A 114,483-nucleotide genomic window follows, 5' to 3' on the forward strand; every position below is an offset into this window, starting at 1 on the left:
TCCTTCGTCGGCTCTTGAGCCGAGCTATCCATCAGGTGGCAGAGTAGCCACGTTATATGGGACGTTCACTGTGACCCGGAATGGTCCAGTGGACGCCTGGATTGCGCGTACACACGGTGTCATAACGTGACCCAGGAGTGTAAGCTGGGTTACGTTCGACCCTTCCCACCCGCGCTTGCACGGGGTGGTGCATCGGTTCGTTGTCCGGATTGTCGTATCGGTCTCCCACACTTAAGGGGAGCGATTCGCAACCCGGACGACATGGACCCACTGGGATTCGAACCCAGGGCATCCTCCTTGCAAAGGAGGCACTCTACCACTGAGCTATGGGCCCACCCCCTCTCGGGGGTCTGCGTTAGCCTTGGTAGTTCAAAGGTGCTCGATCGGGCAGGACGACGGCTCGGGACTCGGACGCCAAAGGTGGGCCAGACGTATCGTCTGGTCCCGATCTGTGGAGGTGATCCAGCCGCAGATTCCCCTACGGCTACCTTGTTACGACTTAAGCCCCCTTGCGAAGCCCAGATTCGACCCGTTGCCGGGCCTCATCCGGACCTCACTCGGGTGCTTTGACGGGCGGTGTGTGCAAGGAGCAGGGACGTATTCACCGCCTCCTTCTGAGAGGCGATTACTACCGAATCCAGCTTCATGTGGGCGAGTTTCAGCCCACAATCCGAACTACGACCGAGTTTCGGAGATTAGCGCCCCCTCTCGGGGTTGCATCCCACTGTCTCGGCCATTGTAGCCCGCGTGTAGCCCAGCTCATTCGGGGCATACTGACCTACCGTTGCCCGTTCCTTCCTCCAGTTTAGCACTGGCAGTCCTCCTAATGTACCCATCAGGCCGAAGGCCTATGCTGGCAATTAGGAGTGCGGGTCTCGCTCGTTGCCTGACTTAACAGGACGCCTCACGGTACGAGCTGACGGCGGCCATGCACCTCCTCTCAATGGCTCAAGTAAGCTCATCACACTGACTGTCACTGCACATTGTCGGAGCTGGTGAGATGTCCGGCGTTGAGTCCAATTAAACCGCAGGCTCCTCCGGTTGTAGTGCTCCCCCGCCAATTCCTTTAAGTTTCATCCTTGCGGACGTACTTCCCAGGCGGCTCACTTCACGGCTTCCCTACGGCACAGCACTGGCTCGTAGCCAGTGCCACACCTAGTGAGCATCGTTTACAGCTGGGACTACCCGGGTATCTAATCCGGTTCGTGACCCCAGCTTTCGTCCCTCACTGTCGGATCCGTCTTCCTGAGGCGCTTTCGCCACCGGTGGTCCGTCCAGGATTACGGGATTTCACTCCTACCCCAGACGTACCCCTCAGGTCTTCCGGTCCCAAGCCGATTGGTTTCCGCCGGACGCCTGCTCGTTGAGCGAGCAGATTTCCCGACGGACCCTCTCGGCCAGCTACGGACGCTTTAGGCCCAATAATATCGGTCATCACTCGAGCTGCCGGTGTTACCGCGGCGGCTGGCACCGGTCTTGCCCAGCTCTTATTCCTGTACCACCCTACGGTACAGAAAAGCGAGGGCTCTATGCCCTCGCACTTGGAGTTCCCTTATCGCACTGTCGTGCAGTGTAAAGTTTTCGCGCCTGCTGCGCCCCGTAGGGCCCGGAATCTTGTCTCAGATTCCGTCTCCGGGCTCTTGCTCTCACAACCCGTACCGATTATTGGCACGGTGGGCCGTTACCCCACCGTCTACCTAATCGGCCGCAGCCACATCCTATGGCGCCGTAGCGTTTCGAGCTCAACCCAGTTCCAGGGAGAGAGCCGTATGGACTATTAGCCTCAGTTTCCCGAGGTTATGGTCCTCCATAGGGTAGTTTGGCCACGTGTTACTGAGCTATCTGCCACGAGTGTGAACTCGTGCGACTAGCATGGCTAAATCGAACTCCAATAGCAATGACCTCCGGCAGGATCAACCGGAATGCTCCCGAGCGTAAGCTCGGGGGGCTTGGCGGGTACACCGTGTGAACGGTGTATCCATATCACATTGCGTGGTCCGAGTCCGGTGAGCCAATCGGCATGGCCGATCGAGCGTCACCGAACTACCAAGGCTAACATCAGATTCCATCGTGTACGGCGGACCGCAGGGGTGGAATCCTCATTTCCTTACGGACCTGAACGTTGTCGAGAAGCCCTATTAAACCCATCGGAGTCGTTCTCCGAGGACGGCCCCTCGAACGTTGGTCCGTGACTGGGACACGAGTTGAACGTGTCCCAAATCGCGTCGTCTTTCGCGTTCGTATCCGAATGCCCTGTAACGTATAAGGGCGTCGGTTCGTGCCAACGCCGACGACGATGTCGGCGGGCGGTTGCATTAGTATCGGAGACCTCGTGTAGTACATAAGGCCTTCGAACCGAGGCGAACCGTCGCCCGGAGAGCACCGGAGACGTTCCTGCCTCCGAGCCGGATCGCGGCCGGAGGGAGTGGCGCGTCGCGCCACGTCGTTTGCATTCTATCGAAGCGGGATGACACACTTAAGGCCGTCGAACCGCCGGCAGAGTGTGAACCACATGACGTGAGACTGCTTGTCGTACTCGTTGCGCGTCGCAGAACGATGTCGCGCGGGCGGAGGCCGACCGGTCATCCCTCGCGTGTGCGTCCGGTCTGGTCGGGATAGAACCGCGCACCTTCCACTCGACGCTCCGCTCACAAACGCCTTTCGAGCCTGCGGACTACTCGCTCACGATACGGACCAAATAGGATGTATTTGTTTCACACGTGCGGACGCACGTGTGAGTGAGGAAAGCGCGTCTGCTCAGTCCTCGAGGTGCTCGATACCCTTCTTCGAGACGTTCGCCTCCGTGATCTCCTCGGGCATCCAGTCGGGTTTGTCGTCGGGCGCGGTCTCGTTCCAGGCCCAGCCGTCGTAGATGTGTACCTTGTCGGTCCCTTTCTCGCGGAGCCGGATCTCGGTGCGATCCGCGTCGCCCTCGCTCGATGCGGGGTCGAGTCGGCGGGCGGCCTTCAGTGCGGCCTGCCGTGGGGTGTTGCCTGAGAAGACGCTCTCCTCACCACTGTCCTCGCGCAGCGCGAAGTTTCGCTTACCATCTTCACGTACCATGATTGTCCCTCCATGCTCATTGAGCGCATGCCCCACCATAAATATATCCCAAAAAACGGGGGACGGCGACGATGTGTTTATATATAGCCCCCCGTTCGGGGGTCCATTCTGTCGCCCGAAGGCCCGATTTCCGCCGGTTTCACCCCGCCCAAACTCTCGCCCGCGGCGCTCTCGCCCGTCGAGACGTAGAAAACACTTAAGTATATCCTATGGCGAACACACGAGATAGACTACCGCGATGGTACGGAAAAAGAAGTTGAGTCCGAGTGGTGCCAAAGACGAGAACGGCGAATACCACAACGTCCACATCAACCTCCACGAAGACGAGCTCGCAGTCGCGGGCATGGACATCGGCGACGAGGTGTTCGTTCGCGTGCGCGAGGACAAGATAATCATCCAGAAGGCGGACCAAGACGAAGTCGAACACGAGTTCTAACGCCGTACCATCCCCCACGGCTGTTTCGAGAGATTTACCCGCAGCCGCGCCGCTTCCCGACATATGGACGCGTACGACGTCGCGAGACCGTTGCTGTTTCGTCTGGACGCCGAGACCGCCCACCGGACCGTCCACCGGGGGCTGTCCGCCGTTCAGGGGACGCCGCTAGAGCGTCTCCTCGCACGTCGCTACACCGTCGCAGACGACAGGCTCGCGGTCGACGCCTTCGGCCAGTCGTTCCCGAACCCGGTCGGCGTCGCCGCGGGCTTCGACAAGAACGCGGAGGTCCCGCGCGCGGTGGCCGCGCTGGGCTTCGGCCACGTCGAGGTCGGCGGCGTCACCGCCGAGGCCCAGCCCGGGAACCCGCGCCCGCGCCTGTTCCGCCTGCCGAGCGACCGCGCGATCATCAACCGCATGGGGCTGAACAACCAGGGTGCGGACCGCGTCGGCCGCCGCCTCCGCGAGTCCGATCTCCCGGACGTCCCCGTCGGCGTCAACCTCGCGAAGTCCGAGCACACGCCCACGGAGGAGGCACCCGCGGACTACCGCTACACCTACGAGCGCGTCGGTGACGCCGCGGACTTCTGTGTCGTCAACGTCTCCTGCCCGAACTCGGAGGGCTTCCGCGACCTCCAGAACCGCGACGAGATGGCCGCCATTCTCGGCGAACTCGTCGACGCCGGCGCGGACCCCCTCCTCGTGAAGCTCTCGCCGGACCTGCCCGAGCCCGCCGTCGAGACCGCGCTCGACCTCGTCGAGGAGTTCGGCCTCGACGGCGTCGTCGCCGCGAACACCACGACAGAGCGCCCTGACTCGCTCACACACCCGAACGCGAGCGAGACGGGCGGGCTCTCCGGTGCTCCCATCGAGGCGGACGCCACCGAGATGGTCCGCTTCGTCGCCGAGCGCGTGGACGTCCCCGTCGTCGGCGTCGGCGGCGTCGCCTCGGCCGAGGACGCCTACCGGAAGATCCGCGCCGGTGCCTCCCTCGTCCAACTCTACACCGCACTGGTCTACGAGGGGCCGGGCCTCGCCCGCGACATCAACGAGGGCCTGCTCGCCCTGCTCGAACGCGACGGCTTCGACTCCGTCGAGGACGCCGTCGGTGCTGACCTCTAAACTAGCTTGCGTCGATTTCTGAGTTATCCACGTGGCGCGCGACTGGCGAGACTGCGCGAGCGGTGCGCGGTTCGGAGTGAGCGCGAGCGAGCGAGAACCGCGACTGCGAACGGGGAGCCTGCGACCGAGCGAATCGGCTGGGGAGGCACGAGGTGCGGTTCGTCGCTGTCGGGTGTCCCCGTGAGCGAGCGAGCGGAAGCCAGCGAGACGACGGAGGAGTCTCGCGCGGTCCCGGGAGTCGAGCGAGCAGGGGCGTTCTGGCTGTCGTCGTCACCAGCCGTTCCCACAACCGAAACCAGACCATCGAACCAAACGACAGAAAACCCGACAAGAGATACGAGTTAGTTCAGCGCGTCGAGTTCGAACTCGAACGCGACGACGGGCAGTTCGAGGTCGTGTTCGACCAGCACTGCCGGATGGAGCTCCCCGACGACACCGACTTCCTCACCATCTATCACGACCGACGCCGTCCGGCCGTCGATGAACGAGGGATGGTCAGTCGGCGGTGTTGCCAGCGTCACATCGAAGTCACGCGCGAGCGACTGCAGCACGGCCTTGGCGTCCTCGTAGGAGGCGTCGTGGCGGGCGAGCGCGCCGGCGACGGTGTGGCGCTCGGCGACGTAGGTGTCCTCGCCCGCGTCGTACTCGGCGGCGAAGCCGACCTCGGCGATGTCCTGCGGATACGAGCGGTGGGTGTTGTTCTCCAGCACCATCGCGAGCGACGGGAGCGCCCACGAGCGGACCATCGTGTAGTCCTCGCTGTAGGGTTCGGTGATGGTGACGGGCTCGCCCGCGCCGACGCAGTCGTGCTCGTCGGGGTGGACGCGCATCCGCTCGTAGTTCTCTTCCTCGTTGGTCATGTGGAAGTTGAGCAGGTCGGTGAAGCCGAGGCCGACGAGCTGGTCGCGCACGGCGTCCTCCAGGTTGGAGCGGTCGTGGCGGCCGCCGACGGTGCCGACCTCGGGGTACTGGGGCTCCAGCTCGTTGAAGCCGTACGCGCGGCCCACGTCGTCGACGAGGTCGAGCGGGTGGAGCACGTCGACGCGGTACGGCGGGACGTCGACCGCGTAGGCGAGGGTCCCGTTGTCGGTTTCGTCCGTCGTCGCGTCGAGCCCCGAACGTTCGAGCAGGTCGACGACCTCGTCGGGGTCGAGGTTGACGCCGAGCAGTCCCTCGATGCGGTCGTGCGTGACGTGCTTCTCGCTGGTCGAGAGGTCCGGACGCACGAGGTCGACGCCGGGGTCGACGCGCTCGATGCTGTCGTCGCTGTAGACGGGGTCGTCGGGGTAGTCGACGGTGACCTCCTCGACGGTCGCGCCGCGGGCGTCGAGCGCGTAGCAGACGATGTTCAGCATCTTGTCGATGGTCCACTGGTCGGTGCCGGTCATCTCGACGAACAGGTCCCGCGAGTCGGTGCTGACCTCGGTCCGGCGGCCGTTGATGACCGGCGGGAACGAGAACAGCCCGATGTCGTCGTAGATGGCGGGGTAGCGTCCGTAGTCGGCGACGATGTCGGCGTACTCCCGCCCGGTCTGGTGCTCGGTCAGCACCTCGCCCGGGGTGAGCTCGCGGTCGCTGTCGAGCGGAACGAACGTGTCCCCGTCGGGCTCGACGCCGACGTACTGGATGCTGTTGCCGCCCTCGTCGCTGGCGAGCTTCCCCTTCAGCATCGTCAGGTCGTGGATACCGATGGCTCCCTTGACGCGCTTGCGCCCCATCGTCGCGTGGAGCTTCTCCTGCAGCTGGATGAGCGAGTCGAGCGCGGCGTCGTCGAGGCTCACGTTCCGGACGACCGCGCCGGTGACGAACGGCCGCTCGTCGGGCACCGACGAATCCACCTCGATGGTCCAGTCGGCGTCGTTCGTGTTCGGGACGTAGACGCCGCGGTCGTCGCCGTACTGGTAGCGCAGGCTGCGCGCGACGCCCTCGACGGAGAGCCGGTCGAGCCGGTCCGGTGCGAACTCGAGTTGGAACTCGCCGTCCTCGGTCTCGCCCTCGAACTCGAGCCCGAGGCCGAACAGGTCCCGCTTCAGCTCGTCGTCGTCCTTCTCGTCGTGGCCGGTGAGCCGGCGCAGCGCGTCGGGGTCGACGTCGACGACGGGCATCAGTGCACCACCTCCTCGGAACGCAGGAAGTCGAGGTCGACGAGCGTCCCGTGCACGTCGCGGATGTCCTCGAAGCCGTGGGTGAGCATCAGCAGGCGCTCCAGCGCGAGCCCCCAGGCCATCACGTCGCAGTCGACGCCGAGCGGGCGGAGCACCTCCTCGCGGAAGATGCCCGAGTTCCCGATCTCGACGATCTCGCCCGTCTCGGGGTGCTCGCCGAACAGCTCGAAGCTCGGCTCCGTGTACGGGTTGTAGTGGGGCTTGAACTCCAGGTCGGTGATGCCGAACTGCTCGTAGAACTCCGTGAACGTGCCCATCAGGTCCCGAACGGAGAGATCCTCGGCCATCACCCAGCCCTCGATCTGGAAGAACTCCAGCAGGTGGGTCGCGTCGAGCGTGTCGTTCCGGTACACCTTCTCCACCGAGAAGTACCGCTGCGGCGGCTCCAGCTCGCCCTGGGCGTGGCCCGACAGGTAGCGCATCGACAGCGAGGTGGTGTGTCCCCGCAGGTCCACGCCGCGGGCGACGTCCTCGGTCCACGGCGAGTGGTAGCCGTCGCCGTCCTCGCCGACGCCGTTCCGGTGGGCGTCCTCGACCCGCGCGACGAGGTCCTCGGGGAGGTCCTGCATCGGCGGCACGTCCAGGGCGAACTGGTCCCAGTGCGTCCGGGCCGGGTGGTCCTGGGGCATGAACAGGCAGTCGTTGATCCAGAACTCCGCGTCGGCGTGCGGGCCCTCCATCTCCGAAAAGCCCATCCCGACGAGGGTGTCCTTCACGCGGTCCGCGGTCTGGCGCAGGATGTGCTTCTTGCCGCCGTAGCGCGTCTCCGCGTCGGCCTCGACGTTGTACTCGGCGAACTCGACGTCCTGCCACTCGCCGCTGGTGAGCAGTTCGGGCGTGAGCTGGCCGACCGTCTCGGCCGCCTCGACGCCCTCCATCAGCGCCGTCACGCCCTCGTCGGTCAGCGTGACCAGGCGTTCCGTCGACTCCGAGACGGTGACGAGGTCGCGGCTCACCAGCTGCTCGCGCACCGATGCCTCGATATCGTCGGCGTCCACGCGCCCGTCGGCGAGCGCGGCCAGCACCGTCGCCTCCGCGTCCGCGTCGGGGTCGGCGTCCGGGTCGGCGGTCAGCTCGCCCGACTCGATGGCTCCGTACCCCTTCCGGGCGTAGTTCGCCAGCGCGATGTCGACCGCGCCGCCCTCGAGCCCCGAGGCCCCGATGACCTGCCCCATCGAGACCGACCCGTCGCCGGCCCCGGCCTCGACCGCGGCCCGGTACAGCCGGACCTCCGGCAGGCCCGACTCGACGTACGCCTCGCCCTCGTCGGTGAGTGCGACTCGCTCCTCGGTTCGCTCCTCGACCGTGAGGAGGCCTCTATCCTCCAGCTCGAACACCGCGCCGACGACCGTCTCGGGTTTCGCCCCGAGCTCGTCGGCCAGCGCGGACACCGACCTCGCGTCGGTGGCGCTCGCGGCTTCGAGCACCGAAACCTGTGTCCCTGGTAGTTGCATTGGTGGTGGATGCTCGCGTCTTGCAGTTAGCTATTCCGGACGAGCGCGCGATTTCGTCGGCCGTCGGCGAGTTGTTAGCCGATTGCCGAGTCCGCCGCGCTCACGCCGACGCAAAAAAGCCGAACCCCAGGGTGTCGCGACGACCGCGCTTGCCTGCGATACCTCGATGGCGGGATTCGGCTGCCATGGGAGTTCGTTTCTGTTAGTCGGGCAAAAGCCTTCGGTCAGCGTGTGAGTCCGTGTATGTGGGCCGTTCGTCGGACAGGGGTTGGACTCTCTGATTCCGGCAACAGCCAGAAAGCCCCGTCAGGCTACGCTCCCAGGACTCGCTGCGCTCCTCATTCTTGCGGTGCTTGCGTCGTCCGGGTCCGCGTAGCCTGCCGCCCCTTTCAATCCCGCCCGCACCGCGACCGCCCTCCATCCTCCCCAGCCTCCTGCGGTGCTCGCTGGCGCTGTGCTCCTCGTCCCTCGCACGAGCGTCTGCTCGCGGTCTCGCTTCGCTCGACACGCTCGCCAGACCGCGCGCCACCCGGTTGGTCGGTCGTCGATGGCGACCGTGGGTTTACAATATTTGTAAACCTTTTCAGGTCACAGACAGCGCTGGCTACCGAACGCACCGACAAACCAGAAACACGGAAAACCGGACCTACAGCCGGTCGAGCACGGCTTCCCGGTCGTACTCGAGCGTCAGCTCCCGCGACCGGCCGCGACCCTCGACCTCGGCGTACTCCGTCTCGACGATGCCGAGGTCGTCGAGCTTGTTGACGATCTCCGAGTACCGCGTGTAGCCGAGCCCGGTGCGCTCGTGGAACGTCTCGTACACGTCGCCGGCGCGTTCGCCCTCGCACTCGGCGATGACCTCGACGAGGGCGAGCTCGGACTCGCTCAGGCCCTCCAGCGAGCGCCGGAGGTGGACGTACTTCGACTTCTCGTAGGCGGCTTTGACGTCCTGCTCCTCGACCGTGCGGGCGGCGCGCATCTCGGCGTGGAGGCCGGCCCGTCGGAGCAGGTCGATGCCGACGCGGAGATCGCCCGTCTCGGCGGTGAACTCGGCGACGAGGTCGAGTATCGGTGCCGGGATCACGTCGTCCTGGAAGCCGCGTTTGACGCGCTCGCGGAGGATCTCGACGATTTCGCCCTCGTCGTACGGCGGGAAGTAGATGTCCTCGGGGCGGAAGACGGACTGCACGCGGGAGTCCAGTTCGTCCATCACGTCGAGGTTCGGGTCCGACGAGATGACGATGACGCCGATGCGCGCGCCGGAGTGCTCCTCGTGGGCCCGGAGCAGCGAGTACAGCGTGTCGGAGGCCTCGCTCTCGTAGAACAGGTAGTTCACGTCGTCGAGCGCGACGACGAGCACCTCGTCCTCGTCGACGAGACGCTCGGTCACCTGCGAGAACAGCTTCTTGAACGAGATGCCCGACGCGGGCGGCTCGTAGTCGAACATCCCCTCGAACAGCCGGGAGAACACCGAGTAGCGCGTCGCGTTCATCTGGCAGTTCACCCGGACGGTGCGCACGTCGCTGGTCTCGGCCTGGAGCTCCGAGAAGAGCTTCTGGACGGCCGTGGTCTTCCCGGTGCCGGGCGGCCCACGGACGACGGCGTTGAGGGGCCGGGACCCCCGGACTGCGGGACGGAGGACGTACTGCAGGCTCTGGGTCTGGGTCTCGCGGTGTTTGAACGTCTCGGGGACGTAGTCGATCTCGAACACCCGCTCGTTGCGGAAGACCGACTCGTCCCAGCCCAACATTCCCTCGTCTGGAGGGTCCTCAGCCATCACTTTCACCACGCTACGCCGAGTACTTAGTCCTTCGGCAGACTCGCGTCAGACGCACGAATTCGGCCGCGGCGGCTGACGTGGGGTCGTCGCCGTCGTCAGTGCATCTCCGTCATGTTGCTCTTGATATCGCCCTCGTTCATCGACATCCCGTGGACGTTCTGGGCGTGCTCCCTGACCATCGAGACGATCTCGCCCTCGTCCTCGGAGCGTACTTCGAACGAACAGTCCGCCAGGCTACATTCGAATGCTTTCACCATGGACGGGAGGACGCGAGCCCGGCCCTTGGACATGTACCACCTAGCCGACCGGTAACGCGCGGTGACTCGGTGCGGGAGCCATAAGCCGGCGTTACCATCGTCACCGTGGCTCCCTTACTCGAACTTCTCCAGCAGCCGGTCGTAGAACGCGGCATCGGACTCGCCGGCGAGCTTCTCGACGATGAGCTCGGGCGTCGAGCGCGCGAGGTGGTCCTTCACGGGCGAGCGGTTCACGACGAGCTCGCCGTCGACCAGCCCGACGGCCTCGATGCCGTCGACGGTCACCTCGAAGTTCGCGGTCTCGCGTATCTCGCCGGCGAGGTGTGAGACGAACACCGCCGACGCGCCGTTCTCCTCGAGCGCCTCGAGGATGCCCGCGATGATCTTCGCCGACGCACCGGGCTCGGTGATGGACTCCAGCTCGTCGACGAGCACCAGCGAGTCCGCGCCGCCGCCGGCCACGTCGGCGAACTCCCGTACCGTGGACTCGAACGCGCCCGCATCCAGCGTTCCCTGTGTCTTCGCGTGGTAGTGCAGCGACGAGAACCGCTGGAGCCGCACCGAGTCCGCGGGCACGGGCAGGCCCATCTGCGCGAGGACGACGACGCTCGCCACGAGGTCGAGCGTCGACGTCTTCCCACCCGAGTTGACACCCGAGAGCAGTGCGACGCCGTCGATGCCGTAGTCCACCGGGTCGACCTCGTCGTGGGCCACGTCGAGCAGGAGCGACCGCCCGCCCTCGATGTCGATGCCCGAGCCGTCGAAGGTGGGGAGCGTGCAGTCGTAATCGGCCGCGAAGCGCGCGACCGCGAGCGCCACGTCGAGTTCGAGCGCCGCGCCCACGAGCGCCTCCGCGTCGGGACGTCGGTCCGCGAGCTCGTCGGCAAGCTCGCGCTTCAGCCGCGTCTCGCGGCGCTCCTTCGCCGCGTTCAGGTCCTCGCGAAGCCGCGAGACGACGGCCTCCTCGTGGTCGACGGGGTACGTCGGCTCGTCGCCGAACGCGCGCCGGGCGACCTCGGCCTCGCCCGTGTCGAGGTCGAGGCTCTCGACGAGGTGGTCCCGCGCCGCGTCGACCGCGTCGGCGTACTCGTCGGCGAGCTCCCGCGAGAGCAGCGAGTCGACCCCGGCCCCGCGCTCGACCAGCGAGAGCAGGTCCGCCCCCTCGATGGTCACGTCGCGCTCCTCGATGGCCTCCCGCAGCCGGTCGTTGGCGACGTTCTCGGCCATGCCGACCGCCGCGTCGAGGTCGTCGAGTGCGGTCGCGAGCCGGTCGACCTCCGTGTCGCCCGCGATGCCGCCGTCCTCGGCCAGCCCCGAGAGCCCCCTCTCCAGGTCGTCGAGGTCGCAGGGCGCGTCCAGCCCCGCCGCGCGATGCACCGCGATGGCCGCCCGGATGCGGTCCCGGTTCGTCGCGAAGAACGCCAATGCGCGCTCCGGGACGACCTCCACGGGGGTCGACAGCGCGTTCGGTTCGACCCGCACGTCGCCCTCGACCTCGACGCCGGCGAACGTCTCGTCGAGTGCGACGACCGTCGAGTACCCGCGGGCGAGGTCCGCCAGCCCCCGCGCGTCGTCGACGACCTCGACCGGGAGTTCGGGGATCGCCTCCCGAGCCCGGGCGTACGTCTCGCCGTCGGTCGTCGCCAGACAGCGGTCCCGCACGGACACGTCGTGGGGCTCCCGGAGCGGTTCGACCCCCGCAAGCGCTTCGAGCACGTCGTCGCTCACCTCGCGCTCCATCGCGCGCTCCGTGAACTCCCGTACCTCGTCGATGCGCGAGTGCGCCGCGCTCGGGTAGAACGTCTCCATCCGCTTGGCCCCGTAGTCGGTGACGGTTCGCGCTTTCAACTCGTCGAGCATCGCCCGGTACACCTCGCGGACGCGGTCCGTCGCGAGGAACCCCCCGGGGTCGTCGTGTTCGGTCCGGATGGCCGCCCGCGCGATGCGAGCGGCCCGCCCCTCGGAGACGCCCGGTGCACGCGAGAGCGTCGCCACGTCGCCTGCCCGCAGTGCCGCCTCGGGGTCGTCGAGTTCGGCCAGCGCGTCGGCCGTCTTCGCGCCGACGCCCGGTATCGCCGACAGTTCCATCGCGTTCCCCTATCCGGGGCTAGGCGAAAAAGCTCCCGACCGGTGGGGAGACACCGGGACACAGACGTTTCACCCCTCAGCACGAACCCACACCCATGCACGAGAACACGGTCCGCGAGGCGTTCCCGGAACTCGACGCCATCGCGGACGACGACCTCCGTACCGGCGTCGTCGACGCGTGGGCCACCGCGATGACGGACAACGGAGTGGAGGACCTCGCCGGGGTACCGTGGCTGCCGCCGGTCCAGCGCGACCTCGCTCTCGACGACGAGTCCCTCGTCGACCACGTCCGCGAGGTCACGGCCTGCGCGCTCGCCCTCGCGGAGACGCTCCTCGACCACCGGCAGGTCGACATCTCGCTCGACACCGTCCTCGCGGGAGCGCTCGTCCACGACGTGAGCAAGCTCGCCGAGTTCGACGGGATGGACGCGACCGCGGTGTACGACCTGCTCGGGCACCCCTACTACGGCGTCCACCTCGTCGCGCGGGCCGGGCTGCCGGTCGAACTCGCCCACGTCGCCCTCTCGCACACCCACCGGACGACCGTCGAGCCGGCGACGCTCGAAGCGACCATCGTGGCCCACGCCGACGCCGTCGCGGCGGCGGCCATCCGCTCGCGTGCGACCGACGACCTGCGGACGGTGTGAGACTGCCGTGCCCCGCCCACCCACACCTGCGGGACGGTTTTTGACTCGCCCCTGCTTTCTCGGGACATGACCGAAACCACGCACGACACCGACGCCCTCGAATCCGTCCTCGCGGCCGAACTCGACGCTGACGTCACCGGCGTCGAGACGCTCTCGGACGGGCTCAACCTCGTGCTCGCCGTCTCGACACCGGCACAGGAGTACGTCGTTCGCCGACCGAACAAGCTCCGCGACCGGGCCTACATCAACGCGCTCCACGACGAGTACGGCGTGATGGAACGGCTCCACGACACGCCCCTACCGACGCCGGAGCCGGTGCTGTACTGCGACGACCCGTCGATACTGGACGGCGCGTTCTTCGTCATCCCACGCGTGCCGGGCGAAGTCGTCCCCCTCGGCTCGGACCTGCCCGAACGGTTCCGACATCCGGCGGCGAGACGACAGCTCGCCCACACGCTCGTCGACACCCTCGCAGACGTCCACGCGCTCGACCCCGAGCAGTTCGAGGGCGTGTGCGACAGCCGAACCCCGCGCGAGCAGGTCCAGAACGGCCTCGACCGGCTCGACGAGGCCACGGCGGTGACCGGCCGCGAGTTCGCCCGGCTCCGGGCCCTCGGCGAGTGGCTCATCGGGAACGCGCCCGAAGACCCGGAGACGACGCTCGTCCACGGCGACTTCCGCCCCGGAAACATCCTGTTCGCGGGCGAGGAGACGCCGGAGATAACCAGCGTCCTCGACTGGGAGGCCGCGCTCCTTGGCGACCCCCTGGTCGAGCTCGGCTACCTCCTGCTGCGCTGGGGCGACGCGGACGACCCGACACCGTCGCTCGACGGCATCGTGGAGCGCTACCCCGAGCACGAGCAGACGGTCGCACACCTCCGCGAGCAGAACGAACGCGGGCTCGCGCCGTTCACGACCGACCCCGGAAGCCCGACCCGGCGGGAGCTGGTCGACCGGTACGAGGAGCGGACGGGTCGGACGTTCGAACACGAGCGGTTCTACCGGGTGCAGGCGGCGTTCTCGCTCGCGTCGGTCTGGGTGGATCTGCACCGCTACCGGGTCGAACACGACGAGGACTCCGATTTCGAGCCGTTCATCGACCACATGACGCTGCTCGCGGAGGGCGTCGTCGACGGCGAACGGCCGCTGTAGAAGAGTCGAACGCCCGAGAGTCAGACCGCGACGGTCGCGTTCGCGTCCGTCCCGTTCCAGCGCGCCGACCCCTCGGCCGGCCACTCGTCGTCGGTGCCCGCGAGTTCGTCGTGGTTCACCTCGTAGATGGTCACCTGGTCGTTCTCGAAGGCGACCGAGATGCCGTCGTGGTGGTGGAACTGACGGATGTCACCGCCGTACAGCTCGTTGGCGCGCGGCCCGACGTAGATGTACTGCACGTCGTGCTCGCGGAGCGCGCTGGTCGCGTTCGCCCAGGTGCCGGTGTAGATGTCGTCGACCTGCTCCATCCGATGCAGGTAGGCCTCGCCGCCGCGGTAGTTGACCTGGTGGTCCCAGCCGAGGACGGTCGGGAGCCCGGTCAGCGTCGCCGCCGGCGTTATCCAGTCGTACTCGACGTAGATTCCCTCCGGGTCGTCGGGCACCGGCGTGTCGACGGGTTCGACGATGACGGGGCGGCCCTCCCGGTCGTCGAGCCAGTGGATGGCATCCATCTGGCTGGCCTTCCAGCGCTCGTGGGTGCCGACCCCGTCGATGGTCGCGGGCGCGCCGTCGTCGTAGGGCGCTTTCACCTCGTCGGCGAACGCCAGCGCGACGAACGGCGTGCTGGTGAGGACGACGGCGATGGCGAGGACGGCGACACCGAGGGTGGCGAGCGTCGACCGGGTACGAGAGCCGCCGTCGGTCGCCGTCGTCGTGTCCGCGTGGGTGTGCGGCCCGGCGTCGTCGGTGGGTGCCGACTCGGGGCTGTCGCTGTCCGTGGGCGACTCGCTGGCGAGGACGTCCCACGCCTCCGAGAGCACGAGCGCGGTGATACCGCCGGCACCGGCGGCGGCGAGCGTCCAGCCCTGCACCGCGACCTTCAGCGTGGTGTTCCAGCGCGGCAGGCTGTACGGCGCGACGCGGGCGTGTATCACCTCGAACGAGAGCAGGAGCCCGACGCCCGCGACGACGAGGACGGCCTCGAAGCCCACGCGGTCGGTGCGGACGAGCCACCACATCCCGAGGATGATGGGGCCGACGACCGCGAACACCGCGAAGTCGACGACGTGGACGAGCACCGCGCCGATGGCGAGGAGACCGACCGCGCCGGCCAGCGAGGCCCAGCTCGGGAGCCCCTTCACTTCGGGCCAGCTGCGGTAGACGACGAAGCCGGCGAACAGCGCCATGATGCCGCCGTAGATGACGAGGAACGGCGCGAGCCCGGTTCTGGGTGGCAGGAAGCCGATGCCGTCGTTCGTCGGCACGTTCCCGAAGACGAGGAACGGGGAGGCGAGCGCGACGCCGAGGACGCCGACGAGCGCGGCGAACACGCCCGCGAGGACGACGCGCCATATTTCGGCCCCCAGGCGGCGAGCGAGCGGCGCGTCGCCGGTGGGACCCGGGTCGTAGTGGAGGCGCTCACCGAGCTCGCCGGGCAGCAGCGTCGCCGGGTGTGCGTCCGCGGCGGCCATCGCCAGCCACGCGAGCCCGACCGCGGACGGGAGCGACCAGGTGTTCATGAAGCCGAAGACGCCCGCGATGAGCCCGATACCGCCGTAGACGAGCCCGAGCCGGCGAAGCCGGTGCTCGGCGGGCGTGAGGTAGTACGCCAGCGCGAGCGCGGCGGCGACGAGGATGTAGCCGTTCGCGAGCGCGTGGCCGTGCAGGTCGGACTTGATGAACGAGTAGAGCGGGAACTCCTGGAGCGTACCGGGGACGACGTAGCGGGTGAACCACCAGCCCCAGGGCTCGAGGTGGCCCATCTCCCCTATCGCCGCCCGCATCGCCCCGTCCATCGTGTCGATGCCGTCGTCGCCCATGAAGAACCGGCTGGCGATGAAGCCGAAGGCGGGCTGGCCGTACTCGACGGCGAGGTCGATGGGGAGCGCACCGAACACCAGCCGGACGAACGTCGTGAGCGCGCCCGCGACGGCGACGAAGAACACGCCGAACGTGCCGCCGAGGCGGTACGAGCGGTCGCGCAGCGACGTGACCGTCCCGACCAGCCCGTAGGCGGCGACGACGAGCATCGCGTAGAACGCCGGGATACCGAGGTTGAACGCGTAACGGGCGGGCGTGTCGGTGAGCATCGCCATCATCGCGACCTGCATCTGGGTGCCGTAGTAGTACCGGAGCGGCTCGCCGGCGAACCAGAAGTCCTCGGGCGGGAGCGCACTCGCCCGGAGCAGCGACTTCACCAGCCCGAAGTGGAGGAACTGCTCGCCGCCGACGGGCGTGATGCCGGCGTTGTACGCGCGGAACGTGGTCAGGAACAGGAACCCGAGCGCGAAGACGACGTAGCTGCCGGCGACGCCACGCCAGTCCGGCTCGACGCCACGGTAGACGGCGAGCCCGGAGGCCAGTACGACGACCGCGAGGCTGGCGAACACGGTGAGGGATCCGAACGTCGCCTGACCGAGCCAGAAGACGAGGAGGACGGTCGGGAGCAGTGCGGCGGGAATCGCGAACGCGGCCCCGCGTCGGGGGAACTGGCGGAACACCACCGCTGCCAGGGGGGCACCGACGACGGCGAGGGCGGCGAACACGAGGAGCCACTTCGCGACGATGAACACCTCGAACATACGTACGAACCCACTGCCCATCCGGCGTAAACCTTCTGGAGTCCGCAGTCGGGTAGCCGGGTCCTACTCCCGGTAGCCGGTGTCGCCGTCGCAGACCACGACCGGGCCGTCGTCGGTCAGCCGCACCTCCGACACCGCACAGTTGCCCTGATCGTGCTCCGTGAGTGCGGTGACGAGGTCCTGTCCGCGGAGGTGGCCGAGCAGGACGTACAGCGGGCCGCCGTGGGTGACCACCGCGACCGTCCCACCGTCGGGAACCCCGGCGACGAGCCGGGCCCACGCGTCCAGCACGCGTTCCCGTGCCGCGAGCAGCGACTCGCCCCCCTCGGGTTCGGTCCGTGCCGCCTCGACGCCGACCTTGTGGACCGCGAACTCCGGGTGGCCCTCGAACAGCGCCTCGTAGGAGAGCCCCTGATACACCCCGAAGCTCCGCTCGCGCCAGCCGCGGTCGTAGTCGACCGGACAGTCGACGCACCGGGCCACGTGCCGCGCCGTCTCGCGGGTCCGCCGGAGGTCCGAGGCGACCAGCCGGTCCACGTCGTAGCTGTCGGCGAGGTGGCCCCCCAGCCGTCGGGCCTGCTCGCGCCCCGCGTCGGTCAGCGAGGTCGGGGCCCAGCCCTGGATGCGTCGCTCGCGGTTCCACGTCGTCTCGCCGTGGCGTGCCAGCACCACCGTCGCGTCGTCGGCGACCGACTCCATACTGGATGGTGGTCCGGAGCGGAGAAGTGTGTACCGCCTCCAGTCGGACGGTCTCAGGCGTCGCCGTCGTCGCCCTCGCCGCTCCGCCAGCGTGCAACGAACAGCCCGATCTCGAAGAGGGCGACGAGCCCGACGACCAGCCCGCCGGCCTGGACCTCGGTCAGCGTCACCCGCTCGACGAGTTCGACCGCGCGCGGCTCCGGCGTGCCGAGGTAGCCGACGACGAGGGCACCCAGCCACACCGGGACACGGGCCGCCTGGACGAGGTCCCACACGCGCAGGCTCCCGACGTAGTTCTTGTTCACGAAGGCGGCCAGCTCGAACACGAACACGATGGCGGCCCCGAGCAGCAGCGCCGTGGCGTCACCGAGCCCGAGCGTCGCCAGCGCGTCGGTCACCGCGGGCGGGAGCTCGCCGTAGTAGCCCGTCGGGATGGGCCACGGGCCGAGCGCGTAGCCGACCAGCCCGGCCAGCACGTACACCTTCGGGCGGCTGTCACCGAGCTCCTCGGCCGTCGGCACCGGCGAGGTCTCCCGCGTCCACTTCAGCAGCAGCAGCGTCCCCTCGAACAGCCCGATCATCGACGCCGCGACGATGAAGGGCGCGACACCGGTCGGGTCCGGCGAGAACAGGAACGAGATACCCATGAACGCGCCCCAGAACAGCAGCCGGCGGTCCTGGAGCCACTGCCGGGTCGTGATGCCCATCATGATGGCGAGCATGATGAGCAGCGGGATCTGGAAGACGATGGCCTGGAACGCCATCAGCGTGATGATGAGGTTGAACGTATCGGAGAGCGCGAACGCGATGTTCGCCGAGCCCTCGGTGTAGTAGAGGAAGTACTCGAACAACGCCGGCAGCACGAGGAAGTACGCGAACGCCATCCCCGCGACCGCGAGCACGAGGCTCACCGGGACCGAGGCGAGGTAGTAGCGGCGCTCCTTGGGGTAGAGCCCGGGACGCATGAACAGGTAGGACTCGTAGACGAACAGCGGGAGCGCGACGACGATACCCGCGAGGCTCGCCACCTTGATCTTCGTCAGGATGAACTCGAGCGGCGAGTACAGGTGCGGACGGGTGATCTCCGTGGTCGCCGGGAGCAGGTCGTACCACATCGTCGTGATGATCTGCTCGGACGCCGGGATGGCGAGCGCGCTCGCCGCCGCCGCAGCGAGCAGGACGACCCCGAGCCGGCGGACCATCTCCTCGATGTGGACCGCCAGCGGCAGTTCCTCGTCGTCCGGTGGTCCCCCGAACTCCTCGTCGTCGTCGAACGGGTCGCCCGGGTCGTCTGGCGTCGTCGGGTTCTCGCCGATGGCCTCGCTCGGCCTGGTCGCACCGGCGGCGTGGCCGACCGGCACCGATTCGCCGCCGTCGGCCTCGCTCGGGGGGCCGCCGTCCTGGTCGGCGTCTCCCGCCGGGGCAGGGTCGTGCGGCCCCATGTGGATGTCATCGCCGGTCGCGGGCGACTCGACGGGGACGTCCGCCGGCTCGTCTGGAACGTCCGCCGGCGCTCCGTCGGTCGTGTCGTCGCCCGTCTCGTCCGGGGCGTCGGCCTCGTCGGTCATGGCCTCGACCGCCCGGGCGGCTGCAGCTTCCACCGACTCCCCGGTCGTGTCTCCCGTGGAGTCCTCGGCGTCGTCGTCGACGGGCTCACCGGCGGGGTCGCCACCGGGGAGGTCCGGCTCGCGTGGCGGCTGCTCGTCGTCCTTCGAGAGCCCCGAGTCGTCCGGATCCTCCGGCATCTACCAGAGGTAGAAGCCGCGCGCGTTATAGACCTTTTCTTACCCCCGGCGGGGACTCGGAGAAGAAGATTGATGTGAGAGAGGTGGAAAGCTACCCGCAACGAATGAGTTCCGTCATCGGTGAGGACACCGCCCGGACCATCAACAGCGGGCGGGAGACCGCCGGCGTGATGCTTCGTGCCCTCCAGAAGCATCTCCAGAAGGTGTTCATCGTGTTCCTCGTCGGGATGCTCGGGACCATCTACTCGCTTCGCCTGTTCATCTGGGAGTTCCTCCAGCAGAACACCCAGCAGCGGATGCCGCCCGAGATCGCCCTGCAGGTCGAGGTCATCGCCCGGACGCCGTTCGACGTCATCCTGCTCCAGTTCAAGATCGGGGTCGTCGTCGGCGCACTGCTCGCACTGCCGCTCCTGCTCTACTTCGCGAAGGACTCGCTGGCCCGGCGTGGCTTCCAGCCCGAGGTGCCGCTGTCGCGCTGGCAGATCGGCGGCATCGTCGGCGCGGTGTTCATCCTGTTCGTCCTCGGCATCATCTACGCGTACGTCGTCTTCTTCCCCTTCATGTTCGAGTTCCTGGCGACGAACGCGGTGAACGCGTCCATCAAGCCCAGCTACGACATCACGATGTGGACCGAGTTCATCGTGTTCCTCACGTTCTCGTTCGGGCTCGCGGCGCAGCTACCACTGATGATGTCGTCGCTCTCCTACGTCGAGCTCGTCTCCTACGAGTTCTGGCGCGACAACTGGCGCTACGCGTTCCTCATCATCTTCGTCTTCGGCGCGCTGTTCTCCCCGCCGGACCCGTTCACGCAGATCATGTGGGCCATCCCGCTCATCTCGCTGTACGTGCTGAGCCTTGGCTTCGCGAAGGTCGTCACGAACCTGAACCGGGCGGGCGGCTCCGGACCGAACGCCCCCGACCAGAGCCTGTTCAGGAGGCGGATGTACCAGCTCATCGCCATCGCCGTCGTCTCGGCGGCCGGCACCGCCACCTTCTTCGGTACCCGCGCGACCCGGGTCGTCTCCGAGCAGCTGTTCCCGGCCATCCCGTCGATGGTCCGGCCCGGCCCGCTCTACCCGACGAGCGACCCCGTCTCGCTGGTCGTCGTCGGGCTCCAGGGTGCGTTCGTCCTCGCCGGCTCGGTGCTGGTCATCTACACCCTCCACATGCTCCGCCAGCCGGTCGTCCCGAAGGGCGGCACCCGGCCGGGCGACCCCACGGGCATCGACGTCGGCCAGCTCGACGCCGCCGGCGTCCAGGCGGCCCCGCCCGAGGTGTTCATGGAGATGAGCGAGGAGGAGGCCGTCGGCTACGCCCGCGAGGCGATGGACGCCGACGAGCCCGACAAGGCCGAGGCCGTGCTGAACCGGTTCGACGAGGCCGAGGAAGCGCGGGAGGCGGAGGAGGCCGCCCAGGAGGAGCCGAAGTCCCTCGCCGACCCCACCAGCATGGGGATGGAGCGCAACAGTCACGAGAACCACGCCGAGGACGAGGCGGAGGAGGGTGGGTTCCTCTCGCGGACCACCGCCGGCGTGGTCGACCCGTTCACCGAGGACGAGACGACCGAGGAGGACATCGGCGGCTACTACTACGACGTGATGTTCATCTTCGAGTCGATCACCTCGAAGCTGTTCCGCGTCGTCGGCCTGTTCATGGTCGTCATGTTCGGCAGCTTCTACTGGCTGTACACGGGTGGCCTCGGCGACATCAAGCGGAACTTCATCAAGCGCATCCCGCCCGCCGTCCGTGGCGACCCCGCGGCCGTCGGCTTCGACACGGCGTTCGAGGCGGGCAAGCCGCTCATGGACGCGATGACCGTCGCACCCGGCGTCCCGCAGGCCCCGTCGAGCGGCCCCGCGAACCCGGGTGCGGTCGCCAGCGGCCAGCCCTACTCGGAGATCGTCGCCAGCATGGGCGGTCCGAGCGAGGTCGGGCTCATCGTCGCGCTCCACCCCGTCGAGGCGCTCATCTTCGAGGTGAAGGTGAGCTTCCTGCTCGGCGTCGCCGCCGCGCTGCCGGTGTTCATGTACTACGCCTGGCCCGCGATGAAGGAACGGGGCATCGTCTCGACCGGCGAGAACTCGACGTTCCTCGTCTGGGGCGTCGCGCTGTTCGTCGGTTTCGTCATCGGGAGCGTGCTCGGGTACTTCATCGTCGCGCCGACCATCATCTCGTACCTGGTCGCCGACGCCATCCAGGCGGACATGGTCATCTCCTACCGCCTGAAGAGCTTCTTCTGGCTCATCTTCTTCACCACCCTCGGTATCGGCATCTTCATTGACATCATCGTCACGATGCTGCTGTTCCACTGGGGGAACATCGTGAAGTACCGGACGTTCCGTGAGTTCTGGCGGCCCATCGTCGTGAGCATCTTCCTCGCGGCGGCGCTGTTCTCGCCATCGGGCGTCCTGACGATGCTGGTCCTCTCCATCCCCATCGCCATGGCGTACCTCCTCGGGCTCGGCCTGCTCAGCATCGCGACGATCCCCTGGCGGCTCCGAGGCGGCGGCGGTGGCGGCGGCGAGCCCGAGGAGCCGGCCGCGGAGGAGGCGGCCTGAGCGGTACTCCCCCGTTCCGTACGACCCCGGCCCGAGCGGTGCGGTTCGAAGCGACCTGTTGTCGTCCGGTACTCAACATATAAGTGTCCGATGGTGGTAGGTTGCCTGGTACATGCTACCACTTCAGTTGGGGCTCGACCTCGGGCAGTACGTCGCACCGATCATCAGCGCCATCACGACCGTCGTCATCTTCGTCGTGGTGTTCGTGGTCCTGTTCGTGCTCGGACGGGTCGTCGTGACCCGTGCGGTCGAGAAGAGCCTCCGGCAGCGTGGCTTCGAGGAGACGCTCGTCGGACTCGCCACGAGCGTGACGACCACCGTCGTCGCCGTCCTCGCCATCGCACTGGCCGCGACCGTCGCCGGCTTCGGCGTCGTCCTCGCGGCGTTCGCGACACTCGCCGGCGCGCTCGCGCTCGCGGTCGGCTTCGCCGCACAGGACCTCATCGCCAACTTCGTCGCTGGCGTGTTCATCCTGCAGGACGAGCCGTTCACGACCGGTGACTGGATCGAGTGGAACGGCAACGGCGGCGTCGTCCGCGAGATCGAGCTCCGGGTGACGAAGCTCGACACGTTCGACAACGAGCTGGTGACGGTCCCGAACAGCGAACTCGCCAACACGGCGGTCGTCAACAACGTGGCGAACGACGAGCGTCGGGTGTCCGTCGGCTTCGGCATCGGCTACGGCGACGACATCGAGGCGGCCCGCGAGGCCATCGTCGACGAGGCGTCGAAGATCGATGCCGCCTTCGACGACCCCGCGCCGTCGGCACCCGTCGTGGAGCTGGGCGACTCCGCCGTCGTGCTCTCGGGCCGGCTCTGGATCGACCCGCGCGAGGACAGCTACGGGGCGGTTCGGTCGGAGTTCCTCGAAGCTGTCAAGGAGCGCCTCGACGCCGAGGGTATCGACATGCCGTACCCGAACACGGAGCTCTCGGGCGACATCGAGGTCAGGAACGTCGACGCGGGGGTCGCGGACGACTGAGCGCGGCCACCGTCGCCGACACCACCGGTATATTTACCACAGATACACCAACCACGGCGTATGCCCAAGATCAGCGTCGAGATCCCACAGGAGCTGCTCGACGACCTCGACGACCACGTCGGCGAGGACGGCAAGTTCGTCAACCGCTCGGACGCCATCCGGTCGTCCATCCGGAAGAACCTGGACATCCTGGACGAGATCGACGCGCGACACGACCGACTGGAGGACGACGACGAGTAAGGAGAAACGGCGAGGGGGACGTGACGAGAGGGGAGCGGCTACAGCGGCTCCGCGAAGCCGAACCGGGGCTTGACCTCGCGAACCTCGACCTCGACGGTCTCACCCTCGTCGGCACCGTCGACGAACAGCGTGAAGCCCTCGACCTTGGCGATGCCGTCGCCCTCGCTGCCGACGTCCTCGATGGTCACCTCGAGGGTGTCACCGGGGCGGACGGGCGCGGTCAGGCGGTGCTTGGCGACCAGGTACACCTCGGAGGACTCGTCACGCGACGCTTCGGGGGTCGTCGTCCGGACGTACTGGAACTCCGCCTCGATGTCCTCGCGAAGGTCGTCGAGGTCCTGGCCCTGGAACACCTTCACGGCGAAGTCGCCGCCGGTGTCGAGCACGTCCAGTGCGGTCTCGAACGCCTGCCGGGCGAGGTGCACGGAGCGGGCGTGGTCGAGCTGGTACTCGCCGGTCATGTTCGGGGCCATGTCCGAGAGCACCACGTCGACCTCGTTGCCGGCCGCCTCGCGGACCTGCTCCTTCGTCTCCTCGTCGGTCATGTCGCCGCGGATGGTCTCTATCCAGTCGTCGTACTCCTCGTCGAACGCCGTGATGCGCTGGAAGTCGACGCCGATGACCGTGCCGCGGGAGCCGACCTCCTCGGCAGCGACCTGCAGCCAGCCGCCCGGGGCGGCCCCGAGGTCGACGACCGTGTTTCCGGGGCCGAACAGTCCCTCCTTCCGGTCGAGCTGTTTGAGCTTGTACGCCGCCCGCGAGCGGTACCCCTCCTGTTTCGACTTGTTGTACCAGTGGTCCTTGCGCGCCATGGGTGGTCAGTTGCCGGTTGTAGCCCGCGAGCGCGGTTATGGGCTTCGTTCCGACCGTGTCGACGACGGGCCCTCACCGGCGCGCGATGCGCGGCGAGACGAAGTACTCCACCGAGCCCGCGCCGTCGGCGAACGCGTAACCGAGAACCAGCGGCTCCTCGGTGCCGAGTTCGAGCGTCACGGCGGTTCCCGAGGGGATCTCGCGGGTCACGTCGCGCAGGTAGTCGAGGCTGAACAGTGAGCACGCGTCGCCCGGCGAGATGTCGACGAGGTCGTCGGATTCGCGGCTGAGCGACACGTCGTCGGTGTCGCCCTCCGCATCGACGTGGAACGTCTCGCTCTCGGAGTCCACGGCGAGCGCGAGGTGGTCCGAGACCATATCCGCCGCTGAAACCGCCCGGTCGAGCCCCGACTCGTCGATGACGACCTCGGCCGGGGCGTCGTATGCGAGGTCCTCCCGAGGCGGGGACGAGCGGATGCTGTCTGGGTCGACGAGCGCGAGCGTGTACTCCAGCCCGTCGACGTTGAGGTGCAGCCGGCGCGTCTCGGGGTCGAGGGCGAGGTCGACGAGGGCGTCCCGGTCGGCCATCGAGAGCACGTCGCCGAAGCGGTCGAGGTCCACACCCAGAATCTCGCCGTCCGCGTCGTACGCCTCGAACGCCTCCCGGTCGACCGAGAGCCCGACGGCGGCGACGTTGGCGGGGTCGATGGCGGTTATCTCGACGCCATCGTCGCCGAACTGGATGCGGCACTCGTCGACGAGCGCGCCGACGAGCGAGACGGTCCGCCGAAGCGTCTCTGCCGGCGCGATGGCGTGCAGGCTGTCGGATGCCGGGTCGGCTGGCGGCTGGGCGGACTGTGGGGTTTCGCTGTCGGCCATGGAGAGGAGCAGGAGCGGGAGCTCGTTAACCGTTTTGTGGGTCGACTAGTAGATAACTCGTAATGAGTTACGATTATATGTGTCGGGCATAGTGGATAACCCGTATCAAGTTATGGCTGGCGACGACGACCGCGGCCGGGGCATCCTCAGCCCGGCCGACCGTGCGTACCTCCGTGGCGAGACGGAGCTCGGCAGCGTCCAGTCCGAGCGAAACACCCGGGCTCGCATCCGGGACCGGGTCCACGACGCGCTGTTCGACTTCGAGCTACTGGTCGAGGCGCTCGACGACCGCGACCGCGACCTCGTCGCCGAGCGGCTGGCCGACGGCGAGGGGACGGAGTCGTTCGACGGGCTCGTCGCCGCCGTCGCGTTCCTGTATCGCATCACCGAGGAGACGGGGCTCGACTTCGAGACGGTGCTCCGCGAGGGCGTCAACGTCGCGGAAGCGCCCGAGGGCAGGGCGGCGACGGTCGACCTCGAGCTGACGTTCCACGGGCTCACCGTCGAGGGGTTGCGGGCGAGGCTGGAACGCGGCGAGGAGCTCTCGCTCACCGAGCTCGCCGTGTTGCACGATAGCGACGCGGTCCGACCGGACGAGCTGGCGGCGTACTTCGGGGACGACGACCCGACCGGCGGCGTCGACGACGGCCGCATCCAGTCGAAGGTGACGAACTTCTGAGCGCCGGGCGACCGGGCGATTCGCACGCGCTCGCGCGACCGAAAGGGTGTTTTTTTAGTGCCCGGTTTCGTAGCGTGATTCAACATGTTCAAGGCCATCGTGAGCGCCGAGACGCTCAAGACGACGCTCGACTCCGTGAGCGTCCTGGTGGACGAGTGCAAGGTCCACCTCGACGAAGACGGCATCGAGATACGCGCCGTCGACCCCGCCAACGTCGGCATGGTCGACCTGCGGCTCTCCGCCGAGGCGTTCGAGTCCTACGAGGCCGACGGCGGCATCATCGGCGTCAACCTCTCCCGCCTCGAGGACATCGCCGGGATGGCCGACGCCGGACAGCTCGTCGAGCTCGAACTCGACGAGGAGACGCGCAAGCTCCACATCCAGATCGACGGGCTGGAGTACACGCTCGCGCTCATCGACCCCGACAGCATCCGCCAGGAGCCCGACATCCCGGACCTGGACCTCTCCGCCGAGGTCGTCATCGAGGGCAAGGACATCAACCGCGCCGTCAAGGCCTCCGACATGGTCTCGGACCACATCGCACTCGGCGTCGACGCCGGCGACGAGCTGTTCTACGTCGACGCGGAGGGCGACACCGACGACGTCCACCTCGAACTCGACACCGAGGACCTCATCGACCTGCAGGCCGGCGATGCCCGCTCGCTGTTCAGCCTCGACTACCTGAAGGACATGAACAAGGCCATCCCCGCCGACGCCGAGGTCACCCTCGAGCTCGGCGAGGAGTTCCCCCTCAAGATCAACTTCCCCATCGCCGAGGGACAGGGCTCGGTCCTGTTCGTGCTCGCACCGCGCATCCAGAGCGACTAGCTCGCGGCTCTCGCTCTCTTCTACGCTCGCTCCCACGCCGCGTGCCCGAGCGCCGCGGCCGGCAGGCAGACCAGCGACCCGAAGGTGAACACGACCGCGGCGAGTTCGACGAGCGCGACGGCGCTCACGGCGACGACGACGGCGGTCAGCGAGCCGACCCCTAACGCGACGTTCACGTCACCACGTCCGAGCGCGATGCCGACGACGAACGCGTGGGCCGCCGCCAGCGTGGTCGCGGCCATCGCGAGCGCCAGCGTCACCTGTCCGGTGAACGTGAAGTAGGCCAGGAACGGGACGAGGACGGCGAGTGCGACCGGCCAGTGGGCCTCGGTCACGCCCGCCACCACGTCTCGGTAGCCAGACCGGTGCCGCGACTCCTCTCCCATGGACCGGGGTTCGAGTCGCGTCGGCAAAAGGACAGCGTCGTCGTCCGGGACGGGCACGGAAGCGTCAGCGTGAACGAAGTAGGGCTCGGATAGCGAGAGCCGCAGTGGACCCCCCCGTCGCGACACGACCGGTCGGCGGCGTTCCGGAACGGTTCACGAACCGTTTCCAGGGAACCTACACCTATGCCCTCGAACAGCGTATCTGGCGGTGATTCTCGACCGGGGGTTGGGGAGTCAGGGACCGTCACCTCGCACGAGAAGCAACAGCTATGGAAACACCAATCACACCCACAGACGACCGAGAGACGACAACCGGAATTTCGCGCCGCCGCGTGCTCCAGAGCACCGCACTGACGACCGGGGTCCTCGGTCTGGGACTGCCGCTGTCGAGCACGGCCGTGCTCGCGGACGAGCACACCGACGGGCGAATCGACACGTGTAACGCGACGCTCGACATCGTGCTCGCGCTGGACTACTCCGGCTCCATCGGCTCCGCGCTCTGGGGCGACATCGAGTCCGGTGCCGAGAGCTTCGTCGACGTGCTGAACGACGACAACCGGCTCGGGCTCGTCACCTTCGGCGACACCGGGAAGGCCTACGACTTCGGCACCGGCGAGTACCTGCTGCTCGCCCAGGACGGCGCGACCGACAACCGGCCCGCGATGAAGGCCGCCATCCCCGGCACCGCACCGCCGAACGAGAACGGCACCCACATGGCCGCCGCGCTCGACCTCGCCGACGACATCCTCGACGGCCAGGGCCGCGACGGCAAGGAGGTCATCGTGCTCCTGACCGATGGCGAGCCGAACTACCAGAACGGCGTCGTCGGCGACGGCTCGAACCCGCCCGAGGACGAGGCAGACGGCACCGTCGGCGGCGTGACGGGCTACGTGCCCACCGCGACGACGGCGTTCGACCCCGAGGGCGACGGTGCGAACAGCTACACGTACACCGGCGGCTCCGCCGGCACCGACGCCGTCATCACCGACGACGAGCGCGACGAGACCGAGGCGGTCGCCACGGCCGCGAAGGCCGACGGTACCCGCATCATCGCGGTCGGAATCGGCAGCGGCGTCGACGACGACTACCTCCGGAACCGCATCGCCAGCGCGCCCGAGGACTACGTGCAGGTCGACGACTCCGCCCAGATCGGCAGCGCGCTCCGCGAGCTCCTCACGGAGATCTGCGACGAGTGCACCGACTGCGAGGACGACGGCCTGCTCGCGAAGTACGAGTTCGAGGACGGCGAGTTCGTGCTCGAAACCGGTGACGCGAGCCTCGTCTCGTTCGTGGACGACACGGACAAGGACGGCGAGGAGAACGAACCCATGACCGCCACCTTCGGCACCGAGTACTGCACGGTCTACGCCGTCGTCAAGGCCGGTCGCGGGCTCGAGGTGCAGGAGCTGGTCGCCGAGGACGGCCAGGTCACCGCGGAGTACATCGCACCGCACGCCATCAGCTTCGTGGCGTTCTTCTGCACCGAAGACGCCGCGGAAGCGTTCGCCGAGAGCTTCCCGTCGAACCGGGGGAACGGCGGCCGTGGACGCGGCCGTGGTCGGACCCGGTAACACCGCCGGAAAACAGCTGCCCGGACCGCTTTCGACACGTCACCGATACCGGTCGATGACCGCCTTCGCCTCGCGCGCCGCCTGCTTCCAGCCGTAGCCCGCCTCGTAGACGTGTCGCTTCGCCTCGACGAGCTCCTCCGGGGAGTCCTCGGCGAAGCCGCCGCGCTCCCACGTGCCCGTCTCGTGCAGCCACTCGATGACCTGCTCGCGGGTCTCCGGCCACGTCAGCCCGACCATCTCGTAGTACGCGACCAGCGCGAACACGCTGTTGTCGTGACAGCCCGGCACCGAGCCGTACTCGTACACCGTCTTCACCGGCTCGTACTGCGGCGTCGTCAACAGCTCGCGGTACTCGTCGGGCGACCGCAGCTCCAGCCGGCCGTCGCGCTCCTCGACCCGCTGGACCGTCCGCAGGTGCTCCAGCGCCGCCTGCTGGAGGCTCCCCCAGTCCGCCGCGACCGACGGCAGCTCGTCCTCGTGTTTGACCCCGCCCGCCAGCGCCGCCAGCACGTCCGCGTACGCCTTCTCGACCGCGTGCCACTCGACGCCCGCGAACCGACACGCCGGGTCGTGGAGGTCGTTCGTCGACCGACAGTCCGGACAGGGATACTCGAAGTGGCGCGCCACGTCCACAGTGAGGGGAGTGCTCGTCTAAGAGTGTACCGTTCCGTTATTGGTGTGGTTCGTTCGCGAGAGCAGTCCCGACAGAGAGATTGTCGCGGGACCCGAGCCCGATACCGCCCAGAAAGCCCCGACGTGCTCGTCGGCTGCGACTCGCTGCGCTCCTCATTCTTGCGGTGCTTGCGTCGTCTCGCTCGACGAGCACGTCGCCCCTTTCAGTCCCGCCCGACGCGACCGCACCGCACCAGCCCTCCCCCTCGACAACCACGCGCCTAGCGGCGCGGGTTGTCTTGGCCGTGTGGCTGGTGACGGTGTCGTCGAACCATCCAAGGTTTACAAATATTGTAAGCTTTCCACCGTGGCGCGCGGCAGGCGAGCGTGCCGAGCGGAGCGAGGCCGTGAGCCTTTCGCGCGAGGGACGAGGAGCGTGGTTCGAGAGAGCAAGCTCTCTCGTCATCCCGAAAATCTCCGATTTTCGGGCGACAGCGCCAGCGAGCACCGCAGGAGGCTGGGGAGGTTCGAGGGCGGTTGCGGTGGGTGGGGCTGAAAGGGGCTGCCTGGTCGACGAACCCGGACGACGCAAGGACCGCAGGCACGAGGACCGCAGCGAGTCCCGGGAGTCGACCAGGTAGGGGCTTTCTGGCTGGTGCCATCGCCAGCAGTCGACACGGAATTACAGGAACCAACACCATGCGAGCACTAGCCTCATTCGGAGACTTTACACCTGCCCGAAGACACTAAACTGACAGAGTGGACCCGTCGCGAATCTTCGAGGAGTTCCCCGCGCCCTCCTACCGTGGAGCCCAGGAGCAGGCGCTGAGCGACATCCAGGGGGCGTTCGACGCGGGCAACGAGGTCGTCCTCGTCCGCGCACCCACCGGGAGCGGCAAATCCCTCCTCGCGAGGGCGATCGCGGGCTGTGCGGAGAAGGTGGACGAGGTGGCACCGAGCGACGCGAGCGGGGCGTACTACACCACCCCGCAGGTGTCGCAGCTGGACGACGTGGCCGCGGACTCGCTGCTTTCCGACCTGAGCGTCATCCGGGGGAAGTCGAACTACAACTGCATCCTCCCCGGGGAGCGGGACACGCCCGTGAACCGCGCACCGTGCGTCCGGGAGTCGGGCTACGACTGCTCGGTCCGCCATCGGTGTCCGTACTTCTCGGACCGGGCCATCGCGTCGAACCGGGAGATCGCGGCGATGACGCTGGCCTACTTCATGCAGACGGCGGGTTCGGAGGTGTTCCGGAAGCGGGACGTCGTGGTCGTCGACGAGGCGCACGGGCTGGCGGAGTGGGCGGAGATGTACGCGACCATCGAGCTGAGCCCGCAGACGCTGCCGAACTGGGACGATTTGCGAGTCCCGGAGGTGGACTCCCTCGATAGAGCTGTGGACTACGCCGACGCGCTGCTCGGGACGCTCAAACGGCGGAAGGACGAGCTCATCGGCAAGCCGGAGCTGTCGGCGGCGGAGGTGTCGCTGCGGGACCGGCTGCAGGAGCGCATCGGCGAGCTGGACTGGTTCGTGAGCGACTACCGCGACCCCGAGAGCGCGACGGAGTGGCTGGTCGACCAGGACCCCGACGACGGCTCCAACGACGGCGACGGCGGGCCGCTGACCATCAAGCCGATGAACCCCGAGAAGTACCTGAAGCACACCGTCTGGGACCGGGGGAACCGCTTTGCCCTGCTGTCGGCGACCATCCTGAACAAGGAGGCGTTCTGCCGGCAGGTCGGGCTCCAGCCGGAGCGCACCGCCCTCGTCGACGTGGAGCACACGTTCCCCGTGGAGAACCGGCCGCTGTACGACGTGACCCAGGGGAAGATGACCTACGAGCACCGGGACGAGACGCTCCCGAAGGTCGCCCGTGTCGTCACCCGGGTGATGGCGCACCATCCCGACGAGAAGGGGCTCGTCCACTGCCACTCCTACGGCATCCAGGAGCGCCTCGCCGACCTGCTCGCCGATTTCGGCGTCGGCGCGCGGGTCCGCACCCACTCGCGGGACGACCGCGACGGCGAGCTCGACAGCTGGAAGGCCACCGACGAACCCGAGGTGTTCCTCTCGGTGAAGATGGAGGAGGCGCTCGACCTGAAGGGCGACCTCTGTCGCTGGCAGGTGCTCTGCAAGGCCCCGTTCCTGAACACCGGCGACTCCCGCGTCGCCCACCGACTCGAACAGGGCCAGTGGGCGTGGTACTACCGCTCGGCGCTCCGGACGGTCATCCAGGCCTGCGGGCGGGTCGTCCGCGCGCCCGACGACTGGGGACACACCTACCTCGCGGACTCGAGCCTCGTGGACCTGTTCGACCGCGCCCGCTCCGACACGCCGCCGTGGTTCGCCGAACAGGTCACCCGGCTCTCCGAGCCCGACCTCCCCGCGTTCGACCCGAACGGCGCGCTCTCCGGCATGGACGGGGGGAGTGCCGCGGGCCGACGGTACCGGCGCGGGAGTGAGAGCAGCGGTGGCGACGGCGGCTCCAGCGGAAGCGACGGGGGGAGCGGCTACAGGAGGTCCCGCAGCAGCCGGAGCGGCCGCTCGGAGTCGTCGCGGTCACCGATGGCCGACGTGTGGGACACCGACGGCTGAGCGTCCGGTCGACCGGTGTCGGGGTCCGGTTCAGAACGCCGCGAGGACGCCGACGACCGACGAGCCGATCATCAACGCGACGAAGAATATCGCGATGATCTGCTGGCGGTTGAACTCGGGCATACCCCCGTGTTCTGTCTCCGACGGCATCAAACTCTCGGCTCCCGGCCGGTCCGTCGTGGGCTACTCGGTCGCCCGACCGACGACGTAGCCCAGCGTCAGCAACAGCCCGGTCCAGCGCACCGCCGTCGCGAGGAACCCGCCGACCGGACGCCAGTATCGGAGGTCGTCGAGGACCGGGAACTGGCCGAACCCCTGGACGAACAGGAACCAGCTGAACCACGACGCAGCGAGCGTCGCGGCGACGAGTGCCGCGACCGGTGGGAGCAGGCGAGCGATCCAGCCGAAGTCGACGTCGGTGGAGGGCATCGTTCGCAGTCCCGCGAGCCACGGCAAGTGTCTTCTCATCACACGTGTCGATGGGCGACCCAAACGGGGAGAGCCCGCCACGTGTGCGGCTCGTCCTCCGGGACGTCGTCCGGCGAAGAGCCCGGACCCGATCCAGGCACCCGCAGAGGGAGGTTTCTTAAATGGGCGGTGCGAAGGGCCGCCAACTTGACACCGAACGAGGACCGGCAGTCCGACGCCGAGACCGAGGCCGTCCGCGAGGCGGTCGAGGAGTCGCGTAGCGGCGCACCAGCCGTCGGTTCGGTCGTCCGCGACCGGTTCACCGCCGACGAGATCTTCCAGCGCATCGTCGCGGCCGCCGACGAGGAGATCACGGCGGGGGCCCGCGAGCTGTACTTCAGCGCCCTCGCCGCCGGCTTCGCCATCACCATCACGACCCTGCTGTACGTGTCGATGACCGCATCGACCGGGGGCGACCCGATACTGAGCGCGCTGCTCTACCCGCTCGGGTTCATCTACATCATCATCGGCGGCTACCAGCTCTACACGGAGAACACGCTCCCACCGGTCGCGCTGACGCTCGAACGCCTCGCCAGCATCCCCGCGCTGTTGCGCAACTGGGTCGTCGTCCTCGCGGGCAACTTCACCGGCGGGACGCTGGGGGCGGCGGCGCTGGCCTACGGTGGTGTCCTCTCCGACGACGGCGCGACGGCCGCTCTCTCCATCGCCCAGAAGGGTATCCAGGCCAGCCCCGAGAGCCTGTTCGTGAAGGCCGCCTTCGCCGGCCTCATCGTCGCGGGCGTCGTCTGGGTGGAGTACGCCGCCCGGGACACCACCTCGCGGATACTCGTCGTCTACCTCGCCTTCCTCGCCATCCCGCTCGGCGGGCTGTACCACGTCGTCGTCTCCTACACCGAGATGCTCTACCTCGTCTTCCGCGACGACCTCGCGCTGTGGGTCGGGCTCACCGATTTCGTGATCCCGGTGCTGCTCGGCAACACCGTCGGCGGGGTCGTGCTGGTGACCATCGTCAACTACTTCCAGACGACGAAGTCCCGACTCGAGTCCGCCCGGTTCGAGGGCGCGTCCCGACAGCTCTCGCTGCGCGAGTGGCTGTTCGGCGGCTTCGTCGGCCGGTCGTACGTCCCGCTCATCCACAGCACGACCGCCAGCGAGGGCCCCGTCGACTACCGCGTGCTCGTCCCGATCTCGAACCCGCGGACCGACTCCCGGCTCGTCGACCTGGCCTGCCGTATCGCCAGCGCCCACGAGAACGCCTCCGTCCACGTGGTCCACGTCGTGCAGGTTCCCGAGCGGCGCGCACGCGCCTACGACCGGACACAGCGGCGCCGCATCGTCTCCGAGTCGGACGCGCTCCTCGACGGCATGCGGGACCGCATCGGGGGGTACGACGTGATCTGTGAGACCTCGACGGTCGTCTCGCACCGGTCGTTCGACGAGATATTCGACATCGCCCGCCGGAAGGATGCCGACCTGACGCTGCTCGGCTGGGACGACCCCATCTGGCGGGCCGTCCGCACCGACCGGCCGTTGAGCGAACTGACCCGGCAGCTCCCCTCGGACCTCCTCGTGCTGAACGAGCACGAGCTGGACGAGTCGCAGATACTGGTCCCGGTCGCGGACAGCCCCCACTCGGAGCTGAGCGGCGAGGTCGCCGCCGCGCTCCGGACGACCGTCGGGGCCGAGGTGACGCTGCTGCACGTCGTCGACGGGGCAGCGGAGCACGACGCCGGCGAGACGTTCCTGACCGACTGGGCCACCGAGCACGGACTGGGCGACGCGGAGCTCGTCGTCGACGACTCCGGGGACGTCGAGGCGGCCATCGAACGCGAGGCCCAGGACAAGACAATGTTGCTGGCCGGCGCGACCGAGCACGGCCTCATCACGCGACTCGTCGCCGGGAGCCTCCGGCTCGAGGTGCTCGAAGAGCTGGACGCCTCGATACTGCTCGCCGAGCGCCCGGGCAAGCAGAGCCTGCTCGACCGGCTGTTCGGGTAGGTCGTCCCCGGCTACCCGACCCGCGCGTCGACGACGACGTGGACGACCCCCTCGCTGTGGCTCTTTACCTCCCGACGGTCGAGCACCGCCAGCGTTCGGTCGTGTCCGGCAGCGACCTCCGCCAGCCGCGCGACGGGGTGGCTCCACGGGTCGTCGGCGGGCTCGGTCGCGTGGACGTGGAGCGTGCCACCCGGGACGACCGCGTCGAACGCGGCGTCGAGGTAGCTCCGGTCGCCGTCGCCGTCCGGGTCGTCGCCGTCCGGACCGACTGGTGCCGGCTCGACGGCGTCGTAGTAGCCCATCACGACCCGGTCGGCCGTCGCCTCGACGTCGCGGCAGTCCCCGAGGACGAGCTCCATCCGGTCGAGGACCGCGTTGGTGGCGGCGTTCTCGCCGAGGTAGCGGAACGCGTCGGGGTTCTTCTCCACCGCCGTCACCGACGCCCCGGCGCGGGCCATCGGGAGTGCGAAGTAGCCGATGCCGGCGAACATGTCGAGCACGCGCTCGCCCTCGTCGGTGACCTCGCCCATGCGGACGCGCTCTCCCTGGTTGCCCGGCGAGAACATCACCTTGGAGAGGTCCAGCCCGTACCGGGTCCCGTGCTCGACGTGGACCGTCTCGGTGTCGCCGAGGCCGGCCACGACCCGGACGCTCGGCTCCCGGAGCTCGCCGTCGACGCCCTCGCGGGCGCAGACGGTGTCGGCCTCGCCGTGCAGTTCGAGCAGCGCCTCGCCGACGGCCTGCTCCTCGTCCCCGTCGAGGTCGGCGAGCGAGACGAGGACAACGGTGCCGACGACGGCCCACGACGACGGGGCGCGCTCGACGGCCTCGTCGTCCCAGCCGCGCTCGCGCAGGAGCGTCGCGAGGTCCGGCGCACGCGGCTCGGGGTCCGTCTGGCGGACGACGCGGCGGACGCCGGTCTCCGTCGGCGGCTCGGTCACCGGCAGCGCGACCTGCTCCCCCGGCACCGGCTGGACCCGTCGGTCGTCGTCGTACACGCCTTCCTCGCGCAGACTGGCGATGGCGACCTCGGCGCGCTCCCTCGCGACGACGGCGGCGAGCGGGCCGTCGGCCGTGGCGTCCTCGACTTCGGGGAGGTGGTCCGTCTCCCGCCCGGTGTCCGTTCCGTCGGCGTCCGCGTCGTCCTCGCCCGTCATCGCGTCACCACCAGTCGTCCTCGTCGTCCTCGGGCGGGAGGACGTGCAGGCCGGCGCGGCTCTTGAGCACGCGGACGGTGTCGCCGTCGTCCTCGAAGTAGTCCGGGCGGGCGATGGTCTTCGCCTGGTACGTCTCCGGGTCGAGCACCTGCACCGAGTGCTCGTCCTCGACGGCCACCAGCGAGGTCTCGACGCCGTCCTCGACGGTCCCGAGCTTGCGGGCGTCGGGGGCGTCGCCCTCCTCGTAGCTGGCCTCGTAGCGCTCGCCGGTCGTCACCCGCACGCCCTTCAGGTTGCCGCGGACGCTGCTGACGAGCACCGGCCCCTCGTCGTCGTCCTCGAGTTCGATGATGTCACCCGGGCGGTACGGCGGGAGGCGCACGGCGTAGGTGACCCGGTACACCTCGTTGCCGTCCTCGTCCTCGGTGACGAGCGTCTCGTGGTCGGTCCAGGCCCCGCCGAACTCCTCGATCACCTTCGCGGCGATCTGCTTGCCGATGTTGTTCGTCGAGACCTTCACGTCGAGGCCGTCGTCGGTCTCGCCCATCTCCGTGACGAAGGCGTTGCGGTCGCCCGTCGCCTCCATCCGGTCGACGACCATGTTCGCGATCTCCTTCGCGCGCTCGATCTCCTCGCTGTCGGGCGTCCGGTCGACCGCTCGGACCTGCACGATGGAGGCGTAGTAGTCGCCGGCGATGCGGCCACACCGGGTGCAGGTCTGCCGGGCGATCCGGACGGGGACCGTCACCTCCGATTCGCGGTACTGGCCCCGGACGATACCCGAGAACAGGCAGTGCATCCGGATGGTGTTCTGGTCGATCTGCTCGGGCTGGACCTGCCACGACACGTCCTCGGCGTCGACGTGGACCGCGAGGGCCTCCGAGACCACCTCGACGGCCACGTCGGTGTAGTCCTCCGCACCCACGTCGACCCAGCGACGGCCCCGGAAGACGGCACCGCAGGTGGCACAGACGCGCACCTCGATGCGCTCCGGTGCGTCGACGAGCTCGAACTGGTCGAAGTAGCAGTCGTCGCAGACGCCCACGTCGGACTTGCCCAGCGGGTCGCTGGCGGCCGCGTCGGACATCGGCTCCCCGCAGCGGGGGCAAAAGGAGCGCTGGTCGGTCATTGCCGGCTCGTAGGCCGGTCTACCCTATAAAGCGCGGGATTCGGCGATGGGCGGATGATTCCCATCCGGGTGACCGGTCAGGAGAACAGTAATCCAGCGGACAGTGCTACACGCCACCATGGGTCTGAAACGCCTCGTTCCGCTGGTACTCCGGTACACGCTCGTTGGCGGTGTCCTCTGCACCACGCTGGTACTCGGCGGCGCGGCCGTCGTCCTCACGGCCATGGGGACCGGAAGCGTCGTCGACGCGGTTGCGAACGTCGCCCTCGTGTCCACGCTCGTCGGGTTCGGCGTCGGTGTACTGGCGTTCTCGACGAACAACAGCGGTATCGATACCGTCGAGGCAGGCATACAGGGTGGGTTCGACGTGACAGACCCAACCTCGTTCCGGGCGGACTCGGCGGGCCTGCCGGGCCGCCTCCAGCTCGGGTTCCTCCTGCTCGGCGCCGGTCTTTTCTCTGGTGGCCTCCTCGCCGTCGTGTTGACGCTCGGCTGACCACCGGACGGCGACGAACTTTAGACCGCTCGACCCTTCCCTGCGAACATGCAATGGAAAGCGGACTGGGGGCTCCGGTTCCGAATGTTCGTCACGATGTTCCTGCTGACGGCGGTGTATCTGGTCTTCATCGGCGCACTGTCGGTGTACCTCGGGTTCGGGTTCACCGGCATCATCATGGTGTTCGCGCTGTTCTCCGGCGCGCAGTGGTTCTTCAGCGACAAGCTCACGCTGTGGAGCATGGGCGCGAAGGAGGTCAGCGAGGACGAGTACCCCGAGCTGCACGGGATGGTCCGCCGGCTCTCCCAGCAGGCGGACGTCCCCGTCCCGAAGGTCGCGGTCGTCGACTCGCAGGTGCCCAACGCGTTCGCGACCGGGCGCTCACAGAAGCACTCGGCCGTCGCCGTGACGACCGGCCTGATGCGGACGCTGAACGAAGAGGAGCTGGAGGGCGTCATCGCCCACGAGCTCGCCCACGTGAAGAACCGCGACGTGATGGTGATGACGGTCGCGTCGTTCCTCTCGACCATCGCGTTCCTCGTCGTCCGCTTCGGCTTCTTCTTCGGCGGGGGCGGGCGGAACCGCAACGGCGGCGGCGTCTTCGTCGCCATCGCCGTCTCGCTGGTCGTCTGGATCATCTCCTACCTGCTCATCCGCGCGCTGTCGCGCTACCGGGAGTTCGCCGCCGACCGCGGTGCGGCGGTCATCACCGGCAAGCCCGCGGCGCTGGCGTCCGCGCTCGCCAGCATCTCCGGCGGGATGGAGCGGGCCCCGAAGGAGGACATGCGCGAGCAGGCCGAGATGAACGCGTTCTTCATCTTCCCGGTCAGCGGCGGCACCATCACCCGTCTGTTCAGCACGCACCCCTCGATGGAACGCCGCATCGACCGGCTCCAGCAGCTCGAACGCGAGATGGAGGCGGCCTGAACCGATGGACCGGGCGCGCGCCGGGGCGGCACTGCTCGTCGTCGGCCTCCTCGTCGCGGCCCACCCCCTCTACCTCGGGCTGAACCCCGGCGACACGACCGTCGAGGTGGTCGCCGAGCCCGCGGACGGGGGCGTCGCCGAGGACGAGGTGACGAACGCCTCGGCCATCGACGACCCCGCCCGGACGACCCTGCGCGAGGCCGTCGACGGCGACCGGGCGACCCGGTGGCGCGGGGCCCAGAGCGCCGCCGTCGTCCCGCTCATCGAGGCCGACTACGTCCGCCTCGACGGCCGGGTGTACCACGTCCAGGTGTTCGCCACCCAGGGCCTGTTCGACCGCGTCGACACCGTCGTCTCGCCGCTGGTCGCGCTCGTCGGCGTCCTCGCCGCGCTCATCGGCGGCCGGACCATCTGGGACGTGGGCGCGACCGGCGGGGACGACCGGGCACCGCGATAGGGAGGCCTAAGGCGGTTCCGCTCTTCTCGCCGGACATGGGGCTGTTCGATTCTATCCGCGAGATGCTCGGTACCCGCGCCGAGGCCGACGCCGCCCGCGACGCCGACCCCGAGGACCTGTTCGGGATGAGCACGGCGTACATCACGATGGCGACCGAGCTCGGCTACGACTCCACCGGCGACGCCGCGCTCTGTTTCTCCGGCGTCGACAGCACGGACTTCGCCGATGCCGTCCGCGAGGTCGAGGACATCCTCGCGGCCGGCTCCGAGGAGACGGGCACCGACTTCGACCTGCGCGAGGACGACCACGGCTACCAGTGGGTCGTCCTCCACGACGACGACCCCGAGGACCTCGTCACCAGCATCCACTTCGCCGCCGACACGTTCATCGAGCGCGACTACGGCTCCCGGCTGCTCGCCGCCGTCTTCGGCTTCGCCAACGACGACCGCACCGCCTACTGGATCTACTCGTTCCGCCGCGGTGCGTACTACCCGTTCGCGCCACGGGGCGGCCAGGAGCGCGACGACGCCGTCGAGTTCAAGCTGGAGAGCAACTTGGACGGCGAACTCGACATCGAGACGGACAAGCAGTACTGGTACCCGCTGTGGCCGAGCAGTGGCGGGACCCATCCGTGGGAGTGAGACGCACCGGGTGACGGGTCACAGCTCTCGGCGGCCGTGACACCGACGGGACCCCGGACACTTTTTCCGCCTCGGTGTGTCACTCCACCCCACGATGCGACACAACGCCCTCCACCCCACGAACCCGTGGCGCTACCTCGTCGCCCGCCTCACGGTCGCCGCACTCGGCTTGCTCACCGCGGCGAGCGTCTGCTTCGCCGCGTTCCGGCTCGGGCCGCTCGACCCCGCGGTCGTTATCACGATGGGCTTTCCGCCGGTCGAGGAGGTACGCGAGACGCTCCACATCACCGCACCCCTGGGTGCGGAGTACGCGCTGTACGTCGAGCGACTCCTCACGTTCGACCTCGGCAACGCGTGGGTGCTCGACCGTGGCCCGGCCGGCCCGCTCCTCGCCGACGCGCTTCCGAACACCGCGCTGGTCGCCGTCGGGGCGTTCTGCCTCGTCACCGTCGTCGCCGTTCCGGTCGGTCTCGCCGCGGGCCTGCGTGACGGTCGCCTCGGGGCGGCCGTCGAGAACGGCTCGGTCCTCGGTCGGAGCAGCTCGAACCTCATATCCGCTGTCCTCGCGGTGGCACTGCTCTGGCCCGGCGGGGAACCGGCGCGGCCCCCGGTGCTCGCGCTCACCACCGTCGTCGTCGCGTCCGCGCTGGTCGGCACCCGCATCAGGGCCGTCTCGCGCGCGGTGCGCGAGGCACGACGCGACGGACACGTCGACGCCGCCCGCGCGAAGGGGCTCTCCCGCCACACCGTCTTCTGGCGGCACCTCGCGCCCGTCGCGCTGCTGACCCACCTCCGGCGGGTCGCCGACGACGCGGCGTACCTCGTCGGTGCCGTGCTCGTCGTCGAGACCATCGTCCCGACACCGACCGACAGCCAGTACGCCGGCCTCGGCGAGTTGTTCTTCCAGGCGAGCATCCAGGGCGACTTCCCGCTCGCCGCGACGCTCCTCGTGCTGTTCGTGGCTGTCGTCGTCGCGGTCCGCCTGCTCGCCGACCTCACCCTCGCGCTGGTCGACCCGCGCGTCGGCCCGCGAGCCGGCCGTCGGTAGCCCGACCTTTTTGTCCGAGGACTGTGAGGTCCTCGCACGATGCACCGCGACGCCCTCCACCCCACGAACCCGCGGCGCTACCTCGCCGCCCGCATCGCCGTCGCCGGGATGGGCCTCCTTACGGCCGTAAGCGTCTGCTTCGCGGCCACCCGGCTTGGCCCGGCCTCCCCTCTCGACGAGCTCGACATCGGGCCCGTCAACAAACAGCCGATTGCCCAGCAGCTCGGCGTCGACGCCGACCCGGTCACGGGGTACCTGACCTACGTGGACCGGCTCCTCGTGCTCGACCCCGGGAAGCCGTTCTTCCTCGCGGAGGGCCCCGCGGAAGCGCTCCTCGTCGAGGCCGCCCCGAACACCGCGGTCGTCGTCGCCGGGGCGCTCGCCCTCGTCACCGTCGTCGCCGTGCCCGTCGGCCTCGTCGTCGGGACCCGCGACGGTCGTGTCGGTGCCGCCCTGGAGACCCTTCCCCTGTTCGGGCGGACGACGCCGAACTTCCTCGTCGCGGCTCTCTTCGTTGCCGTCTTCGGGGGCGAAACACTCTCGGGCCGTGGCAGTCTGCTCGCGGTCGCCGCCGTAATCGCCGCAGGCACGCTCGTCGCCTCGCGGGTCAGGGCCGTCTCGCGTGCCGTTCGCAAGGCCCGACGGGATGGCCACGTCGACGCCGCCCGCGCGAAGGGGCTCTCCCGGCGGACGGTCTGTCTGCGCCACCTCGCACCCGTCGCGCTGCTGACGCACCTCCGGCGTGTCGCCGACGACGCGACCTACCTCGTCGGTGCCGTCGTCGTAATCGAGACCGTGCTCGCACCGTCGGACGGAGGCCTCGGCTTCCTGTTCCTCCGTGCGAGCACTCTCTGGGACTTCCCGCTCGCCGCGACGCTGGTGGTACTGTTCACCGCGGCCGTCGTCGCCGTCCGCCTGCTCGGCGATCTCGCGCTCGCGCTGGTCGACCCGCGCGTCGGCCCGCGAGCCGACCACAACTGACCGTCTCGCCCCTTCTTCCGGTTTAATCCCTCGCCCCGCCAGCGGATCCACCCCGCCGCCACGTTCCACTTTCACTTTCACTTCCCTGTTTACGGGGCTTTATCACCCATCGGGACTCACGGACTGGTATGGCAGACGCAGACCTCGAGAAACTCCCCGGCGTGGGACCGGCAACGGCAGACAAGCTCCGCGACGCAGGCTTCGACTCCTTCCAGGGCATCGCGGTCGCGGCCCCCTCCGAGCTATCGAACACGGCCGACGTCGGCGAGTCCAGCGCAGCGGACATCGTCCAGGCCGCCCGCGAGGAGGCCGACATCGGCGGCTTCGAGACCGGTTCGCAGGTGCTCGAACGACGCAACGAGATCGGCAAGCTCAGCTGGCAGATCGACGAGGTGGACGAGCTCCTCGGCGGCGGCATCGAGACCCAGTCCATCAGCGAGGTGTACGGCGAGTTCGGGGCCGGCAAGTCCCAGGTCACACACCAGCTCTCCGTGAACGTCCAGCTCCCGAAGGAGGTCGGTGGGCTGCGCGGCTCGGTCATCTTCATCGACTCCGAGGACACGTTCCGCCCGGAGCGCATCGACGACATGGTCCGTGGGCTCCCCGAGGAGGCCATCGAGGCCACCCTGGAGGACCGCGGCATCGAGGGGTCGCCCGACGACGAGGAGACGATGGACGAGCTCGTCGACGACTTCCTCGACAAGACCCACGTCGCGAAGGGGTTCAACTCCAACCACCAGATGCTGCTCGCCGAGAAGGCACAGGAGCTCGCCGGCGAACACGAGGACGGCGAGTGGCCGGTCCGCCTGCTCTGTGTCGACTCGCTGACCGCCCACTTCCGCGCCGAGTACGTCGGCCGTGGCGAACTCGCCGAGCGCCAGCAGAAGCTCAACAAGCACCTCCACGACCTCGACAAGGTCGGCAACCTGTTCAACTGCGCCGTGGTCGTGACGAACCAGGTCGCCTCGAACCCCGACTCGTTCTTCGGCGACCCGACCCAGCCCATCGGTGGCAACATCCTCGGCCACAAGTCCACCTTCCGGATGTACCTCCGCAAGTCCAAGGGTGACAAGCGCATCGTCCGCCTCGTGGACGCGCCGAACCTCGCCGACGGCGAGGCCGTGATGCGCGTACAGGACGGCGGTCTCCGGCCCGAGTAACGCGACCGACCCCGACGGTAGCTTTTCGACGCCTGCTCGCGTACCGACTGGTATGAACCCTCGACGCCTCCTCGTCGCGCTCGGCAGCGGCACGACCACGTTCCTGCTCGTCGGCGCGGCCATCCTCTCGGTGATCCCCGACATCCCGGGCGGCATCATCGGGGTGTTCGGCGGGCTGTTCGCGGGGGTCGCCGCCGCCGTCGGCGTCTGGGTCGGCCTCGGCCGTGCGAGCGCCGTCGTCGAACGCGTCGCGCTCGGCTACGCCGCCTTCGGATACGCCTTCCTCGGCATCTGGTTCCTGCGGTACGGTCACTTCCTCGACGGCGTCGGCTTCCAGGGCCAGTTCGTCGGCGGCGTCGTGCTCGCGGTGGCGGTTGTGGTCGTTGACTACTTCATGACGCCGCCGCAGAGCACTGCAGGGTAGCTGTCGGCGTCGACGGGAAGCCCGGCCTGGTCGTCCCGGCCCACGTGGCGAAGGCTGTTTCCCACAGTTTTGGAATTACACTGCAATACTATAGTCGGCGGCGGCGAAGTACCAACCGTGAAGACACCATGAACGGCTACGCGATCGTCATCGCGACGGACGAGTTCGAGAAGATCACCGCCGCCAGCATCATCGGCTCCATCGCCGCGGCCTCGGACATCCCGGTCGACGTGTTCGTGACGATGAACGGGCTGCGTCCGTTCGAACACGAGGTCGTCGAGACCCGCGACTTCACGACGGGACCGCTCGGGGAGGCGATGCTGACGAGCGAGGAGACGGAGGTTCCCCTGTTCACGGAGCAGTTCCGTGACGCCAGGGACATGGGCCCGATGAACCTCTACGCCTGCACGATGGCCATGGAGATGTGGGGCCGCGAGCTCGACGACTACGTCGACATCTTCGACGACGAGCTCGGCGTCTCAGGCTTCCTGACGAAGGCCGCCGACAAGCAGGTGATATTCGTCTGAGGCCGACCGTCGGTCAGCGCACCGCCCACCGAACACAACGCTACCCAAACCACGAGACATCCAACAATGAGCGAACAACTCACCGCCGACGTAACGATCGATGCCCGCGGTGCCGGCTGCCCCGGCCCCCTGATGGACCTCATCGGGAAGGTCAAGAAGGCAGACAGCGGCACCGTCTTCGAACTGCAGACCTCCGACCGTGGCTCGGTCACGGACGTGCCCGAGTGGGTCGAGAAGGCCGGCCACGAGCTGCTGGAGACCGTCGAGCACGACGACTACTGGAGCATCTACGTCGAGAAGGCCTGACCCATGACCCGGATCGTCATCGTCGGGGGCGGCACCGGCGGCACCGTACTGGCCAACCGGCTCGTCGAGGACCTCGACAGCGAGGTCGAAGCCGGCGAGGTCGAGGTGACGCTGGTCAACGACTCCCCCGACCACGTCTACAAGCCGACGTACCTGTACGTCCCGTTCGGGAAGAAGACCGTCGAGGACGCGGTCCGCCCGCTCGCGGACCTCGTCGACCGGCGGGTCGACCTGGAGATCAACCGCGTCGTCGGCATCGACACCGACGCGAAGACCATCGAGCTGCAGGACGGCCGCGACAGGCTGTCGTACGACCATCTGGTGCTCGCGACCGGCGCGAAGCTGGTGCCCGACGAGGTACCGGGCCTCGTCGAGGGCGGCCACCACTTCTACGGCCCCGATGGTGCCGAGGAACTCCGGGACGCGCTCGCGGAGTTCGAGGGCGGTCACCTCGTGCTCAGCGTCGTCGGCGTCCCGCACATGTGCCCGGCCGCACCGGTCGAGTTCACGCTCATGGCCGACGAGTGGTTCCGCCAGCGCGGCATCCGCGACGAGGTGGATATCACGTACACCTACCCCATCATGCGCCTGCACGGGCTCGAACCCGTCTCCGACTGGATGGAGCCCCGGTTCGCGGAGCGGGACATCCACACGGAGACCTTCTTCAACGCCGAGGAGGTCGACCCCGAAGCCGGCGTCATCAGGTCGATGGAGGGCGAGGAGCTCGACTACGACCTGCTCGTCGCCATCCCACCCCACGCGGGCGACGACCTCGTCACCGGCTCCGGCCTCGGCGACGACGGCTGGGTCGCCGTCGACAGACACACCCTCGAGGCCGAACACGCCGAGGACGTGTACGCCATGGGCGACGCCGCCGACGTGCCGACCAGCAAGGCCGGCTCCGTCGCCCACTACGAGGCCGACGTCGTCGCGGACCGCATCGCCAGCGAGGTCCGCGGTCAGCTCCCGACGGCGACGTTCGACGGCAAGACCGTCTGCTTCATCGAGGCGGGCATGGACGAGGCGACCTTCGTCGAGTTCGACTACGAGCACACCCCCGAGCTGCGCGACGAGTCCCGGCCAGTCCACTGGGCGAAGCTCGCGTACAACGAAACCTACTGGCTGACCGCCAGGGGGCTGCTCTGAGGTGACGACGATGGCAGAATCCCCACAGGAGCTCGAGGCCGAGGAACTCACCGAGGCCATCGAACGGAACCCCGAGGCCGTCGCGGAGTTCGTCGCCCGGCTCGACCGGGTGAACGAGCTGCTCGACGTGCTCGAACTCGGGACGAGCGCGCTGGACGACGAGATGGTCACCCGCCTCGCCGGCACCGGCAGCACGCTCGCCGAGTCCGCCGACGCGATGGCGACGGACGAGACCGTCCAGCTCGCCGAGGCGGTCGGCCGCGACGGCGACGACCTCGCCGACGCCATGGCCACGGTCGCCGAACTCCAGCGCAACGGGACGCTCGACGACCTCGCCGCGCTGTCGGACCTGCTGGCGCTCGCGAACGGCGCGCTGGACGACGAGATGGTGATGCGCCTCGCCAGCACCAGCAGCGGGCTCGGCGAGCTCGCCGATACCGCCGCCGAGCCGGAGACCGTCCGTGGACTGGAGCGCATACTCGAGGCGGTCGGCGACGCCAGCGCCGAGGAGCCCGAGCCGGTCGGCGCGCTCGGGCTCGTGAAGGCGACCCGCGACCCCGAGGTGAAGGAGGGACTGGGCCATCTGGTCGCCATTGCCAGGGCCCTCGGCTCCGCGTGAGAACAGCCTCGTCCGCCCCGCTTACTCGTCCTCGGTGTCCTCTTCCGTCGTCGTCCGCTCCAGATCGAGCTCGCCGCGGTAGATGTCCGCACCGTCCTGTGCCACCTTCTCCGCGAGCACCGCACACTTCACGCGCATCGGGGAGATGTCGACCCCGAGCATGTCGATCACGTCGTCGCGGTCCATCTCGTCGAGCTCGTCGAGCGTCTTCCCGCGGACCTCCTGCGAGAACATGCTCGCGGCGGCCTGCGAGATGGCACAACCGTCGCCACGGAAGGCCGCGCCCGCGATGGTCTCACCGTCGTCCTCGAGCTTCACGTCGATACGGATCTCGTCGCCGCACATCGGGTTCTCGCCGACGTGGGTGAACGTGGCGTCCTCGATCTCCCCGTAGTTCCGGGGGTTCTTGTAGTGGTCGAGGATCTGCTGCCGGTACATGTCCGAGCCAGGTCCCATTGTTATCCCGTGATAGGGGAGTTCGGTGGAAAAGGGTTCCGCAGCGGGGCAGGAGAGTCAAACGGGCCTTTGAGGTTGGGACACACACTTGTCCCGGTCCACCGTCTGAGGGCGTATGGCACCCCACCCGACAGACGACCCCTCCGACCCCACCCGTGGTGTCTGCCGCCGTGGCGTCCTCACCGGACTGGCGGGGCTCGCCACCGCGGGCGTCACCGGGACGACCGTCACCGCGGCGCGACCGACAGCACAGGAGACGCCGCTCGAACCGACCGCGGAGCTCGCCATCGAGGGCGTCTGCGAGGCCGTCGTGAGCGAGGACGGCGAGACCGTCTTCGCGGCGACCCGCGACGGCTTCGCGACCGTCGACGTGAGCGACCCCGCGAACCCCGCACTGCTGTCCGAGGAACGTGGGCTGACCCACGACGGGCAGGGGCCCATGCAGCGAATCTACGACGTGAAGTACGCCGACGACCGGCTCGTCGTCGCCGGCCCGAACGCGGGCGGGCGGAGCGAGCTCTCCGGGTTCTTCCTCTACGACGTGGAAGACCCCGCGAACCCCGAGCGGCTCGCGTTCCAGCCGACGAACCACGGCATCCACAACTGCTTCTTCGACGGTACGCACGCCTACCTCACCGGCAGCGGCGTGCCGAACGAGCCGACGATGATCTACGACGTGACCGGCGACTCGCCGGAGCAGGTCGGCGAGTGGTCCGCCGTCCACGAGGACGAGGCGTGGCGGGACGCCGGTCGGAACTCCCTCTCCTGTCACGACGTGTACGTCCAGGACGACACGCTGTACGTCGCCTACTGGGACGCCGGCACCTGGGTCGTCGACGTGAGCGACCCCGCGAACCCGAGCGCGGTGGCGAAGCTCGGCGAGCACTCCGCCGAGTATCTCGCCGACGTCGGTGACGGCTTCACGTCCGAGTTCGTCGAACTGCCCGGCAACGCACACTACGTCCAGCCCAGCGCCGACGGCTCGGCGCTGTACGTCGGCAAGGAGGCCTGGGACCGCGAGGACACGCCCGAGCACGACGGCGGCCCAGGTGGCATCGAGCTCTGGTCGATGGGCGACGACCCCACCCGCGAGACCATCCTCGCACCGCCGCCGGACAACGACGGCGCGACCGCGCACAACTTCGGCGTCGACGGCGACCGGCTCTACACCTCCTGGTACGGCGGCGGCGTCCGGGTGTACGACGTGGGCGACCCGACCGCACCGCGACTCCTCGGCGGCTGGCGCGCGGACGAGACGACGAGCTTCTGGACGGCCGAGCCCATCCACGAGGGGTTCGTCGGCGCGAGCTACCAGAACCCCGAGAACGGCCGCGAGGAGCGCCAGCAGGGGGTCGACGCGCGTCTGTTCGTGTTCCCCGAACCCGAGGGCGAGGGCGAGCCCGCGCCGACGATGGAGCCCCGGCCGGTGCCCGGTCAGGAACCGGGCGGCAACGCCGACACGCCGACCACCCGCCCGCCGGATGCCGGCGGCGGCGAGGGCGGGACGGCAGGGACGACCGACGACGGTCCCGTCACGCCGGCCTCTCACACGCCGGGAACCACCACCGACGCCAGCGACGACGGCGGCTCGCCCGGCTTCGGTGTCCTCGCGGCGCTCGCGGGCGTCGGCGCGGCCGCCGGGCTGGCGAGACGGCGACGGCGGGAAGCGGAGTAGGCGCGGCAGGAGCCGCCGACGGCCGCGGTCTCAGTGCTCGCCGGCGACCTCGCGCTCGAAACGGTCGACGAACGTCTCGAGGAAGGCGTGGCGGTCGGCGGCCATCGTGCGGCCCGCATCTGTGTACATGCGGTCCTCGATGCGGAGCAGTTTCTTGTGGACGTGGTTGAACGACGTCTCCCCGGCCGGGGAGTCGTCCGCCTCGGGCGGCAGCTCGGGGTCGTGGAGGGTGTGCCCGTGCTCCCCGGCGTAGGCGAAGGTGCGGGCGAGCCCGACCGCGCCGATGGCGTCGAGGTTGTCCGCGTCGGAGAGCAGTTCCGCCTCGTAGCTCCGGGGCTCGACGTCGTTCGAGAAGCGGTGGGCGCGGATGCAGTGGGCGACGGCGTCGACGGTTCCGGCGGGGACGTCCTGCGCGTCGAGGATGCGCCGCGCCTCCGCCGCGCCCCACTCCGCGTGGTCGGCGATCTCGCCGTCTGCCTCGCGCTTCCGACCGATGTCGTGGAGCCAGGCGGCGGCGAGCAGGGTCTCCTCGTCGACCGGGGCGTCGGTCCGGGCGGCGAGGGTCCGGGCGTTCTCGACCACGCGCTCGACGTGGTGCCAGTCGTGGGTCGGGGCGAGCCCGCCGAAGTACGTCTCGGCGCGCTCGCGGAGGGCGGGGACGTCCATGGCTTCGGGCACCGGTGCCAGTGGCAAAAACGGTCCGATGGCGGGGTGAAAGTGGTCCGGCGCTCAGGCGAACAGCTGCCGGGCGTCGTCGATGGCGTCGACGAGGGTGTCGATCTCGCTCTCGGTGTTGTAGATGTAGAACGACGCGCGGGCGGAGGCGGTGACGCCCAGCGTGTCGTGCAGCGGCTGGGTGCAGTGGTCGCCGGCGCGGATGGCGACGCCGTGGTCGTTGACGATGCTCGCGAGGTCGTGGGCGTGGACGCTCCCGACGTTGAACGCGACGAGGCCGCCCCGCCCCTGGTCCGGCGACGGGCCGTATATCTCCACGTCGTCGAACTCCGAGAGACGCTCGTAGGCGTAGCGCGCGAGGCGCTCCTCGTGGCGCTGGACGCGTTCCATGCCGATGTCGTCGAGGTAGTCGATGGCCGCGTCGAGGCCGACCGCCTGCGCGATGAGCGGCGTGCCCGCCTCGAACTTCCACGGGAGGTCGTTCCACGTCGAGTCCTCGTAGGTGACCTTCCGTATCATGTCGCCGCCGTAGAGGTACGGCTGCATGTCGTCGAGGATGGCCTCCTTCCCGTAGAGGACCCCGATACCGGTCGGCCCGGCCATCTTGTGCCCCGAGAAGGCGTAGAAGTCGGCGTCGATAGCCCCCACGTCGACCGGGCGGGTCGGCACCGCCTGCGCCCCGTCGATGAACGCGTAGGCGTCGTGCTCGTGGGCCAGGTCCGCCAGTTCCGCGACGGGGTTGACCGTCCCGAGGGTGTTCGAGACGTGGACCGCGCTGACCAGCTTCGTGTCGTCCGTGATGAGCTCGGCCGCGGCGTCCATGTCCAGCATGCCGTCCTCGTCGATGGGGATGAACTTCGCCTCCGCGCCGGTGCGCTTCGCGACCTGCTGCCAGGTGACCAGCGAGGCGTGGTGCTCCATCTCCGTGAGGACGACCTCGTCTCCGGGGCCCAGCTCCGCCATCCCCCACGCGTACGCGACCAGGTTCATCGCCTCCGTCGTGTTCTTCGTGAAGACGACCTCCTCGCGCCCGTCCGCGCCGATGAACTCCGCGACGCGGTCGTGGGCCTCCTCGTACGCGATGGACGCCTCCTGGCTCAGCTGGTGGACGCCGCGGTGGACGTTCGCGTTGTAGCCGTAGTAGTAGTCGACGATGCTCTCGACGACCTGCTCCGGCGTCTGGCTCGTCGCCCCGTTGTCGAGGTAGACCAGCGGCACGTCGTCGCCGACCGTCCGGTCGAGGATCGGGAAGTCCTCGCGGATCCGCTCGACGTCGAGTGGCTCGATGTCCTGCGTGCTCATTACGTTGATTTGGGTGCTCTGGACCCAACTGTCCTTCGGTCGCTTCGCGTTCTGCCCCTGTCTGTGACACGACTCGGTTCCGGTTCGGGCGCTCGTGGGTGTCGCCCGAACCGCCAAAGTTTATAATATTTGTAAACTTTGGTGGGCGGTAGCGAAGAATCAACCGGGTGGCGCGCGACTGGCGAACGTGCCGAGCCTTGCGAGGCCGTTCGCCGACGCTCGCGCGAGGGGCGAGAAGCGGAGGGAGCGCTAGCGACTGAGCATCGCAGTCGGTTGGGGAGGTACGAGGTGCGGTCGCGGTCGGGTGGGACTGAAAGGGGCGGCCGTCTCGACGACGGCAGACGACGAAAGGACCGCAGGTACGAGGACCGTGGTTCGAGAGAGCGAAGCTCTCTCGTCATCACGAAAGAGCGCGGAGCGCTCTTTCGAACGACAGCGAGTCTCCCGAGTCGAGACGGCCGGGGCTTTCTGGCTGTTTTCGGAGCTACCTGTTCTCGTCGATGGAGGGTCTTTCTGGCTGTTCGGGGTCGAGTCTGTTCCTACAGTTCACCCGACAGAAACGATTACAACGAACACTCGTCAGAACAGCCGAGACACACGAAAACTCCACTGCCGAAGTCTTAAACGCGTCCGCGTTCTACGCCGTTCCATGCAGCAGCACGTGAAGATTCCGCAGGACCGCATCGGCGTGCTGATCGGCGAGGGCGGTGAGACGATGCGACGGATCGAGAACCGGGCCGGTGTCAGGCTGGACATCGACTCGGAGAACGGCTCCGTCGCCATCGAGCAGGTGGGTGACCCCGTGGACGCGCTGAAGGCCCCCGACATCGTCCAGGCGATCGGCCGCGGCTTCCCCCCGGAGGACGCCCTGACGTTACTCGACGACGACATGCGGATGTTCGACCTCATCGACATCGACGCGGCGGCGCGCAACAAGCGCGACCGCAAGCGAAAGAAGGGCCGGCTCATCGGCGAGGACGGCCGAACCAGGGAGCTGATGGAGGAGCTGACGGGCGCGAGCGTCGTCATCTACGGCTCGACGCTGGGCGTCATCGGCGGGCCGGAGCAGGTCCAGATCGTCCGCGAGGCCGCGGAGCGACTGCTCGACGGCGCACCGCACGGCTCCGTCTACGCCTTCCTCGAACGGAAGCACAACGAGCTGAAGCGCAAGGGGATGGACTACCACCGGTACCCCGGTGGGACCTGAACCGCGACCGCCAGCCCTGCCGACGTTCTCTCGTCGCCCAGCCGCATCGGGAAGCGCCAGCGCCGTCCACGACGAGAGTATATAAACCACAGCCCATGACAACAAATAACAAGGACTATTGTGGCACTGTCCGGCGTTTTTCAGAACCGCCAACAAAACCTTTTTATAGAATGCCAATCAATCATTCGGACGACCATGGCTCAGCAAATGGGTAATCAGCCCCTCATCGTTCTCTCCGAGGACAGTCAGCGAACGTCCGGCAAGGACGCACAGTCGATGAACATCACGGCCGGAAAGGCCGTCGCCGAGTCCGTACGCACCACACTCGGCCCGAAAGGGATGGACAAGATGCTCGTCGACTCGACGGGCAGCGTCGTCGTCACGAACGACGGCGTGACCATCCTGAAGGAGATGGACATCGAGCACCCGGCGGCCAACATGATCGTCGAGGTCGCCCAGACCCAGGAGGACGAGGTCGGTGACGGCACCACCTCCGCCGTCGTCGTCTCCGGTGAGCTCCTGAAGAAGGCCGAGGACCTCCTCGAGCAGGACGTCCACGCGACGACCATCGCGAACGGCTACCGTCAGGCCGCAGAGAAGGCCAAGGAGCTCCTCGACGACGCCGCCATCGACGTCGACGAGGACGACCGCGAGTACCTCGAGCAGATCGCCGCGACGGCGATGACCGGCAAGGGTGCGGAGTCCTCCAAGGAGCTCCTCGCCGAGCTCGTCGTCGACGCCGTCCTCGCCGTCCAGGACGAGGAGGGAATCGACGCCGAGAACATCAAGATCGAGAAGATCGTCGGCGGCTCTGTCGACGACTCCGAGCTCGTGGACGGCGTCCTCCTCGACAAGGTCCGCGCACACGACAACATGCCGTTCTTCGTCGAGGACGCGAACGTCGCCGTCGTCGACGACGCACTCGAGGTCCGCGAGACCGAGATCGACGCCGAGGTCAACGTCACGGACCCCGACCAGCTCCAGCAGTTCCTCGACCAGGAGGAGAAGCAGCTCAAGGAGATGGTCGACACGCTCGTCGAGGCCGGCGCGGACGCCGTCTTCGTCGATGACGGCATCGACGACATGGCCCAGCACTACCTCGCACAGGAGGGCATCCTCGCGGTCCGTCGCGTGAAGGACTCCGACGCGAAGCGCATCGCCCGCGCGACCGGCGCTCGCGTCGTCGCCAACGTCGACGACGTCGAGGCCGACGACCTCGGCTTCGCCGGCCGCATCAGCCAGCAGGACGTCGGCGGCGACGAGCAGATCCTCATCGAGGACGTCGAGGACGCCAAGTCCGTCACGCTCCTCCTCCGCGGCGGCACCGAGCACGTCGTCGACGAGGTCGAGCGCGCCATCGACGACTCCCTCGGCGTGGTCCGCGCGACCATCGAGGACGGCACCGTCCTCCCCGGCGGCGGCGCACCCGAGGTCGAGATCGCACTCCAGCTCCGCGAATTCGCGGACTCCGTCGGCGGCCGCGAGCAGCTGGCCGTCGAGGCCTTCGCCGACGCGCTGGAGGTCATCCCGCGCACGCTCGCCGAGAACGCGGGTCTGGACTCCATCGACAGCCTCGTCGAACTCCGCTCCCGCCACGACGGCGGCGAGTACGCGGCCGGTCTCGACGCCTACTCCGGCGACGTCATCGACATGGAGGAGGAGGGCGTCGTCGAGCCGCTCCGCGTGAAGACCCAGGCCATCGAGAGCGCGACCGAGGCGGCCGTCATGCTCCTGCGCATCGACGACGTCATCGCCGCGGGCGACCTCTCCGGCGGTCAGGTCGACCCCGACGACGGCGGCGACGCCGGCGGCCCGCCCGCGGGCGGCATGGGCGGCGGCGGCATGGGCGGCATGGGCGGTATGGGCGGCATGGGCGGCGCGATGTGAAGCCCGTCTAGGCCACTCACACACCCAGTATCCGACCCTCGCACCGCCAGCTGATCGACGAACTTCTTTCGACGCCGACCCGAGAGCGACTGCCCCGTCCCGGCCCACGGTGACCGACCACTCCCTCCCCTGCCCACCGTGGCCGAACGCAACCTCCCTGCTCGCAGTCGATGTGGACGTCTGCAGATCCGCGAGATTATGTCGACGAACCCGGTCACCGCCGACGAGGGGGCGTCGGTGTCGACCGCGGTCGAGCTGTCCCGGTGGCACGGGGGACGCGGGGCGGAGTGCGGCGACCAGTGAACGTCTCGTCGGTTTTCGCCGGTGGTCGGGTTCCGATTTAACTAAGTACGGCGATTCAGTACCGCCAGACATGCAGACACTCCTCCTGGGCAGCGAGGACGTCGACGAGAACGCGCAGATGCCGGACGTCATCGGCGCGGTCGAGGACGCGTTCGCGGCCTACGAGCACGGGAACGCACAGATGCCGGCGAAGTCGTACATCGACCTCCCGCAGTACAACGGCGACTTCCGGTCGATGCCGGCGTACCTCAACGCCGAGACGTGGGACGCCGCGGGCATCAAGTGGGTGAACGTCCACCCCGACAACCCCGAGGACCACGACCTCCCGACGGTGATGGGGACGATGATCTACTCCGACCCCGAGACCGCGTTCCCCCTCGCCATCATGGACGGCACCGAGCTGACGATGAAGCGCACGGGTGCGGCCGCCGCCGTCGCCACCGACCACCTGGCCGTCGAGGACGCCACCAGCCTCGGCATCGTCGGCGCGGGCGTCCAGTCCTACACCCAGCTCGACGCCATCGCCGAGGTCCGCCCCATCGAGGAGGTCGTCGTCAGCGACGTGCGCGACGAGGCAGTCCAGCGGTTCGTCGACCGCTACGACGACGAGTTCGACGTCCGCGGCGGCTCCATCAGCGAGGCCGGCCACTGCGACGTGCTCTCGACGGTGACTCCGGTCGAGGACCCGCTCGTCTCCGCCGACGACCTCGGCGAGCACACCCACATCAACGCGATGGGTGCCGACGCCGAGGGCAAGCACGAGATCGGGGACGACGTGCTGCTCGCCGCGAAGCTCGTCATCGACGACTACAAGCAGTGCACCCACTCCGGCGAGATCAACGTCCCGTGGAGCCAGGGCGTCCTCGACGACGACGATATCTACGGTGAGATCGGCGAGATCGTCACCGGCGAGATCGCGGGCCGGACCGCAGACGACGGCGTCACCGTCTTCGACTCGACCGGGCTGGCCATCCAGGACGTCGCCACCGCCCACGTCGTCTTCGAGCACGCCGACGAGAACGACAACGGCACGCCGTTCGACCTCCTCGGGCTCGGGAACTGATCCTCGACCACGTACTCCGGCTCCGGTTCCGCTGTTACGACTCCGCCGCGTACTCCTTCAGCGCCTCCAGTTCGACCGTATCGAGCACCGCCTCGTTCGTCGCCGACAGGTCGACCGGCGGCGCGACGCCCTCCTCCTTCGCCTCCAGCCACCGCCCCAGACAGAGACACCAGCGGTCCCCGGGATGGAGCCCGGGGAACTCCAGTTCCGGCCGCGGCGTCACGAGGTCGTTTCCCTGCTCGCGGCTGTACTCCAGGAACTCCTGCGTGACGACCGCACAGACCTCGTGCCGGCCGAGGTCCTCCTCGACGTGGCGACAGCAGCCGTCGCGCAGGTAGCCCGTCGGTGGGCTGGAACAGCAGGGTGAGAGCGCCTCGCCGAAGACGTTCCGGTCGCCGGAGTCGTCGCTCATAGTCGGGTTTTCGGACCGCAGGAAGAAATGCCTGTTCGACGGCGACGGGAGCACGCCGTGGACTACTCGATGTGGACGGCCGGGCGGAACGGAATCGCCTGCCCCGCCTTCCCGCCGGGGTCGTCGACGTCGTCGTCGTCCTCGCGGTAGAGCTCGACGGTGGCGTCGTACTCGCGTTCGAGCGCGTCCAGCGCCTCGGCGTAGACTGCCGCCTCGTCGAGGTCGGCGAGCGTCGAGAGCGTCCCGTCGTCGCGCTCGCGGACGAACGCGACGAGGTCCTGCACGAGGTCGTTGACCGCGTCGCCCCGCTCGCGGAGGTCGGGGTCGGACATGACCTGGCCCATCACCGCACCCACGTCGGGGCCGGTGTCGACGACCTGTGCGAACACGTCGTGCTTCCAGTCGGCGGCGACGTACACCCGGACGACGTCCGGGTCGGTGTCGGTCACGTCGACGATGTCGCGAACGTCGTCGGTGAGGTCCGCGACCAGCGACTCCTCGACCTTGACCTGCGGGTCGACGAGCGCGTCGTCGACTTCGGGCCACGGGGCGTCCTCGGCGGGCTCGCCGGCGAGCTGCTCGTGGAGCTCGTTCGACATGTAGGGGACGAACGGCGCGAGCATCCGGAGGCGGGCCTCGAGCACGGTCCGGAGGGTGCGCTGTGCGGCCTCGCGGTCGGTGTCGGTACGCCGGCGGTACCAGCGCAGGTTCTCCTGGAAGTCGTAGAAGGCGGCCTGACTGGCGGTCCGGGTCTCGAAGTTCTCCATCGCCTCGGTGACGGTCCCGATGGTGTCCTGCAGCTTCGAGAGCAGCCAGCGGTCGATGCGCTGGAGGTCGTCGACGTCGCTCGCGTCGAGGGCGGGGGGCACGTCGCCGTCGCCGATGAGCTCCTCGGCGCGCCGCCAGAAGCGGTCGAGCTGGTCGCGCGTGCTCGTCACCTGGTCGGCGCGCCAGTCGAAGTCCTGCCACGGCTCCGCGGAGTTCATCAGGAAGAACCGGACGGTGTCCGCGCCGTAGCGGTCGATGGCCTCGCCGGGGAGGACGACGTGGCCCTTCGAGGAGGACATCTTCTCGCCCTCCAGCAGACCCATGCCCATGACGGTGATGCCCTGGGGCCAGTTCGGCTGGTCGAACAGCTCGGCGTGGTGGAACAGGTAGAACGTCAGGTGGTTGTTCACCAGGTCGTTCGCCGAGCAGCGGTAGTCGACGGGGTACCAGTAGTCCCACTCCTCGCGCAGGGAGAGGGCGGTCTCGTCGGGGTCGTCGACGGCCTCGGCTCCATAGAACAGCGTGTCGAAGAACTCGCGGTCCATCGCCTCCGGGTCGACCTCGTCGATACGGTGGGCGATGGTGTAGTACGACATGTACAGCGTCGAGTCCGACAGCGGCTCGATGACGAAGTCCTGGTCCCACGGCAGGCGGGTGCCCAGCCCGTAGTTCCGGATGCAGGGCCACTCGTTGAGCCAGTCGATGGTGTGGTCGTACTGCTCGCGGGTGTTCTCCGGGATGGCGTCGAGGTTCGCGACCGCCTCGTGGGTCGTCTCCTTCCAGTCGGGGTCGTTGTAGCGGAGGAACCACGTGTCCTGCTTGGCGACCTCGACGTCGCCGCCGCAGCGACAGACGACCTCCTCGGAGAACTCCTGCATCGTGCCGAAGGCGGTGCCCAGGTAGGACTGCTTGAACTCGTCGCGCACGTCCTCGACGACGCCACCGGCGAACTCGCCGTACGCCTCGAGCAGCTCGCCCGAGTGGAACTCGGCGTTGTAGAGGTCCTGTGTCACCGCCTTCAGCTCGGGGTCCTCGGAGGAGTCGATGCCGGCGGACTCGACGGCGTCCTTCGCGGGGATGTCGCCGTAGCCCTCGATGGTGAGGATGGGGACCGGCTCGATCCCACGGACCTCGTCGGGGTCGATGCCGTACTCGGCCATGTCGTCGGCCGCTTCCTTCGCCTCCTGCAGCGCGAGGTAGTCGTCGGGCGAGTGCGCCGGGACGGACATCACGACGCCCGTCGCGTTGTCGGCGTCGACGAAGCCCGCGGGCAGGACGAGCACGTCGTCGCCGGTGACGGGGTTCGTGACGCGCTTGCCGACGAGGTCGGTGCCCGCGTACTCGTAGCGCACCTCGACATCGTGGCCCTGCAGGTCGAGCTTCTCGGCCGCGCTGGCGGAGACGAACCAGAACTCGCCGTCGACCTCCGCGACCACGTAGTCGGCCTCGGGGTCGACGAACGCGTTCGTCACGCCCCGGACCGTCTCCGGACGGAGCGTCGCCATCGGCGCGACGACCTCGGCCCCGTCGACCTCGGTCTCGAACTTGACCAGCGTGTACTCCTGGAACTCGGCCTCCTCGCCCTCCAGGATGTCGTGGGTCGTCACCGGCTGGTCCTCGTTCGTGCAGTACTTGACCGGGTGCAGGCCCTTCTCCAGCAGGCCGCGCTCCTTGAGCGTCTCGTACTGCCACGTGATGAACTTCGAGTAGCGCTCGTCGTTCGTCGTGAACTCGCGTCGCCAGTCGACGGAGATGCCCAGGCGCTTCATCCCCTTCTTGTAGTGCTCCTCGATGAAGTGCCGGGCGAAGCCCATCGGCGTCTCCAGGTCCTTCAGCGTCTCCTCGGGGACGTTGTACGTGTTCTGCAGGACGTCCATCTGCTCCGGCTCGCGCTTCTTCAGGCGCTCGACCGCGCCGATGATGGGCGTGCCGGTGACGTGCCAGGCGATGGGGAAGAGGACGTTGTCGCCCTGCTGTCGTCGGTAGCGTGCGTACACGTCCGGCACGGTGTACGTCCGGGCGTGGCCGATGTGCATCCCGCCGCTTGGGTACGGGTAGGGCACCGTGACGAACGTGGGGTCCTCGTCCGCGACGGCGTCGGGGTCCGCCTCGTAGCGCCCCTCGCTCCGCCAGCGGTCCCGCCACTCCGATTCGAGTGTCTGCGGGTCGTAGGTCATGGGAATCCGTTCATCCGGAGTCGTTAAAAGGACTCTCTTTCGACAGCAGCGAGGGCAGCCCCGTCACGGGGAACGACGTCGACGCGCTCACGATGACGGCGAGTGCGGTGGCCGAAACGGTGCCGTCGCTCCCGGTGCGTCGCTCACTCGATATCGATCCGGTGGCCCTCGTCGGCCTCGGCCTTCGGCGCGGTGACGGTGAGGGTGCCGTTCGAGTAGCTCGCGCCGATGGCCTCCTCGTCGACCGGCTCGGGGAGCCGGATGCTGCGGCTGACCGAGGACCGGCGCTCCTGGTGGACGTAGTGGCCATCGTGCTCCTCCGCCGACTCCTCCTCGCGGCTCGCGTCGATGGTGATGGTGCCTTCGGAGAACGTCAGCTCGATGTCCTCGGTGTCGTAGCCGGGGACGTCCGCGACGATCTCGTACTCGTCGCCGTGGTCCCGCATGTCGACCGGCACCGATTCCAGCGTGGGCATGCCGCGCTGCTCGAACTGGCGGCCCATGCGGTCGAACATCTCCTCGAGTTCTTCGAACGGATTGCGTCGCATTGTATCCGACATATACGACGGGCGCACACTTAAACACCGCGTGTGGATGCGTAGCTCGGTGGACGAACAGGTGGACTGACCACCGGGCAGTGTGTCTCCGCACGGCCGCGAGACGCCGTCCGTCGATGCGCAGGCCACGCCGGGTGTGGTCCCGGCTTCCGATAAAAAGAGTCAGTCCAGCACGTGCTCGACATCGTACGACCCGAGCACGCGTACCCAGCCCGCACTCGCCAGCTCCTCCACGTCCTCCAGTGCGGCCTGCGTCCGCTCCTCGAACAGCCCGGCGTCGACGTCGACGTGGAAGGCGTAGTCACCGAGGCGCTCGCCGGACGGACGGGACTCGAGCCGTGAGAGGTTGATGTCGCGGTCGGCGAAGGGCTGGAGGAGTTCGAGCAGGAGCCCGGGGTAGTTCGCGCCGGGGTAGACGACGAGGGTTGTCTTCCCGCCGGCCTCGGCGCGGTCGGCGGGCGGTGCGACGACGAAGAAGCGGGTCGCGTTCGAGGTGCGGTCCTGGATGTCCTCGGCGAGCAGCGAGACGGTGTCGTCGGCGGTGCCGGGGTGGGCGATGGCCGCGACGGTGGCGTCCCCGCGGGCCCGTTCGACCCCGCGGGCGGTGCTCGCGACGGCCTCGCGCTCGACCTCGGGGTAGTGCTCGTCGAGGAAGCCGCGGCACTGCGCGAGCGCCTGCGGGTGGCTGGCGACGGTATCGAAGGCCTCACCCTGGGCGAGCAGCGCGTGCCGGATCGGCGTGACGACCTCGCGCGTGACGGCCACGTCGAACTCGGCGAGGGCGTCCAGCGTCTCCGTGACGCTGCCCTCGATGCTGTTCTCGATGGGGACGACACCGCGGTCGGCGTCACCCTCGGCGACGGCCTCGACGATGCTCGTCACGGACTCGCGGAACTCGACCCCGTCGGCGACGGCGCTGGCGGCGCGGTGCGAGTACGTCCCGGCGGGCCCGAGCGTGACGACTGTCATGGCTGGCCGTACAGCGCTGCCGGGCAAAAGGCCGTCGGGGCGACAGGGTGGTCAGCCCCGCTCGTCGGTCCCGGCCTCCGTGGCGTCGTCACCGGGGAAGTCCTCCTCGGCGAGCACCAGCCCGAGGGTGAGGAACACGATGCCGAGCGCGAGGCACGAGCCCCACAGCGCACCGTCACCACCGACCGAGGCAGCGGCACCGATGGTCGTGAACATCACCCCGGTGACGAGGAACGCTGCCTGCATGGTGCTAGCACGACACAGTGGATTAGATACGTACCGATGGCCCGCACACGACGGATAACGGAGCAGGCGGACGCTACGCCGGATGCACGACGACCTCGCAGTCGGGACACTCCGCGAGGAGCTGCGGCCAACCGTCGGCCGGCTCGTACACCGCGAGCAGTCGCCCGGGCGGAATCGACACCTCGCAGTCCGGACAGCGACCGAGGAACCGCCGCAGCGCCGTGCTGTCGCTCCCTCCCATGCGACGGTGTTGGGACTGTTCGGGCATTGTTACGAGCCACCTATGCGACGGCGGGGACAGCCTACCGGAGCAAAACGTATCGGAGCCGTCCGTCGGTCCGGTCGTTCAGCGGTTCAGCGTGTGGATGGCGTGACCGAGCGCGTTCTCGGCGGCCTCCATCGTCGCCTCGGCGAGCGTCGGGTGCGTGTGGACCGTCGAGGCGACGTCCTCGAGCGTCGCACCCATCTCGATGGCGAGTCCGAGCTCGGCGACGAGCTCGCTGGCCTCCGGGCCGACGATCTGTGCGCCGAGCACGAAGCCACTCGGCTCGTCGGCGACGATGCGGACGAAGCCGTCGGTCTCGTTGGCGGTCATCGCACGGCCGCTGGCGTTGAACGGGAACTTGCCGGTGACCGGCTCGAAGCCCTGTTCCTCGGCCTCCGCCTCGGTCAGGCCGACGGTGCCGATCTCGGGCGAGGTGAACACCGCGGCGGGCATCGCCTGGTAGTCGATGGCCGAGGGCTCGCCGGCGATGACCTCGGCGGCGACCTGGCCCTCCGTGCTGGCCTTGTGTGCGAGCATCGGCTCGCCGGCGACGTCGCCGACCGCGAAGATGTGGTCCTTCTCGGTGCGGGCGCGGTCGTCGGTCTGGATGAAGCCGTGCTCGTCCGTCTCGATGCCGGCGGCCTCGAGCTCCATCGTGTCGGTGACGGGCTGGCGGCCGACCGCGACGAGTACCTTGTCCGCGGAGAGCTCGAGGGGCTCCTGTTCGTCGTCCTCTTCGGCCTCGGCTGCCTCGCCACCGTCGGCGGCGGCGGGCGTGGCGGTGACGACGACCCCGTCGCCCGATTCCTCCCAGTCCTCGGCGGTGTAGCCGAAGTGGAACTCGACGCCGAGCTCCTCGGCGTGCTTGCGGACGACGCGACTCACGTCGTCCTCGTACGGTGGCAGCACGTCGTCGAGCATCTCGATGACGGTCACGTCGGTGCCGAGACGGGCGTAGACCCCGGCGAGCTCCATGCCGATGTAGCCCGCGCCGACGACGACCAGCTCGTCCGGGACGGTCTGGAGGTCGAGCGCGCCCTCGGCGGAGATGACGTGCTCGCCGTCGAACTCGAAGCCCGGGATCTGGATGGGCCGCGAGCCGGTGGCGATGATGGCGTGCTCGAAGTCGATGGACTCGCTGCCCTGGCCCTCGCCGCCGTGGACGACGCGGACCGAGTTCTCGCCGGCGAACTCCGCGGTGCCCTCGACGAGGTTGACGCCGTTGGCCTTACAGAGCTTCTCGACGCCGCCGGTGAGCCCGTCGACGACCCCGTCCTTCCAGTTCATCATCTGCGAGAGGTCCACGGCGGGGTTCGCGTGGATGCCGAGGTCCTCCGCGTTGCCCGCGTCGTGGGCGAGCTTCGAGCCCGTGATGAGCGCCTTCGACGGGATGCAGCCCCGGTTGAGGCAGGCCCCGCCGTAGGCGTCGCGCTCGACGAGCGTCACGTCGAGGTCGAGCTGTCCGGCGCGGATGGCGGCCACGTAGCCCCCCGGACCCGCGCCGATGACCAGTACGTCCGTGCCAGTAGTGACGTCTCCGACGACCATACTACAACACCCAACCAGCAGCCATAAAAAGCCGCAGGAATTGCCAGCGCCGGCAGTGCCCGGAGACGAAGCCGCGGTTCGGGCCGTCGCGTGTGGGCACGTGACAGTCACCCCAGCCGGTCCGCCCGCTCCCGACACGCCTCGAAGACGCCGCGAGCCCACGCGACCGCGTCCGGATCCTCGGTCGTCGCCATCGCCGTGACCGTCCCGCTCTCGCCGTCGTAACCGGGTATCACGAGGGTGTCGTCGTAGATGGCGACGTCGAGCGGTGGGTCCTCGACGAGGTAGGTCGCGGTCGTGCCCATCGCCATGAGCTCGCCGTGTCCATCGGCGTACTGGTCGAGGACGCCCTCGAACGCCGCCCGCGTGAGGACCCACTCGACCGCGACGCCGCTCCGGATGACCTCGTACGTCCGCTCCATCACCGTCGGCGACCCGAAGGTGGTCGTGACGCCGACCATCTCCCGGCTGGTGTCCGCGACGATGCCCGCGATCTCCTGATCGATGCGGTACGGGGCCGACGGGTCCGCGGTGAGGACCGTCGCGTCGGTGAAGAGGTGGGTGTTCGAGACGAGTTCGGGGGCGTCGACCCGTGCAAGAACGGGTGCCAGCCTGCGCGCGCCGACCATCCCCTCCTCGAACGACTCGACGTGCGTGAGGACGGCACGGCCGAAGCCCGTGACCCGGTAGCCGTCAGCGCCGCGTGCCAGTAGCCCACGCTCGGTCAGCGCGTTCGTCGCCCGGTACGCCGTCGCCCGCGAGACCCCGGCACGTTCGGCGATGGTGGAACGGTCCGTCGGGCCGCCTCGACAGGCCGCGAGAACGGGTGCGCGTTGCAGCAGGGCGACGGCATCGACGACGGCATCCCGGTCCATGTAGTCGTATTCGAGGGGGGTGAGTTAACCGTTCGCAAACTGAGACTGCGTCTCACGGGTGAGACGGCGTCTCAACGGTGCCTATAACCCAGGGTCGTGCGTCCGTACAGTCGGGCAGACCGAATCGGGAAGACGGTTCGGGGGGACCGTCACGGTACTGCCGAGTGTGCGACCGTCGGGGGGCGGTCGCCACGGGGGGACGGAGCGGTACACTCGACCGGAGCAGCCGCTTCCGTGCGACAGTTCTGACGCGAGTTTCCACCCCGAAAAGATGGGGCGAAAGACCGGAACGGTGACGTGGAACCCAGCCTACTCCAGCAGGAGCAGCTTCGGGTTCTCGAGGTACTTCTTGACCTCGTTGGTGAACTGCGCACCGTCGGCCCCGTCGATGACGCGGTGGTCGAACGCCAGCGACAGCGTCAGCACGTGGCGGATCTCGATGGAGTCCTCGCCGTTCTCGTCGGTGACGACGCGGGGCTTCTTCTTGATCTCGCCGAGCGCGAGGATGGCGGTCTCGGGGTAGTTGATGATCGGCGTGGCGTACTCGCCACCGATGCCGCCGATGTTCGTGATGGTGAACGTCCCGCCGCGCATCTCCTCCAGCGCGATGGAGCGCTCGCGGGCCTTCGAGACCAGCTCGTTCATCTCCGAGGAGAGCTGGAGCAGGCCCTTCCGGTCGGCCTGCTTGACCACGGGGACCATCAGGCCCACGTCGGTCGCGGTCGCGACGCCGATGTTGTAGTAGTTCTTCTTGACGATCTCCTCGTTCTCCTCGTCGAGCGAGGAGTTGACGACGGGGAACTCCTTCAGCGCCGCCACACACGCCTTCATCACGAACGGCATGTACGTCAGCTTGATGTCCTTCTCGGCGGCGTGGGGCTTGAGCTCCTGGCGGGCCTCGACGAGCGCGGTCACGTCGACCTCGTCGTGGTGGGTGACGTGCGGGGCGGTGTACTTCGACTCCGCCATCGCGTCGCCGATGGTCTTGCGCACGCCGCGGTAGGGCTCGCGGACCTCACGTTGCTGCGGCTCGCCCAGTGACTCGCCGGCGGCCATCGCCTGCGCGTCGGCCTGCTGGGCCTGCTGCTGGGCCTGGGCGTACTCGCGGACGGCCTCGGGCGTGACGAACGCCTCGCCGTCTTTCGTCTCGTCCGTCGGCACCGCGTTCAGGTCGACGCCCTCGTCCTCGGCGAGCTTGCGCGTCGCCGGGGCGGCCAGCGTCTTCTCGCGGTCCGCGGCCTCGACGCTCGACGGCGCGGCCGTCGTCGTCGTGCTCGCGGCCGCCTGGCCGCCGGCAGCGCCTGCGTCGGCGGACTCGCTCGCGGCGGCACCGTCGTCGCCTGTGGCGGTCGCCGGTTCGGGTTCCGCCTCGTCGCCACCCTCGGCGTGGGTGCGCACGTCGGCATCGGTGACGCGGCCCGAGGGGCCGGTGCCCTCGACCGCGCCGATGTCGACGCCGAGTTCGCGGGCGAGCTTCCGGGCGCTCGGCGGCGCGAACACGCGACCCGAGGGCGTCTCGACCTCCTCGGTGTCGCCGGCGGGTTCGGCGGCTTCGGGTTCGGCATCGGCTGCCTCGCCAGCGTCGCCCTCGGCGCTCTCCTCGCTCGCGCCGGAGCCGCTGGGCGTCGTGTCGTCGAGGTCGTCCTCGCCCTCGACGTTGTACACCATGATGACGTCGCCGACGGGCACCATCTCGCCCGCCTCGGCGAGCAGTTCCTTCACCGTGCCGTTGTACGGCGAGGGGACGTCGACGGCGGCCTTGTCGGTCTCGACCTTCGCGACCGGCTGGTCCTCCGTGACGGTGTCGCCGGGCTCGACGAGCCACTCCAGCAGCTCGCCCTCGGCGACGCCCTCGCCCACGTCGGGAAGCTTGAATTCCTTGGGCATGTCAGAAGCTCACCGCGTCGCGGATACCCTTCTTGATGCGTGCGGGCTCCGGCAGGTAGTAGTCCTCGAGCGCGTACAGCGGGAACGGCGTGTCGAAGCCGGTGATGCGCTCGACCGGTGCCTCCTGGTACAGCAGCGCCTCCTCCTGGATGATAGAGGCGATCTCGCCGCCGAGGCCGCCGGACTTCGGGGCCTCGTGGACGACCGCAGCGCGGCCGGTCTTCTTGAACGACTCGACGATGGTCTCCTCGTCGAGCGGCGAGATCGAACGGATGTCGACGACCTCGACGTCGATGCCGTCCTCCTCGGCGAGCTCCTCGGCGGCCTCCATCGTCGGCCGGGACATCGCACCCCAGGTGAACACCGAGATGTCGGTGCCCTCGCGGCGCACGGCGGCCTCGCCGAGCGGGACCTCGTAGTCGTCGGTCGGGACCTCGTCGCGGAACGCGCGGTAGATGAGCTTCGGCTCGAGGAACACGACCGGGTCGGGGTCGCGGATGGCCGAGATGAGCATCCCCTTCGCGTCGTACGGCGTGCTCGGGATCTGCACCTTGAGGCCCGGCTGGTGGGCGAACATCGCCTCCGTCGACTCGGAGTGGTGCTCCGGGGCGCGGATGCCGCCGCCGTACGGTGCGCGGACGACCATCGGACACGTGAACCGGCCGCGGGAGCGCGTCCGGATGCGCGCCGCGTGGCTCACGATCTGGTCGAACGCGGGGTAGATGAAGCCCATGAACTGGATCTCGGGCACGGGCTTCAGGCCGTAGGCGGCCATCCCGATGGCCGTGCCGACGATGCCGGACTCGGCCAGCGGCGTGTCGATGACGCGGTCCCCGCCGAACTCCTCGTAGAGTCCTTCGGTCGCGCGGAACACGCCGCCGTTCTTCCCGACGTCCTCGCCCATGACGAGCACGTCTTCGTCGTTCTTCATCTCGGTGTACAGCCCGTCGCGGACGGACTGCACGAGCGTCAGGTTCTCCGTCTCGGATGCAGTGTCTTGCGTTGCCATGTGTTAGTCCTCCAGGAGTGCGTCGTCGCCGAACTCTTCGCGGACGCTGTTGAACCACTCCAGCTGTTCGTCCAGCTTCTTCGGCATGCCCGCATAAACGTGTTTGAATATCTCTTCGGGGTCGGGGCGCTCGACCGCCTCGGCGGCGGCGATGGCGTCGGCGACCTCGTCCTCGATCTCGCCCTCGATGGCGTCGACGCGCTCGTCGTCGAGCAGCCCGTGCTGGCGCAGGAACGTCTCCATGCGCGGGATGGGGTCCTTCTGCTTCCAGCGCTCGACCTCCTCGTCGTCGCGGTAGACGGAGGGGTCGTCGGCGGTGGTGTGCGCCCCGAAGCGGTACTGGACCGCCTCGATGAGCGTCGGACGCAGCTCGTCGTCGTCGGGGTTCTTCGCCTTCTCGACGGCCTCGCGTGTGACCTTGTACACCGCCAGCGGGTCCATCCCGTCGACCTGCACGCCCTCGAAGCCGTAGGCGGTGGCCTTCTGGGCGATGGTCTCGCTCGCGGTCTGCTTCTCCCGCGGGACCGAGATGGCCCACTGGTTGTTGTTGCAGAAGAACACGTTCGGCGTGTCGAAGACGCCGGCGAAGTTCAGCCCCTCGTGGAAGTCACCCTCCGAGGTCGCGCCGTCGCCGAAGTAGCAGATGAACGCCCTGTTCTCGTCCTTGAGCTTCGACGCCCAGGCCGCGCCGGTCGCGTGGGGGACCTGCGTCGCGATGGGCACCGCGGTGGTGAACATGTTCACGTCGTCCGGGATGTCGTTGCCGGACTCGTGGCCCATCCAGGTCAGCAGCGTCTTCTCCAGCGAGACGCCACGGACGAGCGCCGCGCCGTGCTCGCGGTAGGACGGGAACAGCCAGTCGTCCTCGTCCAGCGCGTGGGCGCTGCCGATCTGGGCACCCTCCTGTCCGGAGAGCGGGGGGTAGGTCCCCATGCGTCCCTGGCGCTGGAGCGAGACGGCTCGCTGGTCGAAGTGGCGGGCCAGGCGCATCTGTTTGTACATCTCGACGAGCTCGTCGTCGTCGACGTCCGGCACCTCCGCGTCGTCGAGCACCCGGCCCGCGTCGTCGAGCACCTGTACGCGCTCTCGGGGGTCGTGCTGGATCGTGCTCACGGTAGAACCCACCTTGACATGTATCGAATGTCTCCCGCTCAGGTTATATGGTTTTCGTAAAAACGTTACTATCAACCCGATTCTTGCCATACAGTCGCACAGATTTGCGATTTTCGCCCGGAAGCTGAACGGATTTCCAGTTTCTTTGGCCAATAGCCGTTCGACCTAGGTTCCTCACGGTCTTCTATCCTCAATTCTGGACGAATGGGCGGGAGTTTATTCGGTCGTACGCGTGTGGTTCTGTACCGATGATGTGGTGTGTTCCCGTGGGGCGTTTTTCGTCGGTGGAATCGGTCTCGTGAGATGTGCGATTCCGTCGGGCGACGTTCCGCGCGGGGATGCTGGAACGAACGAGGCCACGGCCACTCGCGCCGCCGCTCCACGACCGAACCCGCACCGCAGCCTCACGCCTCCCCCAGCCGGTTCCTCACGGGCACGCACCGGGCGGAAAACCGGGGACTCCCGCGAGCGGTCGGGTCAGTCCGAGGCAACCCGACGCGCCTGTTCCCTGGCCTCCTCGACGCTCTTGCCGTCCCGGAGCACGGCGTCGACGAACAGCTCGCCGGCCTTGTACGACGAGCGGACCATCGGGCCGGAGGCACAGTAGAGGAACTCGAACTCGTCCTCGGCGACGTCCCGCCAAGTGTCGAACTCGTCGGGGTGGACGTACCGCTCCACGTCGAGGTGGGTCCGCGACGGCTGGAGGTACTGCCCGAGCGTGACGATGTCGAGGTCGATCTCGGCCAGGTCCGAGAGGGTCTGCCAGATCTCGTGGTGGTACTCGCCGACGCCGAGCATCAGGCTCGTCTTCGTGTAGATGTCGGACTCGCGGGCGACCTGCTCCAGCACCGAGAGCGACTGCTCGTAGCCCGCGCGGCGGTCCCGGACCGGCCACTGGAGGCGCTCGACGGTCTCGACGTTGTGCGCGATGACGTCCGGCCCGGCGTCGATTATCTTGCGGACGAGGTCGGGTTCGCCCTGGAAGTCGGGGATGAGCACCTCCACCAGAATCCCGGGGTGGCGCTGCTTTATCTCGCGGATGGTCTCCGCGAAGTGACCAGCGCCCTGGTCGGGGAGGTCGTCGCGGTCGACCGACGTGAGGACGACGTAATCGAGCCCGATCTCGGCGATGGCCTCGGCGACGTTCGCGGGCTCGTCGGGGTCGAGCGGCTCCATCCCCCCCGTCTCGACGTCGCAGAAGTTACACCCGCGCGAACAGCGGTGGCCCATCAGCATGAACGTCGCCGTGCCGCCGTCGCTGCTCCCGTTGCGGCCGCTCCAGCACTCCCCGAGGTTCGGGCAGTTCGCCTCCTCGCAGACGGTGTTGAGGTCGTGCTCGCGCAGCGTCCGCTTGATGTCGGTGAACTCCCGGCCCGCCGGCGGCCGCATCTTCAGCCAGTCGGGCTTCCGCGAACGGCTCATACCGAGAACTCCGGTCCGGGGGCAGAAAAAGCGTCGGGGTTCCGGCGACGGCCGGTGAACCTGACACGGAGATTGCATTCTCTCCCAACAGCCGTCCATCGGTAATGGTCGACAGAGTTTTGTGCCAGTCGCGTACCAGTGCAATAACGAGCAGATGTTCGACGTGTCACCGGACGACATACGAACGGGGTCCATACCGAAGGTGCTCGTCGCGCTCGCGGCACCGCTGGTGGTCCAGAACCTCGTCCAGGTCGTCCAGCAGGTCGTCGACGCCTTCTGGCTCGGCCGCATCGGCGAGGCCGAACTCGGGGCTGTCGGTCTCGTGACGCCGCTGACCTCCATCCTCGTCGCACTCGCCGTCGTCGGGCCGATGGTCGGCTCGCACGTCGTCGTCTCACAGCGCGTCGGCGCGGACGAGGAGCGAACGGCCCGACGCGCCGCGTTCAACGGCGTCGTCCTGACATTCCTATTCGGTTCCGTTGCCGCCCTCCTCGCCTTCTTCTTCGCCGACCCGCTCGTCCGCGCGATCGCCACGGTCAACCCCGATGCCCCGGCCGTCGCCCCTGCCATCACCTACTTCACCGCCTACGCACCCGTCTTCCTGTTCATGGGTCTCTCGGACTCGCTCGAAGCGGGATTCCTCGGCTGGGGTGACACCCGGGCGACGCTGTACGTCAACGTCACCGCCGTCGCCGTCAACGTCGTCCTCGACCCGGTGCTCATCTTCGGCTACGGCGTCCCCGGCTTCGACGGGCTGGGCATCAGCGGCGCAGCCCTCGGCACCGCGGGCGGCTACGCGGCCAGCTTCCTGCTCGTGCTCGCGTTCGCGCTCGGCCTGCGCAGTTCCTTCCGGCTCACCCGCGAGGACGCCCACGTCTCGCTTGCGGACTGTCGCGAACTCCTCGACGTCGGCTGGCCCACCGCCGGCCAGCGCGTCGCCCAGGACGCCGTCCGCATCGTCGTCGTCGTCCTCGTCTTCGTCGCCGGGGGCACCGCCGGCCTCGCTGCCTACGTCATCGGTGCCCGCGTCGCCAGCGTCGCGTTCATCCCCGCCAGCGGCCTCCAGCAGGCGGCCCAGTCGATGATCGGGCAGAACCTCGGCGCGGGCCACACCGAGCGCGCCCGCTCGACCACCTGGACCGGCGTCGGTATCGCCGTCGTCGCGCTCACCCTCGCCGGGGTCGTCCAGTGGCTCGTCCCCGGTGCCCTCGCGACCGTCTTCGTCCCCGACATCGCGCCGCAGGCGCTCGCGTACACCGTCGACTACCTCCAGATCCTCGCGCTCGGCTACTGGGCCATCGGCGCGGGCTACCTGCTGCGGGGCGGCTTCAACGCCGCCCGGCGCACCAAGACCAGCATGGTCGCCTCCCTCCTGCAGTACTGGGGCGTCCGCCTCCCCATCGCCGCCGTCGGCGTCTACCTGCTCGACGGCGGCGTCCAGTCCATCTTCTGGGCCGTCACGCTCTCGAACGTCGCCGTCGCGCTCGGCCTCGCCGCCTACTACTGGTACGAGACCAGCGACGGGATGCTGGAGCGCGCCGCCGCCAAAGCGTCCGACGCTGCTGCCGAATCGGCCGGGTGAACGCCGACTATCGACCCACAGGAGTTTACACCTGTTGTAAACTTTCTACCACCAGCGCGCGCTGGCGAGCGTGTCGAGCGAAGCGAGGTCTCCGCGAACGCAGTGAGCGGAGGGCAGCGAGACGACGGAGGAGTCTCGCCAGGCCGCGAGCCATTCCGCGCGAGGGACGAGGAGCGCAGCGGAGCGAGCACCGCAGGAGGCTGGGGAGGCGTGAGGTGCGGTGCGGTCGGGTGTCCCCGTGGGCGAGCCTGCGAGCGAACGGGGGCTCGTCGGAGCTTGCTCCGACGGTGGGACTGAAAGGGGCGAGGTTCTCGGTGAACCTCGACGAAGCAAGGACCGGAACGGAGTGAGGACCGCAGCGAGTCGCGAGAGCCGAGAACCTCGGGGCTTTCTGGCTGTTCGTCACCGGACCAGAGAAACAGGAATCGAGCCAGCCACGTCACGAGATAACACGCACCAGTATCACTTTCGCTCCGCTACGGAAACGCCTTTGACCACTCGGCCCCCGGACACACACAGAATGGAGGTCGCCGAGGTCGTCCCCGATTTTGCAGACGCCTTCGCCTTCGACGAGTTCAACCGGATGCAGCGGGAGGCGCTGCCCGCGCTGCTGGACTCGGAGGCGAACGTCGTCGCCAGCGCGCCGACCGCGAGCGGGAAGACGGCGCTCGCCGAGCTCGCCATCTGCAAGACGCTGGATTCGGGCGGGACCGCGCTGTTCATCGCGCCGCTGCGCGCGCTGACCAACGAGAAGGAGGCGGACTGGGACCGCTTCGAGGAGCTGGGCTACTCGGTGTACGTCGTCACGGGCGAGCGGGACCTGAACCCGCGGCGCGCCCGCCACGCGGACATCCTCGTGATGACGCCGGAGAAGCTCGATTCGGCGACGCGCAAGCACGACACGGCGCGGTACGACTTCATCACGGACGTGGACGTCTGCATCATCGACGAGGTGCACCTGCTGGATTCGGACCGGCGGGGCGCGACGCTGGAGGTGACGGTGTCGCGGCTCCGCCGGCTCTGTGACCCCCGCGTGGTGGCGCTGTCGGCGACGATGCCGAACGTCGACGACGTGGCGGCGTGGCTGGACGCGCCGCCGGAGGCGACGTTCGAGTTCGGCGACGAGTACCGGCCGGTCGACCTGAACGCAGGCGTGAAGACGTACACCCACGGCGAGAACTCCTTCGCGGACAAGTACCGCCGGCTCTACCGGGCGCTCGACCTCGCGGAGCCGCACCTGAACGAGGACGGGCAGGCGCTCGTGTTCGTCTCCTCGCGCCAGGACACGGTGCAGGCGGCGAAGAAAGCCCGAGACGAGGTGGCCGAGCGCGACGTGGACATGGGCGCACGCGGCGACTACGACTTCCACACGGAGACCCAGCAGCTCGACAACGACACGCTGCGGAACTCCTGCATCGACGGGGTGGCGTTCCACCACGCGGGCCTCTCGAAGAACGACAAGGACCTCGTCGAGGAGTGGTTCAAGCAGGGGAAGCTCCAGCTGCTGTTCTCGACGTCGACGCTCGCATGGGGCGTGAACATGCCCGCCCGCTGTGTGGTCATCCGGGACACGAAGCTGCACGACCCCCTGGAGGGCGAGGTGGACATGAGCCCGCTCGACGTGCTCCAGATGCTCGGCCGGGCCGGGCGACCGGGCTACGACGACGTGGGCTACGGCTGGGTCGTCTGTGACGGGTCGGACGCCGGGAAGTACCGACGCCTGCTCCGCGAGGGCAAGGAGATCGAGAGCAGACTGGCGGAGAACCTCGACGCGCACCTCAACGCCGAGATCGCGATGGGGACGGTGCAGGACCTGGACGACGTGATGAGCTGGCTGGAGACGACGTTCTACTACCAGCGCGCCCGGTCGAACCCCGAGGCGTACGGCTTCGAGGACCGCCGCGAGCGCGTGCGGACCGTCCTCGAATCCCTCGTCGAACGGGGCTTCGTCGAGACGGGCGACGACCTCGCCATCGAGTCGACCGGGCTGGGCGTGCTGGCCTCGAAGTTCTACCTCAGACTCGACACCGCGGAGCGCTTCTACGACCTCGCGACGAGCGAGGGAATCGACGAGAAGGCGGTGCTCGGCGCGGTCGCGACGGCCGCCGAGTTCGACAGCGTGAGCGCGCGCCAGTCCGAGAAGGAGGCCGTCGACGACGTGCTCGTCGGCAACGACACGGGCGACATGGACGCCGGCGCGCGGAAGGTGCTCGCCATCCTCGTCGGCTCGATGAACGGGACGACGCCGGGCGACCTCCGCAGCGACGCCTGGGTCATCAAGCAGAACGCGCTGCGCCTGCTCGCGGCGTTGCAGGCGTTCCTCGACCGCTTCGCCGACCCGAACGCCGCGAACTGCGCGCGCCGCGCCGAGGCCCGCGTCGAGAACGGCGTCGCACCCGACGCGGTCGGGCTGACCGCCATCGACGGCGTCGGCGCGGGCCGTGCCTCGAAGCTGGCGAAGGAGGGGTTCGAGACGCCCGGCGACGTCGCCGACGCCGGTCCCGGCGCACTCGAGGACGCCGGGCTCTCGGCGGGCGTCGCCGAGCAGGTCCACGAGGGCGCGTCGGGACTCCCGAACGTCGCCGTCGAGTGGGGCGACTTTCCGGACACCGTCGCCCGCGGCGAGAACGAAATGTGCGAGGTGACGGTCCGGAACACCGGCGACGGCGCGAACGCCGGCGTCCGGGTGACCGTCAACGGCGTCGAGATGACCGCGACCGAGACGTACCTCGACGGCGAGGCGACGGTCCCGGTCGGCGTCTTCGGTGCGACCGACGACGTGCTCTCCTACCAGGTGTCCGTGGCGTTTCCCGACCTCCCGCTGGTGCCGGTGACGGCGACGCGGACGGTGCAGGTCGAGGACTGACGGCGAAACCCGTTAGTGAGTACCACCAGAACGGGGACGGTATGGACCCGGACGAGCGCGTCGACGTCCTGCGGTACCCCGTCGACGGTGCGGGCGACCGTGTGCTCGCGGTGCCCACCGGGAAGGGGGAGACCATCGTCCGGGAGCGCCGGGACCGTCGTTCGGAGCGGCGGGAGCGGCGAATCGTCTTCTGGATCGCGGTCCCGCTCGTCGCCGTGTTCATGACCGTCGGGCCGGCCGACATCATCGGCCTGCCGAGGTGGACGCCGGTCGTCGCTGGGCTGGCATCGCTGTCGCTGTTGTGGTGGCTGTTCACCCTGGTCGACGCACACCGTGACACGGGGGTCCCCGAACTCGTCGCCACCGACTGCTCGGTCGCGACGGCCCGGAGTCGGTGGAACGCCACGGTGGTCGACGCACGCCCGGCCCGCGAAGCGGGCGACGGCGGCGACATGTCCGCCACGTGGACGGCGCGACTGCTTCGACCGGCGGACGAGCGCGTCGAGCGCGAGTGACAGCCGGCTACGGTGCCGGCCCCGGCTCAGCCGCCCCGCCCGAGCAGTTCGTCGACGGTCGCGAGCAGGTCCGCTGGCGAGTCGACGACGTGGTCGGCGGCGGAGTGGTCGAGCGCGTCGTCCGCGCCGGAGACGTAGCCGATGCAGGTGCAGTCGGCGGCGACGGCCGACGCGATGCCGTGCTCGGAGTCCTCGACGGCGACGCAGCGTCCCGGCTCGACACCAACGACGTCGGCCGCGTGCTCGTAGATGTCGGGTTCGGGCTTGCCCGGAGCGTCGATGTCCTCGGCGCTGATGCGGGCGTCGAACGCGAGGTCGAACCGCTCGCAGACCATGGCGATCCAGTCCTGCGGCGAGGAGGAGACGACCGCGACGGGCACGTCCGCGCGGGCGGCCGGCAGCCAGTCCTCGAAGCCCGACAGCAGGGCGGCGTGGTCCGTGTATATCTCGGCGGCCGTCTCGTCGAAACGCTCGACCCAGGCCTCCTTGCCGACGGCCACGTCGTAGTGCTCCGTGAGGTAGTCGTGTATCTCGCGGTAGTTCATCCCGGTTATCTCGCTGGGTTCGACGGTCGCGTCGGGGACCGCCCACGGGAGGATGTCGCGCTCCTCGCGCTCGACCCAGTAGTGCTCGGAGTCGACGAGCACGCCGTCCATGTCGAACAGGACCGCCTCGTGGTGCATACGCTCGCTCGGACCGCGAGCCGTATCGGTCCGTCGGTCACGGCGACCGACCACGCGGTCGAGCCGCCGGGGCGACGCGTCCCACGGTTCAAGTACCGGAACGGGACCAGAGGGGGTATGTCGGATACCCTCCGCCTCTTCGTCGGCGACTGTACGGCGACGTTCGAGAACGGCGACCGCACCGAGCACCGCGGACAGGTCGCCGTCGTCGTCAAACCAGACGACACCGTCCTCGTCCACGACGCCGACGGCTACCAGCCGGTCGCGTGGCTCACCCGCGCCGACGCGGTGGCCGTCACGACCGACGACGGGCTCGACCTGACGGCCCACGACGGCGACCGGACGCTCCGTGTCCGCTCGCACACACTCCACCTCGCCGGCTCGTACCCCGTCTCCGACGCCGGCGAGCCGGTGGGGCACTGTCCCGACTGCGACGGCGCACTCGTGCGGACGACCCGCGCGGTGACGTGCCTCGGCTGCGACCGTCGCTACGGCATCCCCACCGACGCCACCTGCCACGGCGGTCGCTGTGACTGCGGCCTCCCCCGCATCCGTGTCGAGCGTGGCACGCCCATCGACTGCTGCGTCGACTACACCTGCGAGTCCCTCTACGAGGCCGTCATCGACCGCTTCGACCGCGCGTGGGACTGCCCCGACTGCGGGGACGACCTCCGCGTGTTCCGCAAGGGCGGCCTGCTCGTCGGCTGCGACGACTACCCCGACTGCGACGCGACCTACAGCTTCCCGGCGGGCAGCGTCGTCGGCGACTGCGACTGCGGCCTCCCCGTGTTCGAGACCGGCGGCGGCCGGCGGTGTCTCGACTCGGCGTGTGACGGGGTCGTCGAACCGGCGAGCGTCGACGCCGTACCATGAGTTGACGGGCCATCCCGACCGGGTCGGACCGTCACCGCTTTGCGGCGCGGGAACGCAGAACTCCCCATGAACGGACACATCGACGGCGGCGTCGTCCGCGTGGGGGGCGACGCCCGTCAGCGGTTCCACGACTCGCGGGGGTACGGCTACCCGACCGACGGGAACGCCATCGCCCTCGCGCCGGTCGAGGCCGCACACCTGCTCTACCGGGGTGACCTCGACACCGTCGACGGGATGGCGTTCCGGACGTTCGTCCGCGACGCCAGCGGCGACGGCTTCGTCCCGCGGTTCCTGGTGTACGCCGACCTGCGGGAGCGTGGGTTCTACCTCTCACCCGCTCGCGAGGCGTGGCTCCAGCGCGTCAGCGCACGGGACGCGGACCTGATCGTCTACCCACGGGGGAAGGGGCCGGGCGACGGCGAGGTCGCCTACCGCGTCAGGGTGGTCGGCGAGCGACAGTCCATCCCGGCGGCCGCCCTCGGCGACTGCGTGCTCGCGGTCGTCGACGAGGAGAGCGAGATCACGTACTTCGAGACGGCCTGTCCGGACCCCACCGGCACGGCCGACATCGACCTCCCCACAGGCGTGGACGCCGACCTGCTCGCCGACCGCGCCGTCTGCTGGGGGCCGCCGGCGACGCTGTACGAGTCGGGGTTCTACGGCACGCCGCTGGCGGGGCGGGACGCCGACCACGACGCGCTCCAGCTCTCGCTCGTCGAGGCGGCGTACCTGGCCGAGCGGGGGGCCATCGCGCTCGACGCGGCGACGGTCCGGGAGCGCGGCCGCACCGTCGAAGGCGACCGGTTCGGGCGGCGGCTCCGGACCTACAGCGACCTCCGCGAGCGGAACGTCGTGCCCAAGACCGGGTTCAAGTTCGGGGCGGACTTCCGGACCTACGCCGAGTTCGAGGACATCGACGAGTTCGGCCACTCCGAACTGCTCGTCCGCGTGCTCCCGGCGGGCCACGTGTTCTCGCCGCGCGACCTCTCGCTCGACGTGCGACTCGCCAACGGCGTCCGCAAGCAGATGGTGTTCGCGGTGGTCGACGAGGCCGACGGCGAGCCGCCGACGTGGCTCCGGGCCGGTCGGCTGACCCCCTGAGTCGGGGCGGGAGCGTCCCGGTGTCGCCGACGTTCGTGACGATACGACCGCGAACAGCCGTGCGAAGTCGCGGTCGCCGAGCGGTGACCGCACAGCAGAACGGGCGGCCGGGCCCCGAACCAACGTGGGCAGAGCGACGGTTCTGTGAGCCCCGGAGCTGATGGCTTCGCTGGGTCATTCGACGAGAGGCCGGTCGGTCGGTGGCGCATCGGCGACGCTCCCCGCGTCCGTCGACACCACGTCGACGCCTCCGTCGACGGTGAGCGAGAGCGCGTCGTCGCCCAGTGTGACGGTCACGCCGACCCGCAGCGGGTCCTCGGAGACGACCGCCGGTGCGGCCGTGAGCCACGGGAGCTGCCACGAGGGGAGCGCCCCCACGTCGAGCCCGTGCTCGTGGTAGAAGGCGACGACGGCCGGGTCGTGCACCACCGCCTCGGGCACCGTGGATAGGACCACTTCGCCGCAGCGTCCGCACTCGTACTCGACGTGGACGTCCGTCGCCTCCGCGAACTTCGCGGCCCGTGACCCCTCGTCGACGGCGGGCGCGACCCGCGCCTCCGTCGGGCCCTGACAGGCCATGCAGAAGCCGCCGGCGACGCCGGCGACCCGGGTACGGAGCCAGCGGTCGAACAGCACCGGCGCGTCGGTGCGGTCCCGGCCCTCGAACACGCCGGGTGGCACGTTCGCCGACGCGACCGCGTAGTCGCAGTCGAGACACGCGATGGTCGCCCGCTCGTCCTCGTAGGTCAGCGCGACCTCGCCGCCACAGTCGGGGCAGGGGTCGCCGGTCGAGACGGGCCCGTCGAAGCCGCCGTCCTCGTACTGCCCGGCGAGCATCGCCGCGACGACCATCCCGCCGGCCGCCCGCAGCGTGTAGCCCCCGTCGGTCTTGCGCACGAAGCGGTCGCAGAGCTTCGTGAGGTGGTAGTTGAACTGCCCCGAGTCCCGGGTGCCGACCCGTTCGCGCAGCTCCGAGAACGGGAGCGGCCCCTCCCGAGCCGCCGCCCACAGCTCGTGCAGGATGGCGACCCGTGTCTCGTTGCCCAGCGTCGCGAAGGCCTCACCCGGTCCGGACCAGTCCGCCTCGTCCCGTTCGTTCATGTCGAAGGTGACGCGGCCGACGGATATCGCGTTATCGCCGCTATCGGGTGGACTAGCCCCGCAGCCCCACCGCCCGTCGGGCACGCTCGCGCTCCGCCTCGGTCAGCCGATAGGGCGCGAGCTCGGATTCGAGGTCGCCCAGTGCCGCCCGACGGCGCTGGTGTTCGGACAGGAACTCGCCGATGCGGTCCGCGGCCAGCTCCTTCAGCTCGCCGCTGAGCAGCTCGCCTCCCCGATACGCGGACTCGATGCGGGCGAGTTCGTCGTCGTCGCGCTCGAAGAAGAACCGGAGGTACTGGAACGGGACGTCGACGCTCGGGTCGCCGCCGTGCTCGCGGTGCTCGGCGACGCTCGCGCGACCGCCGGTGAACGCGTGTCTCCGGACGATGTCGCGCACGTCGTCGGGGTCGTCGGTGAGGTCGATGGTCGGCACGTCGTCGCTGGCGGACATCTTCCCGGGGCCGTCGAGCGTCGGGAGGAACCGCCCGAGCAGCGCGCCCGGCTTCGAGACGGGGAACCGCTCCTTCGCGGCCACGTCCCGGCAGACCCGGATGTGCGGGTCCTGGTCGACCGCGACCGGCACCAGCGTCGGGTGCTCGCCGTGGATGAGCTGTGGGAGGAGCAGGTGCGCCGCCTGCACCGCCGGGTAGAAGGAGAGCCCGACGTTCTCGGGGTCGCCGTAGGTCGCGTCGACCGTCGACTGCGTGAGGTGCTTCGCGAACGCGCTCGCGACCGGGTACATCACGTCCGCGTCCTCCGTGTCGACGACGATGGTCGTCCGCTCGGGGTCGAAGCCGACCGCGAGCAGGTCGCGCAGGTTCTCGTCGCGGTACGCCGAGATCTCCCCGTAGGTGAGGTCCTTCGAGTAGTACTTCTCGTCGTCCGAGAGCGGGATGAGCACCTCCGCCCCGGTCGCGTCCTGCAGCTCTTTCGCGAGGTAGAACACGAGCGCGTGGCCGAGGTGCATCGGTCCCGAGGACCCGACGCCGGTGACGATGGAGTGCGTCTCGCCCGCCTCGGCAGCGTCCAGATACCGGTCGACGCTCCGGCCGGCGTAGTAGATGCGCCGCCGGAGCATCGGGTGGTCGGGGAACCGGCGAATCTGCTCGTCGGTGAGCCGGTCCGCCCCGAACCGTTCGAGCAGGCGGTCGTAGTCGACCGTGCCCGAGACGTCGTAGGGCGTGACGGTGAAGTCGTCCCCGTCGTCGTTGGCTGCGTTCGTGTCGTCGGCCGGTGTGTTCGAATCGTGCTGTGCCGTCGTGGTGTCGTCTGTCGTCATGCTGTGGATGGTGGAACCGCTGGCTGGCGAGCGATGCGCGAGAGAACGAGTGAGCACCGCGCCGCCGGCGACCCGGTTACGCCGTGTCGACGCCGAGCGCGATACTGTCCGCTCCCGAGAACCCGTGCCAGCGCCAGGCGGGAGCGGACTCCATACCCATACGTAGTCGGGCACGAGGTTTCACCGTTTCGGAGTCTGTCGGACCCAGCACGAGACTTATACCCACCGAGCGAGCAGTCCTGTGATATGTCACGCCCTCCGCAGTTCGTGACGGCCATCACCGTACTGGTCGTCACGGCGACGCTCCTCCCGGCCGTCGGCGCGGGTGCGCCGACGGGTGGGACCGGTGGCCCGGTCGAACCCACGACATCGGCGGCGGTCGTCGAGCCGAACACGGGCACGACGACGGTCGAGAACGACACGGCGGTTAGCCTCTGGGCCGGCCCACCGGGGCTCGCCGAACGAGTCGACGACGCCGACGACCTGCCGGACCACATCGGCAACGTGTCCCGACGGTCGAACGTCGTTCCGACCAACGCGTCGCTCGTCGTCCAGGTCCAGCTTCCGGGACTCGACGGGCAGGTCCGGAACGCCACCGGCGCGAACCTCACCACGCGGTTCCTCTCCGTCGCGGACGACCCCGAACTTGGCCTCACGGTCAGAGCCTGGCAGAACGGGCCGATTGAGCCACGGTTCGCCGCGCTGAACCCGACGAACACGACGGTCGTCCGTGGTGACTCCCCGGACACGTACCACCTCGTCATCGAGCCGCGCGAGCTGTCCGCAGTCCGGGTCACCGGGGACGCCGAACTGGACTACGTCGGCAACGGAACCGGCGGGCCGCTCACGTTCGCTCCGGCCCCCGACGAACTCGAACCTGTCGAGATGGGGTCCGGCCAGCTCTACTTCGACGTGAGCTTCGCGCACGACGGCGGCGCGCCGGAACAGACACGCCTCCCCCGAACACCGGCCACGCTGACCGTCGCGCCCCGCGAACCCGGCATCGCGCTCGCCGACCGGGCGAACGCGACGGTCCACGGGACGACCTCGCTCCCGCCCGGCACCAGCGTCGACGTGCGCGTCGAGACCGCCGACGGGGCGACCGTCGCAACGACCACCGCGACGGTCCACGCGAACAGCTCGGGGCCGGACATCTGGCCGGGGAGGCCGAACGGCTGGTCCACCACCATCGACGCCGCCTCACTCCCGGAGGACGCTGACCTCTCCGTCGTCGCGAGTGCGGACTGGGGCGAGCACCCGGTGACCGAGCGCGTCGACGCCGCGGTCGTGCCGAACGAGTCGCTCGCCGAGCCGCGCCTCCGGATTCAGCGCGTCTCGAACGACACCGACCCGACGGACCTCCCGGAGTACGTCGGTCTCGACGGTCCGAGCACGCCGACGGTGCTGGTGGGGGACGACCTCGTCGTCACCGTCCAGTCGGCCGTCATCGCCGCCGAGGTCGAGGATGCACCCGGCGACAACCTGACCGAGCGGTTCGCGGCGGCGTGGGAAGGTGACACGAGACTCCTCGTTGGCTACGACTACCGACCCGGCCACGCACCACCCCGGGTGTTCGACCTCGCCGACGCGGCGAACGTCACCGTCGTCGCTGGCGACGCACCGGCGACGTACCACGTCGTCCCGGACCGCTCGACGGCCGACATCTTCCGGGGGGAACCCGGCCCCGACGTCAGGGAGCCACGCCTGGAGTACGTCTACGAGGGGTCGACGTACCTCGTCGGGTTCAACCTGTTCGACGAGTTCGCCCCGGAGCCGACTGGGCTGCCGCCGAACAGGACGGCCGTGGTCGAAACGACCGCGGCAACCATCACGGACGGCACCGCCGGGACGATACTGATCCCGCCGTCCGGAAACGTCACCGTCACCGGCCGGACGTCGCTCCCGCTCTCGGGCCCGATAACCGTCGAGCTCCTCGACGCGAACTCGTCGACGGTGCTCGAACGGGAACGGACGAATCCGAGCCCTCCCTTCGATTCACGGGCGGAATTGACGTCCCAGTTCGCCGTGACGTTCGACCACGACATCGAACGGGGAACCGACTACGTCGTCCGGGCCACGTTCGACGGACGGACCCTCACCGAACCGGTGCCACTCGAAGTCGTCCCCCGCGAGGCGAGCCTGGGGTTCGAAAACCAGACTACGCAGTGGGGTGTCTCGCTGAACGAGACCGATCTCACCCACGGTGGCCTCGTCGTCCTCCGGGAGGGGAGCGCCGACGGTCCGGTCCTCGGAACGGAGTTCATCTATCCCGGGAACGCCCGCGTCGGCATCCAGTTCGACGACGCCATCGACGAGCCGACGACCGTCGTCGCGGTCGCCTACCGCGACGTGAACCGCAACTTCGAGTTCGACACCGCCGACGAGCCGTACCGCGAGGGCGGCGAGCCCGTGACCGCGACGGCTGTCGTCCGACCGCCCGAGGAGACGGCAACACACACGCCGACCGCGACGACACCGGCCGACACGGCCACGACGGAGCCGACGCCCACCGCCACGACGCCGACGCTCGGGCTGTCGGACCCCGCGGACACCGACGACGACGCGGTCCCCGGCTTCGGCGTCGGCGGGACGGTCGCCGCGCTCGTCGCACTGTGCTCGCTCCTCGCGCTCCGTCGCCGATAATCAGAACCGCTCGTCGTCCTCGACGACGAACTCGTAGAGCTCGTCGCCGGTCACGTCGATGCCCTGCCGGGAGAAGAACGCGGCGACGTTCCGGCAGTCCCGTTCGAGGAACTCCCCTGCGTTGGGATGGTGGACCGTCACGGCCTGCCCGAGGTCGATGACCACCAGCTCGCCGTCGTGGATGACCATGTTGTACTCCGAGAGGTCGCCGTGGACCAGCCCGGCGGTGTGGAGCCGGCGCATGTACTCGCGGACGACCTCGTAGGCCGTCTGTGGGTTCTCGACGTTCACCTCGGCGAGGCGCTTCGCCCGGCCCGCCTCCGCGCCGATGTACTCCATCACGAGCACGTTCCGCTCGACGGCGAGGGGGTGCGGGACGCGGACGCCGGCACGGCGGGCACGCTGGAGGTTCGCGTACTCCTTGCGGACCCAGGCGATGACGACCTGTGACTTCTTCCCGCCGATACCCTCGAAGCGGGGGTCGCCGACGAGGTAGTCGCGCATGTCGCGGAAGTCCGAGGCGTTGATGCGGTACACCTTGATGGCGACCTCGGGGGCCTCCGCACCGAGCACGTCGGCCGCGCCGTCGCCGCCGAGGGCGGAGTAGACGTTGGCCTCCTTCCCGGTCGAGATGGGGCCGCCCAGCGCGTCGACCCAGCCGTCCTGGACGAGCTTGTAGAGCGCGGCGTAGGTCGCGTCGTCGAACACCGACGCCTCGACCTTCAGCGACTCGTTGTCCTTGATGCGCTTTCTGAACTGGTCGAACTTCCGGTCGCGCTTGCGGGCGATGCGGTCGGCCTCGGTGTCGCTCACGTCGATGGCCTCCCACTCGTCGCCCGGTTCGTCGACCGCCTCCGGTTCCACCAGTCCGTACTCGTCGCTCATCTACGGCAGGATAACGTGACGAACGCGTAAAAGCGTGGGTATCCCGGTACGGGTGCTCAGATGTGCCCCTCGTCGCGGAGCTGGTCGGCGTCCTGCTTGTCGTAGCGCCACGTGATGTCCGCCTTCTCGTCCTGCCAGTCCCAGGGCTCGACGAGCACGACGTCCTCCTCCCGTATCCAGACGCGTTTCTGCATCTTGCCCGGAATCCGGGCCGTGCGCTCGACACCGTCGGCACAGCGGACACGGACCCGGTTCGCACCGAGCATGTTCGTCACCGTCGCGAACACCTCGTCGTCCTCCGGCATACGCAGGTTGCGTCGGCCGCCGTCGTTGTCGCTCATGTGTCCCCGTATGGATGCCGACACTTTTAAACGGTCTGGAAATCCCCTCTGTCACTCCGAACCACGGCGTTTAATCGGCTCGGGGGTGGACTGGCGGACATGGCTGCCGACATGAGTCCGGGCGGAGGCTCGTCCGGTCCGATGAAGTACGCGCAGATGCTCGGGATCTCCGGCGCGATCGGGTTCCTGTTCGTCCTCGCAGGTATCGGGATCATCGCAATCGAGGGGTCGCTCGTCCTCGCCGCCGGCTTCGCGCTCGTCATCGCGGGGCTCGGACTCCTGCTGAAGGCGCTCGTGAGCAACGCGCTCGGGATGCTCGGGATGGGCGGGATGTTCTAGAAGGCGTTGCTCCCGGCCTCGTCGGCGCGGTGCTCGCTGATGAGCCGGTCGACCATCTCCGATTTCTGGTCCTTCTTGCGCTCCTCGGCGCGGCCCTCCCAGTCCTCGATGACGGCCTCGACGTCGTCCTCGCGGGCGACGGCGAGCTCGTCGACCTCCTGCATCGCCACGTCGGCGGCGGGTCCGACCGGGATCTCGTGCTCGAACAGCACCTCGTCGGCGACGTCGGAGAGCCCACCCTCCTTGAGGACGACGCGGGGCTCGTGTGCGACGAGCTTCTCGGCGGTGGATCGGCCGGCACCGGAGGCGTCGCGCAGGTAGACCACGTCGTCGGGGGCGAGCCCGTAGCTGTCGTGGGCGTCGTCGATGGCGTCCCTGGTGAACTTGTCGACGGGCTTGACCGGGACGAGCCCCCGTTTCTTCTCCTCGACGTCGGCGAAGTTGGAGTGGTCGAGCTTCCAGAGCTCCTTCAGCCGGGCGAGCTTGCCCTCCAGCGCCTCGATGGTCTCCTCGCGGTCCGTGACGTCGCGTTCGAGCGCGTCGTTCCGACGTTCGAGCCGGGTGACGGTGCGACGTTCGCGGGCCTCGCGGCGCTCCTCGCGACGGGCCTCCGAGAGCTCGGATTCGAGCTCGCTGATGCGGTCGTCCTTCTCCGAGACGGTGTCCTGCAGCTCGTCGACGTGGGACTGGAGTCGCTCGACCTGGCGTTCGAGGTCGCGGATGCGCTTCTCCTCGGCGGTCAGCTCCCGCGCGTCGTGCTCGTGCTCGTTCTCGGCCGGCTCCTCGTCCTCCTCGACGATGTCGGCGACGACGGCCTCGACGCTCCCGTTCCCGGCGAGCACGCGCTCGATGACGGTCCCACGGTCGAGATGGGGCGGGGTCTTCCGGGCGATGCGGGCGAACTGGTCCTCGTGGTCGTCGAAGGCGAACAGCGCGGCGGCGAGGGCGTCGCGCTCGTGGTCGTTGTCGTAGCCCGTCTCCCGGGTCCGATGTTGCTTCTCGTCGACCGGGAGGTCGGAAGTGGGGATCCAGGGCGCGGCGTCGAAGCTCCGGCGGACCTTCTCGACGGTCTCGGGCATGGGCTCCACGTCGGCGGCGACGACGACGGGCCGCCCGCGCTCGATGATCCACTCGATGACGGCGGCGGTGTCGGCGGTGCGCGTCGAGAGCACGTCGTGAACCTGGCCGTCGAGGGAGACGACGGCGACTGCCGTTGTGGTGCCGGGGTCCATCCCGACGATGACGTGGTCCCGGCGCTTCGCGAGAGGTTCGAACTCGATACCGTCGCGACGTTCCCGTTCGATCTCCACCCGCGTGTCGCCCGAGCGACCGCGCGAGACGGGGATGTCGGCGGGGTGTGCGTCGACGGTGAAGACGGCGTTGGCGAAGCCCCCGTACTTCTCGGTCGGGTCCATCTCGTAGTCCAGCCCGGCGTCGTCGAGCGCCGAGGCGACCTCGCGGGCGCGGGTCCTGACGTTGCCGTGGATTCGTCGGGTGTAGCGGTCCTGGCTCCAGCCGCCGCTGCCGGTCGAGCGACCGCGGGAGACCTTCACCGTCGTCGTGTCGGTGAAGGCGCTGACCTCGTAGCCGACGTTCGCGGCGGCCAGTCGGGCGGCGGCTTCGGCCTCCTGCATCGGGTCCTTGCCGTAGGGGACGCCGTGGCGGGAGGCGACGCGGGAGAGGGGTTCGGGCTGTTCGTCGCCTGTCACCTGCACGAGCCGTGTCTCGTCCGGCAGGCTGCCGAGGAAGCGCACGAGGGCGTCCTTGTCCTCGGCGAGTTCGTACATGTTGTCGGTGGCGACGATGGTCGGCGCCTCGTCGTCGATGCGGCGGCGCAGCTTCCGGTAGGTGACGACGTCGCGCTCGACGGACTCGCCGTCGAACACGACGAGCGCGTAGGATGGGGCGTCCCCCCTGACGTCCCCGCTCTGGATGTCCACGCCGAACACAACCGCGTCGAGGGCCGTGGTACGAGCGCTCACAGGCGGGGGTTGGGGAGGTATCTGTATAAATTTCGCGGGCACCGCACCGTCGACGGGACGGTCGTTCGTCGCGTGTATCGCTTCCGGACTCAGTACAGCTCGCCGCGTGCGACCGGGACGACCCGACCGCCGACCTGCACCTCGATCTCACCGTCTCCGTCGCTCCCGTCTCGCTCCCCGGCGACGAGGTGGAGCAGCGACGGCCGGCCCATCTCGTAGCCCTGCTCGACGACCACGTCGAGCGGTGCGTCGCGATGCCGTACCAGATACCCAGCCAGGCAGCCGTTCGAGGAGCCCGTCGCCGGGTCCTCCGTCACGCCGTAGAACGGCGCGAACACGCGGTCGGCGTAGTCGTGGGCCGAGTCGCGCGGCTCCGGACAGAACGCGAGGACGTTCTTCCCGTCGTGGTCGCCCGTCAGCGCCGCGTAGCCGTCGGGGTCGACCTCGGCACGTTCGAGCGCGTTCCGGTCGCGCAGCGGGACGACGACCGTCGGTAGCCCGGTCGACACCCACTGGACCGGCAGGTCGTCGCGGACGTCGTCCACCGAGAGCCCGAGCGCGGCGGCGGCCGTCCCGCGGTCGAACGTCCGTCCGAACTCGGGCGGCCGCTGGGTCATCCAGTACAGCGGGTCCTCGTCGTCGCCCTCCACGCGGACCGGCACGTCGCCGACCCCCAGATGGAGGGTGATCGGGTCCGGTTCGGCGGCGGCGAGGTGTTCGCGAATCACGGCCGCGGTCCCGAGGGTCGGGTGGCCCGCGAACGGGATCTCGCTGTTGGGCGTGAAGATGCGCACGTCCCAGCCGTCGTCGTCCCGGCCGGTGACGAACGTCGACTCGGAGTAGTTCATCTCGTTCGCGACCGCCTGCATCTCGTCGGTCGAGAGGTCGCCCGCGTCCGTCACGACCGCGAGCTGATTCCCGGCGTAGCGTTCCGTGGCGAACACGTCACAGAGGTGGAACTCGTGGGACACGGCACAGTGTGCGGGCGGCATCGTGAAAAACGAACGCGTTCCGTGTGAGAGGCCCCCACAGCCGCTGGTCACTCACTCCCCGTCCGGGTACGGGACCTCGACGGTGTCGCCGTCGTCCGGGATCAGCAGTTCGCCGTCGAACGCCTCCCGGGCCTCGGTCCGGTGCATCTCCACGTCGTTCGCGTATCGCGAGGAGACGTGCGTGAGCGCCAGCCGCTTCGCGCCGGCGCGCCGGGCGACCTCGCCGGCCTGCTTCGCCGTCGAGTGGCCGGTCTGTCCGGCGCGGTCGCGGCGGTCCTCGGCGAACGTCGCGTCGTGGACCAGCAGGTCGGCGTCCGTGGCTACCTCGACGGTCGCGTCGACGGGCTGGGTGTCGCCCGTGTAGACGAACCGCCGGCCGGGGCGGGGCTCGCCGACGACCTGGTCCGGGGTGACGACCGTGCCATCGTCGAGTTCGACCGCGTTCCCCTCGTGGAGTGCCGAGAACTTCGGCCCGACCGGCACGCCCAGTTCCTCGGCGTGCTGGCGGTCGAACCGCCCCTTCCGGTCGTCCTCGACGAGCGCGTAGCCGAGCGCCGTCGTCCGGTGCTCGACGTCGAACGCGCGGACCTCGTAGTCGTCACGGCGGAGCGCCACGTCGCCGGCACTCACCTCGTTGATGCGGACCGGGAACAAGGGGCGTGCGCCGGTTGCGCTCACGAGGCGCTCGATGAGTGGCTTCTCGCCCGGTGGGCAGTGGATGGCGAGCGCCGCGTCGCGCTCGTTGAAGTCCATCGTCTGGACCAGCCCCGGGATGCCGAGGACGTGGTCGCCGTGGGTGTGCGTGACGAAGATGTGGTCCACCGAGAAGCCGGTCCCGAAGCGCATCATCTGGCGCTGGGTCCCCTCGCCGCAGTCGAAGAGGAAGCCGTCACCCTCGCGCTGGCAGTAGATGGCGGTGGGGTTGCGCTGGGTGGTCGGCACGGCCCCGCTGGTCCCGAGGAAGGTCACGCGCATCGACATGGTACACCGTCCGCCTGGGACCGGTAAACCGGTGTCGAAACGGTCGACCCACAGTCGAAACCGTTCACGACCGTTCAGAACCGCCGGTTCCGTTGAATCGGAGGAAATCGTCCGCAACCGAGTTCCCGGTTTATGGCCCCCGAGCCGTCATGGACGACCACGATGTCACGACCCACTGCACTGCTCGCAATCGCATTGGCCGCCCTCCTCGTGACCGCCGGCTGTCTCGGCGGCGTGACCGGCAACGGGGACGACGCGAACACCGACGGCGACGACGCCAGCGTGTCGTTCTACGTGAGCGACCGCCCGGGTGCCATCGACCAGTTCGAACACCTGAACGTCACGATCACCTCGGTCGGCTTCCACCAGGTCGACGACGGTGACGACTCGGACGGGAACGAAACCGAGAACCCCGACAGCGACGACGGCGACGACGTCGAGAACGAGACCTCCGACACCGAGTCGCTCGAGGACGCGAACGAGACGACCACCCAGACCGAGACGAACGCGACCAGCGAGGCCCCGGAGACGGAGGACGACGACTCGGGCGAGAACGACACCGAGGGTGACGACTCCGACGAGCGCGACGACGACTCCGACAGCGAGGAAGACGACGCAGCGGACGACGAGCCCGGCAGCGAGTCGGATGGCTGGGTCACGCACGAGGTCGACAACCGCACCGTCGACCTGACCGAGCTGCAGGGCGCGAACGCCTCCCGGCTCGTCGACTTCAACATCAGCGCCGGCGAGTACGACCGGGTGTTCGTCCACGTCGGCGAGGTCCAGGGCACCCTGAATAACGGCGAACAGGTCGACGTCAAGCTCCCGAGCGACAAGCTCCAGATAAACAAGCGATTCACCGCCGAGTCCGGGTCGAGCCTGGACTTCGTGTTCGACATCATGGTCCACGAGGCCGGCAACTCCGGGAAGTACATCCTCCGCCCCGTCGTGAGCGAGTCCGGCACCGGTGACCAGGTCGAGATCGACGACGTCGACGCAGACGACGAGGACGAGCGTGGCCCGCCCGAGGACGCGGGTCCCGAGAGCGACGACAGCGACGACGCCGACGACAGCGGCCTCGAACTCGCGGTCGACGGGCAGGTCCGTGCCGGCGAGACGGTGACGCTGACCGTCACCGGGGACGACGCCGCCGTCGCCAACGCCACCGTGACCGTCGACGGCGAGACGGTCGGCACCACCGACGGTGACGGCACCGTCGAACTCACCGTGCCCGACGACGCCGAGGAGTTCGAGGTGACCGTCACGACGGGCGACGCCGAGGCAGAACAGTCGTGGCCGGTCCGCAGTAACGGCGGACAAGGCCGCGTGGCGCTCCCCGCGTGACCAGCTGGCCCCCACCCTCTATTTACTCCCGGTACTCCTGCAACGAGTGTCGTGGGCCTCCGTTTTCGTAGTCGTTAACGGGTTGATTAACGCGACCGAGAGCGCGCCAACACTCCTGATCGTCGGTTCTCAGTCAATGGAAATGGCCATTAGAAAGTTCACGAGTGTCGTCCCCACACGCTCCGTGTGACCACCACTCGTGAAACCGGAGCGGCGATGGACAGAAACGACCATCTGTGAACCGACATGTCGGCTGCCTCTCCTGCCTTCAGTTGGTTACCAGTTATCTGGAAATTAACTTTGGAGGCGTAGAAATGAGGGGGAGGTACTGCGGGAACGGTTCTCGCAGGGGGAAAGGATGAATCGGAAACTCCTAGCACTACTGCTCGCCAGTCTGATGGTATTCGGCTTTACGACTCCGTACGTTGCGGCCGGAGCACCAGCCGCCCAGCAGGCAGGCACTTCGACAGATATCGCACAGGTAGGCGTCGGCGACGACGTCGCAGCAAGCACAGCCGCTGAAGAGACGTCCGCGCCCGAGACCGCGTGGATCCAGCCTGCACTCGAACATCAGTTCGAGCAGCAGGAAGTCACACAGGTGGTCGTCCGGCTCGGAACGCCGGACCTGAGTCAGTCACTCAGCCGTGAGGCGACCATCGATGGCCTCAAGACCCACGCGGAGCGGACCCAGGAACCGATCCTCGACTGGGCCAGCGAACGTGAGAACGTCGCAGTCGAGAACCGGTTCTGGCTCGCCAACGCCGTCGTCCTGACGGTGCGCTCGGGCGGTGACAGCGGCGTGAACCTCGACGAGATCGCGCGCCTCGACGGTGTCGACGAGCTCCACGCCAACTTCGAAGTTACGTCCCCGGAACCCGTGGACAGCGATGAGGTTCGCAGCTCCTCCGACCACCCGGCGACATACGGGCTGAACCAGATCAACGCGACCGAGACCTGGGACCAGTTCGGCACCATGGGCGATGGCGCGAAGGTCGCCATCCTCGACACCGGTATCGACCCGACCCACCCGGACATCGACCTCTACACCGAGAACGCGTCGGACCCGACCTACCCCGGCGGGTGGGCGGAGTTCGACGGTGACGGTAACCAGGTCCCGGGTAGCGAGCCCTACGACTCCGACGGTCACGGCACGCACACCTCCGGGACGGCCACCGGTGGCAACGCCAGCGGTGAGTTCATCGGCGTCGCCCCCGAGGCCAGCCTGATCCACGGCGGCGTCCTCACGCCCGAGGGCGGTACCTTCGCAGCCATCATCGGTGGCATGGAGTGGGCCGTCGAGGAGGATGCCGACGTCATGTCGATGAGTCTCGGCTGCACCAACGCACCGTGTTACGAAGCGGGGATGATCGAGCCGACGCTGAACGCAGAGGCCGCGGGGACCGTCGTCGTCGCGTCCTCCGGTAACGACGGCGAAGGGATGAGCAGTTCGCCCGGTAACGTCTGGGACGTCGTCGCCGTCGGCGCGTCCAACGAGAACGCCAACATCGCCAGCTTCTCCAGCGGCATGGAGGTCGACACGGACAGTGCCTGGGGTGACGACGCACCCTCGCACTGGCCCGACACGTACATCGTACCCGACGTGTCCGCACCCGGGGTGGACGTGAAGAGCTCCGTCCCCGGCGGTAGCTACGCCGAGTACTCCGGCACGTCCATGTCCTCGCCGCACACCGCGGGCGCGGTCGCACTGATGCGCTCCGCCTCCGGTGGCGACGCGAGCGTCTCGATGATCAAGGACGCACTCCGTGAGACCGCGTGGAAGCCCGACGGCGAACCGTCCGGCAACGACACGCGCTACGGTGCGGGTATCATCAACGCCCTCGAGGCGACCGAGCAGGTCGCGCTCGAACAGGGCGTCGAGGGTACCGTCACCGACGCTGACGGCAACCCAATCGAGGGTGCCGAGGTCAGCCTCGACGGCGGTGGATCCGGTGCGACCGACGCCGCAGGCAACTACAGCGTCATCGCACAGAACGGCACCTACGACGTGACCGCGGACTCCTTCGGCTACGAGGCGTCCACAGAGACCGTCACGGTCGACGGCGACTGGGTCACGCAGGACTTCTCGCTGAACGCAGCACTCGACGTGGAAGTCCTCGAGGGGCAGCCCGGAGGTATCGAGGGCGGTGAGAACGTCAGCGTGACGGTCAACGCTGCCAACCTCGATTCCTACACCGCCTCGCTCGCGGACGGGTACAGCGAGGAGAACGCGACGCTGTACGTCAACGGCGACGAGGCCTCCTTCGGCGAGGCCATCGAGTTCGACGAGCCGTACACCGGTGAAGTCACCGTCACCGTCGAGACGACCGCCGACACGAGCGGCGAACTCGCAATCGAGCACACGTTCGAGGGCATGGGTGACTCCATCGGAGTGACCACCGGCCCGACGAACGTCTTCGAGGAGTTCACGCAGGTCGGTGTCGTTGACGACGACAGCAACTACGGCGCAGACGTTGCAGACACGCTCGAGGAGTGGCTGCCGGCACACTACTCCGTGTCGGTCCTCACCTCCGACGAGGCGATCGACAACGTCGACTCGTACGACAGCTTCGTCGTGCAGTACCTCGACTCGGACAACGCCGAAGCCTTCGCGGAGGCCACGAACGGCTACCAGGCTGGCGTCGTCTACCTCGACCAGTGGGGTACGAGCAGCAACGGTATCGAGGAGCGCTCGAACGCCATCGGTGACCCCGCCGAGACCGGTGAAAGCGACTTCAACGATGCTCCGGAGTATGTGAACGTCGCGGACCATCCGATATTCGAGGGTGTCGGTGAGGGACCGATCACTCTCCACACTGCGACGTTCGCCGACATGACGTACTTCTCTGGGACCGACGCAACGGTGCTTGCCGAGGTCACGGACGGTACCGAACAAGATAGCGGCGTCGCAGTCGACGAGGACCGCTGGGACGTCCTCGGAGCCACGCTCGGCTACTCGACGTTCGTCGGCCAGGGCGACTACACCGACGACGCGGACCTCATCCTGGCCAACATGGTCCAGTTCGCATCCAACCCGCCGGAGCCCGTCGGCACGGTCGACGTCACCGAGACTGAGACCCAGCCCGGCGAGTCCGCCGAGGTGAGCGTCTGGACCGGTGACATCGACAACGTCTCCGGCTACCAGGCCAAGCTGAACTTCGACCCGAACAAGCTCCAGGTCTCCAGTACCGACGGGCAGGACTTCGCTGACCCTGTCGTCAACATCGACAACGAGAACGGTGTTGTCACCCTGGCACAGGCACAGGCGAGCGGTGTCGACGATCCCACGATGGTCGACATCGAGTTCGACGTGCTCATGGAGGACTTCAACCAGACGGCTGAAGTCACCTGGAACACGAGCGCGTCGATGGTGACCTACGAGAACGGCACCGCGCCGCTCGTGGAGTACACGCCCGGTGCGGTCTCCACCGAGGACTGCATGCTCGGTGACGTCAACCAGGACGGCGCAATCACCGTCCAGGACGCGACGCTCACCCAGCAGTACATCGTCGGTGAGGACCCCGACAACTTCAACCCGAGCTGCGCCGACATGAACGGCGACGGTGAGGTCACTTCCGCTGACGTGACCCTCATCCTCGAGGAGATCGTCGGCAGCAGCATCTCGGCACCGCAGCCGATGACGGTCTCCGACCTGGTCGACTCGCAGCTTCAGGCTGAAGCCTGATCGGGTCACCACACCCTGTCGCATCGCACGCCAACCGACCTCGCATCCGTGCGAGGCCTTTCGAGACGACGCGACGCGGATTTGCGTACTGCCCGCTCGACGGGCATCCAGGGCGGCCGGGGACACCCGGTCGCCGATTTCAACCACACGACCCATGACCACGAACCGCCTTCCCGACGGAACGACGCTGCTGCTGGTAGCCCTCTGTCTCGCACTCGTGGCCGTCCCCATGGCGGCCGCCCAGGAGAGCGCGACGCTCTCGCTGACCGAGACGGAGGTCGAGTCGACAGACGGCACCGCAACGGTAACACTCGCCGCCGAGGGCTCCGATGTCGCCGGCTATCAGGCGAACGTCTCGTTCGACCCCGACGTCGTCCGGGTCCAGAGCGTCTCCGGCGCGGACTACTCCGACCCGGTGCAGAACGTGAACAACGAGGACGGCTGGGTGTTCCTCACGCAGTCACAGTCGGACGGGATGGACGACCCCGAGCTCGCGACCATCACCTTCGAGGTGGTCGGTGACGAGGGCGACCGTTCCACTCTCTCGTTCGTCGAGTCGGATACCCGCATCAACGACGGAGCCGGTGAGCACGTCGACGTCCAGCTCGACAGCGGGACCGTCACGGTCGGGAGCGGCGACGTGCAGTCGATGGGCGAGGGGTCCGCCGCGACCGACGGTGGCGGCGAGGACCCGGCCGCCAACGAGAACCAGCAGTCGGACCCGGACACGGCCGCGAACGATGCCGACAGCGATGGTGACGGCGGCGACGACACGACCGGAGACGGGACCGGCGTCTCGACGCCGATACTGGTCGGCGGCGCAGCGGCGCTCCTCGCCGGTGGCGTGTTGCTCGGCCGGCGCGCGTCCTGAGAACCGACCGATTCTTACCGGGCGCTCGCCTACCGGCGCGTGATGGACGCGCCGCTGTGGACCGACGCCCACGCCCCGTCGCTCGAGGAGCTCCCACAGCCGGACGCACGGGAGTACCTGCAGAAGGCGGTCGACGAGCCGCTGAACCTGCTGCTGCACGGCCCGCCCGGCGTCGGCAAGACCGCCGGGGTCAGGGCACTCGGTCGCGCGGCCCACGACGACCCCGACAACGACCTCGTGGAGATCAACGTCGCCGACTTCTTCGGCCGGACGAAGACGGAGATCAAGAACGACCCCCGGTTCGCCTCGTTCCTCGACGGGAAGTCGCGGCTCTCGAAGCGCGACATGATCAACCACGTGCTGAAGGAGTCAGCGAGCTACGCGCCGGTGTCGGGGAGCTACAAGACGGTCGTGCTGGACAACGCCGAGGACGTGCGCGTCGACTTCCAGCAGGCGCTCCGCCGGGTGATGGAGCGCTACCACCGGACGACGCAGTTCGTCATCTGCACCCGACAGCCGACGAAGCTCATCCCGCCGATCCGCTCGCGCTGCTTCCAGGTGCCGATGCGGGCGGCGACGAACGACGAGCTGGTGACCGTGCTCCGCCGCATCGTCGAGGCCGAGGACGTTGCCTTCGACGACGACGGGCTGGAGTACGTCGCTGGCTACGCCGACGGCGACGTCCGCGAGGCGATTCTCGCCGCACAGACCACGGTCTCCCGGGCCGACGAGCTGACGATGCAGACCGCCTACGAGACGCTGGGCGACGTGGGCACGCTCGACGAGGTCGGCGAGATGCTCGACGACGCCGAGTCCGGCGAGTTCACCGACGCACGCTCGGCGCTCGACGATCTGCTCGTCGACGAGGGCTACAGCGGCACCGAGGTGCTTTCGGAGATCCTCACCGTGGGTCGCAAGCGCTACGACGGCGAGCGGCTGGCCCGGCTCCACCGGCTCGCGGGCGAGGTCGACCACGACATGAGCCAGGGGACGAGCGACCGGGTCCACCTCGGGCACCTGCTGGCGGAGCTCGGGCGGGCGTCGACGGCGCAGTGACTACACGGGCGATCGGGGCACCGGTTTTCTGGCGAACAGGCGACGCGTGAGCGTTCGGTCCGGGGCGCGTCGCACTCCAGCCTCGACCGCCGGACCGCGTGGGTCAGACCACGCCGCGGTTGCGGCGGTATCCCTGAAGAACCCTCGCCCTCTTTTGCGGCAGGGCGCGACGGTCCGGGTATGCAGGCAGTCTCCGAGACGCGAATCACGAACCGCCAGCGGGTCCAGCCGAACCACGCGAACAACTACGAGGCGGTCCACGGCGGCAACCTCATGAAGTGGATGGACGAGGTCGGCGCGATGGCGGCGATGCGCTTCGCGGGCGAGACCTGCGTCACGGCCGCGGTCGACGAGTTCTCCTTCGAGCGGCCGATTCCGGTCGGGGAGACGGCGCTCATCGACGCGTACGTCTTCGACGCGGGGCGGACGAGCGTCCGGGTGTTCCTGCGCGCCTACCGGGAGGAACCCCGTAGCGGCGACACCGAGCAGACGACGGCGGCGTGTTTCACCTTCGTCGCGGTCGGGGACGACGGGAAGCCGGTCGCGGTGCCGTCGGTCCGGGTCGAGACCGACGAGGACGAACGGCTGCAGGCGACGGCACGCGCTGCCGTCGACGGTGACGACTAGTCGAGGACCAGCACGTACCGGGTCAGCGAGCGGTGGACGCGTCGCTCGAAGGAGTGCTCGACCGTCCAGCCTGCACGTCTGGCGGCACCGGTCCAGTCGCGGTCGGCGACGACGACGGCCCGGTCGGCGACGCGGCGGGACTCCGTGAGTGCGCCGGCGACGAGGTCGTCGAGCTCGTGGGTCTCGATCTTCGACTGACGGCCGTACGGGGCGTCGAAGACGACGGCGTCGACAGCGTCGTCGACGAGCGGGAGCCGTGTGGCGTCGCCGCGGCAGACGTGCCAGTCTCCAGGGTCGGTGACCGCGTGGTCGTCCTCGCCGTCGAGGAAGTGGCCGAGGTTCTCCGTCGCCCCACCGACCATCTTCGCCTGGGCGTCGACACCCACGACGTCCGCGCCGACGAGCCCGGCCTCGACGAGGACGCCGCCGGTGCCACACATCGGGTCGAGAACGCGGCGGCCAGGGGCCGCACCGGCGACGTTGGCGACGGCACGGGCGAGCAGCGGGTCCATGCTGCCGGGCTGGAAGAACGGCTTGTCGGTCGGCCTGCGGTCGCCGAAGTCGCGGACGGACTCGACGGCGAGCCAGCCGAGGGCGCAGACGCCGGCCTCACCGGCCGCACCGTCGGGTTCGCCGGCAGTATCGGCCCGATCGTCGCTGGTCGGCGCGAACAGCACCCGGAGCTCGTGGTCGGGGTCGTCGAGATCGACCGTGAACCCACGGTCGACGAGCACCTGTCCGAGTACCCGTTCGGCGTCGCTGGTGGAGACACCGGTCTCGCCGCGGACGTCCCGGGCACGGACGGCGACGGTGCCCTCGCGGTCGACGGGTGCGGCCGAAAGCAGGGCGACGGCGCTGTCGACGCTCGCGTCGGTCCGGCCGACGAACTCGCTCGCGCGGTGGGTGTAGGCGAGTCCACGGACGCGCCCGGTGGCGACGCTGCGTGCGGTGGCGAGACCGCCACCGATGCGCTCGACGTCGGTGGCCGCGCTCGCGGCCTCGCAGGCGGCGAAGGCGTCGTCCTCGCCGCCGAGTTCCAGCAGGTACACGTCCAACCGTGAGCGAGGGCGTGCAATCAGCGTGTCGACTGCCGGCCGAGCGCGCGTCAGCGCGGACGCCCGGCTTCGGCGGGGCAGCGACCGTTCGAGCCCCCCGTCTATCGGCAGAATTCACCGATTCCGTCGCACCGCCAGTCGTTCGGTCTGGCGCCGTGCGGGCACGTGGCACCAACCTTTATAAGCCTTAAATACGACTTTTAAGTCGAGTTATGACCGACCCCAAGGAGACTATAAATATCGAGAACGTCGTCGCCTCGACCGGTATCGGCCAGGAGCTCGACCTCCAGAGCGTCGCCATGGACCTCGAGGGGGCCGACTACGACCCCGAGCAGTTCCCCGGCCTCGTCTACCGCACGCAGGAGCCGAAGTCCGCCGCGCTCATCTTCCGGTCCGGCAAGATCGTCTGCACCGGTGCCAAGAGCACCGACGACGTCCACGAGAGCCTCCGCATCGTCTTCGACAAGCTCCGCGACCTCAACATCCAGGTGAACGAGGACCCGGAGATCGTCGTCCAGAACATCGTCACGTCTGCCGACCTCGGCCGCAATCTCAACCTCAACGCCATCGCCATCGGCCTCGGGCTGGAGAACATCGAGTACGAGCCCGAGCAGTTCCCCGGCCTCGTCTACCGCCTCGACGAGCCGGAGGTCGTCGCGCTCCTGTTCGGCTCCGGGAAGCTCGTCATCACCGGCGGGAAGAAGCCCGAGGACGCCGAACACGCCGTCGACAAGATCGTCTCGCGCCTCGAAGACCTCGGCCTGCTGGAGTAGCTCGACGGTTCTCTCCGCTCTTGTTTCTCGACGACACATATCCCCAGAAGAGACATTGCCGTCGAACCCCAGAGAACGTGTATGTCAGCGGAGCCGGCGGCGATGACAGTCCTCCACGTCGACGACGACGGGGAGTTCGCCGCCCTCACCACCGAGCTGCTCGAGCGGCAGAGCGACCGCATCGGCGTCGTCTCGGCCGCGACGGGTGACGAGGCGCTCGACCTGCTCGAACGCGAGTCCATCGACTGCGTCGTCTCCGACTACGAGATGGGCGAGACCGACGGGCTGGAACTGCTCGCTGCCATCCGTGAGCGCCACGACGGACTCCCCTTCATCCTCTTCACAGGTCGGGGGAGCGAGGAGATCGCCAGCGAGGCGATCTCCGCCGGCGTCACCGACTACATCCGCAAGGGCCGCGGGACCGACCAGTTCGCCCTCCTCGCCAACCGCATCGAGAACGCCGTCGAACAGGCCCGTTCGCGGGTGAGCTACCGGGCGGTGTTCGAGAACACGGACGTCGGGCTCACCATCCGCGACGTCGAGACGGGCAGGGTCGTCGACGTGAACCAGCAGTACTGCGACCTGCTCGGCTACGACCGCGAGACCCTCGGCGAGCTCGGCATCGCGGAGATAACCGCCGACGTACCGGGGTACGACGCCGAGCGTGGCGTCGAACTCCTCGAGCGAGCACTCGCGGAGCCGGCGTTCACCTTCGAATGGCCCGACAGACGCAGCGACGGCTCGACGAACTGGGTCGAGGTGGACGCCACGCTCGTCGAGATCGAGGGCCGGGAGCGCTCGCTCGTCACCGTCCACGACGTCCACGAACGCCACGAACGGGAGGCGGTGCTGGCGACGCTGCACCAGGCCGCGACGGATATACAGGAGTGCAAGACCATAGAGGCCGCCTGCGACCGGACCGTCGCCGCCGCCGAGTCCATCCTGGAGTTCGAGATGTGCAGTGTCATGGTCGCCGAGGACGGCTGGCTGGTCCCGAAGGCGGTCTCCAGCGGCGCGCCGGCCGACGGTGCCCGGCGGATGCGTCCGGACCAGGGGCTGGCCGGCGAGACCTACCGGACCGGCGAGTCCGCACTCGTCGAGGACGTGCTGACCGACGACGTCTCCGAGCCGGCCAACGAGAGCTACCGGTCCGGCATCAGCGTCCCCATCGGCGAGACGGGGGTGTTCCAGGCCGTCGCGGCGGAGCCGAACGCCTTCTCGCAGGAGGACCTCGAACTGGCGGAGCTGCTCGTCTCACACACCGCACGGGCGCTCGACCGTCTCCGGTTCGAGGCGGAGCTACGACGGCAGAACGACCGGCTCGAGGAGTTCGCGAGCGTCGTCAGCCACGACCTCCGGAACCCCCTCACCGTCGCCCAGGGGGAGCTCGAACTCGCCCGCGAGAACCACGACAGCGAGCACCTCGCGCACCTCGGCGACGCCCTGGACCGCATGGCGAACATCACCGAGGACACGCTCCGGCTCGCCAGACACGGCGGGAGCGTCGAGGACCCCCGACGCGTCGACCTCGGGACGTTCGCCGACCGCTGCTGGAGCGTCGTCTCGACGGACGACGCGACCCTGACCGTCGAGAACGTCGTCATCCGGGCCGACGACGGGCGGCTCCAGCACGTCCTTGAGAACCTGTTCCGGAACGCCGTGGAACACGGTTCCACGAGCCCTCGTTCGACTTCGTCTCACGAGGACGGCGCTATCGCCGTCCGTATCGGTGGACTCCCCGATGGGTTCTACGTCGAGGACGACGGCGTCGGCATCCCCGAGGCCGAGCGCGACCGGGTGTTCGAGCCCGGCCACACGACCACCGAGACGGGCACGGGCTTCGGGCTCGCCATCGTCGAGGAGTTCGCCACCGCCCACGGCTGGGACGTGCAGGTGACCGAGAGCGAGGCGGGCGGCGCGCGCTTCGAGTTCACCGGCGTCGAACGCCTCGACTGAGGCCGTCACGCGGCGGACGTGACACGGGAAAGCGGCAGGCACATGACAGCCCGGCCGCTAGTCGGGGACATGGTCGGTCTCACGCCGCTGCAACTGGACCCGTCGGCCGGCACGCCCGTCGCCTACGTCGGGACGTTCGTCGTCGCCACCCTCTTCTACTCGGTGACGCTGCACATCGCGGCGCGGAACGTCCTCGGCGACGTGCCGGTCAAGCTCGCGTTCGTCGTCGGCCCGGTGCTCGCACTCGTCTCGCTCCTGCTCCAGCAGTACGGCCCCGCGGTGGTCCTGCCCGTGACGCTGGTCGCCGACGCGGTCGCCATCGGCCTCGTCTACCGCCTCGACGCGAAGCTCACCGTGCTCGTCTCCGTCATCCACTACACCGTCGCGGTCATCCTCGGGTTCACGCTGTTCAACCTCGTCGCGCTGCTGTCGACCGCGCCGGCCTGAGGTGGGGACGGCCGAGGCGCGCATGACCGCCTTTTTGTCGTCGCTCCGCCGAGGGGGCGTATGGACGCATCGAGCCGTACTCGGGTCGCCCGGGGCGGACTGTCGCTGTTGCTCGCCGGTGCCATCGTCGGCATCGTCGCCGCGAGCGGGGTCCAGAACACGACCGGGCTCGCAGTCACCCTCGTCGTGTCCGGGGTCGTCGCGCTCGTCGTCGGGAAGGCCGTCGAACAGCAGGTGCTGCTCGGAATCTGGCTCGCGCCGGTCGTCGCCGGCGTCATCGTCTACGTGTTCGAGCCGGACGCGCTGCTGACACAGTCGTTCCTGCTCGGGGTCATCGGGGTCGCACAGCTGCTGTTCTCGCAGGCGGGGAAGTAGAGACGGTCGGCCGGCCGCTACTCGACGAGACGCTCGATCTCGGTGACGAGGATGTCGCTCGCGCCCTCGCCCTTGACCTCGTTGATGGTCTCGAACACGTCGCGCTCGTCGACGACGGCGTGGACGGCCAGCTTGTCGGAGCCCGCGATGTCCATCACCGTCGGACCGCCCATGCCGGGGATTACCTCGCGGACGGCGTCGAGGTTCGACTCGGGCACGTTCATCATCAGGTAGCGCTTGCCCTCGGCGGCGATGACGGAGTCGAACGCCATCCGGATCTGCTCGGTCTTCTCGTCGTCGGCCACGTCCGGGCGGGCGATGAGCCGAACCGACGACTTCAGCACCTCGTCGATGATGGCGAGCCGGTTCACCTTCAGCGTCGTCCCCGTCGAGGTGATGTCGACGATGGCGTCGGCCATGTCGACGTGGGGCGTGAGCTCGGTCGCGCCGGTGACCTCGACGATGTCGGCGTCGATGTTGCGCTCGTCGAAGTAGTTCCGCGTGATGGTCGGGAACTCGGTGGCGACGGTCCGCCCGTCGAGGTCGAACGGAGTCTCGATGTCGCCGTCCTCCGGCGCGGCGAGGACGAGCCGACAGGAGCCGTATCCCAGGTCGAGCAGGTCGGCCACGTCGACGCCGGCCTCGCAGACCTGGTCGTAGCCCGTCACACCGAGGTCTGCCGCGCCGTCGGCGACGTACTCGGGGATGTCGGCGGCGCGAGCGAACAGCAACGTGACGTCGGGGTCGACGGTGTCGGCGTACAGCTTCCGGTCGGCCCCGTCGACGACGTGGAGTCCGGCCCGTTCCAGCAGGTCGATGGTCGGGTCGTGCAGTCGGCCCTTGTTCGGTACCGCGATGCGCATTTGCCAGTCCTTCGCGTCCGGGCGGGAACTGCCTTTCCATCCGCCCGGAGCTTGCCGGTTCGGCGAGGGCGGGGTGGTCAGGCCCCGGCCGTCCCGTACACCTGGTCCAGCAGCCACGTCGTCACGTGCATCTCGACGACTGCGGCGACGGCGAGCGTGACCACCGAGACGCCGACGAGCAGCCCCGTCCGCTTCACCTCACCGCGGGTGTAGAAGTGGTCGCGGCGGTCGAAGACGTAGAGCACAATGTTCCCCAGGAACCGGTACGCGATAGCGGCCCCGACGAACAGCGCCGGCAGCTCGAGGACGCCGTGGGGGAGCAACGCGAGCAGCACGAAGCCGAAGCCCTCCTGGGCGGCGGCTGGCGTCACGACGTAGCCGACCAGCACCCCGTTGAACACCAGCCCGAACGTCGTCAGGATACCCCCGGTCAACGCCCCGAGGATGAACACGAAGAAGGCGCGGGTGTTGTTCAGGAAGATGAACAGCGCGGTGATGTCGTCGGGGAACATCTCGCTCGGCGAGTCGAACCCCATCGCGCCGAACAGGTCGAAGCCGACCTCCCAGAGCGCGACGCCGAGCGGGATGCTCAGCAGGAACAGCACCGCCGAGAACGCGGTGTAGCGGCGGTGCTCCCGCCAGGCGAGCGCGAAGCCGTCCCACGAGAGCGTCGGCGGGTCGTCCTGCCCGGGTGGAGTCGTCTCGGGCGGCTCGGCGGGTTCTGACTGTGGTTCCGCGGGCTCGTCGCCGTCGAACGACCAGCCGACGCCGTCGTCGGTGTCGGCCGGCTCCGTCGCTGACTCCCCGTCTGGAGGGTCGTCGGGGCGGTCGGTCATGGGTTGCGCTACGGTCGCCACCGGAAAAAAGCGTCCGTCGGTCGGCGGAACCCCTCGACCGCCTCAATCGACCCTCACGACACGAACCGTACCCGATGGAGTCTTGACCCGTCCACCGAAAACACGCCCAACATGGAACTCGCAGTCACCGGTGGACGGGTACTCTTGCCGGACCTCACAGTGACGGAGGCGGACGTGCTGGTCGACGCCGACGATGGCGTCGTCCGCGAGGTCGGCCATGACCTCACCGGCGACGAGGAACTGGACGCGTCGGGCGGGCTGGTGATGCCCGGCCTTGTGAACGCCCACACGCACGTCGCGATGACGCTGCTCCGGGGGTACGCCGACGACAAGCCGCTCGAGGCGTGGCTCCAGGAGGACATCTGGCCGGCGGAGGGCGAGCTGACCCCCGAGGACGTGCGCGTCGGCGCGGAGCTGGGGATGCTGGAGATGATAAAGTCCGGGACGACCGCGTTCGCGGACATGTACTTCCACGTCCCGGAGATCGTCGACGCGGTGGCGGACGCTGGCCTCCGGGCGCGGCTCGGCCACGGCGTCGTCACCGTGGCGAAGGGGACGGAGACGGCCCACGACGACGCCGAGGAGAGCATCGAAGTGGCGCGGGAGTTCGACGGCGCGGCCGACGGCCGGGTCCGCACCGCGTTCATGCCGCACTCGCTGACGACCGTCGGGAGCGACTTCCTCGACGAGTACGTGCCGCAGGCCCGCGAGGCGGGCGTCCCGGTGCACATCCACGCGAACGAGACGGCCGACGAGGTCGACCCCATCGTCGCAGAGCACGGGATGCGGCCGCTGGCGTACGCCCGGGAGCACGGGCTGCTCGAACCCGAGGACTTCGTCGCCCACGGCGTCCACACCACGCCCGAAGAGCACGCCATCCTCGCCGAAACCGGCGCGGGCGTCGTCCACTGCCCGGCATCGAACATGAAGCTCGCGAGCGGGATGGCCCCCGTGCAGGCGATGCGGGACGCGGGCGTCTCGGTCGGCCTCGGAACGGACGGCGCGGCGTCGAACAACGACCTCTCGCTGTTCGACGAGATGCGCGACGCGGCGATGCTCGGCAAGCTCGCGGCCGACGACGCGAGCGCGGTGCCCGCCGAGACCGTCGTCGAGATGGCGACCCAGGGCGGTGCGGACGTGGCGGGGCTCCCCGGTGGGCGCATCGAGGCCGGCGCGGCGGCGGACCTCGTCGTCGTCGACCTCGACGCACCGCACCTCACGCCGGGCCACGACCTCGTGAGCCACCTCACCTACGCCGCGACGGGCAGCGACGTGCGCCACACGATCTGCGACGGCGCGGTGCTCATGCGCGACCGCGAGGTGCTGACGATGGACGAGGACGCGGTGCTGGAGCGGGCGGAGACGGCGGCGGCGGAGCTGGTCGAGCGGGTCTGAGGCGGGAAACCGGAGTGGAACGCGTTCAGGTAACCGAAGCCGGTGCGAGCGAGGCGGAGCTATCGTTCTCGTAGATCCTAACGTTGCGGAACCGGGAGTTCGGTGGGTCCTCACGGTCGGGAGTACAGCCGGAGTTCGTGTCGCAGTCGGTGATGAATACGATGTACTCCGTGTTGCCGTCGTAGCCGTTCGCCTCGTAGTGCTCCCCGATGGGCACCTCGTAGCGGACCCAGCCGTCGCTCTGCTGGTAACGCTCCAGCCCGTCGAAGTTGGCCACGTCGTGGCCCCAGTACTGGTCGCCGTACACCTCGATGACCCGGCCCCCGGTCTGGTCCTGATCGTCCTCCAGCCCGATACCGTGTATCTCACCCATCGAGGTGCTCCTGAACTCGAAGACGAGCGTCGTGTTCTCGGTCACGGTGTAGTCGCGGTCGACGAACTTCCACTGGTTGCCCGACTGCTGGACGGTCGCCCCACCGTCCTCGACGGTCGTATCGCCGGTGCCGTCCTGGTTGTCCTCGAACGACTGCGTCGGCGCGCTGCTCTCGAAGTCGACGACCGACGGACTGCTGTCGGACGGGATCGTGACGCGCTGCTCGTCGACGACGGCGTCCGTCGGCCGGTGTATCAGCTGGACCGTCGCCGGGCCGGAGAGGAGCTGCGTCGTCCGCAGTTCGTCCCCCGCGTCGACGACACCGTCGCTGATGCCGGACCGGTTCTCGAACGCCGACAGGGTCAGTCGTGAGACCCCGTCCCCGTCGCGCACGACCACGTCGAACGCGTCGACGCGCAGGTCGTCACCACCCCGATGCCGGATGGCGAGCGTCTGTGCGTCCGGGCCGTTCGTCTCGACGCTGACGTCGATGCTCGCCGACGGCGCGTTGCCGAGCAGGTCCGGCGACAGGTCGAAGATGACGACCCCGGCCGCGCCCGCCGCGACGAGCACCAGCGCGACCATCAACAGCGTCCCGATCGGTGCCGACTGTCCTCGTTCCCCTCCCCTTCGCATATCGGTCCGTGGGTGAGCGACGACCATCAAATCATCGGCCTGTTGACAGAGGTACGGGGGGGATGGTATCTGTTCGAACATGCGAGAATTGAACGTCCAGAGCTGTTTTTAAACGTTGAAGCGCTATCTAAGCCCGCCTCATTCGAACGACAAACGGAATGAACCAGATGAACGTGCTCACGGGTTTATCCCCCTCTCCGGCACAGGATTGGGTGTGATGAGCACAAAGACGACGTTCGCACTGTTCGGTGCACTGCTGCTCGTGGTCGGTGCCGTCGCTCCGGCGGCCGCCGCCACGGGTGCGACGCCTGTACAGACCGCAGACGATCCGGCGACGGAGCTGACGCCGGACAACAACACGTCCGACGACGAGACGGAACTGCCCGACAACGAGTCCGACGACAACGAGACCGACGCCGACGACAACGAGACTGACGTCGACGACAACGAGACCGACGTCGACAGCAACCAGAGCTCCGCGGACGCCCACAACGAGTTCGCGCAGCTGCTCAACGAGTACGTCCAGAACGTGACGAACAACCCGAACGTCACGGCACCCGGCCTCCACATCGCGGAGTGGGTCATCGAGCACAACCCGGGTAACGCGCCGGAGCACGCCGGGCCGCCGGCCCACGCAGGCCCCGGTGACGACGCGGCCGACAACGAGACGGACAACGAGTCCACCGGGCCGCCCGAACACGCCGGTTCCGGTGACGACGAGGCCGACGCCGACAACGAGACGGACGGCGGCCAGGGTCCCCCGGACCACGCCGGTACCGACGACGGGCAAGAAGATGACGAGGAGGACGACGGCGGGAACGGTAACGGCCCGCCGGCCGGCATCCTCGCGTTCCTGCCCTTCTTCTGAGACCCGGGGCTGACGCCTCGCGCTGCTTCCCCCACCGCGTCGGCGGGACCGGCCGTGGTTCCCTCGTAACGGACCGGGACCGCTGACCGCGTTCCCCGTACTACGGCGGGTCGAGGACCGCCACTCCCCCCTTACTTCGATGCGACGACGCCGAGACAGCGGTCCACGGCGTCAGCGACGTGCAACGCGGTCGTATCGAACAGCGGCGTGTCGGGCACGTCCGACTGCGCGACGAGCATCTCGATCTCGGTGCAGCCGAGCACGACGCCCTCGGAACCCGCGTCGACGAGTTCCTCGATGGCCGCGACGTAGGCTACACGGGACTCGTCCGTGACGATGCCCTTCGTCAGCTCGTCGAAGATGACGTCGTGGACCTGCTGCCGGCGCTCGGCGTCGGGGACGACCACGTCGATACCGTGGTCGGCGAACCGGCCTGCGTAGAACTCCCCCTCCATCACCGGCCGGGTGCCGAGGACGCCGACCGTATCGAGCCCGGCGTCGGCGATGGCCGCCGCCGTCGGGTCGACGATGTGGACGAACGGCACCGAGAGCGCGTCCTCGATGGCGGGCGTGACCCGGTGCATCGTGTTCGTCGCCATGACGACGAAGTCCGCCCCGCCGGCGTCGAGGTCGCCCGCGGCGTCCGCGAGGTAGTCGCCGGCCGCGTCCCACCGCTCGTCGGCGATGAACCCCTCGATGTCGGCGAAGTTCACGCTCCTGATGAGCACCTGTCCGGCGGCGTGGCCGCCCCGTTCCTCGTTGATGCCCGCGTCGATACCGCGGTAGTACTGGACCGTCGATTCGCTGCTCATGCCGCCGAGGATGCCGACCGTCCGGAGGTCGCCGTCTGCGGAGTCCATACTTCGCCGTCGACCGGCGACGAGAAAAAACGGGCCGTTCCTACGGGCGCGGCAGCCCGACGGTGAACGCCGCCCCGCCAGCCTCCCGGTTCGTCGCCTCGACGCGTCCCCCGTACGAGTCAACGATCTCGTGGACGAGGTAGAGCCCGAAGCCGGTGCCGGGGCTCTCGAACCCCTTCTGTCCCTTCTCGAAGACGTGCGCCATCACCGACTCGTCGATGCCCGGCCCGTCGTCGAGCACCCGGACGACCACCTCGTCGTCCGTCACCTCGGTCTCGACGCGGACCCGTGCCGTCGGCCCCTCGTTGTGCTGGACCGCGTTCGTCAGCAGGTTCTCGAACACCTCCGGGAGCAGGTCGTCCGCGAGCACCGGAACCTCGGGGAGCGCGTCGTGTTCGAACGTCGCGTCGTCGTAGGCACGGTCTGCCTTCGCCAGCTCGTCTTCGAGCACGCCGTCGAGCGCCATCGGCTCCGCCTCGTGCTCCTCCCCCTCGACGATGGCCTTCATGAACGTCCGCATCGTCTCGATGAGGTCGGTCATGTCCTCGACGCGCTCCTGGATGGTGGCGAGGTGCGGCGCGACCTCGTCGTCGACGTGGCCCTCGAGGATGTTCGCCCGGGCCTCGACCACGTTCATCCCGTTGAGGAGGTTGTGCCGGATGATGCGGTTGACGAACTCCAGCCGCTCGCGCTCGTGCTCCAGCTGTTTCTCGCGGGCGCGCCGCTCCGTCATGTCGCGGGTCACCTTCAGGAACCCCAGGAGCTCGCCGTCGTCGTCGTGCAGCGCCGTGATGACGGCGTTCACCCAGATGCGCGAGCCGTCGGCCCGGACGCGCCAGCCCGTGTCGACCGCCCGACCTCGCTCCCGGGCACGGTCGAGGAGCTCGTCCGCGTAGTCGATCTCGCGGTCGGCCTCGGTGTGGAACGTGCGGACGTGCTCGCCGATGATCTCCTCGCTCTCGTAACCCTTGATCTCCTCCGCGCCGCGGTTCCAGCTCTCGACGTGGCCGTCGGTGTCCAGCCGGAAGATGGCGTAGTCCTCGACGTCCTGCACCAGCGACTCGAACTCGCGTCGTGCCTGCAGGAGCTGCTCCTCGGCCCGGTCCTCGCGGATGCTGTTGGCGAGTTCGTGGCCGAGCGAGTTCGCGGTGATGTCGAGCAGCGTCAGCTCCCAGTCGAGCCCCCCCTGCTTCGGGGCGGCACCGGCGAACGACAGCACGCCGTACTGCTCGCCCTCGACGGCGACCGGGACGCCGACGTAGTAGTCGAGTCCCGTGTTCCCGGCGACCCCGACCGGGTGACGGTCGGGCCACCGGTCGGTCGCGTCGTCGGCGTGGACGAGACCGTCCCGTTCCGAGACGACACCCGCGATGGTCTCTGACGTGTCGATGGCGTGGCCGGGCGCGACGGCCGCGTCGAGACCGGATGTGACGTTCTCGACGAGCACGCGCCCGTCGCCGAACCGGGCGAACGCCGCGTGGTCCGCTCCGAGCATCCGGCCGGTCACGTCGAGCAGCTCGTCGAGACGGTCGTCGAGGTCGCGCGACCGGTCGAGCAGGACGTCGTGGACGGCGCGGAGGGTCCGTTCGCGCCGGTCGAGTCGGTCGAGTGCGTGCTTCTGGTCGCTGACGTCGACGTAGCACTCTACCCGACCGCCCGCGTACTCCCCGTCCTCTATCGGGTGGGTGCGACGTTCGAGCCACCGGTCCTCGGGGCCATCGACGACGTGGATCTCCCGGTCGGGGGCGTCGACGCCGCCCTCGGTCACTGCCGCGACGAACGCGGCGCCATCGGCGAGCCGGGAGGCGGCCCGCTCGGCGAACGCCTCCGCGGACAGCCCGCGGACGGCCGCGCCGTCGACACCGAGGTACCGCGTCGCCGCATCGTTCGACCAGACCACCCGTCCGTCCCCGTCGAGGACGACGACACCCGTATCCGCGGCGGCGAGCAGTGCCGCACCCGCCGGCGGCTCCTCCTCCCGGACGGACGCGTCGCCCCCGCCGCTCACGCGAGCGACACCTCGCTCGGTCCGCAGCGTCGAGTCATGGGCGGGGCTAGTGGACCCGGGCCTAAAGTCGTGGACCCTACACACGTCGTCGTCGGCCGCGCGACGACAGCAGCGCCAGCCGACTCCGGTAGGGTTTTCCACCCGCTACCCCTCCCAGAGACTATGAGTCAGTACCCGCCGATCAGCGAGCAACTCGACGACATCGAGGCCGCTCGCGACGAGGGACGACGGAAGATGGACTGGGCGCGCCAGCACATGCCCATCCTGAACGCACTGCGAGAGGAGTTCGAGCGCGACCAGCCGTTCGCCGACCAGCGCATCGGCATGGCGATGCACGTCGAGGCGAAGACCGCGAACCTCGTCGAACTGCTCGCCGACGGCGGTGCCGAGGTCGCCATCACCGGCTGCAACCCGCTGTCGACACACGACGACGTGAGCGCGGCGCTCGACACCCACGAGAACATCACGAGCTACGCGAAACGGGGCGTCGACGACGACGGGTACTACGACGCCATCGAGGCCGTCATCGACATCGAGCCGACCATCACCGTCGACGACGGGATGGACATGGTCGCCGCCATCCACGAGGACCACCCCGAGCTCATCGACTCCATCGTCGGCGGTGCCGAGGAGACGACGACCGGCGTCCACCGCCTCCGCGCGATGGACGCCGACGGCGCGCTCGACTACCCCGTCTTCGCCGTCAACGACACGCCGATGAAACGACTGTTCGACAACGTCCACGGCACCGGCGAGTCCTCGCTGGCCACCATCGCGATGACGACGAACCTCTCCTACGCCGGCAAGAACGTCGTCGTCGCGGGCTACGGCGACTGCGGCCGCGGCGTCGCCAAGAAGGCCAGCGGCCAGAACGCGGACGTCATCGTCACCGAGGTCGAGCCCCGTCGCGCCCTCGAAGCACACATGGAGGGCTACGACGTCATGCCGATGGCCGAGGCCGCCGAGGTCGGCGACGTGTTCCTCACCGTCACCGGCAACCGCGACGTCATCACCGCCGAGCACTTCGAGCGGATGAAGGACGGCGTCCTGCTCGCGAACGCCGGCCACTTCGACATCGAGGTCGACCTCGACGCGCTCTCGGACATGGCGGTCGACCGCTACGAGGCCCGCGACGGCGTCGAGGCCTACGAGATGGACGACGGCCGCCGGCTGAACGTGCTCGCCGAGGGCCGTCTGGTCAACCTCGCCTCGCCCATCGCGCTCGGCCACCCCGTCGAGGTCATGGACCAGTCCTTCGGCGTCCAGGCCGTCTGCGTGCGCGAACTCGTCGAGAACGGCGACGCCTACGACGCCGGCGTCCACGAGGTCCCCGACCGACTCGACCGCGAGGTCGCCGAGATCAAACTCGACGCAGAGGGCGTCGACTACGACTCGCTGACGGACGCCCAGACCGAGTACATGGGCTCCTGGCAGCACGGCACCTAGGCCGGTCGCCGGTTTTCCCGGTGTACGCCTCGGATTGCATCAGTTTTCCCCGTTGAACTCTTAATTTCCATGAAACCTTCCGATAGGATGAAATGGGTCGGGGATGTTGATGCACCAACGTGAGCGAGGAACACGAACTATCGACGGACGAGGAATCGGTCGACTGGCCACCAGCGGACGGTGACGCCGTGGTGGTCGCCGAGGGGGGCGTCCGGGTTCGGAAGTGGGTGACTGACCGAGGGGCTGCGGTGCCAGTCGTGACGTACGACATCGCGTCGATGCGGGACGAACCGGTGACGCTGGAGCTCCGCGACTCGACACCGGACTCGCTGGAGCCCGACGAGTTCGGCTTCCACGACGACTACGAGGCCGAGAACTGGCGACGGACCGGACCACACGACATCGCGTACCGTCGCCGACTCGACCCGGACGAGTCGGTGACGACGGTGTACGGCGTCCGGCGCTCGTCGCTGGACGACCCCGCGCCGTTCCTGAACGAGCCGACCATCGGCGTCACCGTCGACGCGGACGAGGCCGCCGAGGCCGCCGGCGAGGCCGTCTCCACGCTGGACGTCGACGGCGAGGAGATGAGCGTGACCGAACCCGCGGAGAGCGACGACGCCCCCGGCGAGGCGGACGACGACGCCGAACCGGTCGAGACGCTCTCGCTCGACGACCCGGGCGAGGAACCGGAGACGGCCGTGGTCGCCCCACCGGCGGACGATGACGCCGACGCTGAGGCCGACACAGCGGCCGACGAACCGGAGACGGAGCCCGCGCCGACACACCGCGAGGGCGAGCCGATCGGTTCCGTCCTCGCCGCCGAACTCCGTGAGGACCGCATCCCCGAGGGCGACCGCGACGCCATCGCGTCGGCGCTGAACCTCGAACTGTCCGAATCGACCGCCGCATTCCTGGACCGGCTCCGCGACCGCGTCCAGCAGCGCCGCGACCAGCTCGAAGACGAGATCGAGGAGCTCGACGAGAGCATCGCCGAGCTGTACGGGCTGAAGGCCGACGCGGCCGACGTCCAGCAGACCCGCGCCGACCTGCGCGACCTCGAGGACCGCGCCGCCGCGGAGAGCGACCTCGAGACCGTGCGAGACGCCGTCGAGACGCTCGACCAGGCGAAGGCCGAGGTCGACAGGCTCGCGGCGCTGGAGTCGCGACTCGACGACCTCTCGCAGGAGGCCGCCCGTGCCGAGACGGTCGAACAGCTCGACGAACGTGTCGACGAACTGGACGCGGCGGCCGCCCGCGCCGACGACCTCGACGAGCTCGTGGAGACGGTCGACGACGTCGAGGACCGGATGGCGACCGCCGAGTCGCTGCGCGAGACGGACGAACAGCTGGCCGAACTCGACGACGCCGCAGCCCGTGCCGACGACCTCGACGCGCTCGTCGACCGCGTCGGGCAGCACGAGACCGCGACGGACGAGGAGTTCGAGGCGGTCCGCGGCGAGCTCGACAGCGCCGTCGCGTCGGCCCGCTCCGAGCTCGACGCCGAGATCGAGTCGGTCCGGACGGACCTCGTGGCCGACCTCGAGGCGCTCCGTGCCGAGCGCGAAGCCGCGACCGCCGCGCTCCGAGAGGACCTGACCGGTCGCGTCGGCGACCTCCGCGCGGACACGGAGGCCGACATCGCGACCATCGAGCGGACGCTCCAGGACGAGTACGTCACGCAGGCCGACGTGGACGCCGTCATCGAGGAGCGCATCGAGCGGAGCCTCCGGGCGACGATGCTGCTGGCGCTCGGTGCCGGCGGCGTGCTCCTCTCGCTGGTGCTCGCCGCGACCGGCGCGGCGTCCATCGCGCTCAGCGCATTCCTCGTGGGGGCGCTGCTGCTCGGCGGCTGGTGGTACCTCCAGCCCGGCGACATCCTGCCGGGCGGCGACGCGGCGGCCGACGCCGGCGTCCCCGGAGCCGACGCGGTCGCCTCCGGTGGCGGCGTCAGTGAACCGGACGACGGCGACGACGGTGCCGCCACCGAGGCGACGGAGGCAGACGCGACGACTGCCGAGGAACCCGAGCCGTCCCCCACTACCGACGAGGGAGCACCGGATGTCGCTGACGAAGCCGACGACGAACCCGACGCCGAGACCGTCACCGAGGAAGACGAGCCTGTGGTCGAGGCAGACGACGAACCCGACGCCGAGGCCGGGGTCGAAGCCGACGACGACACCGTCTCCGAGGCTGTCACCGACGACGGGAGCGACGACGAGTTCGGTGCCCACGCGGACCTCGAGGTCGGCGACATCGACCTCGGGAGTGACGAGGAAGCAGACACTCTCGAGGGTGACGAGGAAGTCGCCGAGATGGCGGACGTCGCCAGCGTGGAGCCGACGCCCGTCGACGAGGTCGAAGCGGTCGACGGGGACGACGACGAGCACGAACCGTCGCAGACCGGGGACGAAGAGACGCCGTTTGACGACGGATCGGACGACGTCGAACGCGACACGGACGAGGAAGCAGTCGACGATGCGGGCGAAGATGCCGACGACGAGGCAGCGGACGCGTCCGACGACGACGAGACAGCCGGGTTCGACGCCGACACGACCGACGTCGCAGACGACGACGCCGGTGCGGAGACCGACGACGTGGCCGCCGCTGCCGCCGCGGCTATCGAGGCCGTCGACGACGACGAGGAGTAGGACGACCGCGCGACCGACGACGGGCCATTTTTATCCGACGCTCGCCGAGGAGTCCCCATGAGTTCCAACCGCAAGGGCGACAGGCGGGAGCGCGAGCTCGTCAACCGCCTCGACGAGGCCGGCTTCGCGGTGATGCGAGCGCCGGCGAGCGGGAGCGCGACGGAGCGGGAGCTACCGGACGTCCTCGCGGGCGACGGCGAGCGGTTCTACGCCATCGAGGCGAAGTCCTCCTCGGGGCGACCCATCTACCTCGACGGGGAGGAGATCGAGGCGTTGCTGTACTTCTCGCAGAACTTCGGTGCGAAGGCGAGGGTCGGGGTGCGCTTCGACCGGGAGGACTGGTACTTCTTCCACCCGGCCGACCTGCACACGACGGACGGGGGGAACTACCGGGTGAAGAAGGAGACGGCGCTGTCCGACGGCACCGACTTCGAGGAGTTCGTCGGTGGCACGCGAAAGCGCGACCTCGGGGAGTACGAGTAGGCGAACAGGCGGTGCTGGGGAGCGTCCGGCGACACACCGCGCGACCGCGTCCCGCCGGACGGTGGCTGGTCAGGACACGCCCCGGTTGGCCGCCCCCTGGTATTTGAACCTCCGCCCCTCCACTCAGTTCCCTTCGGGGTCGACGCGCCGGAGCCGCGACGCCGGGAATGAGTACACCCGGAGCGAGTCCGGCGTCGTGTCGTCGTCGACCGCAGCGCCGGCCGGGAAGACGGCGGTCACGACCGGGTCGTCGGCGGGGTACGCACGGTTGGTCTCGTACTCGGCGACGGTGCAGTCGTGGCTCTCGATGCGGACCTCGTCCGCCCGGCGGGGGGTGACACCGACGACGATGACCGTCGCGCCCGTCTCGCGGTCCGTGGCGAGGTCGCCGCGACGGAGCGCGTGCGGGTCGCAGAAGTGCGGTTCGGGTGCGTCCCGGTGGACGAACGTCGTGGTGCCACAGACGGCACAGCCGACTGCGACGTGGCTCGGCGGGGGCACCGCACCCTCGGTGATCTCGATGGCGACGCGACGGAGGTGCTTGCAGCGCTCGCCGCGGAACGTGTGATCGGGGCAGGTACAGCGGTGCTCGCGTGCGTCGACGAGGTACGAGCCGTGTTCGGTCGCGACGGCGTAGCGGCCGCTCCCGAGGGGGGCGACGGCCATCGGTTCGGTCCGTGCTCGCCGCGACCGGGGGTCGAGGTGGGCGTCGGCGGGGACGGGACGGGTGTAACGTGACATGGTTCCGGTCGGCGGTTGGACCGACGGACCGGACCGCTCTGACGCGGGTGTGATTCTGGTGTGCGTCATGCGTATGCTCCATCGAACCGTGCGATTCGTGCCGGTTCTTATTCGAGTAGAAATAGGGGTTGGAGCACCGTAAGTCTTCCACCGAATCGAACGGTTAAGGTGGCGCGGGACCCTACACCGGCCAAATGGAGTTCCTGTCGGGGGGCGTTCCGCTCCACGCGCAGACGACGATCGTCGACCCGGTGCTGCTCGCGGTCATCGGACTGGCCGCGCTCGGGTCGGCGGTGCTGCTCGGGCTCGGGCTCGCGGCCTACGTCCGGCGAGGATCGCGGCCCTACCTCCTCGTCGTACTCGCGCTGGCGGCCATCGCCGCGCGGTCGGCCGTCGCGTGGGTCACGATGCTGGGGATGCTCCCGGACGCGACCCACCACCTCGTCGAGCACAGCCTCGACGTGGTGATGACGGCGCTCGTCGTCGGTGCGGTGTGGTACGCGCGGTCGCTCCGACAGGGGACAGGGGTGAACCAATGACGGACACGAGAGCACTCATCGCGACCGAGATCGAGGGAACGCCGGGGATCCACTTCAACGAGCTCGTCAGGGAGCTGCCCGTCGCGCCGGGACAGGTCCAGTACCACGTGCGCGACCTCGTCGGCGCTGGCGAGGTGGTCCGCGAGGAGCTGTTCGGGCGGACCCACTACTACCCGCCCGGCTACGACGAGTTCGACCGGGCGGCACTCGCCCTCGTCCGTCGCGAGACGACGCGGGAGGTACTGCTGACGCTCATCGAGGCCGGGCCGCAGGGGCCGAGGACGGTCGCCGACGAGGTGGGCATCGCCCGGTCGACGCTCGAGCACCACGTCGACAACCTGGTCGAGGCTGGACTCGTGGAGAAGCGTCGCGACGCCCGGAACCGGGTAACACTTGTGCTCGCTGCACCAGCGCGGACCGGCGAGTTGCTCTCGGACGTGACGCCGACGCTTCCCGAGCGCCTCGTCGACCGGTTCACGCTGCTGGTCGACGAACTGCTCGCCGAGTAGTTCTTGTACGATGCCGGCACCAGCCCCGGCGTGTCCTGACCGACGCGCGCCGGCGGCCTGGGCGGGTGTGCGACGAACCCCGGCGCGACAGCGGCCCGTCGCCTGTTCGCCCTTTCGACTCGTGCACCACGCCGTTTTTTGCCGGCCAGTGCCAACCGCAACGCAATGAGCCCCAGCGACAGCCGCGGAATCGACCGCCGCGAGTTCGTCAAGTCGGCGGTCGCCATCGGCGGCATGAGCGCCCTCTCCGCCTGCCTCGGACGGTTCGGTGACGGTGACGGGGAGTCCATCCCGACGGGTGTCGACGACCCGACCAGCCTGCCGGACCGACAGCACGCCTGGAACGACGCCATCCCGACCGACGACCACGGCAACCACGTCCTCGCCCGCCACCACGTCCTGCTGTACGCCGACTACGCGGGCGACGGGACGCCGACGGCCGACGAGCGCGAGACCGTCGAGGCCGCGTTCCGGAGCCTCGAACGCGCCTTCGAGTGGTCGAACGAGGGGCTGCTGTTCACGGTCGGCTACTCGCCGCGCTACTTCGACCGGTTCGAGGAGCCCCTGCCCGACTCGGTCGACCTGCCCGAGCCGGCGGCGCTCACGTCGTTCGAGGACCCCGAGCTGGACAGCCACGACGTGGTCCTCCACCTCGCAAGCGACAGCGGGACGGCCCTGCTCGAGGCCGAGGAGGCGCTGAAGGGCAACAGCGACACCGCCAACGGCGTCGAGCTGTCGGCCCACCTCGGCGACGTGCTCGACCTCCCCGACGAGTTCCCCGGTCGGCGGACCGGCTTCGTCGGGGCAGGCCTGCCGGCGGAGAACAGCGACGTCTCGGGCATTCCCGACGGTGCGGAGATCGACGAGGACGCACCGCTGTACATGGGGTTCAAGTCCGGCTTCGAGAAGAACCAGGCGACGGAGGACGGCGTCACCATCTCGGAGGGGCCGTTCGCCGGCGCGACGACCCAGCACATCTCCCGCATCCGGCTCCGCCTCGACGACTGGTACGTCGAACAGGACCAGGAGGACCGCGTCGCGGAGATGTTCTGCCCGGCCCACGCGGAGAACGGGACCGTGGAGGGCGTCGGGGAGAACCTCGGCGACGACGCCGGCGTCGACGGCTGCGCCGAGACCATCGAGGAGGACGCCCGCTCGGCCGGCCGCGTCGGGCACTCCCAGAAGCTCGCCAGGGCCCGGACGGACGGCCGGCCGATCATCCTCAGACGTGACTTCGATTCGACGGACCGCGGCGAGGCCGGCCTGCACTTCCTCGCGGTCCAGGAGGGTATCGGCGACTTCGTCGAGACGAAGACCGCGATGGCTGGCGAGGACCTCACCGACACCCCGACGATCCGCCAGCGCGTCAACAACGGCATCCAGGAGTACACGTTCGTGAAGCGTCGCGGGAACTTCCTGCTGCCGCCGCGGGCCCACCGTGCGCTCCCGACGCCGCGGCCGGAGTAGGCGACGACTCCGCCGTGGGTGAGCGGTGACACGGCCCGTTTCGACGGCTAAACCAGAAGCCGTTTTTCCGTCAGTCCCCGAGGCTGCACCATGAACAGACGCACGTTCCTCGGGGCCACGGCGGGGGCCGCGAGCGCCGGGCTGGCCGGCTGTTTCGGGCTGCTCGAGACGCAGACGGCCGGCCAGCCGCCTGTCCTCTCCGACCGCCCGGACGCGGTCTACTACCCGACACACGTCGAGGGGATGAAGATGACCGACATGGCCACGTCGGGGGACTACGCCGCCGCGGTGATGTACAGCTACCCGCACCGGTTCTGGACGGTGACAGGCGACGAGGCGAGCAAACACGCCATCCGCGACCGCGACGACGCGCACGTCATGGTGAGCATCTGGGACCCCGAGACCGGGACGGTCGTCCCCGACGCCGGCGTCAGCATCGCGGTGACGAACGACGGCGAGACCGTCACCGAGGAGGTCATCTACCCCATGCTCTCACAGCCGATGGGCTTCCACTACGGCGCGAACTTTGCGCTCGACGGCACCGCGAACTACACCGTCGGGGTCGGTATCGGCGGTCTCAGCGGCGTCGAGACTGTCGGCGCGTTCGACGGCCGGTTCGCGGAGTCGACGACCATCGACCTCGAGCTCTCCTACAGCGAGGCGGGGAAACAGGAGATCCGTTACGAGAACACGCCCGACAGGGCGGGCGACCTGGCGGCCGTCGAGCCGATGTCGACGATGGAGATGCCGCTGGGCATCGCTCCGACGGCCGACGAGCTGCCGGGCCAGACGGTCGGGACCGCGAGTTCGGGCGACGCGCAGTTCGTCGTGCAGGCGGTCGAGGCCGACCGGTTCGGCTCCGGCACGCACCTCGCGGTCTCGCCGCGGACGCCGTACAACGGGATGCTGATACCGCGCCTCGGTCTCGAGGCGTCCGTCGACCGCGACGGCCGGACCGTCCTCGACGACGCGCTCGGTGCGTTCCTCGACCCCGAGCTGGGCTACCACTACGGCGCGACGGTCGATGGACTCGAATCCGGCGACGAGCTGACACTCCGGGTGACGACCCCCCCGCAGGTGGCCCGCCACGAGGGCTACGAGACGGCGTTCCTGTCGTTCGAGCCGATGACGCTGTCTGTGGCGTAAGTACGACACGCTTTTGTCCCGGCCACTGAAACGCCGACACGAGATGGACGCTGATACCGTCAAGGAGGTCGTGGTCGCCGGCGCCTCTGTCCTGGCCGTCATCGCTGCCATGGCCTACGTCGGGATGGCCTACGGGAGCGACACGGGCGTGTTGTCCACCCAGGGCGGCCGGATGCTCGCCTACGCCATCGCCGGCTTCGTCGTCCTGATGACCATCGTCGGCTACACCCGCAGCTACTGGCTCGATCTCGAAGACGAGGAGTGATCAGTCGTCGGCCGCGAGACGCGTCTCGTAGTACGACAGCGGGTGCACGATGGTCTCGCAGGTCTCGTCCTTGTTCACGCAGTCGCCGTAGGTCTGCATCGTCGCACACGACACCGGCGGGTACGCGATCTCGCCCTCCGACGTGGCGACGCGTTCGACGCCGTAGCGGATGCGCTCGGCGACCGTCTCGTCGTCCGGGTCGACGATGGCGACGACCTCCTCGGCGTGCATCCCGACCGTCGCACAGAACGACAGCAGGACGAACCACGAGTGGTCGGGCAACTCCTCGCCGTCGCGGGCCCGCTCCAGCAGCGCGTCCACACAGGGCGGGAACGCCGCCGGCTCGACGTCGTCGAACGTGGTCGGAACCGCCGGGTCGGAGAGCACGTCCTCGACGGCCACGACGGCGTGGTCCAGGTGCTCGCCGATGGCA

Annotated in this window: 101 protein-coding genes, 1 tRNA gene and 1 rRNA gene (1 of these 103 only partly in view); 54 read left to right on the top strand and 49 right to left on the bottom strand. The window is 68.8% G+C overall.

What is annotated here, in order from left to right:
- Positions 1-262: 262 nt before the first annotated feature.
- The 3 genes from NO345_RS00005 to NO345_RS00015 form a co-directional block, all read right to left on the bottom strand.
- Positions 263-334 (bottom strand) — tRNA-Ala (locus NO345_RS00005).
- Positions 335-452: 118 nt separating this feature from the next.
- Positions 453-1,924, bottom strand: a 16S ribosomal RNA gene (locus NO345_RS00010).
- Between the two features lie 833 nt (positions 1,925-2,757).
- The gene (locus tag NO345_RS00015; protein WP_256295679.1) at positions 2,758-3,063 is read right to left on the bottom strand and encodes a non-histone chromosomal MC1 family protein; all 306 of its coding nucleotides are present in this window, start codon (positions 3,061-3,063) and stop codon (positions 2,758-2,760) included.
- A gap of 238 nt (positions 3,064-3,301) precedes the next feature.
- Here NO345_RS00015 and NO345_RS00020 point away from each other — a divergent pair, with 238 nt between their 5' ends.
- Both NO345_RS00020 and NO345_RS00025 read left to right on the top strand, forming a co-directional pair.
- Positions 3,302-3,499: a hypothetical protein gene (locus NO345_RS00020; protein WP_089730978.1), complete on the top strand. Its 198-nt coding sequence runs from the start codon at positions 3,302-3,304 to the stop codon at positions 3,497-3,499.
- A 63-nt stretch (positions 3,500-3,562) separates the two neighbouring features.
- A complete protein-coding gene (locus NO345_RS00025) occupies positions 3,563-4,618 on the top strand; it encodes a quinone-dependent dihydroorotate dehydrogenase (protein WP_256295680.1) in 1,056 nt (351 codons plus the stop codon).
- A gap of 341 nt (positions 4,619-4,959) precedes the next feature.
- Here NO345_RS00025 and pheT read toward each other — a convergent pair whose 3' ends face one another.
- The 5 genes from pheT to NO345_RS00050 form a co-directional block, all read right to left on the bottom strand.
- Entirely contained in the window at positions 4,960-6,723 is a 1,764-nt protein-coding gene (gene pheT, locus NO345_RS00030) for a phenylalanine--tRNA ligase subunit beta (RefSeq protein ID WP_256295681.1), read from the bottom strand.
- Positions 6,723-8,237 carry a phenylalanine--tRNA ligase subunit alpha gene (gene pheS, locus NO345_RS00035; RefSeq protein ID WP_256295682.1) on the bottom strand — a complete coding sequence of 505 codons (1,515 nt, stop codon included), beginning with the start codon at positions 8,235-8,237 and terminating at the stop codon, positions 6,723-6,725. Before pheS ends, pheT begins: the two co-directional genes overlap by 1 nt.
- Before the next feature lie 646 nt (positions 8,238-8,883).
- Positions 8,884-10,014 carry an ORC1-type DNA replication protein gene (locus tag NO345_RS00040; RefSeq protein ID WP_256295683.1) on the bottom strand — a complete coding sequence of 377 codons (1,131 nt, stop codon included), beginning with the start codon at positions 10,012-10,014 and terminating at the stop codon, positions 8,884-8,886.
- A 98-nt stretch (positions 10,015-10,112) separates the two neighbouring features.
- The gene (locus tag NO345_RS00045; protein ID WP_256295684.1) at positions 10,113-10,274 is read right to left on the bottom strand and encodes a DUF1059 domain-containing protein; all 162 of its coding nucleotides are present in this window, start codon (positions 10,272-10,274) and stop codon (positions 10,113-10,115) included.
- A gap of 114 nt (positions 10,275-10,388) precedes the next feature.
- Complete coding sequence (locus NO345_RS00050; protein ID WP_256295685.1) at positions 10,389-12,362, bottom strand: MutS-related protein; 1,974 nt, start codon at positions 12,360-12,362, stop codon at positions 10,389-10,391.
- A 95-nt stretch (positions 12,363-12,457) separates the two neighbouring features.
- Between NO345_RS00050 and NO345_RS00055 the strand changes: the two genes are divergently transcribed.
- Positions 12,458-13,009, top strand: coding sequence for an HD domain-containing protein (locus NO345_RS00055; RefSeq protein ID WP_256295686.1), 552 nt, complete (start codon positions 12,458-12,460; stop codon positions 13,007-13,009).
- 66 nt (positions 13,010-13,075) lie between these two features.
- Positions 13,076-14,161 (top strand): phosphotransferase family protein, encoded by a 1,086-nt coding sequence (locus NO345_RS00060; RefSeq protein ID WP_256295687.1) that lies wholly within the window; start codon positions 13,076-13,078, stop codon positions 14,159-14,161.
- Positions 14,162-14,181: 20 nt separating this feature from the next.
- Here NO345_RS00060 and NO345_RS00065 read toward each other — a convergent pair whose 3' ends face one another.
- From NO345_RS00065 to tatC, 3 genes are all read right to left on the bottom strand, one after another.
- Entirely contained in the window at positions 14,182-16,743 is a 2,562-nt protein-coding gene (locus NO345_RS00065; RefSeq protein WP_256295688.1) for a DUF2298 domain-containing protein, read from the bottom strand.
- Between the two features lie 63 nt (positions 16,744-16,806).
- Entirely contained in the window at positions 16,807-17,442 is a 636-nt protein-coding gene (locus NO345_RS00070; RefSeq protein WP_256295689.1) for a histidine phosphatase family protein, read from the bottom strand.
- Positions 17,443-17,495: 53 nt separating this feature from the next.
- On the bottom strand, positions 17,496-19,187 hold the full coding sequence (gene tatC / locus NO345_RS00075; RefSeq protein WP_256295690.1) for a twin-arginine translocase subunit TatC: 1,692 nt from the start codon (positions 19,185-19,187) through the stop codon (positions 17,496-17,498).
- Between the two features lie 104 nt (positions 19,188-19,291).
- On the opposite strand from tatC, the gene NO345_RS00080 reads away from it, so the two are divergent.
- The 3 genes from NO345_RS00080 (at position 19,292) to NO345_RS00090 (ending at position 22,967) form a co-directional block, all read left to right on the top strand.
- Positions 19,292-21,745: a twin-arginine translocase subunit TatC gene (locus tag NO345_RS00080; protein WP_256295691.1), complete on the top strand. Its 2,454-nt coding sequence runs from the start codon at positions 19,292-19,294 to the stop codon at positions 21,743-21,745.
- 112 nt (positions 21,746-21,857) lie between these two features.
- A complete protein-coding gene (locus NO345_RS00085) occupies positions 21,858-22,727 on the top strand; it encodes a mechanosensitive ion channel family protein (protein ID WP_256295692.1) in 870 nt (289 codons plus the stop codon).
- A 60-nt stretch (positions 22,728-22,787) separates the two neighbouring features.
- A complete protein-coding gene (locus tag NO345_RS00090; protein WP_089730995.1) occupies positions 22,788-22,967 on the top strand; it encodes a ribbon-helix-helix domain-containing protein in 180 nt (59 codons plus the stop codon).
- A gap of 38 nt (positions 22,968-23,005) precedes the next feature.
- Here NO345_RS00090 and NO345_RS00095 read toward each other — a convergent pair whose 3' ends face one another.
- Both NO345_RS00095 and NO345_RS00100 read right to left on the bottom strand, forming a co-directional pair.
- Positions 23,006-23,779 carry a 23S rRNA (uridine(2552)-2'-O)-methyltransferase gene (locus NO345_RS00095; protein ID WP_256295693.1) on the bottom strand — a complete coding sequence of 258 codons (774 nt, stop codon included), beginning with the start codon at positions 23,777-23,779 and terminating at the stop codon, positions 23,006-23,008.
- 73 nt (positions 23,780-23,852) lie between these two features.
- Positions 23,853-24,659, bottom strand: coding sequence for a DNA polymerase sliding clamp (locus NO345_RS00100; RefSeq protein ID WP_256295694.1), 807 nt, complete (start codon positions 24,657-24,659; stop codon positions 23,853-23,855).
- A gap of 112 nt (positions 24,660-24,771) precedes the next feature.
- On the opposite strand from NO345_RS00100, the gene NO345_RS00105 reads away from it, so the two are divergent.
- Positions 24,772-25,338, top strand: coding sequence for a DUF8102 family protein (locus NO345_RS00105; protein ID WP_256295695.1), 567 nt, complete (start codon positions 24,772-24,774; stop codon positions 25,336-25,338).
- A gap of 84 nt (positions 25,339-25,422) precedes the next feature.
- Positions 25,423-26,166, top strand: coding sequence for a DNA polymerase sliding clamp (locus NO345_RS00110; protein WP_256295696.1), 744 nt, complete (start codon positions 25,423-25,425; stop codon positions 26,164-26,166).
- Positions 26,167-26,186: 20 nt separating this feature from the next.
- Here the strand turns inward: NO345_RS00110 and NO345_RS00115 are convergent, their stop codons facing one another.
- The gene (locus tag NO345_RS00115; protein ID WP_256295697.1) at positions 26,187-26,552 is read right to left on the bottom strand and encodes a hypothetical protein; all 366 of its coding nucleotides are present in this window, start codon (positions 26,550-26,552) and stop codon (positions 26,187-26,189) included.
- Between the two features lie 332 nt (positions 26,553-26,884).
- Between NO345_RS00115 and NO345_RS00120 the strand changes: the two genes are divergently transcribed.
- Complete coding sequence (locus NO345_RS00120; protein WP_256295698.1) at positions 26,885-28,123, top strand: vWA domain-containing protein; 1,239 nt, start codon at positions 26,885-26,887, stop codon at positions 28,121-28,123.
- Between the two features lie 39 nt (positions 28,124-28,162).
- Here NO345_RS00120 and NO345_RS00125 read toward each other — a convergent pair whose 3' ends face one another.
- On the bottom strand, positions 28,163-28,750 hold the full coding sequence (locus NO345_RS00125) for a DUF7474 family protein (protein WP_256295699.1): 588 nt from the start codon (positions 28,748-28,750) through the stop codon (positions 28,163-28,165).
- A 744-nt stretch (positions 28,751-29,494) separates the two neighbouring features.
- Here NO345_RS00125 and NO345_RS00130 point away from each other — a divergent pair.
- Positions 29,495-31,333, top strand: coding sequence for a helicase C-terminal domain-containing protein (locus tag NO345_RS00130; RefSeq protein WP_256295700.1), 1,839 nt, complete (start codon positions 29,495-29,497; stop codon positions 31,331-31,333).
- Positions 31,334-31,516: 183 nt separating this feature from the next.
- On the opposite strand, the gene NO345_RS00135 is transcribed toward NO345_RS00130, so the two are convergent.
- Positions 31,517-31,762, bottom strand: a complete 246-nt coding sequence (locus NO345_RS00135) for a hypothetical protein (protein ID WP_256295701.1) — start codon at positions 31,760-31,762, stop codon at positions 31,517-31,519.
- A 186-nt stretch (positions 31,763-31,948) separates the two neighbouring features.
- On the opposite strand from NO345_RS00135, the gene NO345_RS00140 reads away from it, so the two are divergent.
- Positions 31,949-33,760, top strand: coding sequence for a formate/nitrite transporter family protein (locus NO345_RS00140; RefSeq protein ID WP_256295702.1), 1,812 nt, complete (start codon positions 31,949-31,951; stop codon positions 33,758-33,760).
- Positions 33,761-33,771: 11 nt separating this feature from the next.
- Here the strand turns inward: NO345_RS00140 and NO345_RS00145 are convergent, their stop codons facing one another.
- Positions 33,772-34,917 (bottom strand): class I SAM-dependent methyltransferase, encoded by a 1,146-nt coding sequence (locus tag NO345_RS00145; protein ID WP_256295703.1) that lies wholly within the window; start codon positions 34,915-34,917, stop codon positions 33,772-33,774.
- Positions 34,918-34,921: 4 nt separating this feature from the next.
- Positions 34,922-36,046, bottom strand: coding sequence for a 60S ribosomal export protein NMD3 (locus tag NO345_RS00150; protein WP_256295704.1), 1,125 nt, complete (start codon positions 36,044-36,046; stop codon positions 34,922-34,924).
- A gap of 118 nt (positions 36,047-36,164) precedes the next feature.
- Here NO345_RS00150 and NO345_RS00155 point away from each other — a divergent pair, with 118 nt between their 5' ends.
- From NO345_RS00155 to NO345_RS00210, 12 genes are all read left to right on the top strand, one after another.
- On the top strand, positions 36,165-36,542 hold the full coding sequence (locus NO345_RS00155; RefSeq protein WP_256295705.1) for a hypothetical protein: 378 nt from the start codon (positions 36,165-36,167) through the stop codon (positions 36,540-36,542).
- A 48-nt stretch (positions 36,543-36,590) separates the two neighbouring features.
- Entirely contained in the window at positions 36,591-37,469 is an 879-nt protein-coding gene (gene htpX / locus NO345_RS00160; protein ID WP_256295706.1) for a zinc metalloprotease HtpX, read from the top strand.
- A gap of 4 nt (positions 37,470-37,473) precedes the next feature.
- Positions 37,474-37,926 (top strand): hypothetical protein, encoded by a 453-nt coding sequence (locus NO345_RS00165; protein WP_256295707.1) that lies wholly within the window; start codon positions 37,474-37,476, stop codon positions 37,924-37,926.
- 35 nt (positions 37,927-37,961) lie between these two features.
- Positions 37,962-38,567 carry a PspA-associated protein PspAB gene (gene pspAB, locus NO345_RS00170; RefSeq protein ID WP_256295708.1) on the top strand — a complete coding sequence of 202 codons (606 nt, stop codon included), beginning with the start codon at positions 37,962-37,964 and terminating at the stop codon, positions 38,565-38,567.
- A 94-nt stretch (positions 38,568-38,661) separates the two neighbouring features.
- Positions 38,662-39,615: an ABC transporter permease gene (locus NO345_RS00175; RefSeq protein ID WP_256295709.1), complete on the top strand. Its 954-nt coding sequence runs from the start codon at positions 38,662-38,664 to the stop codon at positions 39,613-39,615.
- A 39-nt stretch (positions 39,616-39,654) separates the two neighbouring features.
- Positions 39,655-40,596, top strand: a complete 942-nt coding sequence (locus tag NO345_RS00180) for an ABC transporter permease subunit (protein WP_256295710.1) — start codon at positions 39,655-39,657, stop codon at positions 40,594-40,596.
- 128 nt (positions 40,597-40,724) lie between these two features.
- Entirely contained in the window at positions 40,725-41,756 is a 1,032-nt protein-coding gene (gene radA, locus NO345_RS00185) for a DNA repair and recombination protein RadA (RefSeq protein ID WP_256295711.1), read from the top strand.
- A 52-nt stretch (positions 41,757-41,808) separates the two neighbouring features.
- Positions 41,809-42,180 (top strand): DUF8147 domain-containing protein, encoded by a 372-nt coding sequence (locus NO345_RS00190; protein ID WP_256295712.1) that lies wholly within the window; start codon positions 41,809-41,811, stop codon positions 42,178-42,180.
- Between the two features lie 128 nt (positions 42,181-42,308).
- Positions 42,309-42,707, top strand: a complete 399-nt coding sequence (locus tag NO345_RS00195; protein WP_256295713.1) for a DsrE family protein — start codon at positions 42,309-42,311, stop codon at positions 42,705-42,707.
- Between the two features lie 66 nt (positions 42,708-42,773).
- Positions 42,774-43,013, top strand: coding sequence for a sulfurtransferase TusA family protein (locus tag NO345_RS00200; protein WP_256295714.1), 240 nt, complete (start codon positions 42,774-42,776; stop codon positions 43,011-43,013).
- A 3-nt stretch (positions 43,014-43,016) separates the two neighbouring features.
- A complete protein-coding gene (locus tag NO345_RS00205) occupies positions 43,017-44,159 on the top strand; it encodes an NAD(P)/FAD-dependent oxidoreductase (RefSeq protein ID WP_256295715.1) in 1,143 nt (380 codons plus the stop codon).
- A 10-nt stretch (positions 44,160-44,169) separates the two neighbouring features.
- Positions 44,170-44,778 (top strand): helical membrane plugin domain-containing protein, encoded by a 609-nt coding sequence (locus NO345_RS00210; RefSeq protein WP_256295716.1) that lies wholly within the window; start codon positions 44,170-44,172, stop codon positions 44,776-44,778.
- Positions 44,779-44,799: 21 nt separating this feature from the next.
- Here NO345_RS00210 and sufU read toward each other — a convergent pair whose 3' ends face one another.
- Positions 44,800-45,234, bottom strand: coding sequence for a Fe-S cluster assembly sulfur transfer protein SufU (gene sufU, locus NO345_RS00215; RefSeq protein ID WP_256295717.1), 435 nt, complete (start codon positions 45,232-45,234; stop codon positions 44,800-44,802).
- Positions 45,235-45,349: 115 nt separating this feature from the next.
- On the opposite strand from sufU, the gene NO345_RS00220 reads away from it, so the two are divergent.
- Entirely contained in the window at positions 45,350-46,909 is a 1,560-nt protein-coding gene (locus NO345_RS00220; protein ID WP_256295718.1) for an LVIVD repeat-containing protein, read from the top strand.
- A gap of 30 nt (positions 46,910-46,939) precedes the next feature.
- On the opposite strand, the gene NO345_RS00225 is transcribed toward NO345_RS00220, so the two are convergent.
- Positions 46,940-47,575, bottom strand: a complete 636-nt coding sequence (locus tag NO345_RS00225; RefSeq protein WP_256295719.1) for an HD domain-containing protein — start codon at positions 47,573-47,575, stop codon at positions 46,940-46,942.
- Between the two features lie 63 nt (positions 47,576-47,638).
- Positions 47,639-48,886: an aminotransferase class V-fold PLP-dependent enzyme gene (locus NO345_RS00230; protein ID WP_256295720.1), complete on the bottom strand. Its 1,248-nt coding sequence runs from the start codon at positions 48,884-48,886 to the stop codon at positions 47,639-47,641.
- Between the two features lie 649 nt (positions 48,887-49,535).
- Between NO345_RS00230 and NO345_RS00235 the strand changes: the two genes are divergently transcribed.
- The 3 genes from NO345_RS00235 to NO345_RS00245 all read left to right on the top strand — a co-directional run bounded on the left by NO345_RS00235 (position 49,536) and on the right by NO345_RS00245 (position 53,346).
- Positions 49,536-50,093, top strand: a complete 558-nt coding sequence (locus NO345_RS00235) for a KH domain-containing protein (RefSeq protein ID WP_256295721.1) — start codon at positions 49,536-49,538, stop codon at positions 50,091-50,093.
- A 207-nt stretch (positions 50,094-50,300) separates the two neighbouring features.
- Complete coding sequence (thsA, locus tag NO345_RS00240) at positions 50,301-51,980, top strand: thermosome subunit alpha (RefSeq protein WP_256297527.1); 1,680 nt, start codon at positions 50,301-50,303, stop codon at positions 51,978-51,980.
- Between the two features lie 373 nt (positions 51,981-52,353).
- Complete coding sequence (locus tag NO345_RS00245; RefSeq protein ID WP_256295722.1) at positions 52,354-53,346, top strand: ornithine cyclodeaminase family protein; 993 nt, start codon at positions 52,354-52,356, stop codon at positions 53,344-53,346.
- Between the two features lie 34 nt (positions 53,347-53,380).
- Here NO345_RS00245 and NO345_RS00250 read toward each other — a convergent pair whose 3' ends face one another.
- The 12 genes from NO345_RS00250 to lipA all read right to left on the bottom strand — a co-directional run bounded on the left by NO345_RS00250 (position 53,381) and on the right by lipA (position 66,594).
- Positions 53,381-53,758 carry a DUF2237 family protein gene (locus tag NO345_RS00250; protein WP_256295723.1) on the bottom strand — a complete coding sequence of 126 codons (378 nt, stop codon included), beginning with the start codon at positions 53,756-53,758 and terminating at the stop codon, positions 53,381-53,383.
- 62 nt (positions 53,759-53,820) lie between these two features.
- The gene (leuS, locus tag NO345_RS00255) at positions 53,821-56,703 is read right to left on the bottom strand and encodes a leucine--tRNA ligase (protein ID WP_256295724.1); all 2,883 of its coding nucleotides are present in this window, start codon (positions 56,701-56,703) and stop codon (positions 53,821-53,823) included.
- Positions 56,704-56,846: 143 nt separating this feature from the next.
- A complete protein-coding gene (locus NO345_RS00260; protein WP_256295725.1) occupies positions 56,847-57,251 on the bottom strand; it encodes an Hsp20/alpha crystallin family protein in 405 nt (134 codons plus the stop codon).
- A 171-nt stretch (positions 57,252-57,422) separates the two neighbouring features.
- Positions 57,423-58,229 carry a prephenate dehydratase gene (gene pheA, locus NO345_RS00265; RefSeq protein ID WP_256295726.1) on the bottom strand — a complete coding sequence of 269 codons (807 nt, stop codon included), beginning with the start codon at positions 58,227-58,229 and terminating at the stop codon, positions 57,423-57,425.
- A 51-nt stretch (positions 58,230-58,280) separates the two neighbouring features.
- A complete protein-coding gene (locus NO345_RS00270) occupies positions 58,281-58,475 on the bottom strand; it encodes a hypothetical protein (protein ID WP_256295727.1) in 195 nt (64 codons plus the stop codon).
- Between the two features lie 73 nt (positions 58,476-58,548).
- On the bottom strand, positions 58,549-58,743 hold the full coding sequence (locus NO345_RS00275) for a DUF7837 family putative zinc-binding protein (protein WP_256297578.1): 195 nt from the start codon (positions 58,741-58,743) through the stop codon (positions 58,549-58,551).
- 78 nt (positions 58,744-58,821) lie between these two features.
- Positions 58,822-60,288 carry a dihydrolipoyl dehydrogenase gene (lpdA, locus tag NO345_RS00280; protein ID WP_256295728.1) on the bottom strand — a complete coding sequence of 489 codons (1,467 nt, stop codon included), beginning with the start codon at positions 60,286-60,288 and terminating at the stop codon, positions 58,822-58,824.
- A gap of 107 nt (positions 60,289-60,395) precedes the next feature.
- Entirely contained in the window at positions 60,396-61,163 is a 768-nt protein-coding gene (locus NO345_RS00285) for a helix-turn-helix transcriptional regulator (RefSeq protein ID WP_256295729.1), read from the bottom strand.
- 309 nt (positions 61,164-61,472) lie between these two features.
- Positions 61,473-63,050 (bottom strand): dihydrolipoamide acetyltransferase family protein, encoded by a 1,578-nt coding sequence (locus NO345_RS00290; RefSeq protein WP_256295730.1) that lies wholly within the window; start codon positions 63,048-63,050, stop codon positions 61,473-61,475.
- 1 nt (position 63,051) lies between these two features.
- Complete coding sequence (locus NO345_RS00295; RefSeq protein ID WP_256295731.1) at positions 63,052-64,059, bottom strand: alpha-ketoacid dehydrogenase subunit beta; 1,008 nt, start codon at positions 64,057-64,059, stop codon at positions 63,052-63,054.
- Between the two features lie 3 nt (positions 64,060-64,062).
- The gene (gene pdhA, locus NO345_RS00300) at positions 64,063-65,172 is read right to left on the bottom strand and encodes a pyruvate dehydrogenase (acetyl-transferring) E1 component subunit alpha (RefSeq protein WP_256295732.1); all 1,110 of its coding nucleotides are present in this window, start codon (positions 65,170-65,172) and stop codon (positions 64,063-64,065) included.
- A gap of 477 nt (positions 65,173-65,649) precedes the next feature.
- Complete coding sequence (gene lipA / locus NO345_RS00305) at positions 65,650-66,594, bottom strand: lipoyl synthase (protein ID WP_256295733.1); 945 nt, start codon at positions 66,592-66,594, stop codon at positions 65,650-65,652.
- Positions 66,595-66,748: 154 nt separating this feature from the next.
- On the opposite strand from lipA, the gene NO345_RS00310 reads away from it, so the two are divergent.
- The 3 genes from NO345_RS00310 (at position 66,749) to NO345_RS00320 (ending at position 71,557) form a co-directional block, all read left to right on the top strand.
- Positions 66,749-68,176, top strand: a complete 1,428-nt coding sequence (locus NO345_RS00310; RefSeq protein ID WP_256297529.1) for an MATE family efflux transporter — start codon at positions 66,749-66,751, stop codon at positions 68,174-68,176.
- Between the two features lie 520 nt (positions 68,177-68,696).
- On the top strand, positions 68,697-71,042 hold the full coding sequence (locus NO345_RS00315; protein WP_256295734.1) for a DEAD/DEAH box helicase: 2,346 nt from the start codon (positions 68,697-68,699) through the stop codon (positions 71,040-71,042).
- Between the two features lie 41 nt (positions 71,043-71,083).
- Complete coding sequence (locus tag NO345_RS00320) at positions 71,084-71,557, top strand: hypothetical protein (RefSeq protein ID WP_256295735.1); 474 nt, start codon at positions 71,084-71,086, stop codon at positions 71,555-71,557.
- Positions 71,558-71,583: 26 nt separating this feature from the next.
- On the opposite strand, the gene NO345_RS00325 is transcribed toward NO345_RS00320, so the two are convergent.
- Complete coding sequence (locus NO345_RS00325) at positions 71,584-72,240, bottom strand: HAD family hydrolase (RefSeq protein ID WP_256295736.1); 657 nt, start codon at positions 72,238-72,240, stop codon at positions 71,584-71,586.
- A 117-nt stretch (positions 72,241-72,357) separates the two neighbouring features.
- Between NO345_RS00325 and NO345_RS00330 the strand changes: the two genes are divergently transcribed.
- Together NO345_RS00330 and endA are read left to right on the top strand one after the other, a co-directional pair.
- Complete coding sequence (locus tag NO345_RS00330; protein WP_256295737.1) at positions 72,358-73,113, top strand: topoisomerase DNA-binding C4 zinc finger domain-containing protein; 756 nt, start codon at positions 72,358-72,360, stop codon at positions 73,111-73,113.
- Between the two features lie 66 nt (positions 73,114-73,179).
- A complete protein-coding gene (endA, locus tag NO345_RS00335; protein ID WP_256295738.1) occupies positions 73,180-74,214 on the top strand; it encodes a tRNA-intron lyase in 1,035 nt (344 codons plus the stop codon).
- A 174-nt stretch (positions 74,215-74,388) separates the two neighbouring features.
- On the opposite strand, the gene NO345_RS00340 is transcribed toward endA, so the two are convergent.
- Together NO345_RS00340 and NO345_RS00345 are read right to left on the bottom strand one after the other, a co-directional pair.
- Entirely contained in the window at positions 74,389-75,315 is a 927-nt protein-coding gene (locus NO345_RS00340) for a winged helix-turn-helix domain-containing protein (protein ID WP_256295739.1), read from the bottom strand.
- A 52-nt stretch (positions 75,316-75,367) separates the two neighbouring features.
- Entirely contained in the window at positions 75,368-76,594 is a 1,227-nt protein-coding gene (locus NO345_RS00345) for a tryptophan--tRNA ligase (protein ID WP_256295740.1), read from the bottom strand.
- A gap of 246 nt (positions 76,595-76,840) precedes the next feature.
- Between NO345_RS00345 and NO345_RS00350 the strand changes: the two genes are divergently transcribed.
- Positions 76,841-79,237: a DUF7282 domain-containing protein gene (locus tag NO345_RS00350; RefSeq protein WP_256295741.1), complete on the top strand. Its 2,397-nt coding sequence runs from the start codon at positions 76,841-76,843 to the stop codon at positions 79,235-79,237.
- Here NO345_RS00350 and rio1 read toward each other — a convergent pair whose 3' ends face one another.
- Together rio1 and eif1A are read right to left on the bottom strand one after the other, a co-directional pair.
- Positions 79,238-80,122, bottom strand: a complete 885-nt coding sequence (gene rio1 / locus NO345_RS00355; RefSeq protein ID WP_256295742.1) for a serine/threonine-protein kinase Rio1 — start codon at positions 80,120-80,122, stop codon at positions 79,238-79,240.
- A gap of 56 nt (positions 80,123-80,178) precedes the next feature.
- Positions 80,179-80,463, bottom strand: coding sequence for a translation initiation factor eIF-1A (gene eif1A, locus NO345_RS00360; protein ID WP_256295743.1), 285 nt, complete (start codon positions 80,461-80,463; stop codon positions 80,179-80,181).
- A gap of 141 nt (positions 80,464-80,604) precedes the next feature.
- Between eif1A and NO345_RS00365 the strand changes: the two genes are divergently transcribed.
- Positions 80,605-80,802, top strand: coding sequence for a DUF7470 family protein (locus NO345_RS00365; RefSeq protein WP_256295744.1), 198 nt, complete (start codon positions 80,605-80,607; stop codon positions 80,800-80,802).
- On the opposite strand, the gene NO345_RS00370 is transcribed toward NO345_RS00365, so the two are convergent.
- The 3 genes from NO345_RS00370 to rnz form a co-directional block, all read right to left on the bottom strand.
- Positions 80,799-82,784, bottom strand: coding sequence for a DUF460 domain-containing protein (locus NO345_RS00370; protein ID WP_256295745.1), 1,986 nt, complete (start codon positions 82,782-82,784; stop codon positions 80,799-80,801). The two genes, NO345_RS00365 and NO345_RS00370, sit on opposite strands and share 4 nt — an antisense overlap.
- Before the next feature lie 89 nt (positions 82,785-82,873).
- Positions 82,874-83,755, bottom strand: a complete 882-nt coding sequence (locus NO345_RS00375; RefSeq protein ID WP_256295746.1) for a PhzF family phenazine biosynthesis protein — start codon at positions 83,753-83,755, stop codon at positions 82,874-82,876.
- 72 nt (positions 83,756-83,827) lie between these two features.
- Positions 83,828-84,757, bottom strand: a complete 930-nt coding sequence (rnz, locus tag NO345_RS00380; protein WP_256295747.1) for a ribonuclease Z — start codon at positions 84,755-84,757, stop codon at positions 83,828-83,830.
- Positions 84,758-84,919: 162 nt separating this feature from the next.
- On the opposite strand from rnz, the gene NO345_RS00385 reads away from it, so the two are divergent.
- From NO345_RS00385 to NO345_RS00405, 5 genes are all read left to right on the top strand, one after another.
- Positions 84,920-86,101, top strand: a complete 1,182-nt coding sequence (locus tag NO345_RS00385) for a DUF4382 domain-containing protein (RefSeq protein ID WP_256295748.1) — start codon at positions 84,920-84,922, stop codon at positions 86,099-86,101.
- A gap of 397 nt (positions 86,102-86,498) precedes the next feature.
- Positions 86,499-89,783, top strand: coding sequence for a S8 family serine peptidase (locus NO345_RS00390; RefSeq protein WP_256295749.1), 3,285 nt, complete (start codon positions 86,499-86,501; stop codon positions 89,781-89,783).
- 154 nt (positions 89,784-89,937) lie between these two features.
- Positions 89,938-90,654 carry a cohesin domain-containing protein gene (locus tag NO345_RS00395; protein ID WP_256295750.1) on the top strand — a complete coding sequence of 239 codons (717 nt, stop codon included), beginning with the start codon at positions 89,938-89,940 and terminating at the stop codon, positions 90,652-90,654.
- A gap of 42 nt (positions 90,655-90,696) precedes the next feature.
- On the top strand, positions 90,697-91,710 hold the full coding sequence (locus NO345_RS00400; protein WP_256295751.1) for an AAA family ATPase: 1,014 nt from the start codon (positions 90,697-90,699) through the stop codon (positions 91,708-91,710).
- A 180-nt stretch (positions 91,711-91,890) separates the two neighbouring features.
- Positions 91,891-92,337: an acyl-CoA thioesterase gene (locus tag NO345_RS00405; protein ID WP_256295752.1), complete on the top strand. Its 447-nt coding sequence runs from the start codon at positions 91,891-91,893 to the stop codon at positions 92,335-92,337.
- Here NO345_RS00405 and NO345_RS00410 read toward each other — a convergent pair.
- A complete protein-coding gene (locus NO345_RS00410; protein ID WP_256295753.1) occupies positions 92,334-93,386 on the bottom strand; it encodes a methyltransferase domain-containing protein in 1,053 nt (350 codons plus the stop codon). The genes NO345_RS00405 and NO345_RS00410 overlap by 4 nt on opposite strands.
- A 218-nt stretch (positions 93,387-93,604) precedes the next feature.
- Between NO345_RS00410 and NO345_RS00415 the strand changes: the two genes are divergently transcribed.
- From NO345_RS00415 to NO345_RS00430, 4 genes are all read left to right on the top strand, one after another.
- Positions 93,605-94,165 carry a TATA-box-binding protein gene (locus tag NO345_RS00415; protein WP_089731057.1) on the top strand — a complete coding sequence of 187 codons (561 nt, stop codon included), beginning with the start codon at positions 93,605-93,607 and terminating at the stop codon, positions 94,163-94,165.
- Positions 94,166-94,246: 81 nt separating this feature from the next.
- Positions 94,247-96,121 carry a hybrid sensor histidine kinase/response regulator gene (locus tag NO345_RS00420; protein WP_256295754.1) on the top strand — a complete coding sequence of 625 codons (1,875 nt, stop codon included), beginning with the start codon at positions 94,247-94,249 and terminating at the stop codon, positions 96,119-96,121.
- Between the two features lie 69 nt (positions 96,122-96,190).
- Positions 96,191-96,568, top strand: a complete 378-nt coding sequence (locus NO345_RS00425) for a DUF7473 family protein (RefSeq protein ID WP_256295755.1) — start codon at positions 96,191-96,193, stop codon at positions 96,566-96,568.
- Positions 96,569-96,628: 60 nt separating this feature from the next.
- Positions 96,629-96,943: a hypothetical protein gene (locus tag NO345_RS00430; protein ID WP_256295756.1), complete on the top strand. Its 315-nt coding sequence runs from the start codon at positions 96,629-96,631 to the stop codon at positions 96,941-96,943.
- Positions 96,944-96,960: 17 nt separating this feature from the next.
- On the opposite strand, the gene hisG is transcribed toward NO345_RS00430, so the two are convergent.
- Together hisG and NO345_RS00440 are read right to left on the bottom strand one after the other, a co-directional pair.
- On the bottom strand, positions 96,961-97,806 hold the full coding sequence (gene hisG, locus NO345_RS00435; RefSeq protein ID WP_256295757.1) for an ATP phosphoribosyltransferase: 846 nt from the start codon (positions 97,804-97,806) through the stop codon (positions 96,961-96,963).
- A gap of 77 nt (positions 97,807-97,883) precedes the next feature.
- A complete protein-coding gene (locus NO345_RS00440; RefSeq protein WP_256295758.1) occupies positions 97,884-98,642 on the bottom strand; it encodes a stage II sporulation protein M in 759 nt (252 codons plus the stop codon).
- 132 nt (positions 98,643-98,774) lie between these two features.
- Here NO345_RS00440 and NO345_RS00445 point away from each other — a divergent pair, with 132 nt between their 5' ends.
- Complete coding sequence (locus NO345_RS00445; protein WP_256295759.1) at positions 98,775-100,058, top strand: amidohydrolase; 1,284 nt, start codon at positions 98,775-98,777, stop codon at positions 100,056-100,058.
- Positions 100,059-100,083: 25 nt separating this feature from the next.
- On the opposite strand, the gene NO345_RS00450 is transcribed toward NO345_RS00445, so the two are convergent.
- A complete protein-coding gene (locus NO345_RS00450) occupies positions 100,084-101,067 on the bottom strand; it encodes an archaellin/type IV pilin N-terminal domain-containing protein (RefSeq protein ID WP_256295760.1) in 984 nt (327 codons plus the stop codon).
- 217 nt (positions 101,068-101,284) lie between these two features.
- Between NO345_RS00450 and NO345_RS00455 the strand changes: the two genes are divergently transcribed.
- The gene (locus NO345_RS00455) at positions 101,285-101,935 is read left to right on the top strand and encodes a hypothetical protein (protein WP_256295761.1); all 651 of its coding nucleotides are present in this window, start codon (positions 101,285-101,287) and stop codon (positions 101,933-101,935) included.
- Between the two features lie 131 nt (positions 101,936-102,066).
- Here the strand turns inward: NO345_RS00455 and NO345_RS00460 are convergent, their stop codons facing one another.
- Together NO345_RS00460 and NO345_RS00465 are read right to left on the bottom strand one after the other, a co-directional pair.
- Complete coding sequence (locus NO345_RS00460) at positions 102,067-102,795, bottom strand: aspartate/glutamate racemase family protein (protein ID WP_256295762.1); 729 nt, start codon at positions 102,793-102,795, stop codon at positions 102,067-102,069.
- A 40-nt stretch (positions 102,796-102,835) separates the two neighbouring features.
- The gene (locus tag NO345_RS00465) at positions 102,836-104,803 is read right to left on the bottom strand and encodes a PAS domain S-box protein (protein ID WP_256295763.1); all 1,968 of its coding nucleotides are present in this window, start codon (positions 104,801-104,803) and stop codon (positions 102,836-102,838) included.
- 162 nt (positions 104,804-104,965) lie between these two features.
- Between NO345_RS00465 and NO345_RS00470 the strand changes: the two genes are divergently transcribed.
- From NO345_RS00470 to hjc, 3 genes are all read left to right on the top strand, one after another.
- A complete protein-coding gene (locus NO345_RS00470) occupies positions 104,966-106,249 on the top strand; it encodes an adenosylhomocysteinase (RefSeq protein ID WP_256295764.1) in 1,284 nt (427 codons plus the stop codon).
- A gap of 119 nt (positions 106,250-106,368) precedes the next feature.
- Positions 106,369-108,900 carry a coiled-coil domain-containing protein gene (locus NO345_RS00475; RefSeq protein ID WP_256295765.1) on the top strand — a complete coding sequence of 844 codons (2,532 nt, stop codon included), beginning with the start codon at positions 106,369-106,371 and terminating at the stop codon, positions 108,898-108,900.
- A 57-nt stretch (positions 108,901-108,957) separates the two neighbouring features.
- Positions 108,958-109,383, top strand: a complete 426-nt coding sequence (gene hjc, locus NO345_RS00480) for a Holliday junction resolvase Hjc (protein ID WP_256295766.1) — start codon at positions 108,958-108,960, stop codon at positions 109,381-109,383.
- Between the two features lie 123 nt (positions 109,384-109,506).
- Here the strand turns inward: hjc and NO345_RS00485 are convergent, their stop codons facing one another.
- A complete protein-coding gene (locus NO345_RS00485; protein WP_256295767.1) occupies positions 109,507-110,124 on the bottom strand; it encodes an SWIM zinc finger family protein in 618 nt (205 codons plus the stop codon).
- A 194-nt stretch (positions 110,125-110,318) separates the two neighbouring features.
- On the opposite strand from NO345_RS00485, the gene NO345_RS00490 reads away from it, so the two are divergent.
- The 5 genes from NO345_RS00490 to NO345_RS00510 all read left to right on the top strand — a co-directional run bounded on the left by NO345_RS00490 (position 110,319) and on the right by NO345_RS00510 (position 114,050).
- Positions 110,319-110,663 carry a DUF7471 family protein gene (locus NO345_RS00490; protein ID WP_256295768.1) on the top strand — a complete coding sequence of 115 codons (345 nt, stop codon included), beginning with the start codon at positions 110,319-110,321 and terminating at the stop codon, positions 110,661-110,663.
- Positions 110,660-111,172, top strand: a complete 513-nt coding sequence (locus NO345_RS00495; RefSeq protein WP_256295769.1) for a winged helix-turn-helix transcriptional regulator — start codon at positions 110,660-110,662, stop codon at positions 111,170-111,172. Before NO345_RS00490 ends, NO345_RS00495 begins: the two co-directional genes overlap by 4 nt.
- A 165-nt stretch (positions 111,173-111,337) precedes the next feature.
- Positions 111,338-112,639, top strand: a complete 1,302-nt coding sequence (locus NO345_RS00500) for a DUF7405 family protein (RefSeq protein WP_256295770.1) — start codon at positions 111,338-111,340, stop codon at positions 112,637-112,639.
- Between the two features lie 90 nt (positions 112,640-112,729).
- Positions 112,730-113,785: a DUF7350 domain-containing protein gene (locus NO345_RS00505; protein ID WP_256295771.1), complete on the top strand. Its 1,056-nt coding sequence runs from the start codon at positions 112,730-112,732 to the stop codon at positions 113,783-113,785.
- 43 nt (positions 113,786-113,828) lie between these two features.
- Positions 113,829-114,050 carry a DUF7472 family protein gene (locus tag NO345_RS00510; RefSeq protein WP_256295772.1) on the top strand — a complete coding sequence of 74 codons (222 nt, stop codon included), beginning with the start codon at positions 113,829-113,831 and terminating at the stop codon, positions 114,048-114,050.
- Here NO345_RS00510 and NO345_RS00515 read toward each other — a convergent pair whose 3' ends face one another.
- Positions 114,051-114,483 carry the 3' portion of a DNA primase large subunit PriL gene (locus tag NO345_RS00515; protein ID WP_256295773.1) on the bottom strand. The gene runs 596 nt beyond the window's last position, so 433 of the gene's 1,029 nt are visible here — the last part of the coding sequence; its start codon lies off the right edge, out of view — the gene reads right to left on this strand; its stop codon occupies positions 114,051-114,053.

The organism is Haloarchaeobius salinus, assembly GCF_024464185.1.
Taxonomy (GTDB): Archaea; Halobacteriota; Halobacteria; order Halobacteriales; family Natrialbaceae; genus Haloarchaeobius; species Haloarchaeobius salinus.

What these genes read in the sequence shown, in the direction of transcription:
- NO345_RS00395 (WP_256295750.1), top strand. Translation starts at nt 89,938, where the DNA reads ATGACCACGAACCGCCTTCCCGACGGAACGACGCTGCTGCTGGTAGCC.
- NO345_RS00110 (WP_256295696.1), top strand. Translation starts at nt 25,423, where the DNA reads ATGTTCAAGGCCATCGTGAGCGCCGAGACGCTCAAGACGACGCTCGAC.
- NO345_RS00210 (WP_256295716.1), top strand. Translation starts at nt 44,170, where the DNA reads ATGGCAGAATCCCCACAGGAGCTCGAGGCCGAGGAACTCACCGAGGCC.
- NO345_RS00345 (WP_256295740.1), bottom strand. Translation starts at nt 76,594, where the DNA reads ATGACGACAGACGACACCACGACGGCACAGCACGATTCGAACACACCG.
- NO345_RS00315 (WP_256295734.1), top strand. Translation starts at nt 68,697, where the DNA reads ATGGAGGTCGCCGAGGTCGTCCCCGATTTTGCAGACGCCTTCGCCTTC.
- lpdA (WP_256295728.1), bottom strand. Translation starts at nt 60,288, where the DNA reads ATGGTCGTCGGAGACGTCACTACTGGCACGGACGTACTGGTCATCGGC.
- NO345_RS00455 (WP_256295761.1), top strand. Translation starts at nt 101,285, where the DNA reads ATGAGCACAAAGACGACGTTCGCACTGTTCGGTGCACTGCTGCTCGTG.
- NO345_RS00495 (WP_256295769.1), top strand. Translation starts at nt 110,660, where the DNA reads ATGACGGACACGAGAGCACTCATCGCGACCGAGATCGAGGGAACGCCG.
- NO345_RS00425 (WP_256295755.1), top strand. Translation starts at nt 96,191, where the DNA reads ATGGTCGGTCTCACGCCGCTGCAACTGGACCCGTCGGCCGGCACGCCC.
- rnz (WP_256295747.1), bottom strand. Translation starts at nt 84,757, where the DNA reads ATGTCGATGCGCGTGACCTTCCTCGGGACCAGCGGGGCCGTGCCGACC.
- lipA (WP_256295733.1), bottom strand. Translation starts at nt 66,594, where the DNA reads ATGAGCCGTTCGCGGAAGCCCGACTGGCTGAAGATGCGGCCGCCGGCG.
- NO345_RS00365 (WP_256295744.1), top strand. Translation starts at nt 80,605, where the DNA reads ATGAAGTACGCGCAGATGCTCGGGATCTCCGGCGCGATCGGGTTCCTG.
- NO345_RS00405 (WP_256295752.1), top strand. Translation starts at nt 91,891, where the DNA reads ATGCAGGCAGTCTCCGAGACGCGAATCACGAACCGCCAGCGGGTCCAG.
- NO345_RS00450 (WP_256295760.1), bottom strand. Translation starts at nt 101,067, where the DNA reads ATGCGAAGGGGAGGGGAACGAGGACAGTCGGCACCGATCGGGACGCTG.
- NO345_RS00260 (WP_256295725.1), bottom strand. Translation starts at nt 57,251, where the DNA reads ATGCGACGCAATCCGTTCGAAGAACTCGAGGAGATGTTCGACCGCATG.
- NO345_RS00445 (WP_256295759.1), top strand. Translation starts at nt 98,775, where the DNA reads ATGGAACTCGCAGTCACCGGTGGACGGGTACTCTTGCCGGACCTCACA.
- NO345_RS00080 (WP_256295691.1), top strand. Translation starts at nt 19,292, where the DNA reads ATGAGTTCCGTCATCGGTGAGGACACCGCCCGGACCATCAACAGCGGG.
- leuS (WP_256295724.1), bottom strand. Translation starts at nt 56,703, where the DNA reads ATGACCTACGACCCGCAGACACTCGAATCGGAGTGGCGGGACCGCTGG.
- NO345_RS00055 (WP_256295686.1), top strand. Translation starts at nt 12,458, where the DNA reads ATGCACGAGAACACGGTCCGCGAGGCGTTCCCGGAACTCGACGCCATC.
- NO345_RS00015 (WP_256295679.1), bottom strand. Translation starts at nt 3,063, where the DNA reads ATGGTACGTGAAGATGGTAAGCGAAACTTCGCGCTGCGCGAGGACAGT.
- NO345_RS00200 (WP_256295714.1), top strand. Translation starts at nt 42,774, where the DNA reads ATGAGCGAACAACTCACCGCCGACGTAACGATCGATGCCCGCGGTGCC.
- NO345_RS00420 (WP_256295754.1), top strand. Translation starts at nt 94,247, where the DNA reads ATGTCAGCGGAGCCGGCGGCGATGACAGTCCTCCACGTCGACGACGAC.
- thsA (WP_256297527.1), top strand. Translation starts at nt 50,301, where the DNA reads ATGGGTAATCAGCCCCTCATCGTTCTCTCCGAGGACAGTCAGCGAACG.
- NO345_RS00510 (WP_256295772.1), top strand. Translation starts at nt 113,829, where the DNA reads ATGGACGCTGATACCGTCAAGGAGGTCGTGGTCGCCGGCGCCTCTGTC.
- eif1A (WP_256295743.1), bottom strand. Translation starts at nt 80,463, where the DNA reads ATGAGCGACAACGACGGCGGCCGACGCAACCTGCGTATGCCGGAGGAC.
- NO345_RS00290 (WP_256295730.1), bottom strand. Translation starts at nt 63,050, where the DNA reads ATGCCCAAGGAATTCAAGCTTCCCGACGTGGGCGAGGGCGTCGCCGAG.
- NO345_RS00100 (WP_256295694.1), bottom strand. Translation starts at nt 24,659, where the DNA reads ATGGCCGACAGCGAAACCCCACAGTCCGCCCAGCCGCCAGCCGACCCG.
- NO345_RS00485 (WP_256295767.1), bottom strand. Translation starts at nt 110,124, where the DNA reads ATGTCACGTTACACCCGTCCCGTCCCCGCCGACGCCCACCTCGACCCC.
- NO345_RS00505 (WP_256295771.1), top strand. Translation starts at nt 112,730, where the DNA reads ATGAACAGACGCACGTTCCTCGGGGCCACGGCGGGGGCCGCGAGCGCC.
- NO345_RS00250 (WP_256295723.1), bottom strand. Translation starts at nt 53,758, where the DNA reads ATGAGCGACGACTCCGGCGACCGGAACGTCTTCGGCGAGGCGCTCTCA.
- NO345_RS00135 (WP_256295701.1), bottom strand. Translation starts at nt 31,762, where the DNA reads ATGCCCTCCACCGACGTCGACTTCGGCTGGATCGCTCGCCTGCTCCCA.
- NO345_RS00275 (WP_256297578.1), bottom strand. Translation starts at nt 58,743, where the DNA reads ATGCCCGAACAGTCCCAACACCGTCGCATGGGAGGGAGCGACAGCACG.
- NO345_RS00390 (WP_256295749.1), top strand. Translation starts at nt 86,499, where the DNA reads ATGGTATTCGGCTTTACGACTCCGTACGTTGCGGCCGGAGCACCAGCC.
- sufU (WP_256295717.1), bottom strand. Translation starts at nt 45,234, where the DNA reads ATGGGACCTGGCTCGGACATGTACCGGCAGCAGATCCTCGACCACTAC.
- NO345_RS00440 (WP_256295758.1), bottom strand. Translation starts at nt 98,642, where the DNA reads ATGACCGACCGCCCCGACGACCCTCCAGACGGGGAGTCAGCGACGGAG.
- NO345_RS00150 (WP_256295704.1), bottom strand. Translation starts at nt 36,046, where the DNA reads ATGACCGACCAGCGCTCCTTTTGCCCCCGCTGCGGGGAGCCGATGTCC.
- NO345_RS00040 (WP_256295683.1), bottom strand. Translation starts at nt 10,014, where the DNA reads ATGGCTGAGGACCCTCCAGACGAGGGAATGTTGGGCTGGGACGAGTCG.
- NO345_RS00065 (WP_256295688.1), bottom strand. Translation starts at nt 16,743, where the DNA reads ATGTTCGAGGTGTTCATCGTCGCGAAGTGGCTCCTCGTGTTCGCCGCC.
- NO345_RS00050 (WP_256295685.1), bottom strand. Translation starts at nt 12,362, where the DNA reads ATGGAACTGTCGGCGATACCGGGCGTCGGCGCGAAGACGGCCGACGCG.
- NO345_RS00175 (WP_256295709.1), top strand. Translation starts at nt 38,662, where the DNA reads ATGCGACACAACGCCCTCCACCCCACGAACCCGTGGCGCTACCTCGTC.
- NO345_RS00155 (WP_256295705.1), top strand. Translation starts at nt 36,165, where the DNA reads ATGGGTCTGAAACGCCTCGTTCCGCTGGTACTCCGGTACACGCTCGTT.
- hjc (WP_256295766.1), top strand. Translation starts at nt 108,958, where the DNA reads ATGAGTTCCAACCGCAAGGGCGACAGGCGGGAGCGCGAGCTCGTCAAC.
- pspAB (WP_256295708.1), top strand. Translation starts at nt 37,962, where the DNA reads ATGGGGCTGTTCGATTCTATCCGCGAGATGCTCGGTACCCGCGCCGAG.
- NO345_RS00020 (WP_089730978.1), top strand. Translation starts at nt 3,302, where the DNA reads ATGGTACGGAAAAAGAAGTTGAGTCCGAGTGGTGCCAAAGACGAGAAC.
- NO345_RS00340 (WP_256295739.1), bottom strand. Translation starts at nt 75,315, where the DNA reads ATGAACGAACGGGACGAGGCGGACTGGTCCGGACCGGGTGAGGCCTTC.
- NO345_RS00500 (WP_256295770.1), top strand. Translation starts at nt 111,338, where the DNA reads ATGAGCCCCAGCGACAGCCGCGGAATCGACCGCCGCGAGTTCGTCAAG.
- NO345_RS00350 (WP_256295741.1), top strand. Translation starts at nt 76,841, where the DNA reads ATGTCACGCCCTCCGCAGTTCGTGACGGCCATCACCGTACTGGTCGTC.
- NO345_RS00145 (WP_256295703.1), bottom strand. Translation starts at nt 34,917, where the DNA reads ATGACGGGCGAGGACGACGCGGACGCCGACGGAACGGACACCGGGCGG.
- radA (WP_256295711.1), top strand. Translation starts at nt 40,725, where the DNA reads ATGGCAGACGCAGACCTCGAGAAACTCCCCGGCGTGGGACCGGCAACG.
- NO345_RS00310 (WP_256297529.1), top strand. Translation starts at nt 66,749, where the DNA reads ATGTTCGACGTGTCACCGGACGACATACGAACGGGGTCCATACCGAAG.
- NO345_RS00115 (WP_256295697.1), bottom strand. Translation starts at nt 26,552, where the DNA reads ATGGGAGAGGAGTCGCGGCACCGGTCTGGCTACCGAGACGTGGTGGCG.
- pheT (WP_256295681.1), bottom strand. Translation starts at nt 6,723, where the DNA reads ATGCCCGTCGTCGACGTCGACCCCGACGCGCTGCGCCGGCTCACCGGC.
- htpX (WP_256295706.1), top strand. Translation starts at nt 36,591, where the DNA reads ATGCAATGGAAAGCGGACTGGGGGCTCCGGTTCCGAATGTTCGTCACG.
- NO345_RS00095 (WP_256295693.1), bottom strand. Translation starts at nt 23,779, where the DNA reads ATGGCGCGCAAGGACCACTGGTACAACAAGTCGAAACAGGAGGGGTAC.
- rio1 (WP_256295742.1), bottom strand. Translation starts at nt 80,122, where the DNA reads ATGAGCGACGAGTACGGACTGGTGGAACCGGAGGCGGTCGACGAACCG.
- NO345_RS00070 (WP_256295689.1), bottom strand. Translation starts at nt 17,442, where the DNA reads ATGGAGTCGGTCGCCGACGACGCGACGGTGGTGCTGGCACGCCACGGC.
- pheS (WP_256295682.1), bottom strand. Translation starts at nt 8,237, where the DNA reads ATGCAACTACCAGGGACACAGGTTTCGGTGCTCGAAGCCGCGAGCGCC.
- NO345_RS00400 (WP_256295751.1), top strand. Translation starts at nt 90,697, where the DNA reads ATGGACGCGCCGCTGTGGACCGACGCCCACGCCCCGTCGCTCGAGGAG.
- NO345_RS00165 (WP_256295707.1), top strand. Translation starts at nt 37,474, where the DNA reads ATGGACCGGGCGCGCGCCGGGGCGGCACTGCTCGTCGTCGGCCTCCTC.
- NO345_RS00205 (WP_256295715.1), top strand. Translation starts at nt 43,017, where the DNA reads ATGACCCGGATCGTCATCGTCGGGGGCGGCACCGGCGGCACCGTACTG.
- NO345_RS00270 (WP_256295727.1), bottom strand. Translation starts at nt 58,475, where the DNA reads ATGCAGGCAGCGTTCCTCGTCACCGGGGTGATGTTCACGACCATCGGT.
- NO345_RS00470 (WP_256295764.1), top strand. Translation starts at nt 104,966, where the DNA reads ATGAGTCAGTACCCGCCGATCAGCGAGCAACTCGACGACATCGAGGCC.
- NO345_RS00235 (WP_256295721.1), top strand. Translation starts at nt 49,536, where the DNA reads ATGCAGCAGCACGTGAAGATTCCGCAGGACCGCATCGGCGTGCTGATC.
- NO345_RS00330 (WP_256295737.1), top strand. Translation starts at nt 72,358, where the DNA reads ATGTCGGATACCCTCCGCCTCTTCGTCGGCGACTGTACGGCGACGTTC.
- NO345_RS00490 (WP_256295768.1), top strand. Translation starts at nt 110,319, where the DNA reads ATGGAGTTCCTGTCGGGGGGCGTTCCGCTCCACGCGCAGACGACGATC.
- NO345_RS00320 (WP_256295735.1), top strand. Translation starts at nt 71,084, where the DNA reads ATGGACCCGGACGAGCGCGTCGACGTCCTGCGGTACCCCGTCGACGGT.
- pheA (WP_256295726.1), bottom strand. Translation starts at nt 58,229, where the DNA reads ATGACAGTCGTCACGCTCGGGCCCGCCGGGACGTACTCGCACCGCGCC.
- NO345_RS00060 (WP_256295687.1), top strand. Translation starts at nt 13,076, where the DNA reads ATGACCGAAACCACGCACGACACCGACGCCCTCGAATCCGTCCTCGCG.
- NO345_RS00220 (WP_256295718.1), top strand. Translation starts at nt 45,350, where the DNA reads ATGGCACCCCACCCGACAGACGACCCCTCCGACCCCACCCGTGGTGTC.
- NO345_RS00285 (WP_256295729.1), bottom strand. Translation starts at nt 61,163, where the DNA reads ATGGACCGGGATGCCGTCGTCGATGCCGTCGCCCTGCTGCAACGCGCA.
- NO345_RS00385 (WP_256295748.1), top strand. Translation starts at nt 84,920, where the DNA reads ATGTCACGACCCACTGCACTGCTCGCAATCGCATTGGCCGCCCTCCTC.
- NO345_RS00415 (WP_089731057.1), top strand. Translation starts at nt 93,605, where the DNA reads ATGACCGACCCCAAGGAGACTATAAATATCGAGAACGTCGTCGCCTCG.
- NO345_RS00245 (WP_256295722.1), top strand. Translation starts at nt 52,354, where the DNA reads ATGCAGACACTCCTCCTGGGCAGCGAGGACGTCGACGAGAACGCGCAG.
- NO345_RS00430 (WP_256295756.1), top strand. Translation starts at nt 96,629, where the DNA reads ATGGACGCATCGAGCCGTACTCGGGTCGCCCGGGGCGGACTGTCGCTG.
- tatC (WP_256295690.1), bottom strand. Translation starts at nt 19,187, where the DNA reads ATGCCGGAGGATCCGGACGACTCGGGGCTCTCGAAGGACGACGAGCAG.
- NO345_RS00180 (WP_256295710.1), top strand. Translation starts at nt 39,655, where the DNA reads ATGCACCGCGACGCCCTCCACCCCACGAACCCGCGGCGCTACCTCGCC.
- NO345_RS00325 (WP_256295736.1), bottom strand. Translation starts at nt 72,240, where the DNA reads ATGCACCACGAGGCGGTCCTGTTCGACATGGACGGCGTGCTCGTCGAC.
- NO345_RS00190 (WP_256295712.1), top strand. Translation starts at nt 41,809, where the DNA reads ATGAACCCTCGACGCCTCCTCGTCGCGCTCGGCAGCGGCACGACCACG.
- NO345_RS00230 (WP_256295720.1), bottom strand. Translation starts at nt 48,886, where the DNA reads ATGAGCACGCAGGACATCGAGCCACTCGACGTCGAGCGGATCCGCGAG.
- NO345_RS00225 (WP_256295719.1), bottom strand. Translation starts at nt 47,575, where the DNA reads ATGGACGTCCCCGCCCTCCGCGAGCGCGCCGAGACGTACTTCGGCGGG.
- NO345_RS00085 (WP_256295692.1), top strand. Translation starts at nt 21,858, where the DNA reads ATGCTACCACTTCAGTTGGGGCTCGACCTCGGGCAGTACGTCGCACCG.
- NO345_RS00090 (WP_089730995.1), top strand. Translation starts at nt 22,788, where the DNA reads ATGCCCAAGATCAGCGTCGAGATCCCACAGGAGCTGCTCGACGACCTC.
- NO345_RS00025 (WP_256295680.1), top strand. Translation starts at nt 3,563, where the DNA reads ATGGACGCGTACGACGTCGCGAGACCGTTGCTGTTTCGTCTGGACGCC.
- NO345_RS00105 (WP_256295695.1), top strand. Translation starts at nt 24,772, where the DNA reads ATGGCTGGCGACGACGACCGCGGCCGGGGCATCCTCAGCCCGGCCGAC.
- endA (WP_256295738.1), top strand. Translation starts at nt 73,180, where the DNA reads ATGAACGGACACATCGACGGCGGCGTCGTCCGCGTGGGGGGCGACGCC.
- NO345_RS00045 (WP_256295684.1), bottom strand. Translation starts at nt 10,274, where the DNA reads ATGGTGAAAGCATTCGAATGTAGCCTGGCGGACTGTTCGTTCGAAGTA.
- NO345_RS00295 (WP_256295731.1), bottom strand. Translation starts at nt 64,059, where the DNA reads ATGGCAACGCAAGACACTGCATCCGAGACGGAGAACCTGACGCTCGTG.
- hisG (WP_256295757.1), bottom strand. Translation starts at nt 97,806, where the DNA reads ATGCGCATCGCGGTACCGAACAAGGGCCGACTGCACGACCCGACCATC.
- NO345_RS00460 (WP_256295762.1), bottom strand. Translation starts at nt 102,795, where the DNA reads ATGGACTCCGCAGACGGCGACCTCCGGACGGTCGGCATCCTCGGCGGC.
- NO345_RS00195 (WP_256295713.1), top strand. Translation starts at nt 42,309, where the DNA reads ATGAACGGCTACGCGATCGTCATCGCGACGGACGAGTTCGAGAAGATC.